Annotated in this window: 113 protein-coding genes and 2 pseudogenes (1 of these 115 running past the window's edge); 39 read left to right on the forward strand and 76 right to left on the reverse strand. The window is 56.9% G+C overall.

Translation table 11 applies throughout. From position 1 onward, the window contains the following. Positions 1–20: 20 nt before the first annotated feature. The 4 genes from A4E19_14415 to A4E19_14430 all read right to left on the reverse strand — a co-directional run bounded on the left by A4E19_14415 (position 21) and on the right by A4E19_14430 (position 3,048). On the reverse strand, positions 21–251 hold the full coding sequence (locus A4E19_14415; GenBank protein ID OQW36927.1) for a hypothetical protein: 231 nt from the start codon (positions 249–251) through the stop codon (positions 21–23). Between the two features lie 250 nt (positions 252–501). Then, positions 502–1,290 carry a 3-methyl-2-oxobutanoate hydroxymethyltransferase gene (locus A4E19_14420; protein OQW36928.1) on the reverse strand — a complete coding sequence of 263 codons (789 nt, stop codon included), beginning with the start codon at positions 1,288–1,290 and terminating at the stop codon, positions 502–504. Further along, the gene (locus A4E19_14425) at positions 1,290–2,177 is read right to left on the reverse strand and encodes a 5,10-methylenetetrahydrofolate reductase (protein ID OQW36929.1); all 888 of its coding nucleotides are present in this window, start codon (positions 2,175–2,177) and stop codon (positions 1,290–1,292) included. Before A4E19_14425 ends, A4E19_14420 begins: the two co-directional genes overlap by 1 nt. A gap of 10 nt (positions 2,178–2,187) precedes the next feature. After that, entirely contained in the window at positions 2,188–3,048 is an 861-nt protein-coding gene (locus A4E19_14430; protein OQW36930.1) for a bifunctional 5,10-methylene-tetrahydrofolate dehydrogenase/5,10-methylene-tetrahydrofolate cyclohydrolase, read from the reverse strand. Positions 3,049–3,288: 240 nt separating this feature from the next. On the opposite strand from A4E19_14430, the gene A4E19_14435 reads away from it, so the two are divergent. Further along, positions 3,289–4,242 carry a hypothetical protein gene (locus A4E19_14435; protein OQW36931.1) on the forward strand — a complete coding sequence of 318 codons (954 nt, stop codon included), beginning with the start codon at positions 3,289–3,291 and terminating at the stop codon, positions 4,240–4,242. A 92-nt stretch (positions 4,243–4,334) separates the two neighbouring features. Continuing rightward, a complete protein-coding gene (locus A4E19_14440; GenBank protein ID OQW36932.1) occupies positions 4,335–4,940 on the forward strand; it encodes a hypothetical protein in 606 nt (201 codons plus the stop codon). 71 nt (positions 4,941–5,011) lie between these two features. Here the strand turns inward: A4E19_14440 and A4E19_14445 are convergent, their stop codons facing one another. The 13 genes from A4E19_14445 to A4E19_14505 form a co-directional block, all read right to left on the reverse strand. Beyond that, entirely contained in the window at positions 5,012–5,476 is a 465-nt protein-coding gene (locus A4E19_14445) for a peptidylprolyl isomerase (GenBank protein ID OQW37040.1), read from the reverse strand. A 199-nt stretch (positions 5,477–5,675) separates the two neighbouring features. Next, positions 5,676–6,395, reverse strand: coding sequence for a ribonuclease III (locus A4E19_14450; GenBank protein ID OQW36933.1), 720 nt, complete (start codon positions 6,393–6,395; stop codon positions 5,676–5,678). 13 nt (positions 6,396–6,408) lie between these two features. Continuing rightward, complete coding sequence (locus A4E19_14455) at positions 6,409–7,671, reverse strand: beta-ketoacyl-[acyl-carrier-protein] synthase II (protein OQW36934.1); 1,263 nt, start codon at positions 7,669–7,671, stop codon at positions 6,409–6,411. 2 nt (positions 7,672–7,673) lie between these two features. Continuing rightward, positions 7,674–7,907 (reverse strand): acyl carrier protein, encoded by a 234-nt coding sequence (locus A4E19_14460; GenBank protein OQW36935.1) that lies wholly within the window; start codon positions 7,905–7,907, stop codon positions 7,674–7,676. A 90-nt stretch (positions 7,908–7,997) separates the two neighbouring features. Beyond that, positions 7,998–8,741: a 3-oxoacyl-[acyl-carrier-protein] reductase gene (locus A4E19_14465; GenBank protein ID OQW36936.1), complete on the reverse strand. Its 744-nt coding sequence runs from the start codon at positions 8,739–8,741 to the stop codon at positions 7,998–8,000. Between the two features lie 76 nt (positions 8,742–8,817). Further along, positions 8,818–9,753 carry a malonyl CoA-acyl carrier protein transacylase gene (locus A4E19_14470; GenBank protein OQW36937.1) on the reverse strand — a complete coding sequence of 312 codons (936 nt, stop codon included), beginning with the start codon at positions 9,751–9,753 and terminating at the stop codon, positions 8,818–8,820. Positions 9,754–9,884: 131 nt separating this feature from the next. After that, on the reverse strand, positions 9,885–10,859 hold the full coding sequence (locus A4E19_14475) for a 3-oxoacyl-ACP synthase (GenBank protein ID OQW36938.1): 975 nt from the start codon (positions 10,857–10,859) through the stop codon (positions 9,885–9,887). Next, a complete protein-coding gene (locus A4E19_14480; protein OQW36939.1) occupies positions 10,856–11,875 on the reverse strand; it encodes a phosphate acyltransferase in 1,020 nt (339 codons plus the stop codon). The genes A4E19_14475 and A4E19_14480 overlap by 4 nt, the downstream gene beginning before the upstream one ends. Before the next feature lie 116 nt (positions 11,876–11,991). Continuing rightward, positions 11,992–12,177 carry a 50S ribosomal protein L32 gene (locus tag A4E19_14485; GenBank protein OQW36940.1) on the reverse strand — a complete coding sequence of 62 codons (186 nt, stop codon included), beginning with the start codon at positions 12,175–12,177 and terminating at the stop codon, positions 11,992–11,994. Positions 12,178–12,219: 42 nt separating this feature from the next. Then, positions 12,220–12,855, reverse strand: coding sequence for a hypothetical protein (locus A4E19_14490; GenBank protein ID OQW36941.1), 636 nt, complete (start codon positions 12,853–12,855; stop codon positions 12,220–12,222). Positions 12,856–12,860: 5 nt separating this feature from the next. After that, the gene (locus A4E19_14495) at positions 12,861–13,109 is read right to left on the reverse strand and encodes a 30S ribosomal protein S18 (GenBank protein ID OQW36942.1); all 249 of its coding nucleotides are present in this window, start codon (positions 13,107–13,109) and stop codon (positions 12,861–12,863) included. A gap of 24 nt (positions 13,110–13,133) precedes the next feature. Then, complete coding sequence (locus A4E19_14500; GenBank protein OQW36943.1) at positions 13,134–13,532, reverse strand: single-stranded DNA-binding protein; 399 nt, start codon at positions 13,530–13,532, stop codon at positions 13,134–13,136. After that, positions 13,519–13,866: a hypothetical protein gene (locus A4E19_14505; protein OQW36944.1), complete on the reverse strand. Its 348-nt coding sequence runs from the start codon at positions 13,864–13,866 to the stop codon at positions 13,519–13,521. Before A4E19_14505 ends, A4E19_14500 begins: the two co-directional genes overlap by 14 nt. Positions 13,867–14,053: 187 nt before the next feature. Here A4E19_14505 and A4E19_14510 point away from each other — a divergent pair, with 187 nt between their 5' ends. The 4 genes and pseudogenes from A4E19_14510 to A4E19_14525 all read left to right on the forward strand — a co-directional run bounded on the left by A4E19_14510 (position 14,054) and on the right by A4E19_14525 (position 19,540). Continuing rightward, positions 14,054–15,277 carry a hypothetical protein gene (locus A4E19_14510; GenBank protein OQW36945.1) on the forward strand — a complete coding sequence of 408 codons (1,224 nt, stop codon included), beginning with the start codon at positions 14,054–14,056 and terminating at the stop codon, positions 15,275–15,277. Beyond that, a pseudogene (locus A4E19_14515) lies at positions 15,274–18,264 on the forward strand (DNA polymerase III subunit alpha). The gene A4E19_14510 and the pseudogene A4E19_14515 overlap by 4 nt, the downstream one beginning before the upstream one ends. 59 nt (positions 18,265–18,323) lie before the next feature. Then, positions 18,324–18,965: a uracil-DNA glycosylase gene (locus A4E19_14520; protein ID OQW36946.1), complete on the forward strand. Its 642-nt coding sequence runs from the start codon at positions 18,324–18,326 to the stop codon at positions 18,963–18,965. 2 nt (positions 18,966–18,967) lie between these two features. Next, positions 18,968–19,540, forward strand: a complete 573-nt coding sequence (locus A4E19_14525) for a hypothetical protein (protein OQW36947.1) — start codon at positions 18,968–18,970, stop codon at positions 19,538–19,540. A gap of 168 nt (positions 19,541–19,708) precedes the next feature. Here A4E19_14525 and A4E19_14530 read toward each other — a convergent pair whose 3' ends face one another. Next, positions 19,709–20,983 (reverse strand): hypothetical protein, encoded by a 1,275-nt coding sequence (locus tag A4E19_14530; protein ID OQW36948.1) that lies wholly within the window; start codon positions 20,981–20,983, stop codon positions 19,709–19,711. A gap of 207 nt (positions 20,984–21,190) precedes the next feature. Between A4E19_14530 and A4E19_14535 the strand changes: the two genes are divergently transcribed. The 6 genes from A4E19_14535 to A4E19_14560 all read left to right on the forward strand — a co-directional run bounded on the left by A4E19_14535 (position 21,191) and on the right by A4E19_14560 (position 24,499). Continuing rightward, entirely contained in the window at positions 21,191–21,412 is a 222-nt protein-coding gene (locus tag A4E19_14535) for a hypothetical protein (GenBank protein ID OQW36949.1), read from the forward strand. A gap of 27 nt (positions 21,413–21,439) precedes the next feature. Beyond that, positions 21,440–21,841 (forward strand): hypothetical protein, encoded by a 402-nt coding sequence (locus A4E19_14540; protein OQW36950.1) that lies wholly within the window; start codon positions 21,440–21,442, stop codon positions 21,839–21,841. Between the two features lie 3 nt (positions 21,842–21,844). Then, complete coding sequence (locus A4E19_14545; protein OQW36951.1) at positions 21,845–22,705, forward strand: hypothetical protein; 861 nt, start codon at positions 21,845–21,847, stop codon at positions 22,703–22,705. Positions 22,706–23,071: 366 nt separating this feature from the next. Then, positions 23,072–23,323: a prevent-host-death family protein gene (locus A4E19_14550; protein ID OQW36952.1), complete on the forward strand. Its 252-nt coding sequence runs from the start codon at positions 23,072–23,074 to the stop codon at positions 23,321–23,323. Positions 23,324–23,330: 7 nt separating this feature from the next. Then, positions 23,331–23,768, forward strand: coding sequence for a hypothetical protein (locus tag A4E19_14555; GenBank protein OQW36953.1), 438 nt, complete (start codon positions 23,331–23,333; stop codon positions 23,766–23,768). 86 nt (positions 23,769–23,854) lie between these two features. Then, positions 23,855–24,499, forward strand: a complete 645-nt coding sequence (locus A4E19_14560) for a thiopurine S-methyltransferase (protein OQW36954.1) — start codon at positions 23,855–23,857, stop codon at positions 24,497–24,499. A gap of 77 nt (positions 24,500–24,576) precedes the next feature. Here the strand turns inward: A4E19_14560 and A4E19_14565 are convergent, their stop codons facing one another. From A4E19_14565 to A4E19_14585, 5 genes are all read right to left on the reverse strand, one after another. Then, the gene (locus A4E19_14565; protein OQW36955.1) at positions 24,577–25,320 is read right to left on the reverse strand and encodes a hypothetical protein; all 744 of its coding nucleotides are present in this window, start codon (positions 25,318–25,320) and stop codon (positions 24,577–24,579) included. A gap of 181 nt (positions 25,321–25,501) precedes the next feature. Next, a complete protein-coding gene (locus A4E19_14570; GenBank protein OQW36956.1) occupies positions 25,502–26,593 on the reverse strand; it encodes a redox-regulated ATPase YchF in 1,092 nt (363 codons plus the stop codon). After that, positions 26,593–27,186, reverse strand: coding sequence for a hypothetical protein (locus A4E19_14575; GenBank protein ID OQW36957.1), 594 nt, complete (start codon positions 27,184–27,186; stop codon positions 26,593–26,595). The genes A4E19_14570 and A4E19_14575 overlap by 1 nt, the downstream gene beginning before the upstream one ends. Before the next feature lie 2 nt (positions 27,187–27,188). Further along, positions 27,189–27,968, reverse strand: coding sequence for a hypothetical protein (locus tag A4E19_14580; GenBank protein ID OQW36958.1), 780 nt, complete (start codon positions 27,966–27,968; stop codon positions 27,189–27,191). Positions 27,969–28,204: 236 nt separating this feature from the next. Continuing rightward, on the reverse strand, positions 28,205–29,146 hold the full coding sequence (locus tag A4E19_14585; GenBank protein OQW36959.1) for a phosphoribosylpyrophosphate synthetase: 942 nt from the start codon (positions 29,144–29,146) through the stop codon (positions 28,205–28,207). Between the two features lie 240 nt (positions 29,147–29,386). On the opposite strand from A4E19_14585, the gene A4E19_14590 reads away from it, so the two are divergent. Together A4E19_14590 and A4E19_14595 are read left to right on the forward strand one after the other, a co-directional pair. Continuing rightward, entirely contained in the window at positions 29,387–29,863 is a 477-nt protein-coding gene (locus A4E19_14590) for a hypothetical protein (protein ID OQW36960.1), read from the forward strand. A gap of 215 nt (positions 29,864–30,078) precedes the next feature. Beyond that, on the forward strand, positions 30,079–30,438 hold the full coding sequence (locus A4E19_14595; GenBank protein OQW36961.1) for a hypothetical protein: 360 nt from the start codon (positions 30,079–30,081) through the stop codon (positions 30,436–30,438). 187 nt (positions 30,439–30,625) lie between these two features. On the opposite strand, the gene A4E19_14600 is transcribed toward A4E19_14595, so the two are convergent. Next, positions 30,626–31,168 (reverse strand): ADP-ribose pyrophosphatase, encoded by a 543-nt coding sequence (locus A4E19_14600; protein OQW37041.1) that lies wholly within the window; start codon positions 31,166–31,168, stop codon positions 30,626–30,628. A 157-nt stretch (positions 31,169–31,325) separates the two neighbouring features. Next, positions 31,326–32,156, reverse strand: coding sequence for a hypothetical protein (locus A4E19_14605; protein OQW36962.1), 831 nt, complete (start codon positions 32,154–32,156; stop codon positions 31,326–31,328). Positions 32,157–32,431: 275 nt separating this feature from the next. On the opposite strand from A4E19_14605, the gene A4E19_14610 reads away from it, so the two are divergent. Continuing rightward, complete coding sequence (locus A4E19_14610) at positions 32,432–34,840, forward strand: endopeptidase La (GenBank protein OQW36963.1); 2,409 nt, start codon at positions 32,432–32,434, stop codon at positions 34,838–34,840. Here the strand turns inward: A4E19_14610 and A4E19_14615 are convergent. From A4E19_14615 to A4E19_14625, 3 genes are read right to left on the reverse strand one after another with little or no spacing between them, the layout of a single operon-like run. Beyond that, entirely contained in the window at positions 34,837–36,105 is a 1,269-nt protein-coding gene (locus A4E19_14615; protein ID OQW36964.1) for a hypothetical protein, read from the reverse strand. The two genes, A4E19_14610 and A4E19_14615, sit on opposite strands and share 4 nt — an antisense overlap. A 52-nt stretch (positions 36,106–36,157) precedes the next feature. After that, a complete protein-coding gene (locus A4E19_14620; GenBank protein OQW36965.1) occupies positions 36,158–36,637 on the reverse strand; it encodes a hypothetical protein in 480 nt (159 codons plus the stop codon). A 29-nt stretch (positions 36,638–36,666) separates the two neighbouring features. Next, the gene (locus A4E19_14625) at positions 36,667–37,503 is read right to left on the reverse strand and encodes a hypothetical protein (protein OQW36966.1); all 837 of its coding nucleotides are present in this window, start codon (positions 37,501–37,503) and stop codon (positions 36,667–36,669) included. A 243-nt stretch (positions 37,504–37,746) separates the two neighbouring features. On the opposite strand from A4E19_14625, the gene A4E19_14630 reads away from it, so the two are divergent. From A4E19_14630 to A4E19_14660, 7 genes are all read left to right on the forward strand, one after another. Continuing rightward, positions 37,747–38,766 carry a hypothetical protein gene (locus A4E19_14630; GenBank protein OQW36967.1) on the forward strand — a complete coding sequence of 340 codons (1,020 nt, stop codon included), beginning with the start codon at positions 37,747–37,749 and terminating at the stop codon, positions 38,764–38,766. 23 nt (positions 38,767–38,789) lie between these two features. Beyond that, positions 38,790–39,242: a hypothetical protein gene (locus A4E19_14635; protein ID OQW36968.1), complete on the forward strand. Its 453-nt coding sequence runs from the start codon at positions 38,790–38,792 to the stop codon at positions 39,240–39,242. Next, the gene (locus tag A4E19_14640) at positions 39,235–40,590 is read left to right on the forward strand and encodes a hypothetical protein (protein ID OQW36969.1); all 1,356 of its coding nucleotides are present in this window, start codon (positions 39,235–39,237) and stop codon (positions 40,588–40,590) included. Before A4E19_14635 ends, A4E19_14640 begins: the two co-directional genes overlap by 8 nt. Before the next feature lie 94 nt (positions 40,591–40,684). Continuing rightward, the gene (locus A4E19_14645; GenBank protein OQW36970.1) at positions 40,685–41,779 is read left to right on the forward strand and encodes a hypothetical protein; all 1,095 of its coding nucleotides are present in this window, start codon (positions 40,685–40,687) and stop codon (positions 41,777–41,779) included. Between the two features lie 44 nt (positions 41,780–41,823). Then, on the forward strand, positions 41,824–42,924 hold the full coding sequence (locus A4E19_14650; protein OQW36971.1) for a hypothetical protein: 1,101 nt from the start codon (positions 41,824–41,826) through the stop codon (positions 42,922–42,924). Then, positions 42,917–43,684: a hypothetical protein gene (locus tag A4E19_14655; GenBank protein OQW36972.1), complete on the forward strand. Its 768-nt coding sequence runs from the start codon at positions 42,917–42,919 to the stop codon at positions 43,682–43,684. Before A4E19_14650 ends, A4E19_14655 begins: the two co-directional genes overlap by 8 nt. Before the next feature lie 25 nt (positions 43,685–43,709). After that, the gene (locus A4E19_14660; protein ID OQW36973.1) at positions 43,710–44,414 is read left to right on the forward strand and encodes a hypothetical protein; all 705 of its coding nucleotides are present in this window, start codon (positions 43,710–43,712) and stop codon (positions 44,412–44,414) included. 5 nt (positions 44,415–44,419) lie between these two features. Here A4E19_14660 and A4E19_14665 read toward each other — a convergent pair whose 3' ends face one another. Further along, complete coding sequence (locus tag A4E19_14665) at positions 44,420–45,745, reverse strand: UDP-glucose 6-dehydrogenase (GenBank protein OQW36974.1); 1,326 nt, start codon at positions 45,743–45,745, stop codon at positions 44,420–44,422. 18 nt (positions 45,746–45,763) lie between these two features. Further along, the gene (locus tag A4E19_14670; protein OQW36975.1) at positions 45,764–45,952 is read right to left on the reverse strand and encodes a hypothetical protein; all 189 of its coding nucleotides are present in this window, start codon (positions 45,950–45,952) and stop codon (positions 45,764–45,766) included. Here A4E19_14670 and A4E19_14675 point away from each other — a divergent pair. Beyond that, positions 45,941–47,488 carry a hypothetical protein gene (locus A4E19_14675; protein OQW36976.1) on the forward strand — a complete coding sequence of 516 codons (1,548 nt, stop codon included), beginning with the start codon at positions 45,941–45,943 and terminating at the stop codon, positions 47,486–47,488. The two genes, A4E19_14670 and A4E19_14675, sit on opposite strands and share 12 nt — an antisense overlap. 18 nt (positions 47,489–47,506) lie before the next feature. Here A4E19_14675 and A4E19_14680 read toward each other — a convergent pair whose 3' ends face one another. Both A4E19_14680 and A4E19_14685 read right to left on the reverse strand, forming a co-directional pair. Next, the gene (locus tag A4E19_14680) at positions 47,507–48,334 is read right to left on the reverse strand and encodes a hypothetical protein (GenBank protein ID OQW36977.1); all 828 of its coding nucleotides are present in this window, start codon (positions 48,332–48,334) and stop codon (positions 47,507–47,509) included. Positions 48,335–48,344: 10 nt separating this feature from the next. Further along, positions 48,345–50,585: a trehalose-6-phosphate synthase gene (locus tag A4E19_14685; protein OQW36978.1), complete on the reverse strand. Its 2,241-nt coding sequence runs from the start codon at positions 50,583–50,585 to the stop codon at positions 48,345–48,347. A 48-nt stretch (positions 50,586–50,633) separates the two neighbouring features. Between A4E19_14685 and A4E19_14690 the strand changes: the two genes are divergently transcribed. Then, a complete protein-coding gene (locus A4E19_14690; GenBank protein OQW36979.1) occupies positions 50,634–52,418 on the forward strand; it encodes a hypothetical protein in 1,785 nt (594 codons plus the stop codon). Positions 52,419–52,612: 194 nt separating this feature from the next. Here A4E19_14690 and A4E19_14695 read toward each other — a convergent pair whose 3' ends face one another. Next, complete coding sequence (locus A4E19_14695; GenBank protein OQW36980.1) at positions 52,613–52,825, reverse strand: hypothetical protein; 213 nt, start codon at positions 52,823–52,825, stop codon at positions 52,613–52,615. After that, entirely contained in the window at positions 52,822–53,151 is a 330-nt protein-coding gene (locus A4E19_14700) for a hypothetical protein (GenBank protein ID OQW36981.1), read from the reverse strand. The genes A4E19_14695 and A4E19_14700 overlap by 4 nt, the downstream gene beginning before the upstream one ends. A gap of 112 nt (positions 53,152–53,263) precedes the next feature. Here A4E19_14700 and A4E19_14705 point away from each other — a divergent pair, with 112 nt between their 5' ends. The 7 genes and pseudogenes from A4E19_14705 to A4E19_14735 all read left to right on the forward strand — a co-directional run bounded on the left by A4E19_14705 (position 53,264) and on the right by A4E19_14735 (position 61,518). After that, positions 53,264–54,880 (forward strand): hypothetical protein, encoded by a 1,617-nt coding sequence (locus tag A4E19_14705; GenBank protein OQW36982.1) that lies wholly within the window; start codon positions 53,264–53,266, stop codon positions 54,878–54,880. A 21-nt stretch (positions 54,881–54,901) separates the two neighbouring features. Beyond that, positions 54,902–56,048, forward strand: a pseudogene (locus A4E19_14710) (peptide chain release factor 2). Between the two features lie 19 nt (positions 56,049–56,067). Continuing rightward, on the forward strand, positions 56,068–57,552 hold the full coding sequence (gene lysS / locus A4E19_14715; protein OQW36983.1) for a lysine--tRNA ligase: 1,485 nt from the start codon (positions 56,068–56,070) through the stop codon (positions 57,550–57,552). Between the two features lie 2 nt (positions 57,553–57,554). After that, entirely contained in the window at positions 57,555–58,832 is a 1,278-nt protein-coding gene (locus tag A4E19_14720) for an ABC transporter permease (protein OQW36984.1), read from the forward strand. 72 nt (positions 58,833–58,904) lie between these two features. Next, on the forward strand, positions 58,905–59,567 hold the full coding sequence (locus tag A4E19_14725; GenBank protein ID OQW36985.1) for an ABC transporter ATP-binding protein: 663 nt from the start codon (positions 58,905–58,907) through the stop codon (positions 59,565–59,567). 184 nt (positions 59,568–59,751) lie between these two features. Continuing rightward, positions 59,752–60,897 (forward strand): hypothetical protein, encoded by a 1,146-nt coding sequence (locus tag A4E19_14730; protein OQW36986.1) that lies wholly within the window; start codon positions 59,752–59,754, stop codon positions 60,895–60,897. 15 nt (positions 60,898–60,912) lie between these two features. Continuing rightward, positions 60,913–61,518, forward strand: coding sequence for a hypothetical protein (locus tag A4E19_14735; protein OQW36987.1), 606 nt, complete (start codon positions 60,913–60,915; stop codon positions 61,516–61,518). Positions 61,519–61,848: 330 nt separating this feature from the next. Here the strand turns inward: A4E19_14735 and A4E19_14740 are convergent, their stop codons facing one another. After that, a complete protein-coding gene (locus A4E19_14740; GenBank protein OQW36988.1) occupies positions 61,849–62,043 on the reverse strand; it encodes a hypothetical protein in 195 nt (64 codons plus the stop codon). Here A4E19_14740 and A4E19_14745 point away from each other — a divergent pair. Then, on the forward strand, positions 62,042–62,260 hold the full coding sequence (locus A4E19_14745; protein OQW36989.1) for a hypothetical protein: 219 nt from the start codon (positions 62,042–62,044) through the stop codon (positions 62,258–62,260). The genes A4E19_14740 and A4E19_14745 overlap by 2 nt on opposite strands. A gap of 26 nt (positions 62,261–62,286) precedes the next feature. Here the strand turns inward: A4E19_14745 and A4E19_14750 are convergent, their stop codons facing one another. The 12 genes from A4E19_14750 to A4E19_14805 form a co-directional block, all read right to left on the reverse strand. Beyond that, a complete protein-coding gene (locus tag A4E19_14750) occupies positions 62,287–63,123 on the reverse strand; it encodes an addiction module toxin RelE (GenBank protein OQW36990.1) in 837 nt (278 codons plus the stop codon). A 110-nt stretch (positions 63,124–63,233) separates the two neighbouring features. Next, positions 63,234–63,521, reverse strand: a complete 288-nt coding sequence (locus A4E19_14755; GenBank protein OQW36991.1) for a hypothetical protein — start codon at positions 63,519–63,521, stop codon at positions 63,234–63,236. Then, positions 63,518–67,318 carry a hypothetical protein gene (locus tag A4E19_14760; protein ID OQW36992.1) on the reverse strand — a complete coding sequence of 1,267 codons (3,801 nt, stop codon included), beginning with the start codon at positions 67,316–67,318 and terminating at the stop codon, positions 63,518–63,520. The genes A4E19_14755 and A4E19_14760 overlap by 4 nt, the downstream gene beginning before the upstream one ends. Positions 67,319–67,440: 122 nt before the next feature. Further along, complete coding sequence (locus A4E19_14765; GenBank protein OQW36993.1) at positions 67,441–70,083, reverse strand: hypothetical protein; 2,643 nt, start codon at positions 70,081–70,083, stop codon at positions 67,441–67,443. 248 nt (positions 70,084–70,331) lie between these two features. Further along, positions 70,332–71,135, reverse strand: a complete 804-nt coding sequence (locus tag A4E19_14770; GenBank protein ID OQW36994.1) for a tryptophan synthase subunit alpha — start codon at positions 71,133–71,135, stop codon at positions 70,332–70,334. After that, entirely contained in the window at positions 71,132–72,319 is a 1,188-nt protein-coding gene (locus A4E19_14775; protein ID OQW37042.1) for a tryptophan synthase subunit beta, read from the reverse strand. Before A4E19_14775 ends, A4E19_14770 begins: the two co-directional genes overlap by 4 nt. 53 nt (positions 72,320–72,372) lie before the next feature. Further along, entirely contained in the window at positions 72,373–72,999 is a 627-nt protein-coding gene (locus A4E19_14780) for an N-(5'-phosphoribosyl)anthranilate isomerase (protein OQW36995.1), read from the reverse strand. Between the two features lie 10 nt (positions 73,000–73,009). After that, positions 73,010–73,837 (reverse strand): hypothetical protein, encoded by an 828-nt coding sequence (locus A4E19_14785; protein OQW36996.1) that lies wholly within the window; start codon positions 73,835–73,837, stop codon positions 73,010–73,012. Between the two features lie 8 nt (positions 73,838–73,845). Beyond that, positions 73,846–74,859: an anthranilate phosphoribosyltransferase gene (trpD, locus tag A4E19_14790; protein OQW36997.1), complete on the reverse strand. Its 1,014-nt coding sequence runs from the start codon at positions 74,857–74,859 to the stop codon at positions 73,846–73,848. Positions 74,860–74,882: 23 nt separating this feature from the next. Continuing rightward, on the reverse strand, positions 74,883–75,446 hold the full coding sequence (locus A4E19_14795) for an anthranilate synthase component 2 (GenBank protein OQW37043.1): 564 nt from the start codon (positions 75,444–75,446) through the stop codon (positions 74,883–74,885). Positions 75,447–75,536: 90 nt separating this feature from the next. Beyond that, the gene (locus A4E19_14800) at positions 75,537–77,033 is read right to left on the reverse strand and encodes an anthranilate synthase (GenBank protein OQW36998.1); all 1,497 of its coding nucleotides are present in this window, start codon (positions 77,031–77,033) and stop codon (positions 75,537–75,539) included. A gap of 10 nt (positions 77,034–77,043) precedes the next feature. Continuing rightward, positions 77,044–77,805: a hypothetical protein gene (locus A4E19_14805; GenBank protein OQW36999.1), complete on the reverse strand. Its 762-nt coding sequence runs from the start codon at positions 77,803–77,805 to the stop codon at positions 77,044–77,046. 114 nt (positions 77,806–77,919) lie between these two features. Here A4E19_14805 and A4E19_14810 point away from each other — a divergent pair, with 114 nt between their 5' ends. Next, positions 77,920–79,989: a hypothetical protein gene (locus tag A4E19_14810; protein ID OQW37000.1), complete on the forward strand. Its 2,070-nt coding sequence runs from the start codon at positions 77,920–77,922 to the stop codon at positions 79,987–79,989. Here the strand turns inward: A4E19_14810 and A4E19_14815 are convergent. The 5 genes from A4E19_14815 to A4E19_14835 all read right to left on the reverse strand — a co-directional run bounded on the left by A4E19_14815 (position 79,981) and on the right by A4E19_14835 (position 87,017). Beyond that, positions 79,981–81,246 (reverse strand): hypothetical protein, encoded by a 1,266-nt coding sequence (locus A4E19_14815; GenBank protein ID OQW37001.1) that lies wholly within the window; start codon positions 81,244–81,246, stop codon positions 79,981–79,983. The genes A4E19_14810 and A4E19_14815 overlap by 9 nt on opposite strands. 241 nt (positions 81,247–81,487) lie before the next feature. Continuing rightward, positions 81,488–82,165, reverse strand: a complete 678-nt coding sequence (locus tag A4E19_14820; GenBank protein OQW37002.1) for a hypothetical protein — start codon at positions 82,163–82,165, stop codon at positions 81,488–81,490. Between the two features lie 3 nt (positions 82,166–82,168). Further along, positions 82,169–82,579: a hypothetical protein gene (locus A4E19_14825; GenBank protein OQW37003.1), complete on the reverse strand. Its 411-nt coding sequence runs from the start codon at positions 82,577–82,579 to the stop codon at positions 82,169–82,171. A gap of 250 nt (positions 82,580–82,829) precedes the next feature. Next, on the reverse strand, positions 82,830–86,366 hold the full coding sequence (locus A4E19_14830) for a ribonucleotide-diphosphate reductase subunit alpha (GenBank protein ID OQW37004.1): 3,537 nt from the start codon (positions 86,364–86,366) through the stop codon (positions 82,830–82,832). Between the two features lie 279 nt (positions 86,367–86,645). Further along, a complete protein-coding gene (locus A4E19_14835) occupies positions 86,646–87,017 on the reverse strand; it encodes a hypothetical protein (protein OQW37005.1) in 372 nt (123 codons plus the stop codon). A gap of 129 nt (positions 87,018–87,146) precedes the next feature. Between A4E19_14835 and A4E19_14840 the strand changes: the two genes are divergently transcribed. Then, positions 87,147–87,440 carry a hypothetical protein gene (locus A4E19_14840; GenBank protein OQW37006.1) on the forward strand — a complete coding sequence of 98 codons (294 nt, stop codon included), beginning with the start codon at positions 87,147–87,149 and terminating at the stop codon, positions 87,438–87,440. A 523-nt stretch (positions 87,441–87,963) separates the two neighbouring features. Here the strand turns inward: A4E19_14840 and ampG are convergent. After that, positions 87,964–89,259 carry a muropeptide transporter AmpG gene (gene ampG / locus A4E19_14845; GenBank protein ID OQW37007.1) on the reverse strand — a complete coding sequence of 432 codons (1,296 nt, stop codon included), beginning with the start codon at positions 89,257–89,259 and terminating at the stop codon, positions 87,964–87,966. A 186-nt stretch (positions 89,260–89,445) separates the two neighbouring features. After that, a complete protein-coding gene (locus tag A4E19_14850) occupies positions 89,446–89,847 on the reverse strand; it encodes a hypothetical protein (GenBank protein ID OQW37008.1) in 402 nt (133 codons plus the stop codon). Between the two features lie 110 nt (positions 89,848–89,957). On the opposite strand from A4E19_14850, the gene A4E19_14855 reads away from it, so the two are divergent. From A4E19_14855 to A4E19_14870, 4 genes are all read left to right on the forward strand, one after another. Continuing rightward, complete coding sequence (locus A4E19_14855; protein ID OQW37009.1) at positions 89,958–91,292, forward strand: hypothetical protein; 1,335 nt, start codon at positions 89,958–89,960, stop codon at positions 91,290–91,292. Next, positions 91,289–92,620 carry a tRNA-2-methylthio-N(6)-dimethylallyladenosine synthase MiaB gene (locus A4E19_14860; GenBank protein ID OQW37010.1) on the forward strand — a complete coding sequence of 444 codons (1,332 nt, stop codon included), beginning with the start codon at positions 91,289–91,291 and terminating at the stop codon, positions 92,618–92,620. The genes A4E19_14855 and A4E19_14860 overlap by 4 nt, the downstream gene beginning before the upstream one ends. A 386-nt stretch (positions 92,621–93,006) precedes the next feature. Further along, positions 93,007–93,195 (forward strand): hypothetical protein, encoded by a 189-nt coding sequence (locus A4E19_14865; GenBank protein ID OQW37011.1) that lies wholly within the window; start codon positions 93,007–93,009, stop codon positions 93,193–93,195. A gap of 91 nt (positions 93,196–93,286) precedes the next feature. Then, positions 93,287–94,297, forward strand: coding sequence for a hypothetical protein (locus A4E19_14870; protein OQW37012.1), 1,011 nt, complete (start codon positions 93,287–93,289; stop codon positions 94,295–94,297). A 16-nt stretch (positions 94,298–94,313) separates the two neighbouring features. On the opposite strand, the gene A4E19_14875 is transcribed toward A4E19_14870, so the two are convergent. From A4E19_14875 to A4E19_14910, 8 genes are all read right to left on the reverse strand, one after another. Beyond that, complete coding sequence (locus A4E19_14875; protein OQW37013.1) at positions 94,314–95,030, reverse strand: hypothetical protein; 717 nt, start codon at positions 95,028–95,030, stop codon at positions 94,314–94,316. Then, positions 95,027–95,434 carry a DNA mismatch repair protein MutT gene (locus tag A4E19_14880; protein OQW37044.1) on the reverse strand — a complete coding sequence of 136 codons (408 nt, stop codon included), beginning with the start codon at positions 95,432–95,434 and terminating at the stop codon, positions 95,027–95,029. The genes A4E19_14875 and A4E19_14880 overlap by 4 nt, the downstream gene beginning before the upstream one ends. A 7-nt stretch (positions 95,435–95,441) precedes the next feature. Beyond that, positions 95,442–96,155: an adenine glycosylase gene (locus A4E19_14885; GenBank protein OQW37014.1), complete on the reverse strand. Its 714-nt coding sequence runs from the start codon at positions 96,153–96,155 to the stop codon at positions 95,442–95,444. Positions 96,156–96,257: 102 nt separating this feature from the next. Continuing rightward, positions 96,258–97,136 (reverse strand): hypothetical protein, encoded by an 879-nt coding sequence (locus tag A4E19_14890; protein ID OQW37015.1) that lies wholly within the window; start codon positions 97,134–97,136, stop codon positions 96,258–96,260. Between the two features lie 40 nt (positions 97,137–97,176). Next, positions 97,177–98,505: a Fis family transcriptional regulator gene (locus tag A4E19_14895; protein OQW37016.1), complete on the reverse strand. Its 1,329-nt coding sequence runs from the start codon at positions 98,503–98,505 to the stop codon at positions 97,177–97,179. Between the two features lie 41 nt (positions 98,506–98,546). Beyond that, positions 98,547–100,241, reverse strand: a complete 1,695-nt coding sequence (locus tag A4E19_14900) for a hypothetical protein (GenBank protein ID OQW37017.1) — start codon at positions 100,239–100,241, stop codon at positions 98,547–98,549. Between the two features lie 154 nt (positions 100,242–100,395). Continuing rightward, entirely contained in the window at positions 100,396–101,613 is a 1,218-nt protein-coding gene (locus tag A4E19_14905; GenBank protein OQW37018.1) for a pilus assembly protein PilC, read from the reverse strand. 141 nt (positions 101,614–101,754) lie between these two features. Beyond that, on the reverse strand, positions 101,755–102,297 hold the full coding sequence (locus A4E19_14910) for a hypothetical protein (GenBank protein ID OQW37019.1): 543 nt from the start codon (positions 102,295–102,297) through the stop codon (positions 101,755–101,757). A 174-nt stretch (positions 102,298–102,471) separates the two neighbouring features. On the opposite strand from A4E19_14910, the gene A4E19_14915 reads away from it, so the two are divergent. Then, complete coding sequence (locus A4E19_14915; protein ID OQW37020.1) at positions 102,472–102,771, forward strand: hypothetical protein; 300 nt, start codon at positions 102,472–102,474, stop codon at positions 102,769–102,771. On the opposite strand, the gene A4E19_14920 is transcribed toward A4E19_14915, so the two are convergent. From A4E19_14920 to A4E19_14985, 14 genes are all read right to left on the reverse strand, one after another. Then, the gene (locus tag A4E19_14920; protein OQW37021.1) at positions 102,768–103,967 is read right to left on the reverse strand and encodes a hypothetical protein; all 1,200 of its coding nucleotides are present in this window, start codon (positions 103,965–103,967) and stop codon (positions 102,768–102,770) included. The two genes, A4E19_14915 and A4E19_14920, sit on opposite strands and share 4 nt — an antisense overlap. A gap of 13 nt (positions 103,968–103,980) precedes the next feature. Then, complete coding sequence (locus tag A4E19_14925; GenBank protein ID OQW37022.1) at positions 103,981–104,493, reverse strand: hypothetical protein; 513 nt, start codon at positions 104,491–104,493, stop codon at positions 103,981–103,983. Positions 104,494–104,513: 20 nt separating this feature from the next. Beyond that, on the reverse strand, positions 104,514–104,810 hold the full coding sequence (locus A4E19_14930; protein OQW37023.1) for a hypothetical protein: 297 nt from the start codon (positions 104,808–104,810) through the stop codon (positions 104,514–104,516). After that, on the reverse strand, positions 104,810–105,628 hold the full coding sequence (locus A4E19_14935) for a pyrroline-5-carboxylate reductase (protein OQW37024.1): 819 nt from the start codon (positions 105,626–105,628) through the stop codon (positions 104,810–104,812). The genes A4E19_14930 and A4E19_14935 overlap by 1 nt, the downstream gene beginning before the upstream one ends. After that, positions 105,621–106,331: a hypothetical protein gene (locus A4E19_14940; GenBank protein ID OQW37025.1), complete on the reverse strand. Its 711-nt coding sequence runs from the start codon at positions 106,329–106,331 to the stop codon at positions 105,621–105,623. Before A4E19_14940 ends, A4E19_14935 begins: the two co-directional genes overlap by 8 nt. 91 nt (positions 106,332–106,422) lie before the next feature. Continuing rightward, positions 106,423–107,163 (reverse strand): hypothetical protein, encoded by a 741-nt coding sequence (locus A4E19_14945; protein ID OQW37026.1) that lies wholly within the window; start codon positions 107,161–107,163, stop codon positions 106,423–106,425. 32 nt (positions 107,164–107,195) lie between these two features. Next, entirely contained in the window at positions 107,196–108,392 is a 1,197-nt protein-coding gene (locus A4E19_14950) for a cell division protein FtsZ (GenBank protein ID OQW37027.1), read from the reverse strand. A gap of 63 nt (positions 108,393–108,455) precedes the next feature. Then, a complete protein-coding gene (locus tag A4E19_14955; GenBank protein ID OQW37028.1) occupies positions 108,456–109,688 on the reverse strand; it encodes a cell division protein FtsA in 1,233 nt (410 codons plus the stop codon). Positions 109,689–109,693: 5 nt separating this feature from the next. Next, on the reverse strand, positions 109,694–110,551 hold the full coding sequence (locus tag A4E19_14960) for a hypothetical protein (GenBank protein ID OQW37029.1): 858 nt from the start codon (positions 110,549–110,551) through the stop codon (positions 109,694–109,696). Beyond that, a complete protein-coding gene (locus tag A4E19_14965; GenBank protein ID OQW37030.1) occupies positions 110,551–111,531 on the reverse strand; it encodes a hypothetical protein in 981 nt (326 codons plus the stop codon). Before A4E19_14965 ends, A4E19_14960 begins: the two co-directional genes overlap by 1 nt. A gap of 21 nt (positions 111,532–111,552) precedes the next feature. Then, positions 111,553–112,425, reverse strand: coding sequence for a hypothetical protein (locus tag A4E19_14970; GenBank protein OQW37031.1), 873 nt, complete (start codon positions 112,423–112,425; stop codon positions 111,553–111,555). Positions 112,426–112,503: 78 nt separating this feature from the next. Next, positions 112,504–113,895, reverse strand: a complete 1,392-nt coding sequence (murC, locus tag A4E19_14975) for a UDP-N-acetylmuramate--L-alanine ligase (GenBank protein ID OQW37032.1) — start codon at positions 113,893–113,895, stop codon at positions 112,504–112,506. Between the two features lie 61 nt (positions 113,896–113,956). After that, the gene (locus A4E19_14980; GenBank protein ID OQW37033.1) at positions 113,957–115,078 is read right to left on the reverse strand and encodes a hypothetical protein; all 1,122 of its coding nucleotides are present in this window, start codon (positions 115,076–115,078) and stop codon (positions 113,957–113,959) included. Continuing rightward, a protein-coding gene (locus A4E19_14985) for a stage V sporulation protein E (GenBank protein ID OQW37034.1) crosses the window boundary here: on the reverse strand, positions 115,075–115,343 show its 3' end. 937 nt of this gene lie beyond the right edge of the window; 269 of the gene's 1,206 nt are visible here — the last part of the coding sequence; its start codon lies beyond the right edge, outside the window — the gene reads right to left on this strand; its stop codon occupies positions 115,075–115,077. The genes A4E19_14980 and A4E19_14985 overlap by 4 nt, the downstream gene beginning before the upstream one ends.

The raw sequence follows: 115,343 nt of genomic DNA on the forward strand, positions 1-115,343 counted from the left end.
TTCGTGTAAACATGAATTAATCAGACGTTCCTTAGATATCGCGCGGCAGGGAGCATCAGATAACCGACCAGCGCGGATCCTACGATATCCATGGCGAGGAGAGTTCGATACGGCACGTTCCTGGCCGGGAACATCCACTCCAGCGCCGTCATCCCCACCACTCTCGCCGTGAATAGCAGCGGAATGAATAGATCATGCGCCAGCACGAATTCACGAAATTCTTTGCTCAACAGCCACTCAATCCAATCCATCGGATCATTGCCCAGGAGAAAGTTCCCGAGACTCTACCAGGCAGGTGGAACCCTGTCTCCCCCGCTTTCGATGGAGCCTACACAATCCGCCATCAAGCAGGACAGTTAGGTTCCCACGCTTGTACAGGTGCGGGGGCCTCCATTGCAATGAGCAGGGTATGTCCTTTTCGCGGGGCCTTGCTCCTACCCCCCTTCACGGACGGATAACTCCGCTTGGTTAGAGGGGAATCGCTAGCGGGGAGGAGTACGCTCAATGGTAGCTTTCTGAATCCGAAGGGAACTTCCCCTGTTCGACTTCCTCTTTGTAACGACTCAGGGCTTGGAGGGTGTCGGCTTTGAGGTGTGCGTAGGTCTTCACGAATTTCGGGATGAACGCATCAAAGAGTCCAAGGAGATCATAAAGTACAAGCACTTGACCATCGCAATGAGGACCCGCTCCAATCCCAATGGTGGAAATAGAAAGTGTCTGTGTGATCTTTCTGGCCAAATCAGCGGGTATCGCTTCCAACACAAGAGCAAAAGCTCCGGCGGCTTCGATAGCCTTTGCATCTTGAAGCAGCTTGGCGGCTTGATCGTCGGCCTTGCCCTGAACCCTGTATCCGCCCAACGCATAGACCGATTGCGGTGTCATACCGAGGTGACCCATGACGGGAATTCCCACGCTAGTCATGGCTTTGATGCGATCTGCCATCACGCCGCCGCCTTCCAGCTTCACGGCTGCGGCACCTGCTTGCATCAACCGGCCCGCATTACGCAAGGCCTCCTCCGTGCTCGCCTGATAGGACAGGAACGGCATATCTGCAATGACCAGTGCTCGCTGCACCACGCCGGCGACCAGCTTGGTGTGATACAACATGTCGTCCATCGTCACCGTCAGCGTATTGGGTTTTCCCTGGACGACCATCCCAAGCGAATCCCCAACCAGTATGATCCGAATCCCGGCTTGCTCGACAATACGTGCGAACAGCGCGTCATAGGCCGTCACGACGGCGAGTTTCTTCCTCTCTCGTTTGGACTGCTGAAAATCGAGAATCGTCATCAGTCCAATTCCGCCTTGGTGATGATCTCGGTCAACCGATGCGTGGCTTTGATGGCCATGATATGCACGCCGTCGCAGTGCGGCCGAACCGCCCGGATCGTCCGGATGGCGATGTCGACTCCGACGTCTTCGGCCTTCTCGCCGGCCGCCTTGAGCTCGTCGATCATGTCTTTCGGTACCGACATGCCGGGGATGTTGGCGTTCATGAATTCCGCCATCTTCGCATTGCGCAGCAACAGGATACCCGCCAAGACCTTCACGTTGAACGGCCGCGCCTGTTTCATGAAACCGGCGAAGACATCGGGATCATAAACCGCCTGAGTCTGAAAGAATTGGGCCCCGGCTTTCACTTTTACTTCGAACTTCGCCAGCACCGGCCCGACCAGGTCGGCCTCCGGTGTGACGGCCGCACCGATCGTGAACGCCGTGGGACCGTCCAGTTTGTTGCCCGCCATGTCTTTGCCGTTATTCAACCCCTGCACGAGCTGCATCACCTGGACGGAATCGAGGTCGTAAACCGGTTTGGCATCCTTATGGTCGCCGACCGTCGGGTAATCGCCGGTAAGGCACAAGATATTCCGAATCCCCAGCATATGCGCGCCCATCAGGTCGGACTGCATGGCGATCCGATTGCGATCACGACAGGTCAACTGCATGACGGGATCGTGCCCCAATTCATAGAGCAGACGACAGACCGGAAGGGAACCGGCACGGACCACCGCGGCCGTATTGTCGGTCACATTCACGCCATGGACACGTCCGACAAGCTGCTTGGCATTCTCGAGAACGGACGAGATGTTCGTCCCTTTGGGAGGGTTGTACTCGACCGTGACTGCAAACGTCCCTCGGTTGAGAACATCGATGAGGCGCTGAGGCTCTCGACTCATGGAGGTTTCCTTATCGCACTCCCGCCGTCCGCTTGGCGGACTCCACGGTATTTTCCAGCAGCATCGCGATAGTCATCGGACCGACCCCGCCGGGGACAGGACTGATCCAACCGGCCTTTTGGCTGACCGAGTCAAAATCGACATCGCCGCACAGCTTGCCTTCAGGAGTCTTGTTGGTCCCCACATCAATGACCACCGCCCCTTCGCGCACCATGTCCGCCGTCACGAACTTCGCCTTTCCGATCGCCACGAGCAGGAGTTCCGCCTCCCGGCACACTGCGGGCAGATCTCTGGTCTTGGAATGGCAGATCGTGACCGTCGCGTTGCGCTGAAGAAGCATGAGCGCCAATGGTTTTCCGACGATATTGCTCCGTCCCAGTACCACCGCCCGTTTGCCTTCAATGGTCACGCCGGCGGATTCAATCATCTTAATGACGCCCTTAGGGGTACAGGCTTCGAATACGGGATGACCTTCCACCAGACGGCCGAAATTGTAGGGATGAAATCCGTCCGCGTCTTTGAGCGGTGAAACAGCTTCCAAAATGACCTTGCTGTCGATGTGTTTCGGCAGCGGAAGCTGAACCAGAATGCCATGGATTTTGGGGTCGGCATTCTTTTTATCAATCAACGCCAATAACTCGGCCTGTGTGGTGCCCGCCGAAAGTTTGTGGTCGTCGACATAGATCCCTGCCAGTTCGCAGGCCTTTTGCTTGTTTCGTACGTAGACATGCGACGCGGGATCGTCACCCACTAAAATGGTCGCCAGACCGGGTTGAATCGATTTCTTCGCGAAGAGGTCCGCTGATTCCTTTGCCAATCGGTCACGAACTTGTTGCGCAAGCGCTTTTCCGTCAATGAGTTGTGCGGCCACGATCTCCCTCCCCTCAACGACCAGTAAAATTGTCGCAACTTAGCAGGGGAATTTTAGGTAAGTCAACGCTCCTGGAACTTTAGAGATCATATTCGAATGGCGAGGAACGAATTGCACCACGTCATGCGTTTACTTCTTGTCCATCCTTTCTTGACAGCTTCTTCACCCCTTGGATACGATGCCCACTCACCTCAAATTAGGTACTCACCCTTGTTCTTGAATGTTTATTGCGGATTATCGTTGCTCGTGGTGCTCGTGTTCGGGTCAACCGCGCCGTCCAACGCTGCACAAATCACCGGTTTGGAATCACCGAACAGCTTCGTCGGCGACTCCTCCGGAAAAGAATATTTCATCTCCAACATCAACGGCGAACCGGACGCGAGGGACAACAACGGCTTCATCACGAAGTTGAATGCCGAAGGAAAGGTCACCGCCCTCAAGTTCATCCAAGGTGGCGTAGCGGACGTGTTGCTGCATGCCCCGAAAGGGATGGCATTGATGGGGCCTATTCTTTACATCGCCGATCTCGATCAATTGAAAGGCTTCGACAAGACGACCGGCAAACTCATCGCCGCTGTCTCGTTCCCCATATCATCCAATACACCAGTGTCACTGACCGACGTCGCAGCCTCGCCAAGCGGCATCTTGTACGTTTCCGACCAGGCGGCAAACTCAATTTACCGGATCGATCCGTCGGCCAATCATCGAGTCGACCTGTTGATCCACGATGAACGGCTCGCAGGACCATCCGGAATCGCGGTTCATCCCAGAACGAATCACGTCATCATCGTGAGCTGGCAGAAAGGAAAGATTCTGGAAATAACTCCCGGCGGTCAACTCACCGAGCTGGAATCGAACGGGTTTTTTACCGGTCGCTTCCAAAATCTGAGCGGAGTGGATTTTGATCAATGGGGCAATATGTATGTATCGGACCTCACCAAGGGCAAGATTTGGCGCATGACGCGGGATCATCGATTCCAAGTCATCGCCGAGTATCTCCCCGCTCCGGCTGATATCGGCATCGACCGTGTGAACAACCTGATTTTGGTACCCTACCACTATGATCATGCCGCGGAAATGAATGGGCTTGAGACCCCTTCCACCGGCAAGCCGAAGAGCGAGAAACGAACTTTGGCCGACTACGGATTCATTCCCCCGCCCCCCAAGTCTGAGCCGGAGGGCACCAAGAAGTGAGCGCGTGCTCTTATTGTCACCATCGAAAGGGCAAACGCCCGTGCCCTGCGCTCGAAGGATCGATCTGCAGCTCCTGCTGTGGAGAACATCGCATGACCAGGATTTCCTGCCCCAGCGATTGTATCTATCTCGATACGGGTAGTGATTACCAACAGAAACGGCTCAGTGAGCAGTTCATGCCTGTTCGACGAGACTTCTATCGGGCATTAGATGAATCGGGAGGACAGAAAGCGGTCGCGTTGTTCAACCTGATCGAAGTCGTCACCTTCAGCTATTTTGATGGACGCCGAGACGGACAGGACGCCGAGGTGATCGCGGCCCTCCAGGCCCTTCGTCGCACGCTCAGTCCCCTGCATGTTCCCGCAGCTCCCATGCCGGTGTTCGCCGAGCACCTCAGGAAGGAGTATGAAACCTTCAAGAAACAGAACCCGGAGCAGATCGCAGATTCATCGGAGGCGCCGGCAATCCTGGATCGGATCGACCGGTTCGTGTCCACTTTTTCGGGGAAGGACTTTCAGTCCAGCCGGTTTCTCGGGGGCCTGATCGGGTATGTAAAAACGCACCATCCTGAGATTGCGGCACATCTCAAGAAGAGTCATGAACCGGGACACATTGTTCTACCAGGGCAACCCCTCATGCCGCCGCCGGCATCCGAGCAGCATGTCCATGGTCCAGGCTGCGAGCACCATCACCATTAGCATTGTTGGAAACGGCCCGCGTTTCAAAGAGCTCTGGTCAACAACTGACCGGACATTTCGAGGATGTCCACCTACTCCACAATCGTGACCGTCATCTCCACACGCTCTTTAGGATTATCCCGTTCATCGCGCGGCAGGTTGACGATCTTGTCGGCGACGCCGATTCCCTTCGTGACTTCTCCGAAGACCGAATATTTGTGATCCAAGAATCGCGAGTCCTCGACGACGATGAAGAACTGAGAGCCGGCTGAATCCGGGTCGGCTGCTCTCGCCATGGAGACAATCCCGCGTTTGTGCGGAGTATCACTGAACTCCGCCTTGACGGTATGCCCTGGCCCGCCTTGGCCATAGATATCTTTCTTGAGCGTGTCCTTCGTATTGGGGTCTCCCCCTTGAATCATGAAACCGGGAATGACACGGTGAAAAATCGTCCCATTGTAAAATCCAGACTTTGCTAGTTTGATGAAATTTTCAACATGTTTCGGCGCGACATCCGGATAGAATTTGATTTCGATATCGCCGAATTTCGTTTTGATGACCGCTCGCGGCCCTTTTGGTGTGTCGTTCTTTGCACTCGGCGCCTTTTCAGCCGCTGCCACCGACTCCATTCCGGCAGTCGACACAACCATCACAGCCACCATCCCCATAAGCAAACGCCATCCGGCTTGCTTGAGCATCACCGACCTCCTCTATCGTTTCAAGACAACTGTCCATTCATCTTAGCACGGACTCGACTCATTGCTCAGCCTGCTCCAGCGCTTGTTGCGCCGCCTCCTGTTCGGCTTCCTTTTTGCTACGTCCTCGGCCAATCCCCATCACTCGGTCATTCACCCGAACTTCCACTTCAAAGAACTTTTGATGATCGGGGCCAGTTTCCCGCACAATCACATACCGAGGCAACAGTTCATACCGTTTTTGACACCATTCTTGGAAGCACGTTTTGTAATCGTCTCCCCCGGGTCTTTGGTGAGAGTCGTCGATGTGCCGCAGTTCATCGGCCAACGCCGCAATCGTGAAGGTGCGGCTCGCCTCCAAACCTCCGTCAAGATAAATGGCCGCAATGATGGCTTCCAAGGTATCCGCGAGCAGCGAGGCTTTATCCCGACCATTCGAGAGATCTTCGCCTCGACCAAGTTTCAGTCTGTCGCCGAGATCCAAGCGCCTGGCGGCATTCGCCAAGGGCGTTTCGCTCACGAGCTTGGCCTTGAGTTTTGAGAGCGCCCCTTCGCTCAACTCCGGATATCGCCTCGCAAGATGATCGCTCATAATGAGCGACAACACGGCATCCCCCAAAAATTCTAGCCGCTCATTATGTCTTCGACCGGAGTCCCGGCGTTCATTCACATATGATTTGTGTGTCAACGCCTCGGCCAAAAGGCGAGGGTTCGAAAATCGATAATTCGCTATAGAAAAAGAATCGGCGGGAGAAGAGTCGGCTGAAGAAGCCGTCGTCATCGTGACACGCGTATTATGCGTCCAGTTTCTTGAAGATCAAACAGGCGTTCACTCCACCGAATCCAAAGGAGTTCGACAACGCCGTTGTAATGGCGGCGGGCCGGGCCCGATGGGGAACATAGTCCAGATCACAAGTCGAATCCGGATGATCCAGATTGATCGTGGGAGGGAGCATACCGTGAAACAGTGCCAGAAGACTGAAGACGGCTTCGATCCCACCTGCGGCGCCGAGAAGATGCCCCGTCATGGATTTCGTTGAGCTGACGGGAATTCGATACGCCTGTTCTCCGAACACCTGTTTGATTGCTCGAGTCTCAATGGCATCGGCCATGGTCGACGTCCCGTGCGCATTGATATACCCGATCTGATCTCGGGTGATTCCCGCATCGTTCAGGGCGAGTTCCATGCAACGGACGGCTCCCTCCCCCTCTTCCGGCGGCGCCGTGATGTGGTATGCATCGCTGTTCATCCCATACCCGATGATTTCGCCGTACATTCTGGCGCCTCGCCGACGGGCATGTTCCAGTTCTTCAATCACGACGACCCCCGCGCCTTCACCCAGCACAAATCCGTTTCGGTCCTTGTCGAACGGACGGCTCGCCTTCGTCGGTTCGTCGTTTCGGAACGATAACGCTTTGGCCGCCGCGAATCCCGCCACGCCCAACGGCGTGATCGCCGCTTCAGCACCACCAGCCACCATCACATCGGCATCGCCTCGCTGAATCAGACGATAGGCATCTCCAATGCAGTGATTGCCCGTGGCGCAAGCCGTCACCGCACACGAATTGGGCCCCTTGGCTCCGATGCGAATCGCCACTTGCCCGGATGCCAAATTGATGATGGTCATGGGAATGAAAAACGGTGAGACTCGGCCGGGCCCCTTGCCTTTGAGCACATCATGGTAGTGTTCGATCGAGCCGAGTCCGCCGATCCCCGAACCGATGTACACGCCGACCTTCGTCGCTTCCTCCGGCATCACTTTCAATCCTGCGTCATCCACCGCCAAGAGGGCGGCGCCCACAGCGTAGTGGATGAACGTGTCCATCTTCTTGATCTCTTTTTTTTCGATGAACTGGGCGGGATCGAAATCCTTCACCTCGCCCGCGATTTGAGCATCATACCCCGTGGGGTCGAATCGCGTGATCCGGCCGATCCCGGATTCACCGGCGCAGATCGCTTTCCAGGTTTTCTCCACACCAGTCCCGAGCGGAGTCACGAGCCCAAGACCGGTGACCACAACACGCCGTGTTGTTTGATCGGAAATTCCTGACGGCATGCTTAGGATTTTTCCTTGATGTAGTCCAATGCCTTCCCGACGGTCAGAATCTTCTCCGCATCCTCATCGGGGATTTCGATCGAAAATTCTTCCTCCAGCGCCATGACCAGCTCGACGGTATCGAGCGAATCAGCCCCAAGGTCTTCAACGAAGGAGGCCTCCGGCGTCACCTCATCTTCTTCCACACCGAGCTGCTCAGCAATAATCTTCTTCACTCGTTCTTCAACAGTTGCCATCGCTATGACTACCTCCTTCCCCGGTATGACTCCCGCTGCACCGCCGCATGGGGATCTGTGACGGCCGTACAACCAAACCACTCGACGAACTTATACCATCAACATCCCGCCGTTCACGTGTAAGACATGGCCGGTGATGTAGGCCGCTTCCTCTGACACCAAAAACCGCACGGCCGCCGCAATATCCGCCGGCGTACCAAGCCGTCCCAACGGGATTTGTTTCAATAACGTATCTTTCACATCAGCCGGTAGTCCATGAGTCATGGCGGTGTCGATGAACCCGGGCGCCACCGCATTCACCGTGACGTTGCGGCTGGCATATTCCCGCCCGACGGTTTTTGTAAACCCGATGACCGCCGCCTTCGAGGCCGAATAATTGGCTTGACCCGCGTTCCCGATCACCCCCACGATCGAGGCGATGTTGACGATGCGACCATACCGCTGCTTGGTCATCGCCTGCAAGACCGCCTTCGTGCAGTTGAACGTCCCGTTCAGGTTGATCTGAAGCACCAGATTCCAATCCTCTTCTTTCATCCGCAACAACAAGCCGTCGCGCGTGATCCCGGCATTGTTGACCAGGATATCCACTTTCCCCCACGCCTTCAAAACTTGCTCGACCATCGCCTTGGTTTCATTGGCGTCGGCCACGTTGACCTTGATGTTCAGCGCCTTTCGCCCGAGCTTCTCGACGGAAGCGACCGTCTCCACGGAACGACCGGGATCGAGATCGGCCACGGCAATGTCCGCCCCGGCTTGCGCGAGACATTCCGCAATGGCCCGACCGATGCCTTGCGCGGCGCCGGTGACGATGGCTGTTTTTCCTTGTAGTGACATGTCAAACCTTTCGGAAGATACGTTAACAGGCAGACAGGGAATTCGTCATCTGGTTTTCTTCTGTGACCGTCACACCTTAGCTGATGGCTTTGAGCGTCGTGTCCAGCGACTTCGGATCGTTCACGTTCAACAGTCTTGCATCCGGAAGGATCCGCTTGATCAAGCCAGTCAAGACAGTACCAGGGCCGATTTCTACGAACGTCGTCACTCCCATCCTTCCCATTGTCCGCACGGTATCTTCCCACAATACCGAAGAAGGCAGCTGACGAACCAACGACGCTTGAATCTCCGCTGCCCGGCTGATCGCCTTCGCCTCGGCGTTATTCACCAGCGGGGCACTGAGGTCCGACCACCGAACCGCGGCTAAATCCTTGGCCAATCGATCGGCCGCCGGCTGCATCAACGGGGTATGGACCGGGACACTGACCGGCAAAGGGATCGCCTTTTTACAGCCTTGTGCTTTGGCCAATTCAATCGCCCGTTCCACCGCCGCCTTGTCGCCGGCAATAACAATCTGCCCGGGCGAGTTGAAGTTTGCGGCTGCGACGACTCCGACGGACGACGCCTTGTGACACACATCTTTGACCGCCTCGGCGGTGAGACCCAATAACGCCGCCACAAGACCGGTTCCCGTGACCACGGCCTCGGACATGTAGCGTCCCCGCTTTTGCACCAGCTCTACGGCATCACGAAAGGACAGACCGCCCGCCGCAACCAGCGCCGAATACTCACCCAAACTATGGCCCGCCACCGCCACCGGCTTGATCCCGATCGGCTCGAACAGTTTGAAGGCAGCCACACTGCTCACGAGTAAGGCCGGCTGGGTGAACTCCGTGCGATTGAGTCGATCAGCCGGTCCCGTGAAGCACAACTCGGCGATATCATACCCCAAGACCGCGGATGCCTCATCATAGAGGGCTTTCAATGGGGGATGTGCGTCATAGAGCGACTTCCCCATCCCGACCAACTGCGAACCCTGTCCTGGAAAAACCAGCCCGATTCCTCGCGTCATGGGGCGTTAGATATCTTCGAAATACCGTGCAAAGTCAACGAGAAAAGTTGTCACAAGCCGCCTCCTTCCCACGATGAGGAAAAGATGGTGGGTCATCTCTGCATAGTGTTGCAAGTCCAACGTGGTCATTCTTACCATCGGATGACCGCAGACGCCCAGGTTAATCCTGCCCCAAATGCCCCGAGCATCACCAACGAGCCCCTTTTGATACGACCCTCGCGAACCGCTTCGTCCAACGCAATGGGAATGGATGCGGCCGACGTATTCCCGTAACGATCGAGGTTCAGGAGCACCTTTTCAATCGGAAGACCCAGCCGCTCGATGACCGCCCTCAAAATTCGCACGTTGGCTTGGTGCGGCACATAGAGATCCACATCCTCTACCCTCAAATTGTTGGCTGACAGGGTCGTACGGGCAATCTCCTCCAGAGTGCGAACCGCAACTTTAAAAGTCTCGTTTCCTTTCATCTTGATGTACTGCTGACGCTCGGTAAGCATTTTTTCGGACGGCGGAGTTCGTGAGCCTCCCCCCGGCACCATGATCAGTTCACACAGCGTTCCGTCGGAGCGAAGATGCGTCGAGAGAATCCCTCGCGCTCCATCGCTGGCACTGACGACCACCGCCCCCGCCCCGTCCCCGAACAACACGCAGGTGTTCCGGTCGGTCCAATCGGTAATGGCGGACATCACCTCTGATCCGATCACCAGGACATGGCGCATCCCGCTTTTCACATAGGCATCCGCCACCGAAAGCGCGTAGACGAATCCACAGCAGGCGGCCGAAAGGTCGCACGCCGCGGCTCTGGTCGCGCCGAGTTGATGCTGGACGAGACAGGCTGTCGCGGGGAGAGGATAATCTCCCGTACAGGTGGCGACCAAAATCATGTCGAGCTCGGCGGCCGCCAGGCCCGCCGCCGTCAACGCCCGCCTCCCGGCCTGAACCGCCAAATCCGAACAAGCTTCTCCGGCGGCCGCGATGCGCCGCTCACGGATGCCCGTCCGTTCTCGAATCCATTCGTCGGACGTGGCGACCATCCGCTCGAGATCCGCATTCGTCAGGACCCTGGCCGGTGCATAGGAGCCGGTTCCGGCGATACAAGCCTTCATGTCTCTATGTCCACCGGTGGACGGGAACGACTTTCTTCAATATCTCGCTGAATCAGCTCTCGCACGCCGCCCTCCGCCATGCCTTTTGCCCGCCGGATCGCGTTTTTGATGGCCTTGGCCGACGACCGGCCATGACAGATCATCGTGATCCCATTGACCCCCAGCAGCGGGGCCCCGCCGAATTCCGCATAGTCGATTTTTCGCTTCAAATTCATGAGAGGCCCCGCGATCAAGGGGTACGCGAGGCGGCCGAGGAAGTGACCCGAGATTTCCTTCAACAGCAGTCGCTTGATCATTTCGGCCACACCTTCGGAAATCTTCAATGCGACGTTGCCGATAAATCCATCGCAGACCACGATATCGGCAATGCCGCTGTACACATCGCGCCCCTCGACATTCCCGACAAAGTTCATCGAACTGCCTTTGAGGAGCTTGAAGGCCTCTTTCGTGACTTCATTGCCCTTGCTGTCTTCTTCGCCGATGCTCAGAAGGCCGATACGGGGGTTCGGTTTGCCGAGCAAATGCTTCCCGTACTCATGGCCCATCACGGCGAACTGCTCGAGATGTTTGGCGGTGCAATCGACGTTGGCCCCCACATCGAGCATGATCGCTTCCCCGCTCAACGTCGGGAGACTGGTGGCAATGGCGGGCCTCTCCACTCCTTTTATCAGTCCCAACACGAAGAACGACGCCACCATGCTCGCCCCGGTGTTACCGGGGCTCACGACCGCGTCGGCCTGGCCGTTTTTCACCAACTCGGTCGCAACCCAAATCGACGAGTCCCGCTTTTTCCGGGCGACGGCGGCCGGCGACTCGTGCATTTCGACGACCTGGGACGCATGCCGAATGGTGAGGCGGGAATCGTGACCGGACTGACGCGCACACTCCTGTTTCAGAACGGTCTCGTCGCCGACGAGAATGACCTCGACATCGAATGTCTTCACCGCTTGCAAAGCGCCCTCGACACAGGGCGCGGGGCCATGGTCGCCCCCCACCGCGTCGAGCGCGATCTTCATGCGAGATGGTGTACTCACGGATGGTGCCGGAAAGACTGGCTGAACACGCGTCGCCCCCCGGGCTCACGTCAGACGGGCTGGAACACTCACGCAACGGACCGATGCGGACAATCTGCTCACGCCTCTTCGACTTGAATGACCGCCTTGCCCTTGTAAGTCCCACAGTTCAAACAAGTGTAATGCGGCAACTTCAATTCGTGGCACTGCGGACACACCGCCATCCCCGGCGGGGTCATCCGCAGTTTTTGGGTACGACGCTTGTCGCGTCTCGCCCGTGAATGTTTATGTTTGGGATTGGGCATGATGACTCCTTCTTCTGTTCGATTCGGACCACCGGTCAGCGCTTACCGATCCCTCAGCTTTTCTTTCATGGTCCGCAACACCTGAAACGGGCCTCCCATCGGTTCTTCGCCGCAACGACAGGGACCTTCATTCAAATCTTTGCCGCAGCGGGCACAGAGGCCGAGACATTCCTCGGAGCACAGCGGGTGCATGGGGGATGCGAGAATCAATTGTTCACGCAACATCGGCGCCAGCTCGAGATGATCACCCGTAAAGTAGTACAGGTCGTCGTTCTGTTCTTCCTCTCCCTCTTGGGGCGTCGTGGGTTTCTTCTTCCGCACATCGTCTCGTTTCGCGACCGCGGTCGCTTTCGTTTCCCGTTCATAGACCACACGCAGCGAAAACGCCAGAGGGTCGTCAAAATTCTTGAGGCACCGCACGCATTGCCGGATCGCCGTTCCTTCCACGACTCCGGTCACATAGATGGTCCGTTCAATCGCTCGAAGGTCCAACCCGACCGCGACGGTTCCGCGAATGGACACATCCGTATCCGTCAGTCCCAACTCTTCTCCCGTGAGGTCTCCCGATACCGACAGGCCCTCCGTCGTGATGTCCGCGATTTTCGGTGTCAATACATCCATGGTCATCCTCGACAGCGTGCTGCTGCCCCACTGCCATGCATCAAAGTCGCCGATCACGTTCGTTATCGCTCCTCGGCAAAGCTGATGATGGCGATATGCCGAGCCCGCTTGACCGCCACCGTCAGTTCACGCTGGTGACGCATGCAATTCCCGGAAATACGGCGCGGAACGATCCTGCCTCGTTCCGTCAAAAAATTCCGAAGAAGCCCGACGTCTTTGAAGTCGATCGGGGCCTTTTCCAGGCAGAATCTGCAGGGACGCCTTCGCTGGAATAATCGTCCCCCGCCACGTTCGTTGTCGCTTCGGTCCATGACTGCCTCCTCATCCTCGTACCATTAACTTTCTTCGCCGAATTCATAACCGGGTTCATCGTGCATCGGAGGTTCCGCACCCGTTCCTCCGTCTTGACGCTTGGGCATGAACGTCACAGTCTGCGCGACCACTTCATGTTTACTACGCTTTTGACCGTCTTCCGTTTCCCATCGCCGTTGCTGTAGCCGGCCCTCGACGATCGCGCCGTTTCCCTTGCTGAGGTACTGCCCGCAATGCTCCGCCTGCTTGCCGAACACCACGATGTCGACAAAGCACACTTCTTCCTTCAAGTCATCGCCCTGCTTAAACCGGCGGCTCACCGCCAAACCGAAACTCGCCACCGGGGTCCCGCTCGGCGTATACCGGAGTTCGGGGTTCCGGGTGAGATTCCCCATGAGGATGACCTTGTTAAATCCGGCCACCGTCTGACTCCTGTGCCGAGGCTTCCACCGGGCGCCGCTCCACCAAGGGTTTCTCGTGATGGACCGTCAGAAACTTGATGATATTGTCTTCCAATCGGTAGGCTCGTTCCAGCTCACCGACCGTGTTGTTGGGCGCCTTGAAATAGAAATAGGCATAGGTGCCCTTCCGCTCGCGACGCACTTCGTAAGCAAGCTTTTTCTTCCCTAAATTTTCAGCCTTGATGAACTGCGCGCCGGTCTTGTCGGCGACACTTTTCATCTTGTCGATGAGCGCCTTGGTCTCCTCATCGGAGACGGACGGACGAATGATAAACAGAGACTCGTAGAGCTCCATGCAGCGATCCTCCTGGACAAAGGCCCCCGAACCGGTCGGGAGCGAGGTGTAGGGCGCCTCTCGGGCGCAAAGACAGCGGACCCTAGCACAGGGTTTCTTACACTGTCAATGAATCACGGCGAGCAACCATCGAGTGGGAGGACTTTCATGGAGTCGTGGTGGACGTTGCATAAGGCCTTTTCCTGCATTGACAGAAAACATTCTGAATGTAACCATTGGTTACCAATTAATCGCGATGGATCGTCATATTGTTTGTCTTCAGATCCCCGCTTTTCGAATCGCGCTGGCCCGTTCCTCGGATAGTGCGCTGCGGAACAGGCCGGTGGTCGTGGCACCGACGCATACACCGCGCGCACGGCTCCGAGAGATTTCTCCGGAAGCGTTTCACGAGGGCCTGCAGCCGGGGATGCCGGTCGATCTCGCACGACTGATCTGCCCAGGCCTGCGCATGCTCCCTCCGGATTCAGCCCTCACACAAGCCGCCCATCGTGAGCTACAACGCCGTATCTCCTCTTTTGCACCGACGTGGGAATCGATCAGACCCGGCTCGCTCTTCCTGGACCTTACCGGCACCACCAGACTCTTCGGCCCTCCTATCGATACGGCAACTCGGATCAGTCGAGAGCTGGCACATCGGCAGGGATGGCCGAGTGTGATCGGATTGGCGGAGAACAAACTCGTCTCACAGGTGGCGGCATCCACGCTGATCAAGCCGCCGCAAGTGTTGTCGATCCATCCGGGGTCCGAACAGCCGTTTCTCGCTCCCTTACCGACGATCATGCTTCCAGGCTTTCCCCGAACCCACGTCTCGCGAGTCTGGCAACGATTGGAGGATTTAAATCTCCATACATTCGGCGCGATTGCCTCCGTCTCATTGGCGCACCTGTACGCCGCCATCGGCCCTGCGGCCGGTTTGCTGCACGATTGGGCCATGGGAATTGATCCCTCGCCGGTCCGGTCACCCATCGCGCAACCAGTGATCGAACGATCCGTTCACCTCGATCCGGGTGAAATGGACGATCGGCTCTTGCTAGGACGGCTCTACCGACTCTTAGAGCAGCTGTGTGCCACGCTACGGACACAGCAACGGATGTGTCGACATGTCTCGCTGACAATTCAACATAGCGATCACGTCGAGCAGACAGCACAACGCCTGCTACCTCATGGCACCTGCTGGGAAATCGATCTCCAGCCACCACTGACAGGGTTGTTCTACCGCTGCTTTCGTCGGCGGGTGCGGCTCACACGGATGACGCTGCAAGTCAGTCGGCTGGAACAGCCCGCCCGGCAACTGTCGCTTTTCGAATCGGAATCCCTCGTTCCCCGCGCTCACCGCCTCGCGCTGGCAATGGATCAGATTCGAGCAAAATTCGGCGAACAGGTCCTCTTCTGGGGAAGAACGGTACGATGACAGCTGCGCGGTTCGTCCATCTCCATGTCCATTCGGATTTTTCACCGATGCGCGGCGTGTCGCCGCTGGAAGAACTCTGCACGTCCGTACAGCGGCATGGGTCCTCAGCCATGGCCTTGACCGATACGAATGGCTTGTACGGAGCCATCCGCTTCGTCGAACAAGCCAAGCGGCAAGGCCTCCGCCCGATTCTCGGCGCTGAATTGACGGCGGCTGATCATCGCGCGGTCTTGCTGGCTAAAACACCGGACGGCTATGCGAACCTGTGTCGCCTTCTGTCGGAACGTCACTGTAATCCTTCGTTCAACTTTCTCCCGTCAGTCTCACGCAATCGTGACGGACTCATCGTCTTCACGGACGACGAAGCAGCGCTCATGGCTTGGGCCCAAGACTCGCGGCAAGATCTCTATGTCGAGTTGACGCCTGGACCAACGATGCACGAGGCCCTCTCCGTCAGTCGTCGTTTTGATCTCCCACCGGTCGCCACCAATCGCGTGTACTTTTCCCGTGCGGACGACTTTGCCACGCACCGCCTGTTACGTGCCATCGCGCTCAACACGACTTTGTCACGACTGCCCGAAGAAGCCTGTTGCACGCCTAAGCAATGGTTGATGCCGCCTGCAGGCATGGCGTCCCACTTCCCTCATGTCCCCGAAGCATTGGAAAACACCGTGCTCATTGCCGAGACCTGTTACAGCGATTGGCGCTTTGGTGACACCATTTTCCCAGCCTTTCGCCGACTGACTGATGAAGAAGCGTTTTTGGCACTCAAGGACAAAACCTATGCGGGTGCACGGGATCGATATGGCTCCATCACACAAGAAATCCGTGACCGGATCGAAAAAGAGCTGGCGATCATCCGGCATAAGCGCTTCGCGCACTATTTTCTCGTCGTCGAAGAGATTGTTACAGCATCAAAACAGACTACCTGTGGCCGTGGGTCTGTCGCCGCCTCAATCGTGTCCTATTGCCTCAACATCACCCATGTGGACCCGATCAAACACAAGCTCTTCTTTGAACGATTCCTCAATCCGGGCCGCAAAGATCCACCGGACATCGATATCGATTTTGCCTGGGACGAGCGTGACAGTATTTTGGCGTGGGTGTTCAAGCAATACGGCGAGCGCCAGGCCGCGATGGTGGCGAATCAGAACAGCCTCGGTTTCCGGGCCGCCATCCGTGAAGTCGCGAAGGTCTACGGTATGCCTGCTGAAGAGATCGGCAGGATGTCTTCGCAGGTGGTACGTCAAAAAGATCTCCTCGACTTTTCCACTCCGCCGACCAACGAGCAGTGGCTTGGTCGGCTCTCCCAGACTTTGAAGTTAAAGGCACCGTGGCCCGAGATCTTGGCTCAAGCACTGAAGGCGCAGAATCATTTCCGCCACCTCTCCATGCACTGCGGTGGAGTGGTCATCGTCCCGGATGAAATCCGGCGCTATGTGCCGGTGGAATACACGGCTAAAGGCTTGCCCGTCATCCAGTGGGAAAAGGATCAGACGGAAGACGCAGGACTCGTGAAGATCGACATCTTGGGCAACCGGTCGCTGGCTGTGATTCGAGACGCGTTGAAAGCCATCGCCGCACATACAGGTCGAGCAATCGACTACGCGACGTGGGATCCGCTCAACGATGCCGCCACGCGAGACGCGATCCGACGCGGTGACACGATCGGCTGCTTCTACATCGAATCACCCGCCACACGTCTCTTGCTGAGAAAACTGTGGACCGGCATGCCGCCACACCGCCGCGCGGAGGCCGATGTCTTCGAGTATCTCGTTATGGTCTCGTCCTTAGTCAGGCCCGCCACTAATCCCTTTGTCGAAAAATTTATTCGCCTGGCACAAGACGGTTCCTGCACATTTTGGCATCCCAGTTTAAAGGGGGTTTTGGACGAAACTCACGGCATCATGACGTATCAGGAAGACGTCTCGAAGGTGGCGATGGCGTTGGCGGAATTTCACATCGACGATGCAGACCAGCTCCGAAAGATACTGAGCAAGAAACACAAGGCTAAGCAATTAGAGGATTATCGTGTTCAATTTTATAACGGCGCCGCGAAGAACGGTGCGTTACCGGACGTGATTGATGAAATCTGGAGGATGATTTTGAGCTTCGCCGGCTATAGTTTTTGCAAACCTCACTCGGCCAGCTACGCACAGGTCTCCTTCAAGTCCGCTTATCTCCGAACCCACTATCCGGCGGAATTCATTGCCGCGGTGATCAGCAACCAAGGCGGCTTTTATTCGACCTTCGCATATGTCTCAGAGGCTCGACGCATGGGACTGGCGATCCTCCTGCCCGACATCAACGAAAGTGATTGGGCCTATCGAGGTGAAGGCGAGCGGCTGAGGATGGGCTTGATGCAGGTGAAGATGATCCCGGAAGAACTCGGCAAGAGGATCGTCAAAGAACGTACACAGAATGGTCCGTACCGGTCGTTTCAGGACTTTCTGCAACGTGTGCAACCGGAGCCCGCACAGGCCAGAGCCTTGGTTCGCGCCGGCTGCTGCGACTCCATCGCCGGCGAGCTGACCAGGCCGGCCCTGATGTGGCGATTGTATGCAGAGAGCGATTCCATCTCACAGCCTTTGCCGATACCTGACGACTATTCCGCCGCTCAGAAGCGGGCCCATGAAATCGAAGCGTTCGGCTTTCTGGCCAGCCGCCATCCCCTGACCCTCTATCGCAAACAGATTGAGCGACTGCGGCCGATACCGGCCTCCCAGATGCACCGCTTCGTCGGACAACGCATTACGATGGTCGGCTTGCTGATCACCGAGAAGGCAGCTGAGACCAAGCACGGCCAGGCCATGGAATTCATCACGCTCGAAGATGTCACAGCCCTGTACGATGCCACCTTGTTCCCAGCGATCTATCGCCGCTGCTGTCACCTGCTTTCACCGAACCAGCCCTATGTGGTCCGTGGACTGGTGGAGGACAGCTTCGGCGTCACAACGCTGACCGTGCACGACCTTCACTTGTTGGAATCGAGGAACGAGGGAAATCACCCGCTGCCCCTCGTACGAAAACCGCGGTATGGTGCATCATGCGACGTTCTACTAGATCCGCCACCCCCTTCATTCCGGCCACACTAACCATCCCAATTCTGCAACAAGCCGCCTCATCTTGTACCGGCTGCGACCTGTACCAACGAGCCACGCAAACCGTGTTCGGAGAAGGATCAGTCCATGCGACGATCATGTTGATCGGCGAGCAACCGGGCGATCAAGAAGACCAGGCCGGCCATCCCTTTGTCGGACCAGCCGGAAAAATCTTGGACAAGGCGTTAGCCGAAGCGGGAATGACACGAGCAAGTGTCTACGTCACCAATGCCGTCAAGCATTTCAAATGGGAACCACAGGGCAAGCGCCGCAAGCACAAGAAACCCTCGGCTTCGGAAATCAACGCCTGTCGCCCATGGCTGGAGGCTGAAGTGCAAGCGGTAAAGCCGAGCGTCGTGATCTGCCTCGGTGTGACGGCAGCCCAATCAGTATTCGGCAAGACTGTTCGTTTACATGAACTGCGTGGGCAACCCTGGAACACGCCCGTCGCTTCACACGTCTTTGTGACCGTCCACCCCTCTGCCATTCTTCGACATCCGGAAGCGGTGCAACGTGAAGAAGAATATCGCCGCTTCGTCGAAGACCTGCGGCGGGTCACACAGTTCCTCCAAGCACAAGCCATGTAACCATGTCACATCAACCGCATCATAGTCAGGCCTGCCTGCTCATCATCGACATGATCAACGAGTTCACGTTCGACAGTGCCGAGAAACTCTTCCCGGCCATTGAACAGGCGGCACAGAACATCGCCATGTTCAAACAACGAGTCAAAGCAGCCGGATGGCCGGTCTTGTACGTAAACGACAACTTCGGCAAGTGGCGTTCGGATTTCCGATGGCTCGTGAATCGGTGTTTGGAAGGCAACTGCCGAGGGAAACGGATCGCGGAAGTTTTGAGACCGGACGAAGATGATTACTTCGTGCTCAAACCCAAGCACTCCGGCTTTTTTGCGACTCCGTTGGAGCTGTTGCTCCGTTACCTCAAAGTCCAGCGAATCGTCCTAACCGGTGTCGCGGGCGACAACTGCGTTCTCTTTACTGCCGCCGATGCCTACATGCGCAACTTCGAGGTAGTAGTACCGGCAGACTGCACGGTATCTATCGATCCTGATGCCAACCGCTCGGCACTTGAGCACATGCGTGAGACCTTGAAGGCCGATACGGGTCTCTCCAAGGACATCCTCGACAAACTCGCCGCATAGGAAGCTCATATATCGCGCAGCTCACATCTCGCGAGGTGACCGCAGCGTCTCAAAGAAACTGGGCATTTCGGCGGAGCCACTGTCTCGCCGGCCGGCAAGGCGCATAATTCCATCAAGGGCGAAGCAACGAAGACGTTGGATCTCAAATTTTAAATAACAGGACTCGGGTTATGAAGTCACGTACTCTCTTACAGCCTCGAACCTGTCGCGCGAACTCGACTCAGCGGGCAGGAATGGAATCCACAAGAGCGTGGCCAGCGTGACAGCGGCGGCGAGAATGATCAACGGCGTGAGTTGGTGGTCGAAGATGCGTTCGTACAGATGGCCGCCGATCATCGCGGAGAGATGGGTGGTGACGCTGTGGACCGCCATGAGCGATGCGAAGGTGAACCCCGCGGCCTGCGGAGGACAGACCGAGGCCGCAAGGCTGAAAAACGTGAGGAGCGCGATCATGCTCACGACGCCCCCGAATAAATACAACACGACGGCGGTGCTTCCGTTCAGCCACACATACCCCAGCGCTAAGATGGTGTTCAGCCCAATGCTGAGAGCCACCAGGTGTTGAGTGGAGAAACGCTCGACCAGACAGCGGCGGTAGATCAAGGCGCCGAGCACCGCGCCGATGGAGCCGATCGAGACCAACTGTCCGATGAAATACTGATCGAATCGTAAGTGGTCGGTCAGATGGTAATACAGCGGGGTGCTGAAATTCGGGATGAGATTCCAGAAGGCCAAAAAGCCGGCCACGGTCCAGAGCGCTTTCGACTTCAACGCGGTGCCGATCTCCCTGGCGGTTCTCCGCATGCGTGCCGGTTCGAGCGCCACCTTGTCTTCCTTCACCAGCAAGAGGGAGGCGAGCATCACGGCAGCCGGAGCACCGATCACGATCATCGCCGCCGTGTGGACGGCCTCTGTGGGATCGAGCACCTGGCTGAGCCAGCCGCCGAGCAAGGCCGCCATGACCGCCGCGATATTCAACCAGAGCCACTGTTGGCCCTGAAACTGTTTCACCCGCCCAAGGCGAAGGCCCTGTTCGACCATCAATGCATCCACCACCACGTCGGTCGCCGCGATGCCCAGCGTGGCGACGAGCAACGCCCATATCATGACGTGCGGTGATGCAAATTGGATGAGCCCAAGAAACCCGATCGCGGCCAGGCCCGCCGTCATCATGAGGTACGTTTTTCTGCGATAGCCCCACAGCGGGATGAAATCGATGAGCAGCCCGTAGAGCGGTTTGATCATCCATGGGAGAGCGGCCACGGCAAAGACCGTGGTGACGGTATCCACCGCCATACCGTGCGACTTCAAATAATAGGTGAACGGCTGGGCGAGCAGACCGCATGAGAGTCCTTGGGCAAAATAGACGAGCCCAAAGAACCACATCAGACAGCGTTCTATCGAACCCTCGGCGATCAGGATGTTCCGCAATCGAGCAAGCATAGATCGAGTCTGGCCGGCTTGGGGCTCTGCGGTACACTCGGCAAAGCCCTGATCGTCCTCTTGTCTGCACGTTTACCTCTGTAGCTTTTTGCCCGTAAGAGTCGACACACGTCGGCTTCATAGGGCTTTTGACGCAGCCTACCAACCGGCATAGTATCTACGTTGTATCTACATTGGAGGACAGCGCATGAAAACGACAGCACAGAAATGGGCAATAGCCTGGCGATCCGAGTCCCAAAGAGTGTCGCGGTGTTAGTAGGGCTCAAGGCCCAGGACGATTTGGAGATCGAGGTGCAGGATGGGAATGTCGTGCTGAAACCTCAACTGCGACGAGTCTATCGCCTCGAAGACCTTGTCAAACGAATCACGCTGAAGAATCTGCATCGCGAAATTGATACAGGTTCCCCGATCGGCCTCGAGATCTGGTAATGAAGAAACCTGAATCACTTCGTCAATGTGGCCGACGCGAAGGCTGCAGGCCTTCTTACCGCTGATCTCGCAATTTGCGGGGCTCTCATGTCCAACACTCCCGTGACGCTATGGCCACAACGCTTTCACTGGGCGTCTCTACTTCTCCTGGCCACATCCGGCATCTTCGCACTTTGGGCCCTATATCCAAGAACTCCGAAAATCGGCAGCAGTCTTATCTTCTGGGAAGATATACGAGCTCGCCCAACCGTCGACGATTACTTAACTGATCTTTGCCAAGTGGATGATATGGAGATTGAGCGTCAGTATGGCGCACAAAACTATTTGGTATGCGGAGTTCTCTCGACCAAATACCGTCTCGTTCATCGCAGCATGTGGTGCTTACTGGCGGCAGTGCCGCTTCTGGCCATAAGGCTTTCCGGAGGGTGATATATGAGATTCTGGAATCGTGGTTATTGGAACGAATTGGCTCTCCAGTTCAAGGGTTTGACGCAAGACCTTAAGTCCAAGCTCGACCAGGTCGTAAGTGGAAGAGTGGTACCTTCTATCGATAACATACCAATCGGTTCAGCTCGAAAGTTAGATGCCGCGGTGATGTTCTTCGACTTGCGGGGATCGAGCAGGTTGCCGGTCGATGTTGCAACCTACGCACTCAACGTTGTGATTCCTACCGTGATGCGAATCGTCCATGACCATGATGGGTACATCGAGAAGAACACTGGCGACGGTGTGATGGCAATCTTCACTTCTGGCGACGGAAAGAAAACGTGTAAATCCGCACTGCAGAGTGCGATGGCATGCTTCTGCGTTCTGCGGGAGATTATTAATCCACATTTATTGAAGATCGGACTTCCAACAGCTGCTGCCAGAATTGGCATTGACTTCGGTGAGATCGTGGTGAGTCGTGTCGGGGTTCCAAAAGGGTCGGCCAGACAAGATAGGAGTTTTCTCACCGCAATTGGGTCTGCACCTAATATTGCTTGCCGCCTTCAAGAGCAGGCTGGTACGAATGAAATCTGGGTAGGTAACGCGGTGAAAGAGCAAGCTCCGGCAGAGTGGGGAGGCTCCTTTTTAAGAAAATTCCCATCGGAATGGAACTGGGTTCAAAAAAGTAACCCAAGCCAGCTATATGCCGCTTGGCATTTTTATTGTGAGCTTGCGGTTCCTGTTCCAACTCCGACGCCCCAACTACCAAAAGGATTGCTGAACCTTGCGCCCCAGCCCCGCAACCTACAACAGCTTGTTCCGTTATCGATTTTGGGTCACGAGATTTCCAACCTCGGCGGCCATTAGATGGACTGCTAGGTCTTGGGTCACAGGCTCAGCAGAATGCAGGAACCACAGGCTCAAGCTCTAGCTCACTTCTCGCGGAACTTCTTAAAAATAAATCCTAGGTGTTTGATCAGATGGTCGATAGCCTTGGGGGCAAGTCTTGATTCTTCTTGAACCAGGCCGGCTCAATCTCCTTGGCCGCTTGAGCAGGAAGAATCAACAGAGCGTCTTTGACTCGTTGTCCCGCCATGGCAGAAGCCGGGACCACAATAATATCAATATCGGTCGTTGCCAGGATGTATGGTCACACAACCCATAGATTTGTATATTATATGAATATTGTCTATTTTGTCTAAAATAGATAGAATGGACGTACGAGGTGACACCATGCGATACGTCTCAGCAAGCGATGCAAAGCAGAAGCTGGCGGCAATCCTGGATGCGGCGCAACGTGAGCCCGTGATGATCCGCCGCCAAAAACGGGATGTGGCTGTGCTGCTCTCGGCTCAGGAATATGAACGGGTGTGCGCTATGAACCGGCAAGAGCTTCTGCGGTTTTCAGATCGAGTGAGCAAAAAGGCCAAAGCGCAGGGGCTGACGGAACAAAAGCTCCACGAGATTCTGGCTGATGAGGGCTAGACGGCGGGTGGTGCTGGATACCAACACCCTGATCAGCGGCATGCTGCTGAACGACTCCGTGCCCGGACAAGCGGTGCGAAAGGCGATTACCGAAGACTTCATCTTGATGTCCGAAGACAGCCTGTATGAACTGGCGGACGTGTTGTCGCGCAAGAAATTCGACCGCTATCTCAGTGTGGAGGACCGTGAAGAATTCGTGCGGCTTGTGCTACGGGTGGCCGAGATGGTGCCGATCGTGACGGCGGTACATGAGTGCCGGGACGAATCAGACAACCGGATTTTAGAGATCGCGGTCAACGGCAATGCGGCGCTGATTGTCAGCGGGGACCGGGACCTGCTGACGCTTAATCCCTTTCGAGGCATCCCTGTGCTGACGCCTGGAGATTACGTGCAGAAGACCCACGATACCGATGACGCAACCCACGCATCCAGGGAACCTGAGTAAAAGGAAAGTTGGAGTCGGATCTTGACCTGAGCCCTTTAGGATGGTCCCGGCAACAACCTGACATTCCATACACTGGGGAATTTGTTATGGATGCAAGTTTTTGGCACAACCGCTGGCAGACGAACCAGACAGGCTGGCACGAGCAAGCCGTTAATCCGCTGCTGATCGCGCACTTTCCTTCGCTGCACGTTCCACCGGGCGGGCGCGTCTTTGTTCCGCTCTGCGGCAAGTCGCTCGATCTGGGCTGGCTCCTGTCTCGCGGCTATGCGGTTGCCGGAGCGGAACTCAGTGAGCTGGCCGTAACACAGCTCTTTGCGGAGCTGGGGATGGAACCTCGCATTTCAGAGGTCGGGAAACACCAGCTCTTCAGCGGAAAGAAGATTGATATCTTCGTGGGCGATCTCTTTGACCTCTCTCAGGAAATCCTCGGTCCCGTCGATGCGGTCTATGACCGGGCCGCGCTGGTCGCACTACCGGAGGTGATGCGAGTACAGTACGCGACACATCTCAAGGCTCTCACAGCGTTGGCCCCCCAACTCGTCATCGGCTATGAGTACGACCAGACCGTGGTAGACGGGCCGCCATTTTCCGTCACCGCCGATGAACTCCATCGTCATTACGGCGACTACTACACCCTCACGCCGCTGGCCCGTCTCGAAATCCCCGGCGGGCTCAAGGGCAAGTGCCCGGCGACGGAACATATCTGGCGGTTGGACAAACACCAGAGCTAGAGCTCCGAGAGCTTCAAACCGGATCGAGGGAAAGGCAGAGATCGCGGGTCACGGTTGATCAGGAATCACTTCTCCGCTTAGACCCCGACTGCCATACGGACTGGATGGACGGTTTCCTCAATGCCATACGGTCCTGTGGAATTCACCCGCTCCGGATCGACATACGTCCCGAACAAACGATCCCACACCGTAAACAGAACCCCAAAATTCGCCCCGGCCTTTCCAATTTCCTTCAGATGATGCACACGATGATAGCGAGGCGTGACGAAAAACCACTCCAGTTTGCTTGATTGCCAAGTGACGTTCATGTGCATCCAGTTATTGGTCAGAACCAACATGTAGGAGTAGAGAGGGAAAAATAACGCAGGCACCGGTTTGAGCAGCGGGAACGCCAAGAGATACGGGATATTCGCGAGGACGATTTGTGGAAAGCTCGCCCGGACACCGGCCAGCCAATAGAGTTCGGTGGGGGCATGGTGCCAACGATGGATCGGCCAGCCCGGCGATGTATGCCAGAACCGATGCATCCAGTATGCGATTCCGTCAATGGCGACGAGAAAGACCACCAACCTGACACCGAACGGCAGTGCCTGCCAGCGCCAATAGGAATAGGATGGAAACGGGATTCGGCTGGTTACCTGCAAGGCTAAGGCAAAAAACACCTGATAGGTAGTGAAGGCGGCTCCATCCTGCAGCAGCACCTGGAGATAGGGCACCGGGCGTGTCGACCACCAATATTCGGCGGCAAAGAAGAGCAGGCCAATCCCCCAGTAGGTGGCCAGCCAATCCAGCACAAAGACATTCGCAAGCAGATCAAGCATGACGGAGACTTAGGAACATAGCTTTAGAGGGACATGCGCAACGGCGGCGCAGAGAATCTGCTTATCTTGAAATCTCCGGTCAAGCCGGTAGGCCTACATACATAGGCTTGAACTTTTCTGGCCGCGAAAAGTGTTTTCATCACTACACAACCATGGCAAGAAGATTGATGCGCACATAACCTTACACATTGAAGCGGAAATACACGATGTCCGCTTCTTTGATCACGTAATCTTTGCCTTCGAGGCGGAACAAGCCCTTCTCTTTCACCTTGGCCTCAGATCCACAGGCCAGCAGATCGTCGTAGTGATAGACCTCGGCACGGATGAAGCCCCGCTCCATGTCGGAGTGGATCTTGCCTGCCGCTTGTGGCGCCTTCATACCTTTTGGAATCGGCCAGGCGCGAGACTCTACTTCGCCGGCAGTGAAAAAGGTAATCAGATCCAGCAAGGTATAAGCTTCACGCGTCAATCTAACGAGTCCCGATTCAGTGAGTCCCATTTCGTTCAGGAAGTCGGCTCGTTCACTCTCCGGTAAAGAGGACAGCTCCGCCTCGAGCTGCCCACAGATGGTCACCACACGGGCGCCTCGCTTGGCGGCAAAGTCGCGTACGGTCTGAACCATGGCTTCGTCGGCATTTTTCCCTTCTGACACGTTCGCCACGAACAGGACCGGCTTGGCGGAGAGCAGCTGACATTCGCTGAGAATCACCCGTTCTTCCGCGCTGTACTCTCGGTTGCCCAACCACTCGCCTTTGTCGAGCAAACCGATGAGCCTGGCAAGAAACTCCACTTCAAAAGCAGCCTTTTTGTCGCCGGCCCGGACTTTCTTCTCGGTCTTTTGTTTTCGCCGATCGAGCGTCTCTAAGTCGGACAGCATGAGTTCGGTTTCGATCACACCGATGTCGCGCAGCGGATCTATCCCGCCACTGACATGCACGACATCCGTACTTTGAAAACAGCGGACCACATGGAGCAACGCATCGACTTCGCGGATATGGCCAAGGAATTGATTGCCAAGGCCCTCGCCTTTGCTGGCCCCTTCGACCAGCCCGGCGATATCCCGCACTTCCAGCGTGCTGTAGGTGGTTTTCTTCGAAGCGAACAGCTCGGTCAACTTGATCAGCCGAGGATCCGGCACCAGGGCAATACCGGTGTTCGGATCGACGGTCGCGAACGGATAGTTCGCCGCCAGGGCGCCGCCGCCGGTCAGCGCATTGAAGACCGTCGTCTTCCCGACATTCGGCAAGCCGATCATGCCGCAACAGAGTCCCATTAATTTGCACCCTCCCCTTCGTCGACGGCCTTTTCTCTGATATTAAACTGATTCATCGCCGCGTCCGGCCCTCGATGAATCAAACATTCCAGGGCATCGACGGCCCGTTCGAGGCACGGTTCAAAGACGCCCATCTCATCCTTGCGAACCGGTTCTAACACATAGTCGGCGGAGTCCCGGCCCGGGGCCGGGCGGCCGATTCCCACCTTCAACCGCACAAATTGCGGCGTTCCAATGGCCTCGATGATGGACTTGATGCCGTTGTGTCCTCCGTGACCGCCGGCCGGCTTGATCCGCAATCGCCCTGGCTCCAAGTCAAGATCGTCGTGTATGACGATGAGCTCGTTGGGCGTGATGGCGAATTCCCGGAGGAGGCCTTTCACGGGAGGACCGGAACAGTTCATCCAGTCGAGCAGGCCCGCCAGCTCGACCAACTTCCCTCCCAGCCGTCCGGAACCTCGTTGAGCTGTGCCGCGCGGTGAGAGTCGGATCGACCATCGAGCGGCAGCCCGCTCGATGATCCACATGCCGACATTGTGACGGGTCTGGGCATAGGCTTTGCCGGGATTGCCCAGTCCAACGAGCAGATGCAACGTTACTTCTTCTTTTCGGCTTCTTTCTTTTCAGCCTTCGGAGCAGCCGCGGCTTCTTTCTTCTCGCCTGCCTTCGCTTCACCGGCAGGCGCTGCGGCACCCGCCTTGGCCGGCTCGGCGCCCGCTTCGGTCCCGGCCGCTTCCTTTCCCTTGGCCATCACTTCAGGCTCTCCTGGAGCCCCGGCGCCGCTGGTGAGCAAGGCCTCGAGTTTGGCATCCGTCATCGGCGCGGCGACGCTGACGACCATTTGATCGGGATCATCCAAGAAACGGATCCCTTCACGCGCTCCGATTTCTTTCACATGAATGCCGTTGCCGATGGTCAAGGCCGATGCATCGACCTCGATGTGATCCGGCAATACGGCAGGAAGACATTCGACATGCACGTCACGCATATTATGGTGTAGCACGCCGCCCTCTTTGACGCCGGCCGGAATCCCCCCGATAACCTTGATGGGAACCTTTACGCGAATCGGCTTGCTCATGGAAATCTCAAAGAGATCCGCGTGCAGGACGACTCCGGTCACGGGGTCCACCTGATAATCGCGTAAGAGGGCCGTGCGATTCGGTTTGGATTTGGCACCGGTGACCGTGAGCGAAATCAGTGCGGTACTGCCCGCGTGAGACTTAAGGATCTTGGTGAGCTCGTCTGGATTGACGGTCAGCAAGAGACATTCCCCCTGGCCATAGAGTACTGCCGGGATTTTTCCCGCCCGCCGCATGGACCGTGCGGCTCCTTTTCCCGCTTGCTCTCGTACTGCCACTGCCAAATCGAATTTCATGATCTTCCTCCGTCTCTCTCTGCTTCTTACGCAGCGCTTAGCAGGATGCTGAAAAAGTCCGCCAGCGGCGTTCTCGCATCGCTCAGAGATCTCAACGTACCGAAGCGTACGCCTCGCCTCTTCGTTCGCTGCGGCCTTGCTGGACAGCCTTTTTTGAGCATCCTGAAGTTTATTCTCGCCTTAACATCGTACGGACCAGGCATATTGTTGGCATCAACCGAGTTTTACGAAGCCTGCTAGGCGAATAGTGAACTCACCGACTCATCTTCATGGATCCGTCTGATGGCTTCGCCCAGCAGAGGCGCCACCGACAATTGATGTAACTTCGGACAGACCAGCTCTTTCCCCCGTAGCGGAATCGTGTTGGTCACCACCACTTGAGAGAGACATGACGCCTGTAATCGTTCCAGAGCCGGCCCCGACAGTACCGGGTGAGTGCAAGCCGTCATGACCTCCCGAGCGCCGTGATCCAGACAGGCCTGAGCGCCTTGAACAATGGTGCCCGCCGTATCGATCATGTCATCGAGGAGCAGCACGTGTTTCTCTTGCACGTCCCCGATGATATTCATGATTTGCGCTTGGTTGGGGCCTTCACGTCGCTTGTCGATGATGGCCAGGTTGGCCTGCAGGCGCTTGGCAAATGCCCTGGCGCGTTCCACACCGCCCGCATCGGGCGAGACGACGACCAAATCCGTGATCTGTTTCTTGATTATATAGTCCAGCAAGACCGGGAGCGCATAGAGGTGGTCCACCGGCACATTGAAAAATCCCTGAATTTGACCGGCATGAAGATCCATCGATAGGACACGATCGGCCCCGGCGGTCGTCATCAAGTCCGCGACCAACTTCGCGGTAATGGGGACGCGCGGTTGATCCTTGCGATCCTGACGAGCATATCCGAAATAGGGAATGACGGCCGTGATACGGTTGGCCGACGAACGTTTCAACGCATCGATGATGATCAGCAATTCCATCAAGGAATCGTTGACCGGCTGACAACAGGACTGGACGACGAACACGTCGGCGCCGCGCACGTTTTCGTCGATCTTGACTCGAATCTCCCCATCGCTGAACGAGGAGACGGTCGCTTCACCCAGCTTCTGCCCAAGATAGGCGCAGATCTCGTGAGCAAGCGCAAGATTGGCATTGCCAGAGAAAATTTTCAGTTCCCTGTTCATCGGACTTTCCTGAACCGTTCGTCGTCCTATAACGCGCTGGATTCTCTAGTGGTTCTTGTGCGGAGAGCGGCGCCGGCCTTCCGCGCCCGACCTTCTCATTCACTGCACACACGACCGGAGCAGCCACTCAAGGGGAGAAACTGTATCGGAAATTGCGGGTCTCTGTCAATAAACGACTGTCGGATCATCTGGCCAAGGCACAATGCCCATGGTAGTCTCTAAGTAGCTCAAGAGGGAGCCATGCAGGCAGAAACCTTCCGAGGGCGACTGTCGCAAGCCTTAATTTTTGCTGGATGTCTGGCGTGCGCCCTTTTGCCCTTACCCTCCATAGCCGAAACCCTCCAAGTGCCGTGGGAATGTTCCAACTACTCAGGCGACGCTCAGACCCGTTGCGTGAACGCCTTCCTGGAAGCGCAACAGAAGAAGATTGCGGAGCTCGAAGGAAAACTTCAGGCGCAACAGAGCGCCGTCAGCCAACTCAAGGATCAGCTGGATCGACAAACCACGGCCACAACCGACCTGCAACGCCAACTTGCCGAGCGGCCCGCCACCTCCATGGTTCCGTTCCCTTACCCCTACCCGTATTCCTATGGCTATCCCCTGGGCCTCGGGCTGGGGTTGGGACTTCATTTTGGAAGTTCAGGAATCTACGCTTCTCCCCTTTACCGTCCCTGGTGGGGCCCACGACACTACGGGTATTGGGGGTATCGCTGGTAAAGTTTTCGAAAACGATCGGCATTCGCTTACCGTGCCGACTCAGCCGTTCTTGTTCAGATCGGTCTTTTCGTTGACAAGTCGCCTCCGGACACATAGCCTGCTGCGTAGCACCACTGGACTCACGAGAGAGCACGTCGATCGGTTCGACGCCAAAGAGTCTGATTTCCATCGTCTCGCAGACAGAGAAGAACTGCCACGAGACACAAGGATACACGATGGTCATTCGGAAATTCCCCCGGTTTCCGGTTGCGATCCCCAGCACGTTGGTTCAGAGAGACAAACTCCGCTACAACGCGTCCGTGAAGGATCTCTCGTTGAAAGGCTGCCGATTGGAGAGCGTCGTTCAGCCCTTTACCGGCATGCAGGTGGAATTACTCATTGAATTGCCCGGCGAAGCGACACCCATCCACATTAGCAAAGGAACCGTCCGCTGGTCCGGATCGCAAGGCATCGGAGTCGAATTTTTAACCGTGGCGCCCCCTGAACAAGAACGACTCAAGCGGGTGGTCGAACAACTTTCCGTCACATCGGGGCAAGCCCTCATCGTTCCCAAAGGCGAGTTGCCGAAGTTGTGAGCGGTTTCCGCTCCATGCAAGTCTTTCCTTCATCCTGATATTTCTCCTCCGATATTCTTTGGTCAGGACTTGACGAAAGTCCTCTCACATTACCGGCTCGGCCAATTTTCCGATGCAGCGACAAAGCAAGAAGATGTGTCAGAATCTTTACGGATGGGACTAAACGTCCTCACACATGGGTAGCCCGCTAGAACCCCGGTTTATCCGGCAGGCTGGCGAGGTAGAGTGGAAATTCGCCGTTCTTGGCGTCGGCGACGTAGCGTCTCAAGGCTTCACCGACCACGGGGAACGCGATGGTCTCCCAGGGAATCTCCGAGAGAGGGAACAGCCGTACCTCCAAACTTTCCTGCCCCGCTTGAAAGGCAGGCGTTTTCATTCGGCCACGGAACACCAGGTAGACCTGCCCGATATTGGGCAGGCTCAGCACCGCATAGAGTCCGGTAATCATGACATCGGCCTGCGCCTCTTCCTGTGTTTCACGCACGGCCGCGTGCTCGGTGCTTTCCCCCAGCTCCATGAACCCTGCCGGAAAGGTCCAGAGGCCGAGTCGCGGCTCGATCGCGCGGCGACATAAGAGGATTTGGTCTTCCCATTCCGGAATACAGCCAGCCACGATTTTGGGGTTGTGGTAGTGAATGCTCTCGCACTGATCACACACATGGCGAGGCAGATTGTCGCCGAGCGGAACCTTATGCGTCACCCGTGCGCCGCAATGGCTGCAATAATTCATCACCACGCGCATCGCGGATCCTCGTTACGAATCGGACAGGAGCCGCACACGAACCAATGGTCTGCGCATTGACTCACCGTTAGACTTCTCGCATGATCCCATGTCACGGAGCAAGGATTGATTGAACTCCACCTCCCGGCACGGTGCAGGCGGAAGGTCAGGGCCCCAACTGATCGACACTGATGGTGACGTCGAACCCACCCTGGTTATTGGTCAGGTCATTGTCACCGTCATTCAGACAAAACTCCAGAGGCCCGCTGGCCGTCGTGGTGAACTGCACATTGGTTCCTCCTTGAACCACCTGCGATCCGATTCGAAACACGACGGAGTACTCTCTCAGGCCGGGAAAGGGAAAGCGGGAATCGGCAACTGTCCCAGGTCTGCCATCCGCATCGTGGACGCAGCCCCATGCGAAACAGCCGAAGTTGATGCCCCTGAAAGTGACACCTGGCGTCGGACTAAAGGTGACCGGTGCCAATGAAACATGTACCAGCATGCGTAGAATCATGCCAGGCAAGCCGGCGACTGTTTGGCAGACACCGGTTGTGCCGGGCGGGGCCGGCTGGGCCCAACCTATCCTTCTCTCGCTGGGGCTCGCATTGAACCGTCCCCTGATCTTGCCTTCGCAGCCCACACCTTCCACCGTGACGGTCTTCCCACCGCCCCAACCGCTGTAGACATGACGCAGATAGCGGGTCTCGATATTCGAGGTCTCGAACTCAATGCGCCGACCTTGCACAGGAGCGACGTTTAGCTCAATCGTTCCGTCTCCCCAATCCACATTGACACTTTGGCACGTTCCTCTGCCATCCAGTACGAATAATTGCGGGGATCCCAACCCAATCGACGAGGCACTATCACCCAATCTGATTCCTTGGAGGAGGTTGACGGTACCGTTGATCGTAGTGCAGCCATTCAGAACAGGCACGGCTGCCATGAACAGCAGGACGCCGAGCCATGTCGCGCGGAAAGACTCCAGTCCATTCATGCCTCACCTCCTGATAGCATCATCGTGGGAACTCTCTAACTGACCGAGCAATGGTACGTCGACCTGTTTACAAGAGCCGATAGGCTGAGCATGGATAGCACAAACGTGCGTGGCTTTCCATGGGCCCTTGGATCACGTGGATGGAGATACCGAACCATGGGTCCTTCTCCGTTCATTAGTTCCTGTTAATCGCACATTCCCGCCTCTTGACTTCCACGATCGGCAACCTATCAGGCTGTTATAATGTTGTGAACCCTCAGGAAGGATGGACTCCAATGGAGAATACGATACTGTCGACCTTGCCGATACTCCCCGTCAAACGCACGGTGTTGTTTCCCGGTGTGATGATGCCGCTGACGATCGGTCGTGAGCGGTCTGTTGCAGCGGTCAATGCCGCCATGAAGACCGAAGAGAAGACGATCGTCGTCGTCGCGCAACGCGATCCCCAAACCGAAGAGCCGGCACTCGCCGAGTTGTATTCCATCGGGACGAAGGCCATCGTCAAGCAAATCGGCCAATCGTCCGAGGGCACGATCCACGCGCTGGTGCAGGGGCTGGAACGCGTCGTCCTGCTGAAAGAGGAACAGTCCGCTCCCTACTCCCTCGTCCGTGTCCGTTCTCTGGGACGCCCGACGGACGATGGACCGGAAGTCCAAGCGCTTCACCGGGCCATTCAGGAGCTGGTGTCCGACCTACCGAGACTGATCCAGGCTCCGGGCATCCAAGAAGTCGGCGCGGTACTGAGCGACGAGGACGACTCCGTGGCACTCGCCTATCGCATCGCTTCGCTCGTCAATCTCGATGTGGTGGAAGAACAGCGCCTACTCGAAAGCTCGTCGACGTTGGACCTCCTGCGCGGACTCTACGCCGCGCTCTCCAAGGAGATCCAGATCCTACAATTGCGGGAAAAGATCGCCAAGGATGCGCAAACAAAAATCGGCAAGAATCAACGAGAGTACATCCTGCGCGAACAATTGAAGGCCATCCAAGATGAGTTGGGTGAAGGCGAGGACGAAGAAAACGAAGTGGCTCGGCTGAAACGGCAGATCGCCGAAGCCGACTTGCCCGAGCCTATTCGCAAGGAAGTCGAGCGCGAGGCCGCTCGGTTGAGCAAGGTCCCGCCGACATCACCCGACCATCAGGTGCTTCGGACCTACCTGGAGTTGGTTCTCGAACTCCCGTGGAAGAAGGCGTCCGAAGAACATCTGGACCTTTCGACGGTCCGGCAGGTGCTGGAGGAAGATCACTATGGGATCAAGGAAGTCAAGGAACGCATCGTGGAACACCTGGCGGTCTTGAAGCTCAACCCGACGGCGAAGGCCCCGATTCTCTGCCTCGTCGGCCCTCCCGGTGTCGGCAAGACCAGCTTGGGACAATCAATCGCACGCGCCATGGGCCGGACGTTCGAACGGTTCAGCCTCGGTGGAGTTCATGACGAAGCCGAGCTGCGCGGCCATCGCCGGACGTATGTCGGCGCGCTGCCGGGCCGCATCATTCAAGCCATCCGTCGGGCCGGTGTCAACAATCCCGTCTTGATGCTGGACGAAGTCGATAAGATGGGACGTGATTTCCGTGGCGATCCGGCTTCCGCGCTGTTGGAAATTCTTGATCCGGCACAGAATCACACCTTCCGTGACCATTATTTGGACCTCCCGTTCGATCTGTCGAAGGTGTTTTTCATCACGACCGCCAATACGCTCGACACCATCAGCCAACCTCTCTTGGATCGTATGGAGGTCATTCGGCTCCAGGGCTATAGCGAGCGCGAGAAAGCCGAAATCGCCCGCCGCTACTTATGGCCGAGACGTCTCCAGGAGGCAGGTATCGCCGAAAGCCAAGTGGTGCTCTCGGACGAGGTCCTGAATCGCGTCATCTCACGTTATACGCGGGAGGCGGGTGTGCGCCAACTGGAGCAGATGCTGGGACGGTTGACCAGAAAAGTGGCCTTGATGTTCGCCGACCTTCCGGAGGGCCAGGAACGCCGGCCTGTCACCATTCAGTCGGACCTGCTCGGCGAGTGGTTAGGTTCCGAACGGTTCATGCCGGAAGAAGCCCGGAAGAATCTGCCTCCTGGTGTCGCAACCGGCTTGGCCTGGACACCGACCGGAGGCGATGTGCTCTACATCGAAACCACCTTGCTTCCCGGCAGCCATGAATTGACCTTGACGGGCCAGTTGGGCGACGTCATGCAGGAGTCCGCCCGCGCAGCGAGAAGCTATCTCTGGTCGCATGCCGAAAGCATGGGGTTGGACATCTCTCGGTTCAAACGGAATGGAGTTCACATTCATGTTCCTTCCGGGGCCATTCCCAAAGACGGCCCATCAGCCGGCATCACCATGGCGACCGCCTTGGCGTCCGCCTACGAATGCAAAGCCGTACGCAGCGACACGGCCATGACAGGGGAAATCAGCTTGAGCGGGCTGGTCTTACCGGTGGGAGGTATCAAAGAAAAAGTGCTGGCGGCGCATCGTGCGGGCATTAAGCGCATTATTCTGCCCAAGGCCAACGAGAAAGATCTCAAAGACGTCCCGGAAGAAGTGCGCGACGAACTGACTTTCATCTTGGCGGAGCGGATTGAAGAGGTGCTGCCCGCGGCCTTTAATTCGGATTCGGACTCGCATTACGGGTCCGCTAGGAGCGGCAGCGAAGCCATGAGCGCTTCGACTGCCGCGGAAGAAAGCTAGGATTCGTAAAAAGCACGAACGATCTGGGTCGTATTGAACAGCTGGGTTTGCCGACGTGTATAGATTGCATGGCCATAGTAATGGTCGCGGGGGTTCGTCGAGCCGGTGCTGTCATGGTAATCGACGAGGAGACAGCGCCCCTCGCCGGGAAAGCGCACGGCTCGTCTGGCACATTCCAGCCACCGCTCGAATCCATCGTACGGCTCGACCATCTCCCAAATCCTTTTATTTGTCGCTTTAGCCGGTTCGGTGGAAGGGACGGCATCGCTGCCGGCAACCGCCAGTTCCTGAACATAATCGCCGCCCCAGGCAATCGGCATCTCCAGGGTAATGTGCGGCAACTCCATCTTCGCCAGCCAGTTCTTTCCATCCGTACGCAAGTTTCGATGGTTCACGACGTGCAGCAACTTCCCGATACCGGACGGATCCCACCCGTAGCGGACCGGCGTGCCGAAGGTCACCATGTCGAGGAGAACTCCATGAAGGGGCGACGCAGTCGCGAGCATGGATTCAACGAGCTTGATCGTGTCGGTCAGTTCGCTCTGATTGGCCTGGCCGGCATACTGGGTGAGGATCTCGAGAAACCGCGGCCGACCGGTGATGGGACTCGGGCAGAGAAGATTCGACACAAGCGCCAGGATCAAGCCGGCTTGCCCATGAGCCTGCAGCAGAATCCGATGCCCCTTCCCCAAATTTTGCTGTTTACAGACCTTGTGCAGGTCGGCGAGCAAGGACACGGCGGCGAGTGCCCGTCCAAGATGGTGGTGCTCCGACGTCCAGAGCAACCGGTAGCAGGAGATCTGGTGAGCCAGGTTTCTATTGATCGCTGTCCTGAACGATTGAACATAGGTTTCGGTAAAGTTTCCCGCGTCACCGATCTGTTCATCCAGAAGATGTTTGGTTCCGTCATCGTCGGCAAGCGGCGGCTTCAATCCACCCGGCAACAACGGGATCCCATTACTTTCCTCGCGCATGGCGGCGAGCAAGGCATCGAGCCCCGACACACCTCGTGAGTAGCCTCGTTTGAGCCCACCGCCCTCATCCAACCGCTGCATGCCGAACACATCGGTACCGTGGAGCGAACCATGGAGAAAGATAATGGCTGCGACACCGGCCCGAGACAGGCTCGTCCCACACTGGGCCAGCGCCTCGCCCCATTCCGGCGAATCCGGAGAGACGGCGTCCCCCAGATCCGCTACCCGCAAGCGCTCACCGGGATTTTTCCGTGACAGCTCGTCATGCTGAAAATTATTCTCGATCGGCATGAGGAACTACATATCCGATAACAGTTCACGGCTGCAAGGAGACCGGCTGCGGTCATGGAGTACGGGCTGCAGAGGTTTCCTGATCTGTGGCGGGCTTCATTGGAATGCGATTCTTCGGCATGACGGCGGTCGCCGTGCAGATCTTCTTCTCTTCATCGATCCGGCGATCGACGATCTTCACGTCGTGCAGGTATTCCTGAACGATTTCCTCGCGAATCAATTCGATGTCCTGTTCGCTCTCCCGTCCCGACCGCTCACGAACCCGATCGGTCAGATGTTCCTTGACCAACACACGGATCTGCTTGGCCAAATCCGTCCGAGCTGACAGTTCCGATACACGCTGACAGACGACTCGGCCCTTGGTGAGATCTCCCTGACCGTTCCCCACCCAATAGTGATCCGACGAATAGCCGCCATGACTCGCGTCAGCAGCTTGTGTGGGGGGAGAAAACATTCCCCCAACAAGCCAAAGGCCCACGACCGCGGCGGTGATGTCACCGGTGTGCTTCAACTTGCTTCTCCACAGCCCCACGGATCTCCCGAGTCCAATCCCGGAAGTGCTTACCTGTACTGAGGGCGCGGTGATCGGGACGAACCACCATGAATGATTTCGTTCGGCGTGCGTGGCGCACCTGATCCCCCTGGGGGCGGAACCAACTCATGGGTCGGCATGCGACCCGGCCTGCTCCCAGGCCTCGGTGGGACAGGCGGTGCATGGGGCTGCCTGTAGGTGATGGCCTGTTGCGCGATCGCGATATGCGGATTACTCGGAGCAAGGCCGATGGCGCTATTGAGCAAGGCCTGCGGGATGCCGGCCGGCGAGGCGAGCACCCAATTCGTCCATGCTTGCGACACCATGGCGTTCGACTGCACTCGGTTGAGAATTTCTTTTCGTTTTTGCGCGGCTTGCTGAACCTGCTCCGGCGTGGCCGCGTGACTCAGAGTCAGATTGGCGGCATGAAGTTCCTCCTGCAGCCGTTCATTTTCTTGTTTCAGCGCCGCCAATTGCACGCGAGCATCCTCGTTCTCGCGGAGGGCCGTAATCGCTCGCGCCACCTCGTCCGTGTCCATCTGGGCCAAGAGGTCGGCCTTGATCACCACGACATCTCCATCGAGCACGGTGGAGATCTGTTGATTGAGCACGATCACCAATCCAGCCGTATAAGACCGGATTTCGTCTTTGGTGACATCCATATCCCTCACGACGGTCACACTCTCCAGGTAAGTCGCGACTTGCTCGAGTGCGTTCCGCTTGGCCGTCTCGGTCGCGAGTCTGACGGCATCTTCCTTGGTGTCGCGATCCCCCATGCGATGCTCACCATGGGCATTGACGACCCTGACATCAGCGAACGCCGGACCCGAAGCTAGGAACGATGCGAACGCCAGATAAAGGACCATGAACCGGTGAAATGGATAAGACCGAAGGAACACATGACGAGACGGTTGAGGAACTCTTCGACCGGACATTCACTCCCCTTCTCGCTCCGAGCGCGGATGAATACCGTCAGCGGCTTCAGCATAGCACCCGGAAGGTTGTTCCGCCAGCGATCGCCTGATGGCTTCCCCCACCTTGCCTTCCGGAAAATTTGCATGTTAGGGTACCGCTCTAACTTGTAGGATACATGCGGGTGAGACTTCGTCATGATACATCCCTCACGCTATGTTCGCTCGATCCTTTTCGGCCTCCTGACCATCTTGTTTGAAACCGGGGTCTACGCATCTGTGGATGCGGCGTCCCCGCTCGGGAAAGACACCACAGCGCACCGGTCCGGGGCGGAACACGTCATTCTCTTTGTCCTCGAGGGATTCGGCCAAGAGTCGCTCAAGGGCGGCGCGATGCCTATCCTGAGCAAGCTCGTCAAGGACGGGGCGGTGACCTGGTCCGCGAGCGGAGTCAAACCGGCTCTGCGATTGCCCACGATGGCCTCGTTGGTGACCGGCATGCCGGTGGAGAAACACGGAATCACCTGGAACTTCTTCGAATTCAGTCGAGGCTATCCACGCCATCCCAGCCTCTTTGACTATTTGGATTTAAGCGGCGGCCGAGACAGTGCCATCTTTTACATGGATGAGTCCCTCTATCAACTCGCCAAACCGGAACCCTATACAGACTATCAACTCTGCGGGGCCTTGCGGCCCGAATGTGGCTCTCAGAAACTCGTCGCCTACATCCAACAGTATCTTCAAAAGGCGACCAGCGGACATGGATATGGCCATGCCATTCTGTCCCTGCCTCATTTATTGGTGGTTCACCTGCCGGAAGCGGGAAGGGCCGGCGTGACCCACGGCTGGAATTCGAAAGAGTATCGTGAGGCGTCCCGAACGGTGGATGGCGCGATGAAGTCCGTCTTGGACCTCTTCAAGGAATACTCGCTCTTGGATCGTACCGCGGTCATGGTGACCGCTCTCAGCGGGAAAGGGACCGATCCTGGCGCAGAGACCCCGACGACGGACTCGCCGGTCGTTCCCTGGATCGTCTCGGGAGCCGGCATCAAGCAAGGCCGACTCATTCGCCAGCCGGTGTCGATCCTCGATACCGGAGCCACCGTGATGAAGATTTTGGGTCTGGACACTCATACGGAATGGGAGAGCAAGGCGGTGGAAGAAATTTTTCAAACCACGGCGACCGCCTCAACCGCTCGGCCCGTGAAGAAACGCTGATCTCCATGCGCCGCACGACTTGCATGCGACACCTGTTTCTCTCGGTCTTCGGCTTCGTGGCGCTGAACCCGCTCATTCTGCTTGGTCCGGAGAAGGGATTCGCGGGAGACCCGCCGGCCGTCCATCTTAGAGAACACAGTATTACCATCGATGCGACGAAGCTGGTCCCCGTTTCATGGTGGCAAGTCCCCGGCGTGACGCCGTCGATCTGGAATTCCGACCCCGAGTCCCTCGATGCGCCCAAGACATCCGAGCTTCGGGAACTGCGGTTGAAACCGGGCAAATACAAATTCATCAGTTTTACGTTCGATTTTCCCTTTACGGTGACTCTCAACGGCACACTCGATTTTTCAACATCCCTGGATCAATGTATCCAAGGCCGCGGAACACAAACGTTGGTGGTGTCGTGCAAACGCATGTACCCGCACGGCGGGCAGCGCGACCCCTATTACGAACAGAAACCGAACGATGGCTGACCTGCTCGAAGATCTTCTGGAAGCACTCGAAGACGTCGACGATGCCACCCGTGAAGAAGCGGCGAAGGTGCTCGCCGACAGGGGTGATCCGACCACGCTGAACGCCCTCATCGACGCCTGCAACGATGACTTCTGGTCCGTGCGGGCTCATGCCGGTTGCGGCCTCGCGAAAATCGGCGGGACGAAGGCGGTGGAAGCCCTGATCTGTCTGTTCAACGACTCCATCATGGAAGTTCGCGATCAGGCGGTGGAGGCCATGGCCAAGATGGGTCCGGCCGTGCTCGATCGTCTGGTGACGGCCCTGAAAGACGAACGTTGGCGCGTGCGCGAACATGCAGCGAAAGCAGCTGGGAAGCTCAAAGACCCACGGGCCGTCGAGGCGTTGATCGTCGCTTGTCGCGACCGGGACGGGGCCGTCAAGAGCGCAGCGGCGGAAGCCTTGGGCAAAATCGCCGACCCCAAAGCCATTCCGGCCTTGATCAAACTGTTTCGGGATTCTTCGAAAATCGTGCGCGAGACCGCCGGAACGGCGCTGGTCTATATCGGACATCCCTCGGTCGATCCGTTGATCGACAGCCTCACTGACAAAGACTTCGTGGTTCGATGTCACGCGGCTCGCGCGTTGGGAGGCATGACCACGGACTATCAAATCGGCAGGTCGTGGGTACGGGACGCCAAGGTCGTGGACGCCTTGATCGGCGCCTTGAAGGACCCGGATCGGGCCGTTCGCGAAGACGCGACCATCGCGTTAGGCATGATCGGTGATTCGCGGGCCATCGACGCGCTGATCGAAGCCATGAAAGATGGAGCCGTCAAGCGCCATGCCATCGCCTCGCTCGGCATGATCGGCGATGCGCGCGCCTTGCCGGCCGTGTTGAACGCCTTGAAGGGCAAAGGCATCAAACAGGAAGGCTCTCCGACACCGGGGTGCATCGTCAGCGAGGATGCGTTCATCAAGGAGGCCGCGGCCACGGCCCTCGGTCAGTTTCGCGATCCTCGCGTGATTCCGGATTTGATCATGTTGCTGAAGGACGGGGTGTTGCGGGAGAAAGCCGCGGCGGCCTTGGCGGTGATCGGAGACGCGGCCATCGAACCGCTGATTGCCTTCCTCTATGATCCTAAAGCGTCTGAGGTCGAGGCTGAAAAGGAACGGGTGCTGTCGTACGCATCCGTTCGACTGACGGCGAAAGACGCCTTGAAGCAGATCACCCTCGATACGTTGGAAAAACTCGGCTGGACGCCTCCTGATGAAGTGGTGGAAATCAGCTCGAGCCAGGCCGACAATCTGCGCGTCGATCGGCCGCTAGGGCAAACCGGTCGCTTTGGCCCGTCCGGCGACATCGCGTGAGCGCCTCCGGCATGCATATGGGGACTCCATCAAGCCCGAGGCGCGAGAACGAGTTTTGCGCCCAGGTGAATCCCGTCGTAAGCCCGATACCAGCATGACCGATGCAGTAACCGAACAGATCGCCGCGCTCAGGGACCAGGATTGGGCTGTTCGCGGTGAAGCGGCCGGCCTCCTCGGCACCTTCAAAGATCCTCGCGCAGTGATGCCGCTGGTCGCTCTCCTGCGGGACCGGGACCGTTCGGTACGAGAGGCGGCGATTGACGCGTTGCGCTCGATCGGAGCCCCGGCGGTGGAAGCGATAGGAATCTGCCTTGCCGAACCGGATCTCTCGGTCCAGGAATCGGCCTCGGCCATCTTGGCCGCGATCGCCGATGAGCGGGCGCTGACTCCCCTCATCAAGGCTCTGCGCAGCAGCGACTGGATCGTTCGGATGCACGCGGCCAAAGCCTTGGGTCGCGTCCGGCACGCGGACGCGATTGAGCCGCTCATTCCACTGCTGCAAGACAAGGTCAAGGCGGTTCGCGAAGAAGCGGTTGCCGCTCTGGCCGCCATCGGCGACGCGGCGATTCCATCCCTCTTGAAGGCGTTGCAGCATGAGGACTGGCTCGTGCGTCTTCATGCAGTGGAGTCGCTCGGGAAGGCCAAATCAAAACGGGCCGCGGAACCCTTGTTGTCAGTGCTGTTCAACGATCGAGATTCGGCGGTTCGCGAAGATGCCGTGCGAGCCCTTGGCGAGATCGGCGACCCGCGGGCCGTCGACTTCCTGTTCACGGCCATGCAGGAGCCTGGACTGAGGACCTTGGCGGTCGAAGCACTCGGCCGAATCGGCGATCCGCGAGCGGTTCCAAAGCTGATCGACGTTCTCACGGGAGCGGGGCCTCCGGAAGTGACGAGGACCGTGGCAGGCTGTGGAGACCAATGGAACGAGGAAATGATCACACGAGGCGCGGCGGCACGGGCACTGGGCGAGATCGGTGACGAGCGGGCGATCCCGTCGCTCGTCGCGGCACTGGGGCCGACGTTTACCAGGGCGGAGGCCGCCACGGCCCTGACGAGATTCAAATCGAAGATCGTTCCATTCCTTCTGCCGCTGTTGAACGAGCCTCGCGATGAAAATGTCCTGTTTCACATCCGTGAGATATTGGCGTCGGCGGGGTGGAAACCCGGCAGACGATCATGGACCTCATGAAAACAGCCTGCAGGACGTAGGCTGTTGCGCCACTGAAGAACGCCATGCCGAAAGAAACGATTGAGACGCTGGTCTCCGAGTTGATCCATGAAGAGGATTGGCGCCGCATGCGAGCGACGGCGGCTTGCGTGGCCGGGGGTCCCCGGTCGGTCCAGGCGCTCATCGAGGCGTTACGGTCCGGACCCACGGAGTTGAAAAAAGAAGCGGCCGCGATGTTGGCTCGTCTCAAGGACCCTCGGGCCGGAGTCGCGCTGGTCGGCCTGCTCGATAGCCACGAAGAGATCCTTCGGAAGGCGGGCGCGGCCGCTCTTGAGCAGATGGCGGGGGTCTTGGACACGGATACGGCGCGCGCACTGGTCGCCTTGCTGCCGAAAACCCCGGAAGGAGACAAGCAAGAAGTCTTGACCCATCTGATCGGAGCGATTCCCACGTCGGTCCTTCCCCTGTGCGAGATGCTCCATCATCCCGACCAAGATGTCCAGGTCGCGGCGGCATTGATGCTGGATCAATTGTTGGACCCACGTTCCCTCGATGCCTTTATCGAGGCGATGGGCAAACCGGCCGTCCGGGATATCGCCGTCGGAACATTGAAGAAGCTGAGCGCGATCCGCGAACGGATCGATACGGCGTTCAACGCGTTGCGGGCGGTCGAGGGTGCCAGCGAGCGCGAGGAGGCGCGCATGGCGACGATCATCGACCTTCTTGGGATCGGACGGCCGAGCGTGGAACTTCTCATCGAATATCTGGAAGACGACGACTGGCTCGTACGGGAGGCTGCGGCCGATTTACTGGGAAAAATCGGGGACGTCCGGGCCGTCGCCCCGCTGATGAAGCGGCTGGAACAGGACAAGGATACCGGGGTCAAAGAGTTGGCGATCAAGGCACTCGGACTGATCGGGGATGCGCGCCCCACTCAGCTCTATCTCGACGCCATTCCCATCCGTCCACTGCGGGTGTATGCCATGGAGGCCTTGGCCAAGATTAAGGACGTGGGGGTCCTGCGCCCACAGAAAGAACTTTTTGACCGGCTCCGAACGGATCGTGACGGCCTCGTGGCCTATAATGCCGGTCTGATCGCCGACAAGCTCGAAGCCATGGAAGCGGTGGAACGCCAATCCACCGAAGAGGACCACGAGCATGACTGAACACAAAGCATCCGAACGGATCGAGCAACTCATTCATGCGTTGCACGACGACAACGAAGCGTTGCGCGAGCACGCGATCGCGAGCCTGGGCCAAACCGGCCTTGAGGCGCTTCCCCGATTGATCGACCTGATGGCCGACGAGGATGCGGTGATTCGGGAAGCGGCGACCAGTGCGGTGGTACAGATGGGTCCTTCCGTCGTCGACTCGATGATCGACGCCTTACAAGACGATTCGTGGGCGATCCGAGAACAGGCGGCTTCGGCCCTCGGCAAGTTGCGGGACCGACGCGCCGTCGATCATCTGGTCAGGGCGATCAAGGACCGTGACGGCGCGGTGCGGACGGCAGCCGTGTGGGCGCTCGAACGGATCGGCGATTCCCAGGCCGTGCCCGGTCTGATCGACGCGCTCATGGACGGCACTCTGCGCGAGGACGCGGCCCGCGTGTTGAAGAAAATCGGCGATGTGCGGGCGGTCGAGGCGTTGATCGACGGGCTTCTGGGCTCCAATTGGATGGTTCGTCGCCATGCGGCGGAAGCTCTGGGCAAAATCGGCGATCGCCGAGGCATCAGTCCGTTGATCGAATCGTTGAGGGACGAAGATTGGCTGGTGCGGAGGAATGCCGCCGAATCACTCGCGCGGCTCGGCGCGAAAGAAGCCATTCAGCCCCTGCTGGAGCTGCGTGAAGACGAGAACACCATGGTTCAGGAGACCGTTGAAGCCGTACTGGCCAGTCTCGGCTGGACACCCGAATCGCGATAACTCAAACCAATAGAGGATACAGGCCATGGCAGATGAAGCGCCGAAACTCATTCAGATCGCCCCGAAAGGCGGAGAGAAAAAAGACGGTTTCAACTTGGTGACCGAACGGGTGGTCGCGGTCAATCCCGAGAGCAAACAGCTCGAGGTCGAACTCCTGGCATACGACGGCAAGACGGTCGTTCTGGACGTCGCCGAGGAAGCGTGGGAGGATCTCGCGAAGATCAAGGCGGGAGACGGCGCCACGATCCGCGTGGTGGAAGAAGGCGGGAAGCGGGTTGCCAAGGGCTTTAGGGTTCGCCCCAAAGATCCGAACACCGCCCGAGCCGACGCCATGCTGCTCGATCTGCGGGATTCACACTGGTTGAACCGAAAGTACGCGGCGGAAGTTCTCGGTGAATTGAAAGATCCGCGCGCCGTCGATCCCTTGGTGACGGCGTTGAACGACGAGGTCGGTGACGTGCGGCAACGGGCCTATGATTCGCTGATCAAACTCGGGCAACCCTCCGTCCCGTCGCTCATTCCGCTCCTCGTGTCCGAAGAAGACGAAATTCGTCAATCCGCGACCGAGATTCTTCGGAAGATCGGCAAACCGGCGGTCGAACCGTTGGCCACCGCGTTGACCGATGCCGATGACCGGCTGAAGACCCGCATCATGAAAGTGCTCGATCGAATGGGGTACAAACCGAAAACGAGGGAGCAGACCAAGACCGAGCTGCCGAGGTTGACCTAACCCCCTCACCCTGCATGCTTGGGGTTTCGGGCCATGCGCCCCACCGAGACATGCTTGAAGCCGGCGGCCGCGACGCGTTCAGGATCATAGATGTTTCGAAGGTCCAGCAAGACCGGAGCCCGCATGACCGACTTCAACTTCTCAAAATCCAGGTTTCGAAAGACATTCCACTCGGTCATGATCACCAGAGCGTCGGCTCCTTCAGCCGCATGATAGGAATCCCGGCAGGGCTGGAGCTCGGGCATCATTTGACAGGCTTCGGCCAGGGCCTCCGGATCGTACGCGCGAATGCTCGCGCCCTCCGTGAGGAGAACGCGACCGATCGCCAAGGCCGGGGCTTCTCTGAGATCGTTGGTGTTCGGCTTGAAGGAAAGGCCGAGCATCGCCAGCGTTTTCCCTTTCAGTCCCCCTACCGCCTCCCGAATCTTGTCGATCATCTGTCTTCGCTGACTGTCGTTCACCCGTGAAGCGGCGGAGGCGATCTGCATGGGATATCCGTGGCGCTCGCCGGTCTGAATGAGGGCCGCCAAATCCTTGGGAAAACAGGACCCGCCGAAGCCCGGTCCGGCATGAAGAAACTTGCCTCCGATTCGGTGATCGAGCCCCATGCCCTTTGCCACGAGCTGGACATTGGCGCCGACTTTTTCGCACAGGTTGGCGATCTCGTTGATAAAGGAAATTTTGGTCGCCAGGAAAGCGTTCGACGCGTACTTGATCAACTCGGCGGTCGGCACATCGGTCACCACGATCGGTGTTTCGATCAAATAGAGCGGGCGATAGAGATCCTTCATGATGGCGACCGCTTGATCGCTGTCCGCGCCGATCACCACGCGGTTCGGCCGCATGAAATCCTCGATGGCCGACCCTTCTCGAAGAAACTCCGGATTCGAAACCAGATCGAACCGAAACGCATCCGTCTGGGCGTTCGTGATGACCTCGCGAAGTGTTGCGCCGGTCCCGACCGGAACGGTGGACTTGGTCACGATCACCTTGTAGCCGGTCATGTGACGCGCGATCCCTTTGCCGACCTCTTCCACGTACGAGAGATCGGCGGAGCCATCGCCCCTCGGCGGAGTCCCGACGGCGATGAAGATGACCAGCGCCTTGTCGACCGCCTTGGCAATGTCCGTCGTAAAACTCAGCCTGCCTTCTTTGACTCCCTTGGCGACCAGTTCGGCAAGCCCGGGCTCATAAAATGGGACCTCACCCTTCTCAAGCTTCTCGATTCTACGGCTGTCGCTGTCCATGCAGGTGACGTGGACGCCGAACTCGGCAAAACATGCGCCGGTCACGAGTCCGACGTAGCCGCTTCCGATCACACTGATGTGCATGGGCCCTCCTTGATAGCATTACGTAATTCGTCCGAAAGTATAGCAACCCTGCACGCCGGCGAGCAACGAATTCCCGGTTCCCACGGCTCCATACCGGTCCACCTTGCTTCGTTGACTCTCGGAAAAGGCCTTGAGTACAATCCGACGCCGCTTTCGATTCAATTCAGGAGAAGCACGTCGTACCCCATCCGATCGATGAGTCTTCACGCTCCACGAATTCCCCGTTGGTTTTTGCTCGTGACCGCTCTCGTGACCGGCGCGGTCGTGATGGCCTTGGAGATCCTCGGCAGTCGATTGCTGGCTCCGGTATTCGGCAGTTCGTTGTTCGTCTGGGGCGCGTTGATAGGAGTGATCCTGGCCGCCATGAGCAGCGGGTATGCATTCGGCGGATGGGTCTCCGACCGTTACACCGGCGGACGGGTGCTGGCCGGCCTGTTGCTCTTTTCAGGAAGCTGGACGTTTCTGGTCGCGTGGGGAAACCAGCCCATTCTGTTCGAGATTGAAAAAATGGTGCAAGACCCTCGCTGGGGGCCCTGTCTGGCGGCAACCGTACTTCTTGCTCCTCCCGCCTTCGGACTCAGCGGCGTGTTGCCGGCCATGTTGCGATTGGCGGTCGCGGACATGGATCACCTCGGTCGACAGACGGGCCGCATGATCGCCCTGTCGACCGTGGGGAGCCTGGCGGGAACCTGGGGCACGGCATTCTTTCTCTTGTCGTGGCTCGGAAGCCACTCGCTGATGGCCTGGCTTGCCGGCATTGAGGTCGGACTTGGAATCCTGTGGTTGATGCAGGGAACCTCCGCTCGCCCATCGGCCCTCCTGCTTGCGGTTGGGTGCTTCACGCTCTTTGGAACCCTGTCGCTCCATCCGCTTCAACGATTGAAGGCTCCCGTCTATCAAGAAGAGAGTCCGTACCAGCAGGTCCGGATCCGGGAAGATGATCTGTTCCGCTACCTGGTATTGGATCGAACCTTTCATGCCACCATGTGGAAAGCCGACCCTGCCTATCTCTTTCTTCCGTACAGCCAAATGATGGTGTCTTCGCTGGCTTTGGTGGCCGAGCCCAAACGCGGGCTCATTCTCGGTCATGGTGGAGGATCGTTGGCGAAGTGGTTGGCGCGGCATTGGCCCGCGTTGGAGTTGGATATCGTGGAGTTCGACCCGGTCGTCGTCCGAATGGCCGAAGCCTACTTTGATTATCGCCCGCCGGCCAATCATCATGTCTTTGTGAAGGATGGTCGGGCTTTTCTGAACGCAACGGATCAGACGTACGATGTCATGTGGATCGATGCCTTCGCGCGGGACATGATCCCTTTCCATCTCACCACGGCGGAGTTTTACTCCTTGGTACGTACCCGCCTGAACCCGGAGGGAATCGTCGCGGTCAATCTGGCGTCATCCGGCAAAGAAGGTGACCTCGCTCGAGCCGCCGCCGTGGTCCAAACCATGCGACAAGCCTTTCCGGTCCTCGCCACCTTCGCGGTCGAGGGTCCGTGGAAGACCGGAATGACCCCGGCCAAGAACCTGATCTTCTTTGGGGGACATCTCATTGAACAGGAATCGGTGGACAGTCTTGTGGCAAAGATCACCGACATGGCGATGAATCAGCGCTTGCCGATGGAAGTCATCGCGTTGTTGAGCACCCGACGGACCGAGCCTTGGCCACCCGGCGTCGTCCTGAGCGACGATTTTGCTCCGTACGATCTCCTCCTGGGACAAGAACGATCGCAATTGGGAGATTAGAAATGAGCATCTCTGGAACTATTCGCCAGGATGCGGAGCAGGCCGAGGAGTTTCCGGCTCATGGCAGCCGCTCCAGGTGTGAATGTTTTGAACGCCGCCCTCGACGAGCAATCGAAGCACTTCCGTGATTTCCGCCTGTCTTTTCAGGAAATACCGGGCGGACGAACCGTTTTTCTTGCCGACCCTCACGGTCAGAACGCGGTGGTCCCGCAACGCGAAGACATCTTCATCGGTTTCATCGTCACCCACGTAGAGCGCCGTGGCACAGTCGAGCCGGCGCATGGTCTCCAACAACGCCGTGCCCTTGTGCGACGCCGTCGGCGGCATCACATTCACGACGGATTTCCCAAGGACGATGCGAGGAGGAGGAGACAATTCGGCAATGATTCGAGAAATCAGCGCCCGCGCCTCGTCACGCTGATCGACCGTGCGATAGTGGAATGAGAGTGAATAGGACTTATTTTCGACGGACACACCGCTTTGAATCAGCTCGTCGTGAAATCGATCGCCGACCAATTGCAGCCATGAAGAACAGGTCTCTCGGACATGCCGCATATCCTCCTCGGCGGTATGAGGACCTTCTGAGCCATGATTTCCGATCAGATGCGTCACGGCAGTCCCGACACGCGATCGCAAATCCTCCACGGAGCGCCCCGAGATAATGGCGGTCGGCGCTCGCTTCCCGAGTTCCTCGAGCCAGAGCCGGATAGGCCGCGAAAGCCTCGCCGTATGATGCTCTCGAACGATTTTCGATAAGGTCCCGTCGAAATCAAACGCATAGAGAGACCGTCCCTTCAGGAGGGACCCAAGATCGCGTTTTCCGTTTTCCGTCAATAAATAGTCCATCGTTCATCCGTCATCTCAGCAGGCTCGGCCGCCGCACCTGTTTCATGACTCGTTCCTTTTGTCTCATCCTGGCGGCATCGATGAGCATACGACCGGCCCAGCGATACACATTGAACTCCTGGATCAGGCCGCGCATGCTTTGCATCCTGGCACGCTGCTCCACCTTCGGCATCGTCAAGCCCAGATGGAGCGCAGCCGCGAATTGATCGATGTCGTAGGGATTGATGACGACCGCCTCCGTGAGTTCCCGAGCCGCTCCGGTGAATTGACTCAGAATCAAGACTCCTTGCTCATCGTCGCGGGCGCCGACGAACTCCTTGGCCACGAGATTCATGCCGTCATGGAGACTGCTGACCACGCAGAGATCGGCTCCGCGGTAACATTCATAGACCTCCGCCGGCTCATGATGCTGAATGCGCAGACAGATCGGCTCATAGCCGTCATGCCCAAAGCGCTTGTTGATCTGCTCGGCCAATGCAGAGACCTGACTGGTAAAATGGTGATACTGTTCGATGACCGAACGGCTCGGAGCGGCGATCTGAAGAAACGTAAACTTCCCGATCCACTCCGGTTGCATCTCCAAGAGACGTTCCACGGCCATGAACCGTTCGAGGATGCCCTTGGTGTAATCGAGGCGCTCGACCCCAAGACCGATAAGGCGATCACGGGGCATCCCATACGCCTCCCGCAGTCTGTCTCGACATTCTTGAACCGGCCGTTGATTGCGGATCCATTGCGAAGGCCATTCGATCGAGATCGGATAAGGATTGACCGCCGTCATCTTGCCCCCGTAGGAGACCGTGGAGCTGTTTCGATCGATGCGCGCCTCAAGCAGGCGATCGACGCTGTCGATGAAGTTATTGCAATGCACGCGGGTGTGAAATCCCAGAATACTGCTTCCAAGCAGCCCTTCCAGAATGTCCTCCCGCCAGGGACAGATGCCGAAGCTTTCCGCATTCGGCCACGGGATGTGCCAAAACATGATGATCGTGGCGGTCGGCAAGCGATCGCGGATGAGTTTAGGAAGCAGGGCAAAATGGTAATCCTGCACGAGCACGACCGGATTGTCGGTCGTCGCCTCTTCGTAAACGGCTTGGGCGAATCGCTCATTGACGGCCACGTAATGTTTCCAGTCCGATGAACGAAACGTGGGCCGGACGTGGGCGATATGGCAGAGCGGCCACAACCCCTCGTTGGAAAACCCATAATAGTATCCGGACTCTTCCTCCGCCGTGAGCCACACACGCCGAATTTGATACGAAGGATTCGATGGCGGCACGCTGACATGGCTCCGGTTATCCACCACGTCCCGATCGGCGGATCCGTTCCCGTGCGCCACCCAAATACCGGAACAGGCGCGCATCACCGGCTCCAAGGCCGAGACCAGCCCGCTTGCCGGCACCTGCACCGTCACGCTTTGCCCTTGCCAATAATGGGCGTAGGGTTGCCGATTGGACACAATCAGCACCTGATCGCCGGCGAATTGCTCGTGAAGAATCGACTTGAGGCTGGCCGGAGTCCATGAAATCTGACTCTCATCTCGCATGCGACGATCGGACTCGAGCGCTTCCACCAACGACCGCAAGTCCTTCGCCAAGGGCTGAAGTTCAGGCGGATGTTGCTCATGTGTCAGAGGATTCAGCAGTCGTTCTCCCTTGACCATGGCACGGACGCCGGCCACCCACTCTTTCCAGCTGAAGTGTGCGACCAGCAAGGTCACCAATGAAATGACCGCCGTCAGCCCCGCGAACAAATAGAACACATACCGTTTCGTATCGCTGCTCCGTTGTTGGATGAACCGCATGTCGTGGAGCAGGAGAAGACGTCCGATCCGGCGCCCGTTGGATTCGATGGTGGCCGAGGTGATATGGAGCGGTCCACTGCTGAACGACCGCACGGCGGAAGCGTTGGGCGCGAGATCGAGCGTATCCTTACAGGTGACATCTTGCGGGTAGGCCTGCGTCTCATAGAGCAGGCGGTTCTCGAGGTCGCAAAAACCCAGCGCGTACAACCGCTCATCTTGAAGGATCCGTGTAAAATAGGCCAGAATCTTTCCCTTTGAATTGGAGACCAGGAGATCCGCGAGCGGCCCCTCCATCGTATTGACCATGAGTCTGGACCGCATATCGAGATCGCGGACAAACCATTTCAATTCGAGTGAGTCGACGAGGGGAATGACCCCGTAGGCGATCACGGCCAACAGGATCACCAAGGGCAGCACAAACCGTAGTGAGAGCGCGAACAGCCTCATGGAAACAAGTTAGTTTACTTTCGTGGAGAAATCAAATATGGTCAAGCCGTGTACCAGTACGGACTCATCGGAAACTGCCAAATCTCCGCACTGATAAGCACCCACGGATCCGTCGAATGGCTGTGCTTGCCAAGGCCGGATAGCCCTCCGGTCTTCGGCAGGATCTTGGATGAGGATGGCGGCCAGTTTTCCATCTCCCCCGCCGTCCCGCCGTCGGAAACGACCACCACGCAGCGATATCTGCCGAATACCAATATTCTCATCACGACCGTCTCGCTGCCCAACGGCGATGCGTTCCAGATCACCGACTTCTGCCCTCGTTTTCTGCAATATGGTCGGGTCTATCGACCGGCCGCCTTATTTCGGATCGTCGAGCCGCTGAGCGGATGCCCCTCCATTCGCGTCTGTTGCAAGCCGGTTTCCGGATGGGACAAGACACCGGTTCGATTTGTCCGGGGGAGCAGCCATCTCCGATACGAGATGCGAGGGGAGTACCTGCGGCTCCTGACCAACATGCCCCTCACGTATCTCTGCGAGGAAACGCCGGTCGTGCTGACCTCGAAGATGTATTTCGCATTGACATGGGGGATCGGGATCGAAGATGACCTCGTCAAAGTCAGCCACGAATTTTTGGATCAGACGACGAAATACTGGCGGACATGGGTGAAGCATTGTTCGATTCCCGTCGTCTATCAAGAAGAGGTCATCCGCTCGGCCCTCGCGCTCAAGCTCCACTGCTACGAAGATACCGGAGCGATCCTTGCCGCGCTGACCACCAGCCTTCCGGAGGAGCCCGGCGGTCCTCGCAACTGGGACTATCGCTATTGCTGGTTGCGCGACGCCCACTTTTCGCTCTCCGCGTTTTACAACCTGGGCCACTTCGAGGAAATGGAAGGCTTCCTGAAGTTTCTGCTCAACGTGGGCTATGCCTACGAACAATCGCATGATCGGTTGGCGCCGGTCTATACGCTGAGTCAGGACCTCCCTCTCCCGGAAACGGAACATGCCAATTGGCAAGGTTTCCTTGGGAGCCGACCGGTGCGGAGCCACAATCAGGCGGCCGAACATGTGCAAAATGACGTCTATGGCGAGATGATTCTCACCTTGGCACCCGTCTTCTTCGACAACCGTTTCTTTGACTTGCGGACCAAGGACCACGAAATGCTGGTAGCCAATTTGGTCCGTCTGTGTGAGCGAAGCATCTCCCAGCCGGATGCCGGTCTGTGGGAAATCCGGAACGGCTGGAGGGAACATTCGTTCACGAATCTCATGTGTTGGGCCGGTCTCGATCGAGCGTTCCGCATGCAGCGAGCCGGGTTCCTACGGGACTTGGGCACCGATCTTGAGCGGGCACGTTCCAGGGCGGCGGATGCCTTGCTTCGCGCGACGAAAGACAAAGTCGTGCGAAACGGACCGGCCGACGACAGTTACGACGCTTCCTTAGCGCAACTGGCGATTCTGGGATTTCCGGATCGAGAGGTCTGTGATACGACCGTCACGCAGATTAAACAGGTCCTCGCGCTACGCCGCGACGGGCAAGAAACCGGCTTTTTCTTCCGCTACCTGAGGGAGGATGACTTTGGGAAGCCGCAGTCGAGTTTTGTCATCTGCTCATTCTGGGTCGTTCAAGCGCTGGCGAAACTCGACCGCCTGGCCGAAGCGAAGCAGATCATGAGCCAGATCCTCACGGGATCAAACCGCGTCGGGCTGTTCGCCGAACACTTTGTGCCGGACACCCGCGTCCAACTCGGGAACTTCCCCCAAGCGTATTCCCACGTGGGACTGATCAACGCGGCCTTCGCTGTCAGCCCTCCATGGAGCGACGTGCTCTGACGGTAAGCCGATCACCCGCCCTTCCCACTTCGACTCCATCCGTCTCGAGGTAGAAACGGCGCCATGAATTGTACGGCATTGATCCACCTGAGATTCTTTTGGACTAGGCAAGTGAGTGCCCCGACACGATGGTCGCTGCCCGAACCGGCAGGCGACGCGATTACGGGGTCGGCAGAGGAATCCTGATCTTCCTGTTAATTCTTATTTCGACAGAGTAGGCCGAAAGAACTGCCCAAGGCGAGACCGCCGAGGAAGGTCAACCCAAGAATCACACCGAGCAGAGAGGTCGGCGGCCCCGCTTGGCGGCGGATATATCGGCGGGCTTGGGAACCGACCGTCGCCTCGCCGCCCATCCAGTCGCGCGGGTCGTCAACCTGTGAATCAGTCCGAACATCAACGGATTTCATGCCTGTTTCCCTTCATCAAGCGCGATACATTCATCGATCAGCTGCTCCAATTCATCCAATTCCTGCTGTCGCACGTCAAGAAACCGAACACCGAACGTTCGATCGACCGTCCACTGGACGCGAGCCTGCTCGATCAGAATCGGAGTGTCGTCTCCCGGGACGATCAGCTTGACGGCGATCTGCGTGCCCGGCTGGACATCGAGAGAGCTTTCGATTCGCGCACCGCCAAGCGAGAGGTCCCGGGCCTCTCCTTCCACCTCATGAGAATTGGCCCGAAGCAAACTTTTGACTTGAGCGGGAACTCGACGGTGGCGGCGTCGCTCCATGGGGTTAGAATACCGCTTTTACCGGAAAAAAGCACCTGCCGGTCGTTCAAGTTGCTGATTGTTCAAGCATTCTCTTGCAACTCGCCGAATCTTTTCGATAAGGTACGGCACGATGGACCAAGTTCGTCCGCGCCAGATCCTGCTTGCCTGCGCGAGCGGTCTGCTCTTGCCGTTCTGCTTTCCGAAGTTCGATCTGGGATTGCTGGCCTGGGTCGCCCTCATTCCCCTTCACCTCGCCCTCGATCAATGTTCGAAGCCGCGGGCCTTTTGGATCGGCTGGTTGAGCGGCCTCATCGGCTTCACCGGCGTCATGGCCTGGGTCGTCACCGCCATGACGACCTATGGCAAGGTTCCCGAAGCAATCAGTTACGCCATCTTGTTGCTGCTCACCGCCTACCTCGGCCTCTATGTCGGGGTCTATAGCCTCGCCGTCGTTTGGTTGCGCGAACTCATCCCCCGCTATGGAATCTTCTTCGCCCCTTGCTTCTGGGTTGCGCTGGAGTTGTTTCGGACTCATTTGCTCTCCGGCCTTCCCTGGTGTCTTCTGGGATACTCGCAATATCGTGAATTGGACTTGATTCAAATCGCCGACCACACAGGAGTGTACGGAGTCTCCTTCTTGATCGTGCTGGTGAATCTGGCCTTCGCCGAGCTGTTCCTGTGGATCATGCCGTTTTTCAGGGGATTTCACCCGGTCAAACTTCCTTGGGAGCTGCTCACGACGGCCGCAGCTTGCATGCTGCTTTCCTGGTTCTACAGCTCCGCGGTCCTGAGCGACCGAGATCTACAAAACCCGAGAACGGCCATTACCGTGGGCGTCGTCCAGCCGAATATCGACCAAGCCGTCAAGTGGGACGCGTCATTCCGAGACGAGACCATGCGGCGGTTCGACCGCCTGACGACCAAACTGGGAACCGGTATGGACTTGATCGTGTGGCCGGAAGCCGCCACGCCGTTTATCTTGGAACGTGAAAAAGAGTATCAGTTGCAGCTGATCACATGGGCCGAACGGGCGCAGGCGCCGATCCTCCTCGGGAGCCCGGCGTTGAGATTCTACCCCGATCGCCGCCCCTACCTGTTGAACAGCGCCTATCTGTTGGCACGGGACGGCACGGTGCTCGGCCGCTATGACAAGCATCATCTCGTGCCGTTCGGAGAATACATTCCCTTCAAAACGTCTCTCTTGTTCTTCCTCGATAAACTGGTCGAGGGCATCGGGGATTTCGAGGCAGGGCCGGGGCCGACGACTCTTTCGTTCACCCCGAAATCATGGAGCACGGATCGTACCGGAGGCTCCAGACCTGCCAAATTCGGCGTGGCGATCTGTTACGAGGTGATCTTCCCCGATCTGGTCCGCCGGTTCGCGGCGAACGGCGCGGAGTTTCTGGTGACGATCACGAACGATGGGTGGTTCGGCCCCTCCTCGGCCCCTGCCCAACACTTTGCCATGGTCGTCTTCCGTTCGGTGGAAAATCATCTGGCCTTCGCACGGGCGGCCAACACGGGGATTTCCGGGTTTATCGATCCCTTCGGACAGATCATCGACGCAACACCCCTGTTCACGGAGCAGGCATTGTACGCCACGATCCCGACCAGGCAAACCCGTACGTTCTATAGCTATTACGGCGACGTGTTCGCCCACGTCTGTGTTATAATCTGCGCGCTTTTGTGTCTGTTCGGGTACTTCCGCACAAAGGAACCAGCCCTGACAGCGATTACCCCGGCATGACTTAAGAAGGAGGATCCTGACATGTTAGAGGAAGTGGAAGTTCGCGTGCGTACCCTTGCCGGCCAAGTGTCTGAACTACGGGGGCATCTTTGACTTCGCCCAGATGACTTCCGAGTTACAAGAACTTGAAGCCCAAATGGGTCAGCCTCAATTTTGGAACGATACCCGTGCCGCCGCTGGAGTGAGCCGCAAAAAGGCGACGATCGAACGAGAGCTGCGGCAGTGGCGGGAAATCGAGTCCAAGATGGATGACTTGGATGCGCTGCTGGAGCTGGCGCACGAGAGCGGTGATTCGGCCCTGGAAACCGAGCTGACGAGCGAACTGAACCAGTTGGAGCCGCGCCTGGCCACACTGCGTGTCGAGCTGCTCCTCTCCGGAGAACTGGACCCCAATAATGCCATCCTGGCCATTCACCCCGGAGCCGGCGGAACGGAATCACAGGATTGGGCACAGATGCTCCTTCGGATGTATGTGCGGTGGGCGGAACAGAAGAAATTCAAGGTAGAAACGCTGGACCTGCTGCCCGGCGACGAAGCCGGCATCAAGAGCGTGACGCTCTCCATCACGGGGCCTTATGCGTATGGATACCTGAAGGCCGAGGCCGGGGTCCATCGTTTGGTGCGCATTTCCCCTTTCGATTCCAATAAGCGGCGGCACACCTCGTTCGCGTCCGTCTTTGTGTATCCTGAACTGAGCGAGGACATCGACGTCGCGGTTGAAGACAAGGATCTCCGGATCGATACGTTTCGGTCAGGCGGCGCCGGAGGCCAAAACGTCAACAAGGTGGAAACCGCCATCCGCATCACGCACTTGCCGACCGGCATCGTCGTGCAATGCCAGAATGAACGGTCCCAGCTCCAGAATCGAAACGGGGCGATGAAAATCTTGAAAGCCCGCCTCTATGAATTGGAACAGAAGAAGAAGGAAGCGGAATTCAACGCCATCGTCGGCGAAAAGAAAGACATCGCGTGGGGCAGTCAAATCCGGTCGTACGTGTTCCAGCCCTATCAACTGGTCAAAGACCACCGGACCGGTCATCAACTTGGCGACGTCTCATCCGTCATGGACGGCGACCTCGATGGATTCATCGAGGCTTATTTGAAAAAGAAGCTTGGGAAGGGAAGCGATCAACTCGTGCCGGTCGGCGGACCGGAAGACGATCTCTAGCTGGATTGCTGAAGGGAAAATGGACGAACTGAACGAACAGCGGCAACAGCGGATCAAGAAACTCGAGTTTCTTCGAGCGGCCGGCGTGGCTCCGTACGGCAGTCGGTTCGAAATCAAGGATCGTGCGGGTCAACTCATCACGCTGCACGGCGAGAAGACCAAGGAGATCTTGGAGCAGGAGAAGGTCTCCTGCACAGTCGCGGGACGGGTCGTCGCATTGCGTCGGTTCGGAAAGGCCGGATTTGCCGTACTGCAAGACGGATCCGACCGAGTTCAAGTTTACCTCAAAAAAGACCTGCTCTCCGAACAAGCCTACGCCGTCGTGGAGCAGCTCGATCTCGGCGACTGGATCGGCGTGACGGGAACGTTGTTCCGGACCAAGACGAACGAGTTCACGGTCGAGGTCCATCAGTTGACGTTTCTCAGTAAAGCCCTTCGGCCGCTCCCCGAAAAGTGGCATGGATTGACGGATGTCGAGACCCGATACCGTCAGCGCTATGTCGACCTGATTGCGAATCCGCAGGTCCATCAGATCTTTTCGACCAGGAGCCGTCTCATCGCCGGCATCCGGGCATTTCTCATTGAACGAGGGTTCCTCGAAGTCGAAACCCCGATGATGCATCCCGTTCCCGGAGGCGCTGCGGCCAAGCCCTTCGTCACTCACCATAACGCGCTCGGCGTCGATCTCTATTTGCGGATTGCGCCGGAGTTGTACTTGAAGCGGCTGATCGTCGGCGGATTTCCCCGCGTGTTCGAGATCAACCGTAACTTCAGGAACGAGGGCATCTCGACGATCCACAATCCCGAGTTTACGATGCTGGAGTTCTATGTGTCGTACGCGGATTATCAGGACTTGATCCTGCTCACGGAGGAACTGGTTTCGAGTCTGGCTCATCAAATTTTAGGGAAGACGGTCATTCCGTATCAAGGGCACGAGATCGTCCTCACCCCCCCGTGGCGCCGCTGGTCCTACCACCAAGCCATTCTTGAAGTGAACAGCCTGGATCCGTCGGTCCTTCGCGATCGAGAGAAAGCCTTGGCGGCCGCCACACGGCTCAATGTGCCCGTGGACCCGAAAGCCTCATTGTTCACGATCGTCAATGAAATTTTCGAGGAAACCGTCGAGCCGAATTTGCAGCAACCCACGTTCATCACCGATTACCCGATCGAAATCTCCCCTCTTGCCAGGCGGAAGGATACGGACCCGAGCCTGACCGACCGGTTCGAGCTCTACATCGCCGGCCGCGAAATCGCCAATGCGTTTTCGGAGTTGAACGATCCGTTGGACCAGCGAGAACGATTCGAAGGGCAGGCGGCGCTGCGCGAGGCGGGTGATGAGGAAGCTCATCTCGTCGACGAGGACTTTCTCCGCGCCCTGGAGTACGGCATGCCGCCGACCGCCGGCGAAGGAATCGGGATCGACCGTCTGGTCATGCTGTTTACCGATCAAGCCTCCATCCGCGACGTGGTCCTCTTCCCGCAGCTCCGTCCGGAGAAAGGGTAGGAGTGACCCTCCCCTACGAAATTTTCGTCGGGCTCCGCTACCTGCGCGCCAAACGCCGCAATCGGACGATTTCGCTCAACACGTTCGTGTCCGTGGCCGGCATCACGCTCGGCGTCGCGGCACTGATCGGCACCGTCGGCATCATGACCGGATTCCGGGAAGACATTCAGAGCAAGATCCTGGGCACCACAGCCCATATCATCGTCCAAGAGCGGATGAAGGAACACATGACCGACTATGACCGTCTGACCGACAAGATCCAGACGGTACCCGACGTCGTCGCCGCCACGCCGTTTGTCTTCCGCCAGGTGTTGCTCACCACGCAAAGCGGGGTACAAGGCATCATCCTGCGCGGGATCGATCCGAAACGGGAAGCCAAGGTGACCGAACTCGCCAAAAACATCACGGTCGGACACCTGATCGACCTGCTCACACCGGTGAAAGTGATGCAGGCACCGGCCGACGATCCCCAAGGCGCGCTCCACGCGGTTGAAAAACCGGGGATCATCCTCGGCAAAGAACTGGCGCTCAGACTGGGGGTGTTTGTCGGCGACACGGTCAACGTGGTCTCCCCCGTCGGACCGATCAGCGCGATGGGGATGGTGCCCAAGATCCGCACGTTCGCCGTGGTCGCTCTGTTCCATTCAGGCATGTTCGAATACGATTCCTCGTTCGCCTACATCGAACTCGGCGAGGCGCAGAAGTTTTTCAACCTGGGCACCAGCGTGACCGGAATCGAAGTCAAGGTCACGGACGTGTTCCGTGCGGGAGAGATCGCCCACACGATCGAGCAGGAATTGGGATTCAGCCACGGCGCCAGGGATTGGATGCAAATGAACCGCAACCTCTTCTCAGCCCTGAAGCTGGAGAAGACGATGATGTTTCTCCTGCTGGTCCTGATCACGATCGTGGCTTCCTTCAACATCGTCAGCACCCTGACGATGATCGTCACGGAGAAACAGAAAGAAATCGCGATCCTCAAGGCGATGGGCGCGTCGAAACGCAGCATTAGGCGTATCTTCATGTTGAACGGGTTGATCATCGGGTTCGTGGGGACCGGCATCGGCATTCCGTTGGGCTACGCGTTTCTCTGGTTGATTCAGACGTTCTGGACGTTCGATCCGAGCGTGTACTACATCTCGACCATTCCGGTGCACGTGCTGGCGGAGGACGTGCTGCTTGTGGCGGGGTCCGCCATCCTGATCAGTTTTTTGGCCACCGTCTATCCGGCCAATCAGGCCGCGAAGCTGGAACCGGTCGCCGCCTTGCGGTATGAATGAATACGGAGCAACCAGACGCCGGCAACGAGCCATCGGCTGTCGGATCTGGAAACCGATGACGACGCTTCCTTTATGATCAAAGTCACCAATCTCCATAAGTCCTTCTCGATGGGGTCCCATGACCTGCCCGTCCTCAAGGGGATCAACCTGGAAATCCAGCGCGGCGAACTGGTGGCGATCGTCGGAGCCTCAGGGGCCGGCAAGAGCACGTTGCTCCATATTATCGGGACCCTCGATAAACCGACCGGCGGGACCGTCACGTTCGACGGCCAGGATCTTTTTCGAATGAGTGACATCCAACAAGCGGAGTTCCGGAACAGGCGGATCGGGTTCGTGTTTCAATTTCACCATCTGCTCGCGGAGTTCACCGCCTTGGAAAATGCCTGCATGCCGGCGCTCGTCCAGCGTCGCGAGCCCGTTTTGGTCAAGGCGGACGCGACGACCCTTCTCACGGAAGTCGGATTGGGGCATCGGCTTCATCACAAGCCGGGAGAACTTTCGGGCGGCGAGCAGCAGCGCGTCGCCATGGCCCGCGCGTTGATGCAGAATCCCGACCTGGTCCTGGCCGACGAGCCGACCGGCAACCTCGATACCCACAGCGGAGACGGGCTGTTCGGATTGATGCGCGCCTTGAACAAGACACGCGGCACCACCTTCGTGATCGTGACCCATAACGACAAGCTCTCCTCGCAATCCGACCGCATCATTCACATGCAAGACGGGCAAATCGTCTGACACGCGCAGACACGCATGCCGGAGCATCACGCCAACGGCCATCGGCTTCCGAGACGTCTCGAGGCATTCCCCGGCTTCTACCGCCTGAAGTTCCGATTCGACTTGCTCAGCTAACCGCGATTTCTTGACGAACCGCCATTCCTTCTCTAGACTCGAAAAATTATTCATGTCCTCGAGGACACACATGCGGCGGTCACGGTCGCTTCGTATAGGCATTTTGCTGGCCGCCTCGGTGTTGCCATCCCCTGTATTGGCAACCGAATTCGTGATCGTAGGCCCTCGGGCGATGGGCATGGGAGGCGCCGGAGTCGCCGTCACGACGAATGCGCTTGCGACCTATTGGAATCCCGCCGGGCTGGCCATGACTCAGACCGTGGATATCCGAGCCCAAGGAGGAGGCTTGGCGATCGACCGGCTGGGACTGGGCGATGCGCTGAATGACCTGGAAAAATTCAATACCAGCGATACCTCTCCCGCCAATCTTGCGAGAGCTCAGACGATCGCCGATCGCGTCAATCAACCCGGCGCCGCCATCGCAGTCAACGGGTCCGCCGGCCTGTACGTGAAAGGACACCTCGGCGAACACGCGTTCGGATTCAACGTGTCGGACGTGGCGACCGGCGGCGGATTCGTCTCGACGCCCGTGCAGGTCTCCCAGCCTGGGGGGCCGGGAACACCCATCAGCGCGGCGGGCCAGATGGCGCTGCGCGGTCTCGAAGCGAGACAGCTGGCTTTTTCCTATGCCTATGCCTTTTCCGACAAAACGTTTGCCGTCGGGATCACCGCGAAAGTCATTCAGGGCGCCTCCTACAACGGCTCGACCGACCTCCAAAGCGGAAGCGGGATCAGCACGACCGACCACTTCGGCAAACCGACCATCTCAACGACCTATGGCATTGATTTGGGCGCGATCTACCGTCCGTCTTCCTGGTTTCGGCTCGGCATTGTCGCCAAGGACGTCAACAAACCCACGTTCGATGCCGCCGGCGGAGGCGAATTGAAACTTGACCCGCAGGTCCGGGTGGGCGTCGCCTTCAACCCCTACTCGACCTTGACCTTGACGGCCGATGTGGACGTGACGTCGAACAAGACCTTTGTTCCCGGCGTGAAGAGCCAGCTCTTGAGCCTGGGACTCGAACAAACGATCTTGTCGGAATTTCTCTCGTTTCGGGTCGGCACCTTTAAAAACATGCAAGATGCCTCCACTCCCTTCGTTCCGACGGCCGGCTTAGGGATCCGATGGTTTAACTTCCGTGCCGATGCCGGCGGGGGGTATGACTTCCGTGAGAAGGGAGCCTTGGTTTCCGCTTCAATTTCCTTGACGTTCTAATGGTATACTAGGCCCATGTTGTCTCGATTCTCTGCACATATCGTCTCTCTGATGGCGCTTGTCGCGCTGCTCGGCGGATGCGGCGGGCTACAAGAAGTGTGGGAAGGCCCCGGCGCCCGAGTGTTTCGGCCTCAGTCCATCGCCGTGTTGCCGCCGATGGCCAGCCAATACGACAGCGCCCGGGAAGACATCCAAGAGGTGTTGGCCGGAGCTCTCAACAAGCAGGGAACGATTGAACGCGTGGTGTCCCCCGAGAACGTCACGGATATTTTTCAAGCTTCGAAGGAAGCATTCGATTCGCTCGTGTTCTATTTCTCGCGACTCGAGATGACCGGTCAATCCGATAAAGATTCGGCCATCCGGCTTGGCAAAGCGCTCAATGTCGACTCCTTTCTCGTCGTCCGGGTCAATTCGTGGGAATATGTGCGCAAGGAAGGGGACAACGTCGGGCGAGTGGGGCTGAGCCTCCGCTTAATCGATGCCGCCACCGGCACGACGGTCTGGAAGGCGCGCCATGAACGTTCAGACAGCTATATGTTCATCAAGCCGAGCCTCAAGGACATCGCCAAAGAACTCGCCGCCGAGATGATCAAGTACATGCCCCCGCAGGCCAAGCGCTGATCACCCTGCCCTCCCAGCGACCGAACAGACTTCCGATACCGTGGATCCGGCTTGCTGTACCAGCTTCAGCAGAACGTGCGGCATTTGCTATCCTTATCAGGGGTCGAGCGCACGTTGAGCAGTTCACAACTCAGCGAAAGAGTACTGACTATCATGCGGTACAGAACTATCCTACAAGTGAGTATGGCTGTGGCAATGCTCAGTAGCGGACCGACATCCGCTCACGCCATCTTCCCCGAGACTGAATTCAGTGAGGGGCCCCCAGAACCGCGACGCGCATCCCGCGAGATACCGAACAACAAGCCTGATCTTCGTGAAGATCATCGCGAGTTAGGTGATGAGCACCGCGACCTCCCTCGCAACACCCAGGACAACCGAACCGACCGGCAGAATCTCCCGCAGGACAAAGACGCAGTTCGTCACGAGCGGCAACAGCTTCGGCAAGATGCGCGGGACCACGCCACTGCCAGACAACGTCATCAAGATCGGCGAAACCTGCGCCTCGACCATCAGGATCTCCAACATGATCGACAGAACCTTCAAGCCGATCGTCAGCATCGTCGGGGAGACCGCCACGAGGCTAGAAAAAATCGACGCAAGCTCAACCATGATCGGAGAAACCTACGAGCCGACCGTCCGACGCATCAGGACAGGCCTCCTCGCCCAATGGGACGCGATCACGAATAGCGCGATATCGATCGATGTCCGCCCCGGCCTATCCGGCCCCTGTTTCGTGATTTAATTCTAAGAAAGGGTCAGGTCTTGCAATCAGACATCCGCCTTCTCTGCCTGCTTTAAGCGGCGGCTCACGGTCGCTGCATGCACACCCAAATGTTCCGCGATTTCGGCGAGACGGTACCCGTATTGGCGGTACGCGGTATGAATCCGCTGGCTCTGTGAGCCCCTTCGTTGAAACAACACATACAGCGACGGCCGCTGGGCCTGCGTTTGCCGGCGAGGAATGTCACGGGTCACGCGATTCGGTTGGTGCCGTGCAATGAAGTCCTCGGAGCCCAAATAGATCTGTCCGGTGAGTTGATCCCATGGGCGCGGCCCACCCCGCCCCTCAGCCACAAAGGCCCGATACCGCTCCTGTGCCAGGCCTACTCGCTGTGCAAAGTGGCCAAGAATCCAGTCCGTGGTCAGGAAGGGTGGGGGCGTCATCTCGCCTCCCGTTGCCCGATAGCTGCTCCAAGCCCATTGTCGGGGATGGGGAACGAGCTTGGCCCGCACGGGATTCAACACCACGTAGCGGCAGAGTTCGAGCAAATGCACCTCTTTCTCGACAAGGATGGCGGTGAACCGTCCCTGGAAGAGATGCCCCACACGCGCATGGCGACGATTGTAGGTCTGGGTATACCGGCCGTTGAGCTGACGCATTCCCAGTGACAGCGTCGGCTGAGGCGTCTCGATGAGCAGATGGTAGTGATTGTCCATCAGGCAGTAGGCATAACACAACCAGCCATAGCGATCGACGACATGACCGAGCAGCGAGAGGAACAGCGAGCGATCATGGTCATCCTCCACAATGTCCTGCCGAGCGTTGCCCCGACTGGTCACATGGTAGACGGCACCAGGAAATTCAAGACGCAGGGGACGAGCCATGGGGCGAGAGTCTAACGAGCATGGTGCATGATTGCAAGACCTGACCCCTATCTTTGACCGCTGACCCCTATCTTTGACCGGTAACCGTCGACAACTTGATCTGATTAAGCTTAGCCAGAGATTCTTTCGTCTGTCCCATTTTCATTGTTCTTTGGGCCACCTCTTTCTTTAGGCAAGAAATCGACAAAGAGAAAGTAGAGTCCGAGTCCAATTCCAAGGACAGTGAAGAGCACAATGGTTACCTTCCCTTGCCTCTCAGTGAAATCTGAGATGGTCAGCCATTGTATTCCATAGAGTAGCAGCCCTGCACAGAACCCAAGCAATGCTCCGAAGACGATAGTGAGGACAAAGAAAGCTGCTCTGTGTGAATTCAGCCAAAGAAGAATCTCGGTAATCATTGGTTCAAATTGGATACAAAGTTTGAGATGACATTGCCTCCGGTTGTTCCTGCTGTAGCACCAACCAAATTTCGAGGTGCGAACGGGATAGATGAAGACATGATCCCTGAAGTCAATAATTGAGTGGATGTGGACGCATTACTTAGTGCGGCATTCGCAATAGCATTGCGAATGACGTTGTATCCGGATTGGAATCCAATACCTAGTCCAGCACCCGTTCCACCAAACATTCCACCTCTCATGGCCTCCTGGAAAATATTTTTCCGCGGTCCGCCCGTGCAGTCGCTCAGTTGGTTCTGGACGACAGCAAGTCCTCCGCTAATCGCTGAACTTCCTACAGAGTTCACAAGAATGTTCGCACCTACTGAGAGTCCACTCGTAAGTTGGCCTAAACCTCCTCCTAAGAAACCTGAAGCAGCAGCAAGCCCAACCTGGGGAATATTTATGGCGCCTAAGTTACCTCCATTAGTCGCGAGCTGTGATCCAATATTCAAAGCAGCCCCTAAAGTAGCCCCAACCAAACACCATGGGCAGTAGCCGCTTGGATCTTTGTAGCTTAGAGAATTGTTCTGAGCATAGGCATAAAGATTCGCATCACCACCCAAAAATCCAATTGCATCCTCCGCAATGAACCGTTGAAACCGCGGCTGGTAGTACCGTGCCCGATAGTAATACAGCCCTGTGCCATCATCCTCACGGCCTGTGAACTTGTAGCTATTCGTACTCGCAGCGCCAGTCTGAGTGGTGAAGCCGAAAGGCTCGTAGGTGTACTGAGTCTGGAGGACGCCCGTTCCATCGCCAAGAGCAACAGTCGAACCAAGAGCGTCGGGGAGGAGACTCCGCACTCCAACACCGTCGGCTCTTGTGAAGAATTCGTCGATGCCCAATCCGGTTAGCAAGTTGGCGGTGACTGTGGCACCGTTCTTTTCTTGGACGGGATTCAACCCATCATAGACAAAATTGGTCACGGTCCCATTCACCGTACGTCCTGTTCTTCTGCTGAAGGAGTCATAGCTGAAGCTTGCCGTGAGCCCGGTTCGGCTGATCCCCGTCAGCTGGTTTCTGGCATTCCAGGTGTACGTCGTGGTGACACCGGCATCGGTGGTCGTCGCGAGATTCCCGTTGAGATCATACGTTTCTGTCGTGGTGCCAAATGCCGTTTGCTGATTGTTGACGTTGTATGTCGTGGTGGCCAGCGCGGGTGGGATATTCGAACGTGCGAACGTGCCACCGCTCTTAATTCGGTTCCCTGCTGCATCATAGGTGTACGTGAGGTCACCGAGGACAGTGGCGCCCTGTTTATACGTGATGGTCGTCAATTCAGAGGCGACGTTATAGCCATAGGTGACACTATTCGTGTTGGGATAGGTCACGCTCGTGCGGCGATCGGCGTCGTCGTAGCCGATGACAATGTTACTCGTTCCTTGTTGGATGTTCGTGAGGCGATTAGCATTGTCATAGGTGTAGACCACTTGCGGCTGGCCGACCACGGTCATCGTGGCTCTGCGACTGGCGTTGTCGTACGTGTAGTTCACCGTCCCTTGTGCGGTCACTTCTTGCGTCAGTCGATCGAGGCCATCGTAGGTGCGGGTGATCGTTGCCGTCACGACATTGCTGGCATCCTTCTCCTGGGCTTGGGTGATGCGATTCCCCCCATCGTAGGTGTAGTTCGTGCTGGTCCCATCCTGGAACGTTGCCTTGGTTCTGCGATTCAAAGCATCATAGGTATAAGTGGTCGTCTGGCTCTTGCGGTCCAGCACCGTGGCAAGATTGCCGTTATTGTCGTAGGTGTAGGTCTCGGTGTTTAACAGCGGATCTTTGCGGCTGGTGGTGCGATTCATATTGTTGGGCGTGTACACCGTCTGTTGGTTCTTCGCATCGGTCACGGTCAGCAGATTGCTGTTGGGATCGTAGCCGAATTGCGTCACCCCGTTGATGGCGTCGGTGAGCAGGGTAATCCGGTCCAGCGCATCGGGAGTATAGACCGTCTTTTGTCCGAGAGGATTGATGATACTGCGCAACCGCCCGGCCGCATCCAGCATTCGTTTCGTTTCCCGGTTCAACGGATCTTTGACCGAGATCAAATCACCCAGTTCATAGGTAAAGGTGGTCTGGTTGTTGAGCGGATCCTTGATCGTGAGCGGCTGACCCTGGGCATTCACCGTGATGGTCGTGACCTTGTTTAGGGCATTGGTAATGGTCGTGAGATTCCCCTTGGGATCATAGCCAAAGGTCGTGGTGAGAGAGAGCGGATCGGTGACGGTGGCAATTTGGTTAAACGTCGGCTCATAGGTAAACGTCGTCGTGACGGCTTGGGGCGTGGTCGCCAGTCTCGTCACCGTCAGCACATTGCCCTTGCTATCGTAGGTGTAGGCGGTCTTGCGACTCAACTGATCGGTCACGCTGAGGAGGAGATTCGTCCCGGCTTGCCATTCATAAGTCGTCTCCTGCGCCTCCGGTTGGCCAAAGGCGTCGGTGCTCGTGAGGGTATAGCCCGCACTGTTGAACGTGAGCCGCTTCACAAAGCCCCGCGGGTCCGTCATGTCCGTCTGCGTGACCTTGCCCGTGCCGTCGAGCGTATAGGCAAACTGATAGGTGGTGCTGTCCGCTTGGGTCTGCGTCTGCACCCGCCCATTGGCATCGTAGACATTGGTCACATGGAGATTCCCGTTCGGTTCTTTGGCCGTGAGCAATCGATGGGACGCATCGTAGGTGTACTCGCTCACACCGGATGCCGGATTCGTCACTTTCCACAAACGGCCGCTGGCATCGTAGGTATAGATGATCGTGCGGCCAAGGATATCGGTCACCTGGATGATCCGGTTGCTCGTGTCATACGTGAACGTCAGATAGCGGCCGTTCGGCGTGGTGATCTTGGAAAGATTTCCGGCGAGGCCATTCGCGAGAGCTCGTGTGAGCGTGAGGCTATTGCCGTTCCGATCCAGCATGGCTACGAGCATGCCATACTCACTGAAGCGCCACTCCATCCCATCTTTGAACTTCAATCGATAACGGAGCAGCGTCGTGTCCCAGGCGAGCGTGGCGCCATAGAACTCTGTCGGTGTGGTGGTGTGCTGCAGGATCGAATCGAAACAATTCGTGCCGCTGGTCCGGGTGAACTGTCGGTAACCCCCATCGGGCAGGATGATACGGACAATGCTGCAGAGATCATCACGCAGCAGGTATTGCTCATAAGGATGACTGGCCCCAATGCCAAAGGCTCGCGTGGCCGTATCTTTGGTACGGTAGGTTCTGGTGAGTCGGATCGGCAGGACATCAGGAACTTCGATGTCCGTATCTTCCTGATAATAGAGTCCCGTCATCATACTGACTGGATCGGCACATTTATTATTGGGGCAGGGCGTACTGGCCTCAGCCGGTGAATCTGGCTGGGCAATAAAGGGATTGGTAGTGCCGGCTTGATGCACTGCGACCCGTAAGTCGGGATACCAATAGGGTCCGCCGGATCCTGACCAAATCTGCTGAAAAACCACCTGTTGATTGTAATCGTAGATCTGCATGTACCCGCTGAGCGGTGGACACCAGGGCGGACACGAATACCCTGGAGGGAAATATCCCTGTGCTATCCAGCCTGGGAACGTTCCCCATCCGGCCGGAGGATAGCCGGGGCTGCCGGTTCCATCTTGGTTCCGGACAGGCATAAAGATGATCGCGTCATAGCCGTTACTCGGTCCGGTGTTGATCGTGGCACTGCGCTGCGCCTCGGGGAAATAGACAGTCACTGTGGTGTTCGGTGACAGCATTTGGCCTGGTGGAATCGGCGTGTTCCCCACCATGCCGCCTTTGACGGGGGTAAAGGACTGGGCTCCTCCCGCGCCAGGCCACAGGAAGGAAGATCCAACCAGGAGGGCACAAAGCCCGGCAAGAATAGGCAACAGGCGTGGTTGTGTTGCATGTCTCATGGGCTCGTCACCTGCACGTTCAGGCTTCCGGTCGCCGTCGTTGTGGGATTGATCGTCATCGTGTAGCTGCCAGAGTTGGCCAACGTTCCGGTCGAGAGATTGAAGCTGGCAGCCGAATTGCTGGTGCCGGTTTGGAAACTGCCGGTTGGTGTGAAGAGATTCACGGCGACGTTTCCCAACGTATTGCCGGTGATTCGGATCGTCGCTTGTTGGCCTGCCGTGCCGGCAAACGTATAACGGGCATTCTGTCCAGCGCGGCTGATCGTCACGGGTGTCGTAGCGGCATTGATCGTGAGCGTACCGGTCACCTCCGTCGAGAGCGTGAGGGTCATGGAACCGGTATTAGCCGCACTGGGATTGACCGTCACAGTATAGGTGCCGGTCGTCGGCAGGGCGGTGGGTGGATCGAGACTCCCACCACTCGTGTTTACGGATGTGGACGCGAGCTGCGTCCCATCGGGTTTCCAGAGTGCGACGGTTGTCGACGTAATGCTGACCGCCGTCATGCCGAGACTCACCCACTGCCCAACCGTGCCAGTGAATGTGTACAACGCATTCTGGCCGATCACGGAGATCGTCGAGGTGGTTGGGGTCCCATCCATGTTCAGGGTACCGGACAGATAGGACATGAGCGTGAGGGTGATGGTGCCCGTATTCGTCCCCGACGGATCAACAACAATGGTGTAAGTCCCGGTCGTGGGCAAAGTGCTGGGTGGCTCCAAGCCGCCTCCGCTGGTGCTGACCGATGTGGACGTGAGGGTGGTTCCGTTGGGGTTAAGAAGCGTCACGGTGCTCGAGGCAATGGTCACGGAGGTCATGCCGAGGCTCAGCCACTGGCCGCTCGTTCCGCTGAACGTGTAACGCGCCGTCTGGCCAGCTTTGGTGATATTGATTGGCACCGAGGCGCCATCGAGCGTGATCATGCCGGTGAGCGGCGACGTGAGTGTGAGCGTCATACTTCCGGTCGCCAAGCCAGCCGGGTCCACGACAATCGTGTAGGTCCCGGTCGTGGGCAACGTCGTCGTAGGATCGAGGCTGCCTCCGGATGTATTGAAACTGCTGGAGACCAGGGTCGTCCCGTCCGGCTTCAACAATGAGACGGTACTTGAGCTGATGCTGATGGCGGTCAGCCCGAGATTCACCCATTGTCCTGCCGTACCCGTAAAGGTATAGCGGGCCCGCTGACCTGGTACGGTCAAGGTCGGGGTCACCGTGGCGCCATCAATCGTAATCGTGCCGGTCACATCGGGAGTGTTGTACAGCGTCAGAGTGACATTCCCCGTTGCAGTGCCGGAGGGGTCCACGAGAATCGCATAAGTGCCGGAGGTCGGCAGCACTTGACTATCGATCGCGCCACCACCCGTGTTGAACCCAACTGGCGCCACAAGGGTACTGCCGTCTGGCTTGAGGAGAGACACGTTGCCATTGGGAATCGTGACGGCAGTGAGACCCACGCTCACGGTTTGGCCGGTGGTGCCACTAAACGTAAGGCGGGCGTTCTGCCCGATTCGTGTGATCGAAATCGGAACTGCCGCGCCACCAGGGATGATCGTGCCGGTCAGTTCCGTGGAGACCGTGACCGTGATGTTCCCCGTGTATGTACTGACGGGATCGAGGACGATAGTATAGGTCCCGGTCAACGGCAGGACCGACAGATCAATGCTCCCCCCGCTGGTGTTGAAGGAAGAGACGGGAGCGGTCATGACAAGGCCATCCGGGCGATAGACAAACGCCGAAAATTGCGTGACGGTCACACCACTGAAGCCGACTGTCACTCGCTGTCCCACCGTTCCATCAAACACCATCAAGCCGTTCTTATTCGTCGTGGTGATCGAGGCCACGACCGTCGGTCCATCCACCGTAATACGGCCGGTGTATTGGACATCGGCTGAGACAACACCCGGCGGTGCGACAAAGAACTCTTGGCTGCTCGTCGCTTTGCCCTGGATGGTGGACACGGAAATTGGCCCAGTTTGCGCCGTGCTGGGCACCGGCACCGTGATGCTGGTGCTCGTGGCGGTGGCCACAGCTCCCATGGCGGCGGTAAAAGCCACGCGGTTATTGATCGGCGTCGTGTCGTAATTCGTCCCGGTCAACGTGATCGTGGCGCCGTAGTTCCCGACGGTTGGGGTGAAACTGGCCAGCGTCGGGGCTCCGCTGCCGACGGTAAAGGACGCACTACTCGTAGCCGTGTTCGCTCCTACCGTGACACTGATCGGGCCGGTGGTGGCACCGGCTGGGACATTCGCGGTGAGAACTGTCGTGGACGCCGTAAGCACGGTCGCGGTCGTGCCGTTGAACTTCACGGTATTCGATGCGGGTGTGGCACTGAAGCCGGTCCCGTAGATCGTGACGGTTGTGCCGATCGGACTCGATGAGGGCGTGAACTGCAAGACCGCGAGGGTGGATGATGCTTGTCGGGTGATGCCGGTCAGGTTGCCGACGGCATCGTAGGCGTACACCGCCGTGTCACTGGCCGGATCGATGACGGCGCGCAGCCGGCCAGCGTCGTCATACACGTAGCTGATGTCGGCGGCGACTCCGGGAAGAATGGTGAGACATGCGAGGGCACAGGAGGCGGCGGTAATCCAGGCTCGGCGTTTCAGTACCAGCCATCTGCTCCACAGGGTCGCGTGCATCGTCGCTCCAGCCTCCGGCTCGTAGGACGCTATGTGTTCCTAACCTGTGTGACTTTACACGGGCTCGCGCGAGGCGCAAGCCCCGAAGATGGCCCTATACTCATGCCGGATTCCGGGCCATTTTGGCCTGTGCGGTAAGAGAAAGGAATCAGCACTTCTCTCGCAGCGAAGAGAGTGATGTTTGCGGATGGAGACTACTCCGACGGCGAACGAAGAAAAGATGTGCAGAGGTCTATCTGGACGGACGACTAGTTTACAACCATGGCTGCTTTCAACGATCGGACGAACTCGGCGACGTGGCCGATCATGGCGGGATCCTGTTGGTAGGATGCGATGCGTTTGACGATGGCGCTGCCGACGATCACCCCGTCCGCTATCTTGGACACCTGTGCCGCATCTTCGGGAGTCGCCACGCCAAACCCCACGGCAACGGGGGCGGCGGAGACTTTTTTCAGCTTGGCGACATTGTGCCGGACGTCCTCAACGTTGCTGAGCCTTGCCCCGGTGATGCCGGTCAGCGAGACATAATAGACGAAGCCGTGCGACTCATCCGCCACAAGCTTTCTCCGACTGGGCGTGCTGGTTGGTGCGAGCAGGAAAATAAGCGGCAGACCGGCGGCATCTGCCGGGCCCTTGAGCGGCCCTGCTTCGTCGGGCGGCATATCGGGCACGATCAATCCATCGATTCCGGCGGCCTTTGCAACCTTGCAGAATTCTTCACAGCCCATGGCATGGATCGAGTTGTAGTACAGCATGAGGATGATCGGGATGTCTGTGCGTTGCCTCAATGACTTCACTGAATCCAGGATCTTCCGAAGCGACGTACCGTTCTTCAACGCCCGTTCCGCCGCCTGCTGAATCACCGGTCCGTCCGCGATCGGATCGGAGAACGGCACGCCCAATTCGATAATATCGGCGCCGGCTTGCTCCAGGGCGACAACCAGCTGTTCCGTTGCGGCCAGGCCTGGGTCTCCCGCCATGAGATACACAATGAGGGCTTTCTGCCTTTTCTTGCGCAGATCATCGAACCTGGTTTCCAGCCGTCCCCTCATAAAGATACGCCTCGCATCCTCGCCACCTGTTGCACGTCTTTGTCCCCACGGCCCGAAAGATTCGCGATGATGAGCCGTGACTTTTTCAACGTCGGCGCCAGCTTGACGACCTGCGCGATCGCATGGGCGCTCTCCAACGCGGGAACGATCCCTTCTTCACGCGCCAGGAGATCAAAGGCCGCCAGCGCTTCAGCGTCCGTCGCGTAGGTATAGTCGATGCGGCCCTGATCATGATAGAGACTATGTTCCGGTCCGACCGCCGCATAATCGAGACCGGCCGAGACGGAATGGGTCGGATTGATCTGCCCATTTTCATCCTGAAGTAGATAGGTCATGGTGCCTTGTAGAACGCCCGGCTTGCCGCCAGAGAACCGGGCCGCATGTTTTCCGCTCGCGATTCCCGTTCCCCCGGCCTCAACGCCGATCATCTTGACCTTACGATCTCCCAGAAACGCATGAAACAAGCCGATTGAATTGCTCCCACCCCCGACACAGGCCACAAGATAGTCCGGGAGTCGTTTCTCGGCGGCAAGGATTTGTTTCCGCGCTTCCCGCCCGATGATCGCCTGAAAATCCCGGATCATCATGGGATACGGATGCGCGCCCAACACGGACCCGAGGATGTAATGGGTGGTCCGCACATTCGTCGTCCAATCGCGCATCGCCTCGCTGATGGCATCCTTCAACGTGCGGCTCCCGGCATCCACACCGGTCACCGTGGCGCCCAATAGACGCATGCGGAAGACGTTCAGGGCCTGCCGTTCCATGTCTTCCGTTCCCATGTAGATTTCACACTGCAACCCGAACATGGCCGCCGCCGTTGCCGTGGCGACACCGTGTTGACCGGCTCCGGTCTCCGCGATGATCCGTGGCTTTTTCATGCGCATGGCCAGGAGCACTTGCCCGATGGCATTGTTGATCTTGTGAGCACCGGTATGGCACAGATCTTCCCGCTTCAAATAGATCTTAGCTCCACCCAATTTCTTGGTCAGCCGGTCGGCACGGTAAAGACTCGTCGGACGTCCGACGTATTGTTTCAGGTAGTAGGCGAGGTCGGTCTGGAACCGGCGATCTTTCTTCGCCTTGGCATATTCCTTCTCCAACTCAAGCAACGCGGGCATGAGGGTTTCCGGCACATACCGGCCGCCATAGGAACCGAAGCGGCCATGGCTATCTGGGAGCATCGGCATGGAATCAACCTCTTCTCAATGGATCCTGGGGAGTATAGCGACGGCGATCAGCCACGCACAAGCCTTGCCGCTTCAACAAAGGCTTTCACCTTATCGGGATCTTTCTTTCCCGGACTCAGCTCGACTCCGCTGCTCACATCGACCCCGTAGGGGCGCACACGGGAGATCGCTTCCGCTACGTTGGCCGGGGTCAGACCACCGGCCAGAATGATCGGGGTCGATCGGGCGGCCTCCTGAGCCAAAGTCCAATCGACCGTTCGCCCTGTGCCTCCATAGGCTTGGTCCGAAAAGGCATCGATGAGGAATCCACGCATATTCGCCCGTCCCTGGTACTCTCTCAGTGCGAGTATCGTCTCCCGATCTTTGAGGCGGAGGGCCTTCAGCACCGGTCGGCCAAGGTCCTGACAATACCGTGCTGTCTCATCTCCATGCAGCTGAGCCAGCGCGAAGCCGCATTCGTCCATCAAAGCCCGGACCCGATCAGCTTCCTCGTTGACAAACACGCCGACGGCCAGCACAAACGGCGGCAGTCGCGCAACGATGGTTTTCGCCGCAGCCGGCTCGACCCACCGCGGGCTTTTGCGGTACATGACAAACCCCAGGACATCCGCTCCGGCCTTTACCGCCACGTCCGCATCCTCTGAATTGGTGATCCCGCAAATTTTGATTTTCATGGTAAACGGTCTACGAGGACTGAGCGCGGCGCGGAGGGAGCCCAAGTAACTCTCGAACCTTGTCCGCAGTATCGTCGGCACGAATGAGCGACTCCCCGATCAACATGGCGTGCACGCCCGCCTCGACCAGTTTCGTCACATCGTCCCGACGATGAATTCCGCTCTCGCTGACGATCAGCTTGTCGGATGGAATGCGTTTCGCCAGGCGAAACGTGACGTTGAGATCGGTCGTGAAAGTTTTCAAGTCCCGATTATTGATACCGATCATCCTCGCATCGGGAATCCATTCCAAAACCGTATCCAACTCCCTTTCGTGATGGGCTTCGAACAGACTATCCATCCCAAGCTCGGTAGCCAAGGCGTGGAAATCCATGAGTTGGCGCCGTTCCAAGGCGGCCACGATCAGCAAGACCGCGTCGGCGCCGTGGGCTCTTGCCTCATAAAACTGCACGTCACCGACCATGAATTCCTTATTGAGCGCCGGGATGGGAAATGCGCGCTTGATTTCCCTCAAATAGCGGAGGTCGCCTTGAAAAAACTCCTGGTCGGTCAAGACGGAGACGGCCGATGCCCCATGATCTTGATAGGTACGGGCCAAACCAAGGTAGTCAAACTGCTCCTCAAATTCAGGCCGCAAGAGCCCTAAACTGGGCGACGCCTTCTTGACTTCCGCAATCAAGGCCGGACTGGCGGGAGGTTTCGTCGCGTCCAAGGTGACGGCAAAGCCGAGCGCGGGCGGGGCATCCCGGATCGCCGCCTTGAGGTCGGCCAGATAGGCACGGCTCTGTTTGTGCCTGAGCTCCGCTCTCTTGTGCTCGAGGATACGATCGAGAATCATCGGGTCGTTCACGCGTTCGTGGTAAATGCCATGAGCCGATCGAGCTTTTCCGCCGCAGCACCGGAGTCGATCGTCCGTTGGGCCAGGCGGAATCCGTCCTGAAGGGTTTTCGCTTTTTGCCCTGCGACCATGGCCGGAGCGGCATTCAGGCACACGATGTCCCGTTTCGGCCCCTTCTTGCCCTGCAAGATGTCTTTGGTGATGCGGGCATTGTCCTCCGGCGAGCCGCCGGCGAACTCCTTTCGCGGTACTCGCCGCACCTCGAATTCCTCCGGCGCGATGAAATAACTCGACACCACGCCGCTCTTCCCTTCGGCGATTTTGGTCCGGTCGGACAACGTAATCTCATCCAGACCGTCCAAACCGTGAATCACGAAACAATGTTGCGACCCGAGCTCCAAGAGCACACGCCCGAGAATATCCGCCCACTTCGCCTCGTACACGCCCAGCACTTGATGCGTGGCGCCGGCCGGATTGGCCAGGGGACCAAGCACATTCAGAATGGTGCGGATGCCCATCTCCTGTCGGACCCCGGCACAGTGTTTCATCGCGCCGTGATAGAGCGGGGCGAATAAAAACCCGATACCGACCTCGTCGATACAATCCGCCACGCGGCTCGGCTCGAGGTCGATCTTCACACCGAGCATGCTCAGCACATCCGCGCTGCCCGACCTGGAAGACACGGAGCGATTTCCATGTTTAGCCACGGTAATGCCGGCTCCGGCGACGACGAACGCGGCGGTCGTGGAGATATTGAACGTATCGGCCCCATCCCCGCCCGTTCCGCAGGTATCGACGACGATCGGCGATCCCACGCGAATGCGGGTCGCCTGGGATCGCATGGCTTGGACCGACCCGACGACCTCGGCGACGGTCTCGCCCTTTTGCCTGAGTCCCATCAGATAGGCGGCCATCTGCGCGGACGTGACGGCCCCCTCCATGATTTCGAGCATGACTGTCTCGGCTTCCTGTGTGGAAAGGTCGGTTCGGTCGGCTAATTTGGCAAGCGCCTCTTTGATCATTGGTCACACAGAGCGCGGGACGGCTAGAGTTTTAAGAAGTTTCGGAGAAGATCTTTTCCGACGGTCGTCAGAATCGATTCGGGATGGAATTGGACCCCTTCGACACCCAGCGTCTTATGGCGAAGCCCCATGATCTCGCCCTCGGCGGTTTCAGCGGAGATTTCACAACAATCCGGAAGATTGACCCGATTTACGATCAGAGAATGATAACGCGTTGCTTCAAACGGATTGGGCAGCGATTGGAAGATGGTCTTGCCGTCGTGCTTGATCTGAGACGTCTTCCCGTGCATCAAGCGGGGCGCGCGAACCACCTCTCCTCCGTATGCGACGGCCATCGACTGATGCCCCAAACAGACGCCGAGAATGGGCAGTTTCCCTCCAAACCGACGGATCGCGTCGACGGAAATCCCGGCTTCCCGAGGTGTGCACGGTCCCGGTGAAACGACTAGACGGCTCGGATGCAATTCCTCGATCTGATCGAGCGTGATCTTGTCGTTTCGAAATACCCGTATGTCCTCACCCAACTCTCCGAGGTACTGGACGAGATTGTAGGTGAAGGAGTCGTAGTTATCGATGATCAGTAGCATGATACCGCCCGTCATTCGTCATTGGTCATTAGGTCGATAAAGAGCGGCTTCAAAACTGTCTGCCCATGACCGATGACCCATGACTATGTCCTATTCCAGCCCCTGTTCCGCCAATTCGATCGCCTGCATCATGGCCTTGGATTTATTGCACGTCTCTTCATACTCATGTTCCGGATTCGAGTCGGCGACGATGCCCGCCCCGGCTTGGATGAAGGCCCGCCGGCGCGAGACGACGACCGTGCGGATATTGATGCACATGTCCATATTTCCCGAGAAACTGATGTAACCGACGGCACCGGCGTAAGGTCCGCGTCTGGTCGGCTCAAGTTCCTCGATGATCTCCATCGCTCTGATCTTCGGCGCGCCGGACACCGTGCCGGCCGGAAAGCAGGCCTGCAACACATCGTACACCGTCTTGTCCGGGCACAGTTTACCCGTGACATTCGAGACCATGTGCATGACGTGCGAGTACCGTTCCACATTCATCAACGACTCGACGTGGACCGATCCCCTCTCGGCGACCCGACCGACGTCATTGCGTCCCAGATCCACCAGCATAATGTGCTCGGCCCGTTCCTTGGCGTCGGCGAGAAGACGCCGCTCCAATTCCGCGTCCTCATCAATCGTCGCGCCTCGCCGTCTGGTCCCCGCGATCGGACGGACCGAGACGAGTCCGTCCTCGCACCGCACGAGAATTTCAGGAGACGAGCCGACCAGTTCAACCCCCGCTATCCGGAGATAATACATATAGGGCGACGGATTCACGAGACGCAGCGCGCGATAGAGTTGAAACGGAGGGGCCTGCAGGCTCGTTTCCCACCGTTGTGATAGGACACACTGAAAGATATCGCCGGCTTTGATGTAGTCTTGGGCACGGGACACGATCTTCTCAAAGTCCGCCTTGCTCATATTGGCCGTGAAACGAATCGGCGATCGTCGGCGCCTCGGCTGACCGCGCCGAAGCGGTCGGCGGATGCGGGCGATCATCGCTTCGATCCGGTCCGTCGCGTCCCGATAGGCGGAACGGATATCTTGTTCCGACCGAGACTTCACATGAGCGTTGGCGACGACCTTGATCTTCTGCGAGACGTTGTCGAAGATGAGCAGTGTTTCAGTCAAAAGAAACGCGAAGTCCGGAATATCGAGGTGCTCTTTCCGTCGAAACGGAAGATCCTCAAATGTCCGCACCATGTCGTACCCGAGGTACCCGACGGCTCCACCGACGAAACGAGGCAGATCCGGCACCGTGACGGGGCGATACATCTCCAGGATCTCCCGTAAACGGTCCAGCGGCGCGCCTCGACTGGGGATCCGGCGGCGATGGGGCCCTTCCTTCACGCAAAGATCGCCGCCATCCTCATAGAGGACAATGGGAGAGCCGCTCCCGAGAAAGGAGTATCTCGCCCACTTTTCTCCCCCTTGAATGCTCTCTAACAGATAGGCGGAAGGCCCATGATTGATTTTGGCGAAGGCCGAGACGGGCGTATCATGGTCCGCCAAGATTTCGCGGAAGAGAGGAATGAGATTGCCCTGTTTCGTGTAGGAGCGAAATTCATCCAACGTCAGTGAATAAGTCGCAGCCCGCATGGTGTTCCGTTTATTCTGCTCCTACCAACAGCTTCTGCCCGATCTCCACGATGTCATCCGGCAACCTATTCAACTTCTTCAACTTATCGACCTCGATTCCATACCGTCGGCCGATGCTATAGAGTGTTTCCCCCGCTTTGACCACATGCACCATTCCCGGTGTGACCTTCATCGGAGGAGCCGGATCATTCACAGCCATCAGACCTTTGTCAGACTGATGGCCTCCGTTGCGACCGCTGGAAAGGGCTTTCGGAGGTTCGGCTTTTTTCGGTTTGGGAGGAAAGGCCTGGCCCTTTCGCTGCATATCTTCCAAGGCCTTCCGTTCGAGCACCGTCGCTTCCCTGATGGCTTCCGCCTCTTCCTGGAGACGTGACATCTGCTCCCGTGCCATTTGCACCTGGGCGGACAATTCGCGATTCCTCGCCTCAAATTCAGCCAGCTCGGCTTTGGTGTGCCTGACTTCACTGTCCAGCTCAGCCGTCCGCTTCTCTTCCTGTGTCAGGAGGCGCTGGAAATTCAAGCTTCGCGCTTTTTCCGCGTTGTATTTTTCCTCCAACACAACACAGCCGCTCATCAGCCACCCGCCACAGAGCAGTATTCCTAATGAAACGATCTTCCGGGCTCGCTCACAGACCTGCCGCTCTCCCGTCCGCATATGTCCTCCTTTGCCCAGGCGCTTGCCGACTTCAAACCTACCGAAGAGACGCTTAGAATAGTGGCCACTGATGCGAAAGTCAAAGCGGAGCAGGCCGGTCGGATTTGACCGTTCCATAGCCCTATGCTACGGTCAGCACGGCTCAAACCTCTCTCCGTTTCCATGCCAAACACCGTCGTGTCATGACACCGAAAAGATGATCACGCACGCTTCACGTCGTTGAGAGCAGCCATGCAACAGAAATCACTCTATAGCGATTCTCCCTCCTCTTCGAGGGCGACGGACGCCGAGCAAGAGCGACTCGTGCAACTCAAGAAGCAGATCAGGCACCACGACTATCTCTACTATGTCAAGGACCGCCCTGAAATTTCAGATGGGGAGTATGATCGGTTGTTTCGTGAGTTAGCCGATTTGGAGCGGGCATACCCGGAGCTGGTCACCCCCGATTCCCCGACCCAGCGTGTCGGGGCCGCGCCTTTGGAAGAGCTCGGCAAAGTCCCGCACGAACGGCCCATGTTGAGCCTTGACTCCTTGGTGGCGCCCGAGGAGGTCCTGGCCTTCGACCAGCGGATGAAACGGGAGTTGGGCACGGATCGAATCGAGTACACGGTCGAGCCGAAATTCGACGGTCTGTCGGTGGAACTCGTGTATGACCACGGGATGTTTGTTCGTGGTGCAACCCGGGGAGACGGGCACATCGGGGAGGATGTCACGGTCAATCTCCGCACCATTCGATCGTTACCCCTGCAGTTGCAGGCCGGCACCTATCCGGTTCGCCTGGTCGTACGGGGCGAAGTGTACATGCGCCTGTCGGACTTTCATGCGCTCAACCGCCGAATAACGGAACGAGGGGACGATGCCTTTGCCAACCCGCGCAACGCCGCCGCCGGCTCGCTTCGCCAACTCGATTCACAGATAACTGCCTCCCGCCCCCTTGTGGTGACTTGCTATGAAGTGATGGCGATGACCGGTACTCCTCCACTGACTCACTGGGACGAACTGGAGACGCTGGCTCAATGGGGACTTCCGGTCTCCACCCTCCGTCGACGATGCGAAACGATCGACCAGGTCTTGACGTTTCATCGCGAAACGGAGGAGCAGCGCGACCATCTCCCTTATGAGATCGATGGCGTCGTCGTGAAAGTCGATCGCCGAGACTGGCAGGAACAAGTCGGAATGAAATCGCGGAGCCCTCGTTGGGCCATTGCGTTCAAGTTCCCTCCCCGGAGGGAAATCACACAGATACAGGACATCACCGTATCCGTAGGACGAACCGGAACCCTGACACCTCTGGCTCTATTGAAGCCGGTGGAAGTGGGAGGGGTCACCATCAGTCGAGCCACCCTACACAATGCCGATGAGGTGGCAAGGAAGGACATCCGTATTGGGGACACGGTTCGGGTCGAGCGCGCGGGAGATGTCATTCCGGCGATCGCCGAGCGCATTCCCGTCACCGACGAAGTCCGGTCTGATCCGTTCCAAATGCCCCAGCATTGCCCGATATGCGGTTCCGCCGTAGCGAGAGAAGGCGCCTATTATTACTGCACCGGACAGGCGGCCTGCCCGGCCCAATTGAAAGGTGCCATTGAGCATTTCGCGTCCAAGGCCGCACTGAACATCGAAGGCCTCGGCAAGAAGACGGTCGCACAATTAATCGATCAGGGACTCGTCAAGGACCTTTCCGATCTGTATCGCCTTGATCGGGAGCAGCTCTTGACACTCGACGGGTTTGCGGAGCGATCCTCCTCCCTTCTCCTTGACGCCATCGCTCGAAGCAAAACGGTGTCTCTGGACCGATTTTTAATGGGCCTAGGCATCCGCCAGGTTGGTCAACACATCGCAAAAGTGCTCGCGAGGGAGTTCGGTTCTCTCGACGCCATCATGTCGGCCGATCGTGATCGGCTTGAGACAATTCGTGAGATCGGTCCCGAAATCTCTAAGAGTTTGGTTTCCTATTTCCGGGAAAGCTCCAACCGACAGGTCATCGATCGGCTGCGCCAACTCGGGTGTTCGATCATTGCCACACCTCCACCCCAGAACCGGGCTGCATCTCAGTTTTCCGGAAAGACCTTCGTGTTCACCGGCGGATTGGAAAGAGTGACGAGAGAAGAAGCCAAGGCATTGGTTGAGCGATTGGGCGCCTCCGTGTCATCCGCGGTCAGCAAGAAGACCAGCTATGTGGTCGTCGGGACGGATCCTGGCTCCAAACTCCATCAGGCTCAAGCCTTGGGGGTGACGGTTCTTCATGAAAAGGACTTCCTGGACTTGATCGGGCAACAGGCGGAGAGCTCTTCACACTGAAGCTTCGACAGGAACCGGCACTTTCTCGTCCTTGAAGATTTGCACGCTCCGTATCGAGCGAGGATCCGCCTCATGGACCACCAATCGGCAGTTCTCGATACGGAGTTCCTCTCCGGCCTGAGGGATGTGCCCTAGATTTTCCTGGATCAACCCTCCGATCGTCAGGGCTTCATCTCCGAGCTCGACCTTCAGGAAATCATTCACTCTTCGGACTTCCGTACGTCCATGGACCAGGATCTGGTTCTTACCGAGACGTTTGATGAGCTCTTCGGTGATATCCGTTTCATCGACGATCTCGCCCACCACTTCCTCGAGAAGGTCTTCCAGCGTCACCAATCCCATCACGCCGCCGAATTCGTTGACGACGACCCCCATATGCCGTTTGTCCTGCTGGAACTGCTTCATCAAATCGTCCGCCGTTTTGCCAGCCGGGACGAAGAGCGGGGGATGGGCGATGTCCCGGAGGCGTAAATCGGTCTTTCCTTTGGCCAATTCAGTTAGGGCCTTTGTCTTGTAAAGAATCCCCGTGATGTTGTCGAGCGTGCCGTCGTACAGCGGAATTCGGGAGTATTTTGAGTTATAGAGCATCTCTTGTGCGTCTTTGAGCCGAAGATTTCCGTCGAGAGAGAACACATAGATACGCGGCGTCATCGCATCTTCCGCGGTAATATCCTTCAGTTGAAACACGTTCTTGATCATTTTGACTTCTTCCGATTCCAATTCGCCGGCCTTTCCTCCTTGGTCGAGCATGATTTTCAGTTCTTCCTCTGTCACCAAGGGATGCGTCAGGCCTTTTCCCCCCGTCAAACTGTAGATCAGGGGGACAATCAGGAAAAGAATCGGTTGCAACATCATCTGAACCCAGGAGATAGGGTACGCCAAGTTCAGTGTAACGGGCACAGAAAACTTAGCCGCCAACGTCTTTGGGATCACGTCGACGGACACCAACAGAACGAAGGTCAAGATCCCCACCATGACCGCGATGGCCTCTTCGAAAATGCTCTTCTCCCCGTAGGCATTCAACGTGATAAAGGTGGCGAACATCGGGATGGCCGTACCGACCAGACGATCTCCCACAAGAATGGTCGAAAAGAGCCGCTGAGGGTCGCTTCTGAGTTGAAGGGCTTTTTCAGCTCGTTTGCTTCCGTTCTGCGCCAAGGCTTTCAGTCGTGTTTCGTTGACCGAGAAGAAGCCGATCTCGGCTGTAGAAATAACGGCGGATAACCCTATCAACCCTAAAAGGATGAGGATGTCCATCGCAGTCGTATATTAGGGACGTTGGACCAGTATGGCTAGCCTGATGAGAAGCCGGGTGTCCCCCAGAGAATACCTCTTGGTCCACCCTTCAGAGGATCGTAAGACTAGAATAACCGAACCGCTTAGAATAGACTTCACAACTGATACTTCTATCACAGGGATCAACGACAGGCAAGTAATTCAAAAAATGTTACTTAAAAATCAAATGGTTCCAAACCGACTCGATACCTTTTCCCATAGGTTAGCCATCGTCCCGCACGACAAACGATTGCAGACTCAACGTACGATCGAGACGGACTGCGGCCAATTGCGCCTCCGATTCGCTTAAGAATCGACCGACTTGGACTCTGTAACGACGCCCTTCCGGAAGATCGACCTGAATGATACGCCCATCGGCAAAATCTCGCTGAACTTGTGTAAGCAGCGCCCTGGCATTCTGAAGATCCGCGAAGGCGCCGACTTGAACCCGCAACACGCCGATCCCTTCAGGTCGAGAATCATAACCGACCACCCGGATTTCGACTTGGTCGGTTCCGTTGCCGACCATTCCCAAGGCTTGAGCACCGGCCAAGGAAAGGTCCACAATTCGACCTTTCGCGAACGGTCCTCGATCATTAATCCTGACCGTAATACGCCGACCGGAGGTCAACGAATGAACAACTGCGACGGACCCAAGCGGCAGCGTCCGATGAGCCGCCGTCAGTTTGTACATGTCGTACCGCTCCCCATTAGCCGTCTGGTTTCCATGGAAACCAGGGCCATACCAGGAAGCCGTCCCCCGTTCTACAAATCCAACTGGATACCCAGCGAAGCGGTCGACCGGACGGGGCGCCGTGGTGCAACTTTGGTAGAGAAAGGCACCCAATCCGATCACGAGTATGGGCAGAGGAATAAGCTGGGTGAGCGGCACCGGCCGCATCGATCAAAACTCGTCGAGGGACTGATTGCGTAGAATGGTCAAGGCCTTTTCGGTATTGGAAACGGTCAGGACGACGATGGCCCGCTTCCCTTCCCGCGAAGGGGTACAATAGCCGCACTTGATGTTGATCCGGCTCTTCATCAAGGTATCTGCCACTTTCCTTAACGCACCAGGCTTGTTTTCAAGGCTCAATAGGAGCGCGGTTTCTTCACCGAACTTAATCTTCGCCGCCTTCAGAGCCGCCCGAGCTCTTTCCAGATCCGCAACGAGCAGACGCAGTTTGCCCATTCCCATCACTTCCGGAGCGAAAAACGCCTTGATATTGACACCGGCTTCACCGAGCACCTCCGTCACTCTCGCAATGGCGCCAGGCTTACTCTGTCCGCTGATGACAAGCTGCGTCGTAGTCGGCATATCGGCACTCCTTGTGGCTCTCCGGCGTCACAACTTTTTTCGCCTCCCTGAGCGGGCTGCTCGCAACGGCGACCAAGCTCCGTAATGGTGAAATTTCTGGCCAGAAGACACCGGCCTCACGCACAGCGTGCGAGCCCGTAATCGTAACAAGGCAGAGCAGAGCTCAGCGCCCGAGCGAATCCGACGAACCCGTCGCCTTCGGCACCGCACACACAACGATGGCCGCATGCCCTTCATCCTCGTATCTCTCCTATGAGCATCCACTCGTGGCGCCGCACGTCACACATTTCAGACAGGTACCGTTCCTGACCATAGTGAACTGTTTACACTCAGGACAAGGATCTCCCTCATAGCCCTTCACCTTGGCGTCTTTCGCACTTTGGACTTCCGTCAGGGTAAGGGTTTCCCGCATGATCTCCACTTGTCGGGCGACACTGTGCCCGTTTCCGTGTCCGTTTCCTTTTCCACCGTTCCGACGGATGGGAAGATGTTCCGTCAGGACGGAAGATTTGGCCAGCGCGTCGAGATCTGCTTCCTCCTCGAAGCATTCAGGATCCATATCGTCCCGTTTCATCGAATCCATGCGCAGATCTTCTTCTTTTACTTGCGCCAGGTCATACCGGTCAAGATACGTGACGGCTAATTCGCGGAAGATGTAATCGATGATCGAGGTCGACATCTTGATGCGATCGTTCAATTTTACCGGGCCGTTCGGCTCGAACCGGGTAAAGACGAACGCCTCGACAAATTCCTCCAGCGGCACACCGTGTTGGAGCCCGAGCGAAATGGCGATCGCAAAACAATTCATCAGGCTTCTGAACGCCGCGCCCTCCTTGTGCATGTCCAAAAAGATTTCCCCGACGGTTCCATCATCATACTCGCCGGTGCGTAGATAAAGCTTATGTCCGCCGACAATCGCCTTTTGGGTGTACCCATTGCGCCTGCTCGGTAACGGACGCCGCTTGGCGAGATAGCGAAACATCACCCGTTCGGTAACTTTCTCCGCCATCTCCATGACATTGGTCGCAGCTTCAACAGCCTTGCCGCTGTCGGTCGAAGCACTCAACGGTTGACTCAATTTGGACCCGTCGCGATACAGAGCCACCGCTTTGACCATGCTTTTCCATGCGAGCAAATAGGCCGCCTTGACGTCTTCGACCGTGGCATCGGCCGGCATGTTAATGGTTTTGCTGATCGCGCCGCTGATAAACGGCTGGGCGGCGGCCATCATGCGGATATGCGCATTGACGGCAATGGAGCGTTGCCCGATCCGGCCGCATCGATTGGCACAATCGAACACGGCGAGGTGTTCCGCCTTCAAATGCGGCGCGCCTTCCACCGTCATGGTCCCGCAACAGAAGTCGTTTGCAGCAGCGATCTCTTCTTGTGTAAAGCCGAGCGCCCTCAGCATATTGAAGTTCGCTTCGGTCAGTTGGGCCTCGGTCAGACCGAGCTTTTCGATGCAGAAGGACTCTCCAAACGTGAACTTATTGAACACGAACTGAATTTCGAACGCTTGTCCCAAACTGTTCTCCAAGCGGCCCAATGCCGCGTCGTCGAATCCCTTTTGACGCAGCGTGTCGTGATTGATGAACGGCGCACCCTTGAGCGTCTGGGCCCCGACGCAGTAACGAACGACATCCTGCACTTGCTGGTCCGTATAGCCGAGGTTGCCCAAGGCGATCGGCAAGCTTTGATTGATGATCTTGAAGTACCCTCCACCGGCCAGCTTCTTGAACTTCACCAAGGCAAAGTCCGGTTCGATACCGGTGGTATCACAATCCATGACCAACCCGATCGTACCGGTCGGAGCGATCACCGTGACTTGCGCATTGCGATACCCATAGGCCGTTCCCAGTTCAAGCGCATGATCCCACGCTCGTCTAGCGGCGAGAAGGAGATCCGGAGGACAATATTCTGGTCGGATTCCCACCGGAGCAATCGTCAGGCCTTCATATTCCGAATGCGGAACTTGGTATGCAGCCCGCCGGTGATTGCGGATCACCCGCAGCATGTGTTCTCGGTTTTTTTCGTAACCCGGAAAAGGCTGCAACTCAGCCGCCATTTCGGCCGAGGCGCTGTAGGCTTCGCCGGTCATGATGGACGTGATGGCGCCGCAGATCGCCAGGGCCTTGGGCGAATCGTACGGAATCCCCTGGCGCATGAGGATGGTGCCGAGATTCGCATACCCCAACCCAAGCGTCCGGAAGTGATAACTTTTTTCGGCGATGGCTCGGCTGGGAAACGAAGCCATCAGTACGCTGATCTCCAACGCGATCGTCCACAGCCGAACGGCATGGCGGAAACTCTCCATCTCGAATTGTCCATCGGCGGTGTAGAACTTCGTAAGGTTGAGAGAGGCCAAGTTACAGGCCGTATCGTCCAAGAACATGTATTCGGAACAGGGGTTGGACGCATTGATGCGGCCATCTTCGGGACAGGTATGCCACTCGTTGATCGTGGTATCGTACTGAGTTCCGGGATCGGCGCAAATCCACGCCGCCCAGGCGATGCGGTTCCACAGCTCTCTCGCCTTGATGGTCTTACAGACCTTGCCGTTCGTTCGGCGTTTGAGTTCCCAGTTGCCGTCGGCTTCGAGCGCAGCGAAAAACTCGTTGGGAATCCTGACGCTGTTGTTTGAGTTTTGGCCGGAGACGGTTTGATAGGCCCTCCCATCCCAATTCGTATCGTACTCGTGAAACACGAAATGCGTGAACCCTTGCTGTGCATAGGAGAACATTCGCTGAATGTAGGCCTCGGGCACCATATCGCGACGGGCCGATGTCAGGGCCTCGCGCAAGACCGGATTGGTCTTCTGGTCGAGATCCAGCCTGAGCGCCCCTTCGCCATCGACTGTATGGCAGGCTTTCAGCACGGCGTTGAGGCGCTGCGCACAAATCCTTGACCCCGTCACCATTGCCGCGACTTTCTGCTCTTCGATGACTTTCCAATCGATGAATTCTTCGATATCCGGATGATCAAGGTCCAAACAGACCATCTTGGCGGCACGGCGCGTCGTGCCGCCGGACTTGATCGCACCGGCGGCTCGATCCCCGATCTTGAGGAACGACATAAGTCCCGATGACTTCCCGCCGCCGGAAAGTCCCTCGCCATCCCCGCGCAGCTTCGAAAAATTCGTCCCGGTCCCGGAACCGTACTTGAATAACCGGGCCTCTCGGACCCACAGATCCATGATCCCGTTTTCGTTCACGAGGTCATCCTCGATGGATTGGATGAAACAGGCGTGAGGCTGAGGATGTTCAAAGGCGTTGGTGGCTTTCACCACTTCGCGGGTCTGGGGATCGACGTAATAATGCCCTTGCGCCGGTCCGGACAACCCATAGGCATAATGAAGGCCTGTATTGAACCATTGGGGGGAATTCGGCGCAGCCATTTGGTGCGCCAGCATGTAGCACATCTCATCGTGAAACGACTCGGCGTCTTCCGGTGTCTTGAAATACCCATAGGACTTGCCCCAATGGGTCCAGCACCCCGCCATACGCTCGAAGACCTGACGGGCATCTCGCTCACCACCGAGTGTCGGTTTACCATCCGCGTCGACGAGGAGTTGTCCGTTTGAGTCACGCTGCGGAATTCCGGCCTTCCGAAAGTACTTCTGGGCCAATATGTCGATGGCCAATTGAGACCATCCCTCAGGAACATCGATATCCTGGAGCTTGAATACCGTAGAGCCGTCGGGATTCCGAATTTCGGACGAACGTTTCACAAACGTCATCCCCTCGTAGGGATTCTGCCCGCGACGGGTAAACCTTCGATCAATTCTCACGGTAGACCTCCTAAGAGAGGAAAAAGATTGTGGTTAATGGTTTTAATGAGGATCATTCAGGTATGGAGACCCTGTTTGTTTCTTGGATGTGTCTACATATAGCTATCATATTTTTTTGTCAACACCAAGTATTGTGGATCTTTGGGAAATGAGAGGATACGCTGTGAATAGTCACAACGCGAGTAACCATGCCTATTTTAGGGGATTAGCAACGAGGTTATCCACAGAAATGGGGGTGAGATCAAGGCCCCTCCAAATTACCCTGGCCTTTTTTTCTTTTTAAAAGGCCATTCGTCCGATTTTCAGCGTCGCCTCCTCGACACCTTGTATGGGAATGAACCGACCGCCGAGCCCCAGGACGATGACTTTCGTATCCGCCACCTGTGTTTCATATTGGCTCATAATTCCCCAGTTGTGTCGCGCTGTATTCGGCCGCACGATTGATTCAAGAAGTTTCCTGCTCTGCGACTGAAACACCTGCCGAATGAATTGTTGTTCTCGAGTCGGTGTACCCTGGTCCATTCGGTCTATCGCTTTGGTCAATTCTCGCTCAACGAAGCGCAAATAGTCGTCCATGGTCGGGTTCGACCATGCCAGCCCAACTGCCCCGGCGAGTGCACAGACAATCGCGCCTAAACGAAGGAGGCTCATGACATTCTCGGTACTCCCTTCAACTGCCTGTGATGAAATACCTCAACCGACCTGATTTGACAAACGACGGTCGGCCAATTAGCTTAGTCCGAATTCTGTTTACATAGATCATAGAACCTGGAGGAGGCCATGTTCGTCTGGAGCAAAAAACTTATCGGAGGCTTGTTAGGTGCATTCGTGCTGCTGTTAGGGATCTTCTTCCTCCAAGGCCCGTCCGAGAGTACGAGCGTGCTCAAGACACACACGACCCAGTGGATCATCTTGAACTATGCCTGCCTGCTCGTGTGGCTGTTTGTCTGGATGATCGACCAAGCACGAGTCCGCGGCAAGAACGTCTGGCTCTGGTTAGTGCCGTTCATCCTCGCCCCACTTCCAACCCTCATGATCTTCGTCCTATTCCTTCAGCGGCGGCTGTCTGCTTAGACAATCGTATGGCGATCTGTGGAGTTCAGCCTGTCCATATTTTCCTCTCTTCAAGTCAGAAACTGTCCAACATCATAGTTACCGATGCTCTTGGCAAGCGTCGCTGGTGATATCCCGTATTTATTCGATACATCCTTGTTCGCTCCAGCCCGTAAGAGCATAGCGATGATTTCACCTCGCCCTCGTGAACTAAAGACGGCATTAAAGAGAGGGGTATTGCCATTCTCATCAGGAGAAGCTTCGCGATAGCAATGACATATTCTTGTGCCGCAAAATGCAGAGTTGTACGACCATTGCGATCTTGAACGTTAGGATCTGCCCCAGACTTAAGGAGATGTGCTACAGCTGCTTCATGCTTCGCGATCGTTGCATGTATGAGAGCCGTGCTTTGATCTCGATCACGTTGATTGATATCCTCACCGCTCTTCAGCGCTTTCTGAATACCAATAAGTCTCCCTTAAAAACAAACTCGATTAAGCTCATTATTTTGCCTCTGGAGCAAAAAAAGAACAGATTGCCATTGTCATTTGGAAACGGGCGAGGCTGCTGGTTCCAGAACAGAGGGTTGGTCGACGTTTTTCTGTTCTGGCTCGATGGAACGCCGGATCCGCCAGACCGCCCAGAGACCCGGCAACGCCACCACTACAGTCAAAACAAAAAATTGGGTCCATCCCACCAGAGCGACGACATCAGCCGATGGGCGGCCGGCAAAGACTCGTCCCAACGCCTCTAGCGAAGACAACAGCGCGAACTGGGTCGCCGTATACCGGGCATCGCAGAGCGACATGACTAACGCCACGAACGCGGCAGTCCCCATGCCTCCAGTCACGTTTTCGATTACGACCGCAGCCGTAAGCATACTCGAACTCTTGCCCACCAACGCCAGGACGACGAATCCCAAATTTGAAACAGCTTGCAGGACACCGAAGATCAGCAACGACCGTACGAGTCCGGACTTTGTCATAAACAGCCCACCGATAAAGGCTCCTATCAACGTGGCAAAAATCCCGAGCCCCTTCACGGCTCCGACCTCCGTCGCGGAGAAGCCTAATCCTCCGATCAGAAAAGCAGTCTGGAGCGCCGAGGCAAAGGCATCTCCAAGTTTGTAAAGAATGATCACGGCCAAGAACCCCATCGCCGTGGGCCTTGAAAAGAACTCCGCCAGCGGCGCCCCGACTGCTTCCTTGAGACTTTGGGGAGCATTGGCAACGATCGTCGGATCAGGGCTGACCAAGGTGATCACCACCCCCGCGACCATGAGGGCTGCCATCGCCAGATAGGTCATCTGCCAGCCGACATGATCAGCGAGCGCCAATGCGCCGGCCCCGGAAGCCAAGAGCGCGACTCGATAGCCATTCACCCAGACGGCGGCGCCCAGCCCCCGCTCGTGAGGCTGGAGCGTGTCCGTTCGATAGGCATCGAAGACAATGTCCAGCGAGGCGCCTAGAAATGCGACAAGCACAGCATAGGCCGCCAGCCATCCAGGATGAATCTTCGGATTAGTCACGGCCATGAGCCCAAGACCGATGGCGACACAAAGTTGCGTCACGACCATCCATCCGCGACGCCGTCCCAACCAAGGAGGCACCAGGCGATCCATCACCGGAGCCCACAAGAACTTCAGCGTATAGGGCAGGCCGACCAGCGTGAAAATACCGATGGTCTTGAGATCAACCCCTTCGACCGTCAGCCAGGCCTGGAGAGTCCCGGACGTGAGCGCGAGCGGAAGGCCGGATACAAACCCTAACGGCAACATCACGATGAGGCGCCGGTTTAGCAACGCAGCGAAGTTAGATGACTCTGGCGTCACGGTACGCACCCATACGAGAGTGGATCAAATCGGACTCATTGATGTGCAGCAAGGCCCCCAGCTGGAACGCAGAATACCATCGCCGCCCGCCGTGACTGAGCAGAATCAATAAACGTGCGCCCTTGGACAAAGCTCAGAACGAACGGATACCGCGAAGAACTCTCAAGACTCGACATTAGCCGGCTGGCGTGGAAATTAACAGGGTTGTCCGTTGAACAAACACGGCTTGTACCGCGAGATGTCGAAATCGGTATTTTCCTGATAGACCTTCTCGTTGCCGTTGACGCCGTCTTGCTCAGGATCGTTCCACATGGTGTGGTTCCACCAATAGAACAGCGGTTGAGCTTCGGTCTGGTAGACGGGGTTTCCGTAGCTGCTGCGGGAGTATTCTTGAACCAGCCGGGCCGTCACATAGTCGACCTGGCCGTTTCCTCGAAGGGAATAGAGCAAGATAAATAATCGGGCCTCATGGTCATACAGTTCATCCACGCGTGTATTAAGATCAGGTTCTTGAGGAAGAGCATCTGTGCTCCAGCCCGACGCAGGAAGACTCCACAAGGCGCACGCCAGAACAACAATGAGCGCACGACGGCCCATGCCCCTCACTCTTACCCCAAAGACTTGGATGTAATCAGATCCCGCCTCTTACCGGTACGGTACTCACAAGCGACCTTGCCGGAATACGCATCCCCTCCCTATAATGGACTATGGTGACCCGTGCATCTCTACATACGCTCGGCTGCCGGCTGAATCAAGCCGAAACCTCGATACTCGGGGAAGGACTGAGGCGCAAGGGATTCGAGCTTGTCGAGTTCGGTCAACCGACCGACCTTCTTGTGCTCAATACCTGCGCCGTGACAGAGGATGCCGAACGGACATCGCGATACTTGATCAGAAAGACACTGAGGCATTCTCCTCATGCTTTTATCGCCGTGACCGGCTGCTATGCCCAGACGGGACTTGAAAGCCTCAAGCAACAAGTCGGAATTGACCTCATTGTGGGCCACCAATACAAGCTCGACCTACCGGCCTACCTTCCAGCCGCTCACGTCCTACGTAAACGGTCTGCCATGGAAGTGCACCATACAAAAACAATGGCGCGTGGAGACTTCGCTCTGCCGCATTTTGCCGAGCCTGATTCCACCCGCGCGCTGCTCAAGATCCAGGACGGCTGCAGCACCATGTGTAGCTTCTGTATTATTCCGTTCGCAAGGGGGCACGAGCGGAGTCGAACGTTCGCTGATATCCAACGTGAGGTTGAACGCCTCATAGAACGAGGGTATCGGGAAGTCGTGCTGACCGGAGTGAACATCGGTCAATATGATCACCAAGACCGAGACTTCTGCTCGTTACTTCGCTGGTTCGACCAAACGGCGAACCTCGAACGGATCCGCATTTCCTCGATCGAACCTACCACGGTCGACGATGAATTGTTGGATCTCCTCGCCTCGTCGAAAAAACTTTGTCCCTATCTCCATATCCCCTTGCAGAGCGGAGATGACCGGATCTTAGAATCCATGAATCGGCGTCATACAATCAAGACCTATCGCAAGCTCATTGAAACGGCACTCACAAAAATTCCAGACCTTGGTCTTGGGACCGATCTCATGGTCGGATTCCCGGGTGAGACGGACGCGGCATTTCAGAACACCTTAGCCGTTGCAACGGACCTTCCCTTTTCTTATCTCCATGTGTTTCCTTATTCTCCACGGCCCGGAACCGCCGCACTTCGCATGAAGCAACGGGTCTCTTCGGCGACGGTAAAAAAACGAACCAAAATACTATTGGATCTCGATCGTGCCAAGCGACTCACCTTCCACAACAAACAAATTGGGAAGACCGTCTCGGTCTTATTTGAAAAAGGGATTCAAGACGCCTCACGCTTCGGCACGACCCCCAATTTTACGAGAGTGGCGGTGGCAAACTCTGCGGATCTTCAGAGTCGGATCATGCCTGTGACGGTTACCGCTGCAACAGACCGCTGCGCGTTCGGCCATCTCGCCTCCGCCCAACCGCTGAACTCTGCAATGGCGCTGCTATGAGCCTGAAAATCCTTCCGTACGTCCATATCGAGACCTTCGGCTGCCAGATGAACGAGTCCGATAGTGAACTCGTTCGCTCAATGTTGAAGCAACAAGGCTTCGTCTTCACGGAGGACCGCGAACGTGCCGATGTTGTGTTGGTCAACACCTGCGCCATCAGAGAGAATGCCCACAACAAGATCTATGCCCATCTCTCGGAGTTGAAAGCGGTCAAGAAACAGCGCCCCCTCGTCGTCGGCGTCCTCGGCTGCATGGCTCAGAACTTAAAGAGCGATCTTGCGGACAAGGAACCCATCATTGACGTCTTAGCCGGTCCCGATTCGTACAGACAGCTTCCCTCGTTGCTGACCACTGCACTTGAAGCGCAAGAGCAAGGACTTGCTCGGAAGAGGTTTGCGCTCGATCTCTCCGAGTATGAAACCTATGAAGGGATCCTGCCGGACCGCGACAGCGGCGTGAATGCATGGATTACCGTGATGCGAGGCTGCGATAATTTTTGTTCCTTCTGCGTCGTCCCCTATACCAGAGGCCGTGAACGGTCGCGCGATCCGGAGTCCATTCTGCTTGAAGCCCGTGACGCCGCCGCCCGCGGGTTCAGGCAAATGACGTTGCTCGGTCAGAACGTGAATTCTTATCGCCACGGAGAATGGGACTTTGCCAAACTCATCAGTGCCGTCGCCGACCAACCGGGCATCAAGCGCGTCCGGTTTACCTCTCCGCACCCCAAAGACTTTCCTCCGGCACTGATCGAAGCCATTGCCACACATCCAAGGATTTGCAAACACATCCATCTACCGCTTCAGTCAGGAAGCGACCGAATCCTCGAACTGATGGGGCGGACTTATACCGGAACCGAATACCTGGCACTGGTTGATCGCATTAGGCACGTCGTCCCTGACGTTGTCCTGACCACGGATATCATCTGTGGCTTCTGTTCCGAATCCGAGGACGACTTCCAAGCCACCGCTCGCTTGGTGGAACAGGCCCAGCTTGATTCAGCCTATATCTTCAAATATTCGGAACGGAAAAATACGATCGCGGCGAGGAAATATATCGACGATGTGCCGGAACAGGTGAAGGGCCAGCGGGTGTCCCAGCTGGTTGAGCTCCAACGTACGATCACAGCGGCACGCAACCGCCGATACATCGGCAAAGATATCGAGATTCTGATCGAGGGTGACGCGACCCGCTCATCAACTCAAGCCATGGGGAAAACCGACGGGAATGTCACGGTCGTCTGGGAGAAGAGCACTGGCCATTTTGAACCTGGCACCCTCACGACGAAACATATCTTTGATGCCTCGGCCGCAACTCTGTATGGAAAATGAGAACAAGGGGCACGTGTATAAGCTTCGCGCCTAGGATGTCTGTCTCACTCAACACTGCGGACAATTCTGCACACTCAGCGGTCAAGCTGAACATTTTCTGACGCTTTCCCTAACCGTTTTCTTGTGGTTCCACAGCCGTCCGTTCTCTATGTTCATTCAGTTTTGTCTCGCTTATGACTAGACTTGCCATCGATTGTCCAAACCTTCTCCTCGTTCCGACCAAATCTTTTGATGCTAACCCCATGATTACCAAGGCGCCTCTAGAGCCCTTCTCCCTGGGCGTGACAGCTAGGCTTAACCTCCGACACTGAATTTTATTCGAGATTACTCCTAGGCCTCCAAAGGCAATACCACCCGTTCCTTCCAAAGTGAATAAGGCATGAACTTTGCTCAATTTCGCGTCGATCCGCGATCGTTATCAGGAACTTCTTCGCGTCATGAAGCCCGCTGACTCTGACTCAAAGCCCAATCCCAACCCTTCTGATTCCCGCATCACACTCGAAACGATCATTTCAGTCGGAGTATTCGGATGGTTGACCATCGGCATGGTGTTGATGGGTTTAGGTATCTGGTAGACCGACATTCGAACCACAAGAGATTCGGATGTTTTGTCAAATGGCAAGAACGGCCCCCTCGGTCACAAGACCACATGTGAGGAGATCCCAAATGAATGCTTATCTCAATATCCGCAGTTCTCAATATGTCGGCACATTGATATCGCTCAGCTTGATGGTGGCGGGATGCTCAATGTTTTCCGGAGAAGCCAAGCTTCAGAAAAATGCCAAAGGATCAGTCTACCTCAAGGAAATTGCGGATTGGTCGTTTGAAGCCAATCACCCCGCCACCATCGATCAAATGACGATGCTGAAAATAGTCAAAGGCGTTGTAACGGACGACGTTCAGAAAATGACAGGCAACATGCCCGCCAGTGGCAGCAAGCCGATGAGGGTATTCAGCGATGAAGACGCCGAATTTCTTGCTCCCCTGCTAGCCCAAGGCTTATCGCAAGCGAAACCGGAGCAGATTGTCGGTTTCAAGGTGTCTCCATCGGCAGGGTCAGGCACTGAACCCACAGCGGGCACCCTCTATATGTCCAAAGGATCGATCCATCTGACGATCGCCTCTTCTCAAAACAGGAAGGTCACGGGGTTCACACCTAGTTCTGCCGCCCGTCTTGAAAAGGCTCCCTCGTTCATTGCCTTAGGAAGTGGCGCTATGACGATGATCATCGATCATCAGGCTCTTGCCAAAGGACCGATGCCAGGTTCGCCTGCTGCTGCAAGCGCCTCAAAGGCCGCCCCCGTATCCGCGTCTCAGGCCGCTTCAGTTGCACCATCCGCTATACCGGCACCGATCTCTTCGGCGGCAAAAGTATCGCCGTCACTAGATGATTCGCTGTTAGACCCTCAGGAGTTCCATGGACACAGCCGGAAGGAATTGGGTACGCCGGAATCGGCGTCGGACGAACTGTTGAACAGAAAATTGGATGAACTCCGTCAAGCCCGGGAAGCCAATAAGCTCAAAGACTCCGAGATCGCGATGTTGAAGAAGGAAGCCGCATGGATGAAACAGGAATTGCGTCAGCGCGCAGAAGAAGTCAAAGCGATGAAGGCCAGCAAAACTGTCACCAAATCAATTCCTAAAAAGAAATCGGCAGAGGCCTATCCAACCCGTTGATCGGCCGAGTGATCGATCATTCGACATCGTAGACCTCAGGCTGCAGCAGAACCACCTCTTTGGACAGAGGCTGACGAAAGTTCATGCGACAGTAGCAGGCATACGTCACGTAGGTATCTTGGAGACAGTACTGTGCCAGCTCACGTCCCTGCCTCTTCTCCCACATCTCCGCGACTTGCTCCCCACTGCCTGATTTCGTTTCGACATGCAAAGCTCGAGCTAATACATCAAGTTTGATCCACCCCCTCGTATCCCAATTACTCCAGATGGCCATGGTGTCATAAACCGGTTCGGTACGGAATTTCGCCAGATTGATGTCGAGGCTGGGTTTCACTTGATTGATGATCGACCGCTTTCTAATGAATGGCAGATCGAAGCCTAGTCCGTTATGCGTGATAAACAGAGTCGGACGGTCCAGGGCCAATCTGGCCCAGAATTGACGGAGCAGCTCCCGTTCGTTCGGTCCGTACCAGGCGACGGCGCTGCGTGCTTCCATCTGATCGGAAAATTCGAGCAGACCGATGCAGACAATGCGGCTGAACGTTCCATCGTATGCCGACTTGGCGTATGACTCGTCTTCCGCACGGCGCTGTGCCTCGGCGGCTCCTGCAGAAAAAAGGTCATAGCTAGCTTCCCCTAAAGAAGCATCATGACCGGCGGGAGATTTCCCCGCTAGGCGAGCCCACTCCTCACGTGGGAGTTGAACCGTTTCTATATCCAGCACGACCTTCATCTCGAAGCTCCGAACGCATCGCGACACAAGGACTCGATCACCGTGAAGTCCGCCGGAGGAAACTTAAACTGTATGAGATCGCTGGGATGCACCCATCGGATCTCCTCACAACCGACAGGAACCGGTTCCCCCTCCTCGATGGCACATCGAAAAAAATGTAACTCTATGATTTTATCCAGATAGTCGTGTCGAATGACCCGATATGGGATAGGGAGGTCGATTCGAATGTTTAGCTCTTCAAAGAGTTCCCGTTGCAGACATTCCGTGAGCGATTCGCCTGTTTCCCGCTTTCCACCGGGAAATTCCCAGAAACCGGCTAAGTGGGAACCTAGCTTTCGACGGGCGATGAGGTAGCGACCGTCACGGTGAATGAGTCCTGCCGCCACTTCAATGACCTGCATGATCAGCCTACTACCGTTCACGCGTCACCGGACTGAACGGATATGTCTTACAGAGCGACTTCATCGGACACAGGAGACAATAGGGGTCGCGAGCGGTGCAGACCATCGCTCCGAAGTCCATGAGCGCCTGGTTAAAGTCATACCCCTTCCCCGGCGGAATCAACGCTTCTGACAATTCCCATAACAGCGTCTTCTGTGCTTTGGGCTCACCCCCCGCCACAAATACCCTGTGTAGGACACGAATCACGTTCGTGTCCAGGATGGGTGCATCTTCATTGAAGGCGAAGGAGCGAATTGCCCCGGCCGTATACCGCCCAATCCCTTTGAACGAGAGCAACTCGTCGGCGTCATTGGGTAATTTTCCTCCGTACCGCTCCACTGTCTCGCAAGCGATTCCGTGGAGCCGCTCCGGGCGGATATTATACCCAAGGGGATACCAAGTCTTCTTGACATCGGCGACCGGAGCTTCGGCCAAGTCTTGGAAACTTGGATAACGTGCCAAAAACTCGTGGTACTTGGGGACAACCCGATCAACTTGGGTCTGCTGAAGCATCACCTCTGAGACGAGGATATGATAAGGGTCCGACGTTTTTCGCCAGGGCAAATCACGGCCATGCTCCCCATACCACTTCAAGAGTCTCCGCTGAAACCGACGCTTTGCAGACAGACCTGGGAATACCACCGTACGAGGCTTTTTCTTGTTGGCAGGACGTCGCGCGGGCATGGACAGACCTCTCCTCTCACAGTCTCTCAACCGCGGCATTGTAAAAGTCCCCTCTCATCAAAATCAAATGGACTCCTCAACTCTTTGCGGTGAAGGAATGTTTTACGTCATGTTGATACAGGCGGAGGGTGAGGAAGTTGAAACGGTATAGATCTTGAGACGAGGCTCGTTCTGAAAACTCACTTCGGCTCGCCGCGCCGACCTCTCGTCGCAAAATACACCGAAGACCGTGGCACCACTCCCCGACAGCAGGGCCATCTCAGCCTCTTCAGCCAGAAGTTTCTGCTTGATTTCGTGAAGAACCGGGTGAGCCTTGAACACTGCGGTTTCGAAATCGTTTTCGGCCGCTTGGAGCACCTCTTCCCATGAGAGTTCCGATGCTTGCCGCAACGCCGCATGGATATCCGAAAGAGGTCGTACCCCTGATCGGCTTACGGAGAGTTGTTGATACGCCCACTTTGTTTCGACCGGGAACCCGGGATTGATCAGAACGACCCACCGGCTTCCCTTGATTCGTACCGGAGCGACCTTCTCGCCTCGCCCTTCCACAGTCGCGGAGGGAGCGAAAAAGAAGAAAGGAACATCACTTCCGAGTGTTTGACCGATATGGGCCATTTTCTCGACTGACCACCCTAAGTTTAACAGCTGGTTCAGCCCGACAATGGTCGCCGCGGCATCACTGCTCCCGCCCCCCATCCCCGCTCCCATTGGAATTCGCTTTTTCAGAGTCATATCTAAGCCGACGGTGCGTCCACTCTGTTCGAGGACGGCCGCCGCGGCACGATAAACCAGGTTTGAAAGATCGGTCTTCAGCGAAGGATCGTCGCACTGCAAGATGATGGTCGAATGGTCGGCACGAACGGAAATCGAAAGCTCATCCGCCAGCTGCACCGTCTGCATCAGAGACCAGAGATTGTGATAACCGTCAGGGCGGCGGTCGAGAATGCGAAGGACAAGATTGATCTTCGCGGGCGCGAACACGGTTAGGGAAGCAGGTACGGCGCTCGTTCCAAAAGAAAGGCTAGTCACGACCTCCTTTTATAGCATACTTCTCCAAGCGGTACCGAAACGATCTGGTGTTGAGTCTGAGCATCCGGGCGGCCTTGTTCTTGACCCATTTCGATCGTTCAAGCGCTTTCAGCAACAGATCCTTCTCGATTCCGTTGATAAGTCCTTCAAGGTCCAACCCCTCGTCAGTCAGATCCATAGGCATTACCGGCTGCTGCGGCTGCACTGTGGACCGATGAAGCCATCCACGCACCTCGGCGTCAGTCACCGGTCCTTCAGTCGAAAATGCGACGACCCGTTCGATCAGATTCTCCAACTCACGAACATTGCCGCGCCATTCATGCTCCAGTAGGACGTGCATCGCCTCCGGGCTGATCACGGGCTTGGGCTTCCCGCTTTCCTTCGAAAAACGATCCAAAAAGTGATTGACCAGTAACGGAATATCACCGGTGCGCATGCGCAAAGGCGGAAGCCGGATAGGAATCACATCCAAACGGTAGTACAGGTCCTCTCGAAACGAACCGTCCGCCACTGCTCTCTCGAGATCCTTATTGGTAGCGGCCACCACTCGTACATCGACTTTGATGTCTTGGTTGCCGCCTACCCGTCGAAACTCCCGCTCTTGGATGACCCGGAGCAGCTTCACCTGAATCGTCGGAGTCGTATCGCCGATCTCGTCGAGGAAAATCGTTCCTCCGTTGGCGATCTCGAAAAGCCCCGCTTTATTGGAGATGGCTCCGGTGAATGATCCCTTCATGTGGCCGAACAACTCACTCTCCAGCAATGTTTCCGGGACTGCGCTGCAATTCACGGCCACAAAGGGGAGGGTACTTCTCGCACTGTTGTAATGAATCGCGCGTGCGACCAACTCTTTTCCCGTTCCACTTTCGCCGCAGATAAGGACATTGCTTTTGGAGTCAGCGACCTTCCGCACGACATCGAACACTTTTTGCATCGCCTCGCTCTGGCCGACCAGCTGCGCGAATGACGATTGACTCGCCATTTCCCGTTTGAGAAGCATGTTTTCGGTCGTAAGCCGTCGCTTCTCCAGTGCATTCCGAATGATCAACTGAACTTCGTCGACCTGGAACGGCTTCGTCAGATAGTCGTATGCCCCTTGTTTCATGGCTTCCACGGCGGAATCCGCCGTGGCAAAGGCCGTGATGATCAGCACGACCGTCTCCGGCGAAGCGGACTTGACGGCCTTGAGAACCTCCATGCCGTCGATTTTCGGCATCCGCAAATCGGTGATGACCAGATCAAAGATTTCTCGACTCAACAGCTCGATGGCTTCTTCACCGTCCATGGCAACGGTTACGGCGTATCCAGCCCGCTTGAGCATTATGCTCAACACATCACGCAAGCTTAGCTCGTCGTCAACGACTAGGATCTTTTCCACGGTTCTCTACCCTCGTGCCAAAGTCGCACCCCTGAATCAGCCGTACGAGGCAAGCACACTCCAAATCGTGTTCCTTGCCCTTCCTGACTTTCCACTTTGATCCATCCTCCGTGGAGGTCGACAATGCGATGCACCGCGGCCAGCCCCAATCCTGAGCCTCGCTTTTTGGTGGTAAAGAATGGCAGAAAAATTTTATCGAGATTCTTTCTCGGAATGCCTTCCCCCGTATCGTGGAACGAGACCTCAACCACCTCGGCCTTGCGCCCCGCGACATCGACCTTCCTGCACCCCGTTGCGATCGTCAATTGTCCGCCATTGGGCATGGCATCAAACGCATTGACCGCCAGATTCCAAAACACCTGTTTCATTTGATCCTGATCCACTTGTGCGAGCAACACCCCGGGACACGGTGCTGCCGCAATGGTAAGATTCCCTCTGGCTCGTGCTTCATGTTGTACCAGATCAAGAGTCTCAGCAAGGACTTTGTTTAAATCGTACTCCACCCGATTCAGTGCCGGTGGCCTGGCATATTGGAGAAACTCCGTGATGATGGCATCCAACCGGGTCGCCTCCCGAACCGCGATGTCCATGAGGCGTTGGCTGGTCTCATCGGCGTGGAGATCTTTTCGAAGCATTTGCATCGCGCCGGCCAGTGCTCCCAAAGGATTCCTGATTTCGTGCGCCATCCCTGCCGACATCTCTCCCAAGCTGGCCAACCATTCCTTTCGCCGCATTTCTTCTTCGAGGTCGCGGATCTGAGTCAGATCCTTGAACACTCCAACCAGTCCGGTTTTCTCTCCTCGCTCGTGCAACGGCGCAAGCGTCATGCCGAGAATTAATCGATTACCGTCGGACCGCTTGCACTCTACTTCAAATCGCATGTGGGCGAAGCCCCCTTGCATGGAATCGTCATCTTGCTGGCTGGGATGCCAGTTAAACACTTCGCGCCAGGGACGGCTTTGTACTTGCTCAAAACTGTAACCCGTCGCTTCCTGCGCCGCAGGGTTGAACGACGTAATCTGACCCTTTTCATCGGTCGTAAAGACGCCGCTGCTGATGCTGTGAACGATATTCTCATGGAATGCCTGGAGACGGCTCAGTCCCTGCTCCTTTTCGCGGAGCGCTTGATCTGCCAGCCGAAGCTGATCCGCAAGAGCGCCGCTCAGAAAACCGACGACCAAGAACGAGAGACTATAGACGCCGAATGCATGAAGCGTCTCGGCGGCGCTAAGGTCGGCACGAGGCAACCATCCCCATACTTCCGTGAGACCGTAAAGCTGCACATTGGTCAGAATCCCAAACAGAATGATGCAGAGGCTGGCCGTCAAGAGTCCCACACGTCGACGCGGGACCAAACTCGCGACCGTCACACTGATGACATATAGCACCGCAAACGGACTTTCAATTCCGCCGGTTCTGGCGATCAATACCGTCTCGACCAAGAAATCGATGGCAATCTGAGCCCAGGCGAATTGCACGAAAACATCAGGAGTAGTAAGCCATCGAAACAGGAACGCGTAGAGGATTGTGACCGCATACGTGAAGATGATCAGGGCATAGAATGTTTCAACTCGTTCGCCCTTGGTAACCTGAAACGCGAGGGACAGCCCTAACAGCAGAGTGACGATAACGACTCGCCACCCCATTAACCAGTAGATTCTGGTCTTAATATCGCCCATGGCCCCATGTCAGCGCGACGTGAATAGACGCATACCTGCGTTTATCGAGAAGTGGGGCATGAACTCATATCGAGGTAGGGTCAAATTGGATGCCAACAGCCAGAACCACCCCTTTCTTTATGCGGAGACCCTTCCAATCATTCCCATCCTTATGTCACGAGCTGATTGCCTGAGCCATTGTGAAGATAGGCAGATACATCGCCACCACGATAAATCCGATGACGACTCCCAGAAATACCATCATCATCGGTTCCAATAACGCCGTGAGCGAGGCTACGGCCTGGTCCACCTCATCCTCGTAGAAATCGGCAATTTTCCCTAACATGGCATCGAGCGCACCCGTTGATTCTCCGACCGCGATCATATGCGTCACCATCTTCGGAAAGACCTGACTCTTCGCCAGAGGCTCGGAAATCGTCTTGCCTCCACTGATGCTCACCCTGGCGTTCACAAGCGCTTCTTCGATGATTTTGTTACCCGACGTCTTCGCGCAAATCGTCAAGGCGTCCAACAGAGGAACACCGCTGGTGATAAGCGTCCCCAACGTCCTCGTGAACTTGGCCACCGATGCTTTTCGCACCAAGTCTCCGAACACGGGCAGCTTCAAGATAAACTTGTCGATCTGATACTTCCCATTGGCCGTTGCATAGTATTTTTTGAATGCCACGACTCCAAGAATCACCGCTGCAAGAACGATGTACCAACTCGACTGTGCGAAATTACTCATATCGATCACAAGCTGAGTCGGCCCGGGCAGCGCCATTTTTCCGCCGGACATATCTTTGAACATCTTTTCGAACACCGGAATCACGAAGATCATCAACACAGCGATCACGATGAACGCGATTCCCAAAATGGCCGACGGGTACACCATGGCACTTTTGATCTGGCCCTTCAATTTCATCGCTTTTTCGATATACTTTGAAAGCCGACCAAGAATGGTATCGAGCAACCCTCCGACTTCTCCCGCATGAACCATGTTGACATAGAGGTCGTCGAACACTTTGGGATGTTTGCGAAGAGCGTCTGAAAACGTTGACCCTCCCTCGACCTGCACCTTGATCTCACCCACGGATTTTCTCAGAGCGGCATTCTCAGATTGAGTCGACAGAATTTCTAAACATTGGATTAATGGCAAACCCGCATTGATCATGGTTCCGAATTGCCTGGTGAACACCACTAAATCCTTTTCGCTTACCCCGCCTCCCAGACTGAAGCTGAACCCTTCTTTGGCAGCCTTCTCTTCGAGACTCGTCACCACCACGCTCTGCTTGCGTAGCTGCTCCACGGCTTCATCTCGCGACTTGGCGACGAGTTCGCCTTTTTTCACCGCTCCGGATTTGCTTCGTCCGACATATGCAAAGGTGGCCATAGATTCTCGTCCTGTCGTGGCTGCCAGAACCGGTTAAGGAAAGGCTAAGGCTACGAAGCGAGTCTACTGGGGGGTTAATAACCTGTCAAAAACAATTGAATTATTTACCGAGCCGCAAACGAATGCTGAGGGAAGTGATCATCAGGCAAGCGGTGGAGCGACATTCGTGTCACGATACCCTCGATAGAGGTAATGAAACCCTGAGGCAAGGGTGAATCCAACCATCAGGACGACGAGCGGTGTGAGTAAGGAGCGGTCGATCCCACGCCATGCCCAAAAGACAATCAAGAAGACGTAGCTCAACTGAAGCAAGGTGGTTCCTTTCCCCAAGAATGTGGGAGTAACATTAATGGGCGTGCTCGTGACATGAGCCACTACGGTCCCCAGGAGGAGAATAATGTCCCGGCTCACGACCAAGATGACCAGCCAGGACGGCACTAGATGCAGCATCGCCAGCGAGATGAAACTCGACGTCAGCAGCAACTTGTCTGCTAATGGGTCCAGTAAGGTGCCCAATCGTGTCCGCTGGTTCAGTTTTCTCGCGAGATGACCGTCAATGGCATCCGTCAGTCCGGCGATAAGCAACGTCAGAAGCGCGAACCCATACGAGCCGTAGGTCATGAATCCTATATAGACCGGGATCAAGAGAATTCGAAGGATTGTGAGGCTATTGGGAATGTTCATGGAATGGAAGCTGGACAAGCCTCGGACTGACTGGAGCGATGCATCTTAGTAATCGACGCTACGCTTGTCAACGAGTTGCAGGCTGTACGGATGACCCTCTATAATTCAAGGACGTAGGTTTGAGCGCCAATTGTTATGTCGGAAGGATAAAGAAGCATGAGTACGCTACCACTGATGTTCAAGAAAGAAGGGTTGGTCGAGAAACATCAGCTTGAAGGAGTCGATCCAAGTGATCGATATTTCAACCGCACGATTCTGATCAACCGGGTTCAATCTGGATACTCAGCCAAGATTACGTATGAAGCGTTCGTTGTTGAGAGTCGGTCTCACCCGACCATCGCGGCGGCGGTGAAGGAATTAGTGGAGAAACTCCAAGACTCAGGGTTCACCCGCATGAGAACACGGCCTAACTTCAAGGGAACACGCTATCTCGCCGAAAAGGAAACATGGCTCGACTACCCTGACCGGGCTTAAGTCGCGCCGATGAATTCCTCATACACCAAGTCATGAAGCGCAGGGCGAAACTCTCGGATCGCTTCATTCCTGCTCGAGGGATGCACGCGATTGGAGAGCAAGACGACTTCTAATTTGTGCACAGGATCAATCCAGACGGAAGTCCCCGTATAGCCAAGATGGCCAAACGATCGGGCTGCAAAGTAACGTCCTGCTGAGGATGGTGCTGAAGGTGTATCCCACCCGAGCGCCCAGCTGGAGGATCCTTCCGGTTTCTGCCGCTGGATAAATCTTTGCACCATTGTCGGATCGAGGATGGTCGATCGGCCCTGATAGGCACGCAACCATTCCCCCGAGATCGTCAACACCGCGTCCGCAGTTCCAAATAGCCCGGCATGGCCGGCCTCGCCACCCAGAGCGGCTGCGTTCTGATCGTGCACTTCCCCGCGTAAGAGACGGCCTCGCCATTGATCGAACTCTGTCGGGGCCACACTTCCGACATTGCCTCCTACATCAGCGGAAACCGCAGGGTTCCGATCCGGCAGGATGAATCCGATTTTAGGCTTCCCGAGGGGGCGCACAATATGATCAAGGAAGTAGTCGTTCAGCGATTGGCGGCTGCTTCGCTCGACAATAAGACCGAGTAAGATGAAGCCAAGATCGCTATAGAGGCTGCGCGTATCCCGTTCATACACCGGTGCCTCAGACTGAATGAGGGCGAGTATAGCTTGTTTGGCCCTCTCTCGCTCTTCGGCAGACGAGGGAGTGGTGCCATCCGGACTAAGCCGTTCATAGAACCCACGCCAACCTGGCAGTCCAGACGAATGCGTCAGGAGATGACGAATCGTCGCTGTGCCGAGGAAGGCACCAGCACATTCCGAAAGATGGTCGGCCACGCGGTCATCAAGCCGACAACTGCCTTTCTGCATCAATAGAACAAGCGCCGTGACAGTCGCCAACGGTTTGGTGAGCGACGCCAGATCATAGATCGTGGATGCGCTCACGAGCGACCCTGGAGGAACGGTCGAAAGGAGACCGGCATGAAATCGAAAGACCGGCCTGTCTCCGTGCCGCACGGCCAAGACCGCCCCTGGGAACACCCCATCGGTAACGGCTTGATTGAGTGCTGTTTGGATGATACTGAGATCGGGCATCGGAATGATAATTGAGGGAGACCAGCAGAAGAAACGATCGAGCACTACCCAACGGGGCACCAATAACTGGAAAGGGTCAGCGGGTAGGGCTCGATTCTCCCTCCAGCTTTTCTTCCTGCATGACGCCGTGCTCCTGGTATGCTTCACTTGCTTCCACATCCAACATCCGCTCGAAGGTGTGGAGCGTTGCCCGCATCCGCTCAACCATGAGCAGCCGCTGTTTCTGCAACACTGAAAGGTCTCGTTGGGTGTTTCCCAGCTCGGCTCGCGCTTGTCGGAAAAGTTCGCTGGCTTTCAACTCCGCTTCTTTGACGATCAACTCGGCGTCGCGTTGCGCACTTCGTTTGACATCTTCGGCTAACGACTGCGCCGAGACCAAGGTGGTGGACAAGGTCGCCTCCGTTCGTTTCAGCTCGGCAACCTGCTGCTCAAGCGACAGAACTCGTTCACGCAACGTGGCATTGTCACGGTTCAGGAATTCGACGGTTTGTGCAATTTCTTCCAAAAAACGATTGACCTCTTCACGGTCATAGCCACGAAGCTTGACTTGAAAGACCATCTGTTGAATGTCGAGTGGTGTAATCTTCATGGCATCCCCCCTTGGTTGAATCAATTCATCCGTACCGCGAGATCCTTAATCGACTGTACGACCGCGATCTGCACAAACCAGATGGCCACGATGACGATCAAGGGCGACACATCCACGCCCATACTCCAACCCAATCGCCGTCGGATCGGGGCCAACACCGGTTCGGTGACGCGAGTCAAGAATTGAACGATCGGATTCCACGGATCCGGATTCACCCAAGAAATCAGCGCTCGAGCGATGATAATCCACGTATAGAACGTCAGTGTATAGTCTAGCACCGTAGCGACCGCTAACAGCGTATTTCCGACCACAAACATCAGCTTCCAAGCTCCTGTGACCGTTTCGTGGCGGCCTCGATGGCGTCGATCAGCACGGCCCGGAGGCCTCCCTCTTCCAGCCGATGCAACCCGGCTATCGTCGTTCCGGCTGGAGATGCCACCTGGTCTTTTAGTTGAGCAGGATGCTGTCCGGTTTCTAAGACCATCCGTGCCGCACCTAAAACGGTCTGCGCCGCGAGGAGACTGGCCGTCTCCCGTGGCAACCCCATCTTGACGCCGCCATCCGCCATTGCTTCTATCATGAGAAAAACGTACGCCGGCCCGCTTCCGCTCATCCCAGTCACGGCATCCATGAGACGCTCGTCGACGGGCACGACCCGGCCGACAGATTCAAAGATCCGCCTCGCACATGCCATTTCATGTTCTCCTACTCCCGGACCAATCGCCATGGCCGTCATCCCTTCGCCGACCATCGCCGGGGTATTCGGCATCGCGCGAATCACACGGGCTTGCGGCCCACAAGCCTCAATCATCCGGCTGAGCCGAACTCCGGCCGCCACCGAAATCACAAGTCGTGTTGCCAATACATGTCCGATCTCTTTGAGGACGTCGGCCATGACTTGAGGCTTCACCGCCAGCACGGCGATGTCGCTGGACGCCACCGTCTCCTGATTCCCGGCACCAACCTGAACCCCGTACTGCCTTTTGAGATGATCAAGTCTGGCTGCATCTGGATCAGCCACCTGAATCCCCTCGGGCCTAGCGAGCCCGGAAGAGAGGATTCCACTGATCAATGCTTCCGCCATTCGGCCACCACCCACAAAGGCAACTTTTTGTGTGAGCGCCGGACTAGACATGGCGTGCTCCAAAGATGGCGGTGCCAACACGGACCAGTGTCGCCCCTTCCTCAATGGCCACTTCATAATCGTTGGACATTCCCATCGACAATTCGTCCATCCTCACGCTTCGTAAATCTAATGCCGCGACCTGCTTGGCGAGATCATGGAGTCTGCGGAAATACGGCCTCGTCACATTTGGGTCGGTGCTCAACGGAGGGATTGCCATCAAGCCCTTGATACAGACATGAGAAAGCTGCGCCATCTTTGATATCGATCCTACAAGATCATCGGGGTGAAACCCCGCCTTCGTCGGCTCTCTTCCAATATTCACTTCCAACAGAACATCTTGCCGCCGGTCGGCCTCTCCGGCACGGCGATCGATTTCTTGCGCCAAATCGAGACTATCCACCGAATGAATCAAATCGAATACACCAATGATGGACCGCACCTTCCTTCGCTGTAATTGCCCGATAAAATGCCAGTAAACCGGTGTCCGGGTGAAGGCGGCTATTTTGGGAAGCGCTTCCTGCACACGATTTTCTCCCAGGATGGACAATCCGGCACGGACACCTTCGGCAATGCGTTCGAGCGTCACCGTCTTCGTCGCGGCCACGAGCCGCACAGTACCGCTGGGACGCCCTGCTTTTTCTTCAGCCGATCGAATCTTCGCCAGAACCGATTGGACACGTTGCGCTATGGCTTCTTGGATGAGCGGTTCCATCGTTCTCTCACACAAACCCCGGCCGCTCATTCAGCGAACCGTCATTTTCCCCCATTGTAGCGGAAGAACCTCAGAATTGGCAGAGTCTGACTTATCGTCTCATCGACAACCCGATGGCACTGACCATCGTACCGTTGACTTTGCCTTCCCGCCGATAGGAGAAAAAGAGGTCTTCGTGACAAATCGTGCACAAGTTGACGCTCGTGATGGAGTTCGGAGCCGCTCCGTGGGCGCACGCCTGTTCTTTGACGAGCGCTTTTAGATCAAGGTGTGTTCGTCCGCCTTCCCTCGTCTGAACCACCTTCTTCCACTCCGGAAATTCCCGGCTCAGGCGATCGAGAACCGGCTCATCTACTTCATAGCAGCACACGCCGGCGGATGGACCGATACTGATCCGGACATCACCGAGACAGGAACCAAATTGAGATTGCAAGAGCGCCAGAGTCTTGGGGACAATGCCGGACACGGCTCCACGCCAGCCGGCATGGACGGCGGCCACAACCCTCCGATTGGGGTCATGTATCAGGATCGGAACACAATCGGCCGTTCGCACCGCCACCATGACTCCGGGCTGATCCGTCACCAAGGCATCCCATCCGCCCACAAATCGGTCTGTTGAAGCCAGGGCACGATCCACGACCAGCGCCTCCGTTCCATGGACTTGCTTCACCGACAGCGTCCAGGAAGATGCTGCCGTGCCCGCAATGCCCTTCTTGGGAATCCCCGCTTCAAGGCCAAGGCTCTGGGCATGCCGCCGGGTCCCGAAAAAATGGCGAACCTTACATCCGGCATCCGCGAACGCTGGCATGGTAATCACCGATGCGTTTGTCATACTCACGTTCGGCACCTCAGCATGCGGAATGATCAATCAGTTTGTTTTCGAAGAAACGTCGGCACATCCCATTCATCTTCCGCGGTCAACACCGCCCGGTCCATCGACTCACGCGCGTCGTTCATTCTTCTCAAAAACGTAGGACGATCGAGGTCTTTCATCGGCCGATCGGCTGCCAGAGACGCACCTACGCCTGCCAACATGGAAGGGACCGGCTTAGCGGGTCGATGGGATGCTCTATCGGATCCCATTCCCGAGGATGCAGAATCCTCTTCTCGCTCAAACCCGGTCGCGATCACGGTAATGATGAGCTCCTCGCCCATGTCCGGGTTGATCACTTGACCGACGATGATGTTGGCCTCGGGATCGGCCGTCTGTTGGATAATCGAAGCGGCTTCTTCGATCTCGTGCAAGGACATGCTGGGGCCCCCCGTGATGTTCAGGAGCACGCCACGGGCCCCCTCGACACTTCCTTCTTCAAGGAGAGGGCTGCACATCGCTTTTTGGGCCGCTTCAATCGCTCGATTCGGCCCGTAGGACACGCCCATGCCCATGACCGCCCGTCCGGTGTGTGACATCACGGTGCGGACGTCGGCGAAGTCCACGTTGACATGTCCCGTCGTTGTAATGACGTCGGCAATGCCTTGGATCGCCTGCCGCAACACGTCATCCGCGACTTTGAACGCTTCGAGGAGCGGGGTCGATTTATCGACGATTCCCAGGAGCCGCTGATTCGGGATCACGAGCAATGTATCGACGTGCCGACGCAAGTCGCGGATTCCTTCCTCCGCGTGCTTGTGTCGTCGTTGGCCTTCGTACTGAAACGGTTTCGTGACGACTCCGACCGTGAGGATGCCCATTTCACGGGCGATGCTGGCCACAATAGGGGCGGCTCCGGTACCGGTTCCTCCCCCCATCCCGGCCGTGACAAACACCATGTCGGCCCCTTCCAGACATTCTCGGATGTGCTCCTTGCTCTCAAGCGCCGCATCTCGGCCGATCTCCGGTTTGGCCCCGGCGCCCAATCCCCGGGTTCGCTCCGGACCCAGTTGGATCTTATAGGGTGCCAAGGACCGATCAAGCGCCTGGAGATCCGTGTTGGCCGAGATAAAATCCACCCGTGCGAGTCCGGAGGTGATCATCGTGTTGATCGCGTTGCATCCAGCACCACCGATTCCGATCACCTTAATGCGGACCGGTGACAGCATATCTTCTTGAAATGAGAACATTGGAGCACCTCCTCACAGCGCCTCGCACGACGACCCACCTGCCGCCCGCAAGGGTTTTAAAGGTTAAAAGACCTCCAACACCCGCTTCGTCCACCTACGCATTCTTTCCCAGGTTCCCCCATTGCGAAGCCCGGCCGTTTCTAACTCATCGACATGTCGCCGGCCGTGTATCAGCAGACCGACGCCGGTGGAATGGCTGGGATGGCCGACAATATCGCGTAATCCTCCAATGCCGGATGGTATGCCTCGGCGTGCCGGCAAGTTCAACACCCTCTCGGCGGCATCGGGCATGCCGTCCAACAAGGACGTGCCGCCCGTAATGACCACACCGGCCCCCAGCATCCCTTCATAGCCGGCGCGCACGATTTCCCTGCGCACGAGCTCAAACATCTCATCGACTCGCGGCTCCAAGATTTCGGCGATGTCCCGTCGGGAAAATGTTCGAGCCGGCCGATCTCCAACCGACGGCACTTCGACGACCTGATGCCCGGTCACCAGCTCAGTCCTGGCAATGCCGTACTGGGTCTTGATTTTCTCCGCCTCAGTCTGTGAGGTGAGAAGGCCGATCGCCAAGTCCTTCGTCAAGTTTTGTCCGCCGATGGGAAGGACCGCCGAGTGCCGGATGCTCCCGTCCAGGAAAATGGCGAGATCCGTTGTCCCTCCTCCCAGGTCCACCATCGCCACGCCGAGTTCCCGCTCCTCTTGGCTCAACACCGCCTCGCTGGACGCCAGGGGCTGGAGAATGATGTCGACCACATCGAGTCCGGCTCGATTGACGCTCTTCACGATGTTTTGGGCGGAGGTCACGGCGCCGGTGATGACATGGACATTAACCTCCAAGCGGTTACCCGATAGGCCCAATGGTTCGCGGACCCCCTCCTGCCCATCCACCATGAACTCCCGCGGTAACACGTGAAGAATCCGACGTTCATGGGGAATCACGGCAAGAGTACGAGCGCTTTCGATGGCCCGGTGGATATCTTCACGAGTCACCTCGGCCCGTTTCAACGCCACAACTCCTTTGCAGTTTTCGGCGGAAATGTGGCTGCCTGCGATGCCGGTGTAGACCGAATTGATCTGGACCGCCGCCATCAACTCCGCTTCTTCGACCGCTTTTTTGATGGATTCGACGGTACTTTCGATATCAACGACGACTCCCTTGCGTAAGCCGCGGGATGGGCTCGATCCGACGCCGATGATGCTGAGCCCTCCGGCGTCGGTCATCTCGGCCACGATCGCACAAATCTTCGTGGTTCCGATGTCGAGTCCGACCAGAATTTGATCCCGTTTCGGCATCGCAATTACCCCCCTTCCCGTACGATGATTCGATTCTCGTACCGGAGGTCCACTTCGCTCACTCCCTGCCCACGACCGTCAAAGTTCAGAGTCTTTATTGTCGGTTTGACGCGTTGGAACCGTTTCCACTGCTCTCCGATCGCTTCCTCCCCGAATTGGAATCGCACACCCTGCACGAATGCGACGAGGTTTACAGGATTTTCGGCATTCACGTGCGGTCGGCCTTTAAACGTTTGCCCCAGCAATTCTGCAAGCTCGATGCCCGACGCGACGATTTTCTTCACCGACTCAGTCCCTTCTAACAAACGCCTGCTGTCAATCCCCGTCACGAGAGGCAACGCATCATCATCGGTCTGACCGAGCCTGGTCAGCACATGCCCTTCCCCGTCGGTCAGAAAATTTTGGGCATCGGCACGAACGACGGCGGCAGGGACCCGCTCGACCAGGGATATGTGTAACTCATGAAACGGCACACGAGTCACTTCGACCTCTTTGACCCAGGGATGAGACTCCAGCTGCTCCTTTATCACTTTTGTGACGATATGATGGAGTCCGGTGCCCGGCTTCACCTGTGCCAGGTCGAGCACGCTCTGTTTATCGATGTGGCGGAGTCCCTCGACCGAGATGATTTTGATCTCCAACAACGTTTGCAGCGCAGGCCCTGAATATTTCACGCCCATGACGATGAGCCCTATCACGAATATCAGGCCAATCGTCACACCGGCCAATCGGGCAAGAGCCTTTCGTCTGGCTCTTTTAGCCCTGCTGCTCTCCTTGACCGCTCGCTCTCCGTGCGGATCCTTCCACTGATTCTTTCGTGGCTCCGCCGGTGGAGGTCGCCGCCTTCTCCCCAAGAATCGCATCACTCACCCTTTCGGGACACCCGTGCAAAGCGACTCGCACGATCGAGTGCCGACTGTAAAATCCGTTCCACTAAATCGTCATAGGCAATTCCCGCCTGAGCCGCAGCCATAGGCAGCAGACTCGTCTCCGTCATCCCAGGAACCGTATTGATCTCCAGCACATAGGGCCGGCCTCTCGGAGTGATACGAAAATCGACACGAGCCGCTCCCTCGCACCCCAGCACCTCGTAGGATCGTCTCGCCAATTCACTGATGTGACGAACCACCTTGGGAGGAAGCGGAGCAGGGCAAAGATACCGAGTCCTCCCCTTTTGGTACTTGGCCGAGAAGTCGTAAAAACCATCGGGTGCCACGATCTCAATGGGAGGGAGAACAGTGAGACCTTCCGCCGCTGTTCCCAGGATGGAAAGGGTCGCTTCATGTCCGGGAATGTAACTCTCAACCATGGCTTCCGGATCATACCGATGTGCAAGGGCGAGGGCGTCCTTCCACTGGCCGCGACGACGGACGATCGTCACCCCGATCGTAGAACCCTGGGAAACCGGTTTGACCACGATCGGTAATTTCAGTTTTGTTTGTCTCAGAACCTTGGCGAGCGACAGTCCGTCGCATTCCCGCACAACGGTTCCGGCCGGGAGCGGAATACCATGTGCGGCTAACAACGTTTTAGTGGCCGCCTTATGCATACCCACCGCGCTCGCCCGCACACCGGATCCCGTGTACGGAATACCCAACGTCTCGAGAAATCCCTGGACGATACCATCCTCACCGCCCGATCCATGCAGGGAGAGAAAGGCAATGGCGACTTTCTGATCCTCCAAATCACGATGCAGATGATCGGTGACATCGATGGCCACCGCATCGTATCCTCGGCGAATCAGCGCCTGATGGACGGCCTGACCGGTCTTCAGTGAAATGTCTCGTTCCGAAGAACGTCCTCCCATGAGCACGCCGATCCGGGCATTTGTTAGTCGACCCATGGTAACGACGATTCCCTTTCGCTACGCTTCACCCACGACCTTCAATTCCAGTTCTAATTTAATCCCCATCTTTCTGACAATTTGAGCGCGCACCCTCTTGATCAGTGAAAGCACGTCAGTGGCACTGGCATGCCCTTGGTTCACGATAAAATTGGCATGCTTGGTCGACACCTGTGCATCACCGACCGAGAGTCCTTTGAGTCCTGCCGCTTCAACGACTCGTCCGGCCGAGTCGTTCCGCGGATTCTTGAACACACAGCCGGCGCTCGGTAATGTAAGCGGCTGCGTATCACGGCGGTAATGGAGATAGTCTTTCACGACCTTTTCGATATCCGCCCGCACTCCCGGCCTCAGCTGCATCCATACTCCGACCACAACCCCGGATGGCATGGTGGCTCGACGATATCCAAATTCGATCGCTTTCGACGGACAGTCGATGAGGGCGCCTTCCGGCGACACAATCCGAACGGCTTTCACCGAGTCCTTCATTTCACCCAGTCGTGTCCCTGCGTTCATCACGACACAGCCTGCGACAGTACCGGGAATACCGGCCGCCCACTCCAACCCCGCCAAAGACCGGCGCATGGCGTGGCCGATGAGCGTCGGCATGCCGACGCCTCCTTCGGCGTACAGTACGGCTCCCGGTTCTTCCTTGATTGCGCGCAACTTTGCCAAACTGACCACCACGCCTCGAATGCCTTTGTCCCGCACGAGGAGATTGGTGCCGCCCAACACAAAAAGCGGCAGTTTCTGTTCGTGCGCCTGCTTGGCCAGACGAACGACATCCTCCACATCTGCCGGCTCCACCAATACATCGGCCGGACCGCCGATACGGAACGACGTATACTCTTTAAGCGGGGCATTGAAACGAACCTCTCCTCGAACGCCGGCCACGGCAGACTCTAGTCTGCATGGTGTCCGCATTGATCGTCCCTTCGTTCCATCCGTTCGAGTCCGACGATTCATGAGCCATCACGCAAACTTGAGCCGTGCAAGAATCCCGGTCCCGGCCTTCCAGATATCACCCGCACCCAACGTCAGTACGAGGTCGCCCGGCCTTAAGTGCGGTAACACTTGGTCGGGCATGGTTTCCTTGCGCTCGATAAACGTCACCGATGGATGCCCCGCCGCCTTGATCGTTTCGGCGAGGTTGGCTCCGGACACACCCGGTATCGGTTGCTCACCCGCCGGATAGATGTCCGTCATGAAGAGCATATCGGCGTGGTCAAAGGCATGGGCAAACTCTCCGATGCAATCCCTCGTCCGGCTGTATCGATGCGGCTGGAACAGGACGACCAATCGACGGTCCCAGCCCTGCTTGGCGGCGGCGAGCGTCGCTTTCACTTCGGTGGGATGGTGACCATAATCGTCGACCACCATGATTCCATCCGCTTCTCCGCGCAGATGAAATCGCCGTTCGACGCCCGTGAAGGCCGCCAATCCTTTGCGAATCAGGTCGACGGGAATCTCCAACTCGATGCCGATGGCGATGGCCGCCAAGGCATTGGACACGTTATGAGTGCCCGGCACCGCTAATCGGAAGGGGCCAAGATTTTTTTCACGGAAGTGTGCCCGGAACTCGGCACCCCATTGCTTCAGACTGATATCGGTTGCCTTGAAATCAGGCGATACCCCATTTCGATCGCGAAGCCCATAGGTGTGGTACCGCTTCACGAGACGAGGGAACAGTGCGGCCAAATGATCGTCATCGGCACACAAGACCGCCAACCCATAGAACGGGATCTTGTTGATGAACTCCAGGAAGCTTTCATTGATCCGTTCCATCGACCCGTAATGATCAAGATGCTCGCGGTCCAAATTGGTCACCGCGACGATGGTCGGAGAGAGACGAAGAAACGATCCGTCGCTTTCATCTGCCTCCGCCACAAGTAAGTCGCCACGCCCGAGCCGCGCGTGGCTGCCCAAGGCATTGACCTTGCCGCCGATCACCATTGTGGGATCAAGGCCACCCTGCGCCAACACGTTCGCAACCATCGATGTCGTGGTGGTCTTGCCATGGGCCCCCGCAATGGCCACCCCGAACTTCAGGCGCATCAGTTCCGCCAACATCTCCGCCCGAGGAATCACGGGAATCTGCTTGGCCTTTGCCGCCACGACCTCGGGATTACCGGCCGCTACGGCGGAAGAGATCACCACGACTTGCGCGTCTCCCACATTGGATTCCTGATGACCAATGAAAACCTTCCCACCGAGTTCTTCCAGCCGCTTCGTCGTCTCCGATGCGTGCAGGTCCGAACCGGTCACTTTGTAGCCCATCGTGAGAAGGACTTCGGCGATGCCGCTCATCCCGGCCCCTCCGATTCCAACCAGATGAATCAGTTGTATTTTTCGAAAGAGCGTCATACGGCTGAACCTTTGTCGTCCTGTGGCAATCTGTGATTGAATCCCTCGTTCCCCACCAACATTAGCCTCCGGCCGCTCGAGTAGATTGGTTGATGTCATGTGTCACTCCCATGAGCGCGTAACATTCACCGACGATCACTTCGCCGGCATCGATTCGTCTCATCTCCAAACTCTTCTGCTGCATCTTCTCCAACCGCTGCGGGTCCGATAACACGGCTTCGATGATTTCACCCAGTTTCACTCCGGTAAGATCCGCTTGCGGAAGAACAATGGCACCTCCCGCCGTTTCCATTGCCCGTGCGTTCTTCATCTGGTGGTCATAGATAGCCGTCGGCAGGGGAATGAGAATCGCAGCCTTCCCACAGGCCGTCAATTCGGCGATCGTCATGGCCCCGGCGCGAGCCACCACTAGATCTGCGGTCCGCAGGACCGCAGGCATGTCATAGAGAAAGGGTACGACCTTGGCTTGGACACCGAGCGTCCGATACCCCTCACTGACTCGCTCGAAATCTCCCTCCCCGGTCTGATGCGTGATGGACAGACCGGGAAGCCGTTGACTCAATGTTGACAACCCTTCCAACACCGCACTGTTGATGGCCTTGGCACCCTGGCTTCCGCCGAAAATCAGCAGGTGCTTGCCATGCTGCTTGGTCGCCGTATTGCGGTCCGGCTGCATTAAGAACTGTTGCCGAATCGGTGTGCCGACGACACGCACCTTCTTCCGGTCAAACGAAATCCCGGCCGACTCAAATGCCAAAAAAATCCGCTGGGCCAACGGCGCGACAACCTTGTTCGCTAAGCCGGGATAGGCATTCGGCTCCAGGATCACGCGGGCAATTCCTTTCATGGCCGCGGCCGCCACCATGCTCGGACTCGTATAACCTCCTACGCCGATCACCAGATCAGCCTGCCTCCGCTCCAGGATTTTCAGGGATTGCCAAATTCCGATTGGCACGGAAAGCGCACCTTGCAGCACCTCCAGCAATCCCTTCCCCATCACCGGCTTGGCGGTGATCAACTCCAATTCAAATCCCTCGTGAGCAAGGACCCTCGACTCGATCCCGCGCGCAGTCCCCACAAAGAGAATCTTCGTGGACGGGTTGCGTCGCAGAAACTCTCGAGCCAGCGCGACAGCCGGATAGAGATGCCCACCGGTCCCCCCCGCGGCGATCACAATCGTCATTGCCGATCCGCCCAGCCGCGTCCGTGCTGCTGTCTCGTCTCTTCACGTCCGGCCTGTCGATCTCGCGAGATGTTCAACAAAATTCCGACTCCCGTCAGGCTGATCACCAAGGAGGATCCGCCGTAACTGACGAACGGCAACGTGAGTCCCTTGGTCGGCAACAACCCCGTCACGACACAAGCATTGATCAACGCTTGGATACCGATCAGTGTCGTGATGCCGATTCCCAAATAGCGGCCGAACGGCATTCGCGCTCTGGTGGAAA

It is taken from the genome of Nitrospira sp. SG-bin1 (assembly GCA_002083365.1).
GTDB lineage: Bacteria > Nitrospirota > Nitrospiria > Nitrospirales > Nitrospiraceae > Nitrospira_D.

Coding starts and splice junctions, on each gene's coding strand:
- A4E19_14450 (OQW36933.1), bottom strand. CDS start 6,395: ATGACGACGGCTTCTTCAGCCGACTCTTCTCCCGCCGATTCTTTTTCT.
- A4E19_14825 (OQW37003.1), bottom strand. CDS start 82,579: ATGCCGACTACGACGCAGCTTGTCATCAGCGGACAGAGTAAGCCTGGC.
- A4E19_14750 (OQW36990.1), bottom strand. CDS start 63,123: ATGGCTCGTCCCCTGCGTCTTGAATTTCCTGGTGCCGTCTACCATGTG.
- A4E19_14630 (OQW36967.1), top strand. CDS start 37,747: ATGATACATCCCTCACGCTATGTTCGCTCGATCCTTTTCGGCCTCCTG.
- A4E19_14475 (OQW36938.1), bottom strand. CDS start 10,859: ATGAAGGCTTGTATCGCCGGAACCGGCTCCTATGCACCGGCCAGGGTC.
- A4E19_14625 (OQW36966.1), bottom strand. CDS start 37,503: ATGGTCCTTTATCTGGCGTTCGCATCGTTCCTAGCTTCGGGTCCGGCG.
- A4E19_14745 (OQW36989.1), top strand. CDS start 62,042: ATGATCGACAGAACCTTCAAGCCGATCGTCAGCATCGTCGGGGAGACC.
- A4E19_14505 (OQW36944.1), bottom strand. CDS start 13,866: ATGGAGCTCTACGAGTCTCTGTTTATCATTCGTCCGTCCGTCTCCGAT.
- A4E19_14965 (OQW37030.1), bottom strand. CDS start 111,531: ATGGGTCGACTAACAAATGCCCGGATCGGCGTGCTCATGGGAGGACGT.
- A4E19_14910 (OQW37019.1), bottom strand. CDS start 102,297: ATGAACATTCCCAATAGCCTCACAATCCTTCGAATTCTCTTGATCCCG.
- A4E19_14660 (OQW36973.1), top strand. CDS start 43,710: ATGGCAGATGAAGCGCCGAAACTCATTCAGATCGCCCCGAAAGGCGGA.
- A4E19_14940 (OQW37025.1), bottom strand. CDS start 106,331: ATGGAACCGCTCATCCAAGAAGCCATAGCGCAACGTGTCCAATCGGTT.
- A4E19_14655 (OQW36972.1), top strand. CDS start 42,917: ATGACTGAACACAAAGCATCCGAACGGATCGAGCAACTCATTCATGCG.
- A4E19_14875 (OQW37013.1), bottom strand. CDS start 95,030: ATGAAGGTCGTGCTGGATATAGAAACGGTTCAACTCCCACGTGAGGAG.
- A4E19_14635 (OQW36968.1), top strand. CDS start 38,790: ATGCGACACCTGTTTCTCTCGGTCTTCGGCTTCGTGGCGCTGAACCCG.
- A4E19_14700 (OQW36981.1), bottom strand. CDS start 53,151: ATGGAGCGACGCCGCCACCGTCGAGTTCCCGCTCAAGTCAAAAGTTTG.
- A4E19_14935 (OQW37024.1), bottom strand. CDS start 105,628: ATGTCTAGTCCGGCGCTCACACAAAAAGTTGCCTTTGTGGGTGGTGGC.
- A4E19_14470 (OQW36937.1), bottom strand. CDS start 9,753: ATGACGCGAGGAATCGGGCTGGTTTTTCCAGGACAGGGTTCGCAGTTG.
- A4E19_14820 (OQW37002.1), bottom strand. CDS start 82,165: ATGCGGCCGGTGCCGCTCACCCAGCTTATTCCTCTGCCCATACTCGTG.
- A4E19_14685 (OQW36978.1), bottom strand. CDS start 50,585: ATGAGGCTGTTCGCGCTCTCACTACGGTTTGTGCTGCCCTTGGTGATC.
- A4E19_14535 (OQW36949.1), top strand. CDS start 21,191: ATGGGCAATAGCCTGGCGATCCGAGTCCCAAAGAGTGTCGCGGTGTTA.
- A4E19_14425 (OQW36929.1), bottom strand. CDS start 2,177: ATGAGTCGAGAGCCTCAGCGCCTCATCGATGTTCTCAACCGAGGGACG.
- A4E19_14760 (OQW36992.1), bottom strand. CDS start 67,318: ATGGTGGGGAACACGCCGATTCCACCAGGCCAAATGCTGTCACCGAAC.
- A4E19_14725 (OQW36985.1), top strand. CDS start 58,905: ATGATCAAAGTCACCAATCTCCATAAGTCCTTCTCGATGGGGTCCCAT.
- A4E19_14570 (OQW36956.1), bottom strand. CDS start 26,593: ATGGGACTCTGTTGCGGCATGATCGGCTTGCCGAATGTCGGGAAGACG.
- A4E19_14585 (OQW36959.1), bottom strand. CDS start 29,146: ATGAACAGGGAACTGAAAATTTTCTCTGGCAATGCCAATCTTGCGCTT.
- A4E19_14480 (OQW36939.1), bottom strand. CDS start 11,875: ATGAAGATCGCGCTCGACGCGGTGGGGGGCGACCATGGCCCCGCGCCC.
- A4E19_14755 (OQW36991.1), bottom strand. CDS start 63,521: ATGATTACCGAGATTCTTCTTTGGCTGAATTCACACAGAGCAGCTTTC.
- A4E19_14795 (OQW37043.1), bottom strand. CDS start 75,446: ATGCTACTGATCATCGATAACTACGACTCCTTCACCTACAATCTCGTC.
- A4E19_14740 (OQW36988.1), bottom strand. CDS start 62,043: ATGTTGGAGATCCTGATGGTCGAGGCGCAGGTTTCGCCGATCTTGATG.
- A4E19_14915 (OQW37020.1), top strand. CDS start 102,472: ATGTTCAAGAAAGAAGGGTTGGTCGAGAAACATCAGCTTGAAGGAGTC.
- A4E19_14650 (OQW36971.1), top strand. CDS start 41,824: ATGCCGAAAGAAACGATTGAGACGCTGGTCTCCGAGTTGATCCATGAA.
- A4E19_14440 (OQW36932.1), top strand. CDS start 4,335: ATGACCAGGATTTCCTGCCCCAGCGATTGTATCTATCTCGATACGGGT.
- A4E19_14595 (OQW36961.1), top strand. CDS start 30,079: ATGGTCATTCGGAAATTCCCCCGGTTTCCGGTTGCGATCCCCAGCACG.
- A4E19_14605 (OQW36962.1), bottom strand. CDS start 32,156: ATGAATGGACTGGAGTCTTTCCGCGCGACATGGCTCGGCGTCCTGCTG.
- A4E19_14580 (OQW36958.1), bottom strand. CDS start 27,968: ATGAAATTCGATTTGGCAGTGGCAGTACGAGAGCAAGCGGGAAAAGGA.
- A4E19_14930 (OQW37023.1), bottom strand. CDS start 104,810: ATGTTTGTGGTCGGAAATACGCTGTTAGCGGTCGCTACGGTGCTAGAC.
- A4E19_14765 (OQW36993.1), bottom strand. CDS start 70,083: ATGCACGCGACCCTGTGGAGCAGATGGCTGGTACTGAAACGCCGAGCC.
- A4E19_14925 (OQW37022.1), bottom strand. CDS start 104,493: ATGAAGATTACACCACTCGACATTCAACAGATGGTCTTTCAAGTCAAG.
- A4E19_14705 (OQW36982.1), top strand. CDS start 53,264: ATGGACCAAGTTCGTCCGCGCCAGATCCTGCTTGCCTGCGCGAGCGGT.
- A4E19_14460 (OQW36935.1), bottom strand. CDS start 7,907: ATGGCAACTGTTGAAGAACGAGTGAAGAAGATTATTGCTGAGCAGCTC.
- A4E19_14950 (OQW37027.1), bottom strand. CDS start 108,392: ATGTTCTCATTTCAAGAAGATATGCTGTCACCGGTCCGCATTAAGGTG.
- A4E19_14675 (OQW36976.1), top strand. CDS start 45,941: ATGAGTCTTCACGCTCCACGAATTCCCCGTTGGTTTTTGCTCGTGACC.
- A4E19_14550 (OQW36952.1), top strand. CDS start 23,072: ATGCGATACGTCTCAGCAAGCGATGCAAAGCAGAAGCTGGCGGCAATC.
- A4E19_14785 (OQW36996.1), bottom strand. CDS start 73,837: ATGATTCTCGATCGTATCCTCGAGCACAAGAGAGCGGAGCTCAGGCAC.
- A4E19_14800 (OQW36998.1), bottom strand. CDS start 77,033: ATGCGGGCTGCGACTTATTCACTGACGTTGGATGAATTTCGCTCCTAC.
- trpD (OQW36997.1), bottom strand. CDS start 74,859: ATGATCAAAGAGGCGCTTGCCAAATTAGCCGACCGAACCGACCTTTCC.
- A4E19_14840 (OQW37006.1), top strand. CDS start 87,147: ATGTTCGTCTGGAGCAAAAAACTTATCGGAGGCTTGTTAGGTGCATTC.
- A4E19_14640 (OQW36969.1), top strand. CDS start 39,235: ATGGCTGACCTGCTCGAAGATCTTCTGGAAGCACTCGAAGACGTCGAC.
- A4E19_14530 (OQW36948.1), bottom strand. CDS start 20,983: ATGCTTGCTCGATTGCGGAACATCCTGATCGCCGAGGGTTCGATAGAA.
- A4E19_14815 (OQW37001.1), bottom strand. CDS start 81,246: ATGGACATCCTCATCCTTTTAGGGTTGATAGGGTTATCCGCCGTTATT.
- A4E19_14850 (OQW37008.1), bottom strand. CDS start 89,847: ATGGGCCGTCGTGCGCTCATTGTTGTTCTGGCGTGCGCCTTGTGGAGT.
- A4E19_14805 (OQW36999.1), bottom strand. CDS start 77,805: ATGGAACGGTCAAATCCGACCGGCCTGCTCCGCTTTGACTTTCGCATC.
- A4E19_14735 (OQW36987.1), top strand. CDS start 60,913: ATGTTGTCTCGATTCTCTGCACATATCGTCTCTCTGATGGCGCTTGTC.
- A4E19_14560 (OQW36954.1), top strand. CDS start 23,855: ATGGATGCAAGTTTTTGGCACAACCGCTGGCAGACGAACCAGACAGGC.
- A4E19_14780 (OQW36995.1), bottom strand. CDS start 72,999: ATGAAAATCAAAATTTGCGGGATCACCAATTCAGAGGATGCGGACGTG.
- murC (OQW37032.1), bottom strand. CDS start 113,895: ATGACGCTCTTTCGAAAAATACAACTGATTCATCTGGTTGGAATCGGA.
- A4E19_14590 (OQW36960.1), top strand. CDS start 29,387: ATGCAGGCAGAAACCTTCCGAGGGCGACTGTCGCAAGCCTTAATTTTT.
- A4E19_14900 (OQW37017.1), bottom strand. CDS start 100,241: ATGGGCGATATTAAGACCAGAATCTACTGGTTAATGGGGTGGCGAGTC.
- A4E19_14855 (OQW37009.1), top strand. CDS start 89,958: ATGGTGACCCGTGCATCTCTACATACGCTCGGCTGCCGGCTGAATCAA.
- A4E19_14695 (OQW36980.1), bottom strand. CDS start 52,825: ATGAAATCCGTTGATGTTCGGACTGATTCACAGGTTGACGACCCGCGC.
- A4E19_14905 (OQW37018.1), bottom strand. CDS start 101,613: ATGGCCACCTTTGCATATGTCGGACGAAGCAAATCCGGAGCGGTGAAA.
- lysS (OQW36983.1), top strand. CDS start 56,068: ATGGACGAACTGAACGAACAGCGGCAACAGCGGATCAAGAAACTCGAG.
- A4E19_14895 (OQW37016.1), bottom strand. CDS start 98,505: ATGCTCAAGCGGGCTGGATACGCCGTAACCGTTGCCATGGACGGTGAA.
- A4E19_14665 (OQW36974.1), bottom strand. CDS start 45,745: ATGCACATCAGTGTGATCGGAAGCGGCTACGTCGGACTCGTGACCGGC.
- A4E19_14730 (OQW36986.1), top strand. CDS start 59,752: ATGCGGCGGTCACGGTCGCTTCGTATAGGCATTTTGCTGGCCGCCTCG.
- A4E19_14415 (OQW36927.1), bottom strand. CDS start 251: ATGGATTGGATTGAGTGGCTGTTGAGCAAAGAATTTCGTGAATTCGTG.
- A4E19_14565 (OQW36955.1), bottom strand. CDS start 25,320: ATGCTTGATCTGCTTGCGAATGTCTTTGTGCTGGATTGGCTGGCCACC.
- A4E19_14980 (OQW37033.1), bottom strand. CDS start 115,078: ATGACGATTGTGATCGCCGCGGGGGGGACCGGTGGGCATCTCTATCCG.
- A4E19_14680 (OQW36977.1), bottom strand. CDS start 48,334: ATGGACTATTTATTGACGGAAAACGGAAAACGCGATCTTGGGTCCCTC.
- A4E19_14870 (OQW37012.1), top strand. CDS start 93,287: ATGAATGCTTATCTCAATATCCGCAGTTCTCAATATGTCGGCACATTG.
- A4E19_14495 (OQW36942.1), bottom strand. CDS start 13,109: ATGGACCGAAGCGACAACGAACGTGGCGGGGGACGATTATTCCAGCGA.
- A4E19_14860 (OQW37010.1), top strand. CDS start 91,289: ATGAGCCTGAAAATCCTTCCGTACGTCCATATCGAGACCTTCGGCTGC.
- A4E19_14775 (OQW37042.1), bottom strand. CDS start 72,319: ATGCTCCCAGATAGCCATGGCCGCTTCGGTTCCTATGGCGGCCGGTAT.
- A4E19_14465 (OQW36936.1), bottom strand. CDS start 8,741: ATGTCACTACAAGGAAAAACAGCCATCGTCACCGGCGCCGCGCAAGGC.
- A4E19_14885 (OQW37014.1), bottom strand. CDS start 96,155: ATGCCCGCGCGACGTCCTGCCAACAAGAAAAAGCCTCGTACGGTGGTA.
- A4E19_14545 (OQW36951.1), top strand. CDS start 21,845: ATGAGATTCTGGAATCGTGGTTATTGGAACGAATTGGCTCTCCAGTTC.
- A4E19_14485 (OQW36940.1), bottom strand. CDS start 12,177: ATGCCCAATCCCAAACATAAACATTCACGGGCGAGACGCGACAAGCGT.
- A4E19_14525 (OQW36947.1), top strand. CDS start 18,968: ATGTCACATCAACCGCATCATAGTCAGGCCTGCCTGCTCATCATCGAC.
- A4E19_14520 (OQW36946.1), top strand. CDS start 18,324: ATGCGACGTTCTACTAGATCCGCCACCCCCTTCATTCCGGCCACACTA.
- A4E19_14600 (OQW37041.1), bottom strand. CDS start 31,168: ATGAATTATTGCAGCCATTGCGGCGCACGGGTGACGCATAAGGTTCCG.
- A4E19_14615 (OQW36964.1), bottom strand. CDS start 36,105: ATGCCGATCGAGAATAATTTTCAGCATGACGAGCTGTCACGGAAAAAT.
- A4E19_14945 (OQW37026.1), bottom strand. CDS start 107,163: ATGACAAACGCATCGGTGATTACCATGCCAGCGTTCGCGGATGCCGGA.
- A4E19_14810 (OQW37000.1), top strand. CDS start 77,920: ATGCAACAGAAATCACTCTATAGCGATTCTCCCTCCTCTTCGAGGGCG.
- A4E19_14610 (OQW36963.1), top strand. CDS start 32,432: ATGGAGAATACGATACTGTCGACCTTGCCGATACTCCCCGTCAAACGC.
- A4E19_14455 (OQW36934.1), bottom strand. CDS start 7,671: ATGCCGTCAGGAATTTCCGATCAAACAACACGGCGTGTTGTGGTCACC.
- A4E19_14645 (OQW36970.1), top strand. CDS start 40,685: ATGACCGATGCAGTAACCGAACAGATCGCCGCGCTCAGGGACCAGGAT.
- A4E19_14835 (OQW37005.1), bottom strand. CDS start 87,017: ATGAGCCTCCTTCGTTTAGGCGCGATTGTCTGTGCACTCGCCGGGGCA.
- A4E19_14770 (OQW36994.1), bottom strand. CDS start 71,135: ATGAGGGGACGGCTGGAAACCAGGTTCGATGATCTGCGCAAGAAAAGG.
- A4E19_14960 (OQW37029.1), bottom strand. CDS start 110,551: ATGCGATTCTTGGGGAGAAGGCGGCGACCTCCACCGGCGGAGCCACGA.
- A4E19_14420 (OQW36928.1), bottom strand. CDS start 1,290: ATGACGATTCTCGATTTTCAGCAGTCCAAACGAGAGAGGAAGAAACTC.
- A4E19_14955 (OQW37028.1), bottom strand. CDS start 109,688: ATGCCGAAACGGGATCAAATTCTGGTCGGACTCGACATCGGAACCACG.